Annotated in this window: 92 protein-coding genes and 1 tRNA gene (2 of these 93 cut by a window edge); 49 read left to right on the top strand and 44 right to left on the bottom strand. The window is 57.9% G+C overall.

All coding sequences use genetic code 11. The annotated features are described in order from the left end of the window. Window positions 1–351, bottom strand: the 5' portion of a protein-coding gene (gene gabD, locus NTD81_RS18220) for an NADP-dependent succinate-semialdehyde dehydrogenase (protein WP_262184146.1). 1,098 nt of this gene lie to the left of the window's left edge; 351 of the gene's 1,449 nt are visible here — the first part of the coding sequence; its start codon is at window positions 349–351; its stop codon lies off the left edge, out of view. A gap of 335 nt (window positions 352–686) precedes the next feature. Between gabD and NTD81_RS18215 the strand changes: the two genes are divergently transcribed. From NTD81_RS18215 to NTD81_RS18165, 11 genes are all read left to right on the top strand, one after another. Continuing rightward, window positions 687–763 (top strand) — tRNA-Arg (locus NTD81_RS18215). Between the two features lie 688 nt (window positions 764–1,451). Further along, window positions 1,452–3,203 carry a hypothetical protein gene (locus NTD81_RS18210; RefSeq protein WP_262184145.1) on the top strand — a complete coding sequence of 584 codons (1,752 nt, stop codon included), beginning with the start codon at window positions 1,452–1,454 and terminating at the stop codon, window positions 3,201–3,203. Window positions 3,204–3,837: 634 nt separating this feature from the next. Next, window positions 3,838–4,584 (top strand): aspartate/glutamate racemase family protein, encoded by a 747-nt coding sequence (locus tag NTD81_RS18205; RefSeq protein WP_262184144.1) that lies wholly within the window; start codon window positions 3,838–3,840, stop codon window positions 4,582–4,584. Between the two features lie 27 nt (window positions 4,585–4,611). Continuing rightward, window positions 4,612–5,001, top strand: coding sequence for a nuclear transport factor 2 family protein (locus NTD81_RS18200; protein ID WP_262184143.1), 390 nt, complete (start codon window positions 4,612–4,614; stop codon window positions 4,999–5,001). 54 nt (window positions 5,002–5,055) lie between these two features. After that, entirely contained in the window at window positions 5,056–7,176 is a 2,121-nt protein-coding gene (locus tag NTD81_RS18195) for an FAD-dependent oxidoreductase (RefSeq protein ID WP_262184142.1), read from the top strand. A 37-nt stretch (window positions 7,177–7,213) separates the two neighbouring features. Next, complete coding sequence (locus NTD81_RS18190) at window positions 7,214–9,292, top strand: FAD-dependent oxidoreductase (RefSeq protein ID WP_262184141.1); 2,079 nt, start codon at window positions 7,214–7,216, stop codon at window positions 9,290–9,292. A gap of 251 nt (window positions 9,293–9,543) precedes the next feature. Next, entirely contained in the window at window positions 9,544–11,124 is a 1,581-nt protein-coding gene (locus NTD81_RS18185) for an FAD-binding oxidoreductase (RefSeq protein ID WP_262184140.1), read from the top strand. Window positions 11,125–11,128: 4 nt separating this feature from the next. Beyond that, entirely contained in the window at window positions 11,129–11,926 is a 798-nt protein-coding gene (locus NTD81_RS18180; protein WP_262184139.1) for an alpha/beta fold hydrolase, read from the top strand. 45 nt (window positions 11,927–11,971) lie between these two features. Then, entirely contained in the window at window positions 11,972–13,150 is a 1,179-nt protein-coding gene (locus tag NTD81_RS18175) for a class I SAM-dependent methyltransferase (RefSeq protein ID WP_262184138.1), read from the top strand. Then, the gene (locus NTD81_RS18170) at window positions 13,150–13,509 is read left to right on the top strand and encodes a hypothetical protein (RefSeq protein ID WP_262184137.1); all 360 of its coding nucleotides are present in this window, start codon (window positions 13,150–13,152) and stop codon (window positions 13,507–13,509) included. Before NTD81_RS18175 ends, NTD81_RS18170 begins: the two co-directional genes overlap by 1 nt. A gap of 834 nt (window positions 13,510–14,343) precedes the next feature. Beyond that, on the top strand, window positions 14,344–14,808 hold the full coding sequence (locus NTD81_RS18165) for an REP-associated tyrosine transposase (RefSeq protein ID WP_262184136.1): 465 nt from the start codon (window positions 14,344–14,346) through the stop codon (window positions 14,806–14,808). Window positions 14,809–15,663: 855 nt separating this feature from the next. On the opposite strand, the gene NTD81_RS18160 is transcribed toward NTD81_RS18165, so the two are convergent. Next, a complete protein-coding gene (locus tag NTD81_RS18160) occupies window positions 15,664–16,344 on the bottom strand; it encodes a GntR family transcriptional regulator (protein ID WP_262184135.1) in 681 nt (226 codons plus the stop codon). A gap of 250 nt (window positions 16,345–16,594) precedes the next feature. On the opposite strand from NTD81_RS18160, the gene NTD81_RS18155 reads away from it, so the two are divergent. The 17 genes from NTD81_RS18155 to NTD81_RS18075 all read left to right on the top strand — a co-directional run bounded on the left by NTD81_RS18155 (window position 16,595) and on the right by NTD81_RS18075 (window position 37,447). Then, the gene (locus NTD81_RS18155) at window positions 16,595–17,185 is read left to right on the top strand and encodes an NADPH-dependent FMN reductase (RefSeq protein WP_262184134.1); all 591 of its coding nucleotides are present in this window, start codon (window positions 16,595–16,597) and stop codon (window positions 17,183–17,185) included. A gap of 39 nt (window positions 17,186–17,224) precedes the next feature. After that, on the top strand, window positions 17,225–18,283 hold the full coding sequence (locus tag NTD81_RS18150; protein WP_262184133.1) for an LLM class flavin-dependent oxidoreductase: 1,059 nt from the start codon (window positions 17,225–17,227) through the stop codon (window positions 18,281–18,283). Between the two features lie 58 nt (window positions 18,284–18,341). Continuing rightward, window positions 18,342–19,202 (top strand): EamA family transporter, encoded by an 861-nt coding sequence (locus NTD81_RS18145; RefSeq protein ID WP_262184132.1) that lies wholly within the window; start codon window positions 18,342–18,344, stop codon window positions 19,200–19,202. A gap of 486 nt (window positions 19,203–19,688) precedes the next feature. Beyond that, on the top strand, window positions 19,689–20,888 hold the full coding sequence (locus tag NTD81_RS18140) for a CaiB/BaiF CoA transferase family protein (RefSeq protein ID WP_262184131.1): 1,200 nt from the start codon (window positions 19,689–19,691) through the stop codon (window positions 20,886–20,888). Between the two features lie 3 nt (window positions 20,889–20,891). Continuing rightward, entirely contained in the window at window positions 20,892–21,809 is a 918-nt protein-coding gene (locus NTD81_RS18135; protein WP_262184130.1) for a hydroxymethylglutaryl-CoA lyase, read from the top strand. Continuing rightward, window positions 21,802–22,788, top strand: coding sequence for a YCF48-related protein (locus NTD81_RS18130; protein ID WP_262184129.1), 987 nt, complete (start codon window positions 21,802–21,804; stop codon window positions 22,786–22,788). Before NTD81_RS18135 ends, NTD81_RS18130 begins: the two co-directional genes overlap by 8 nt. Then, complete coding sequence (locus NTD81_RS18125; RefSeq protein WP_262184128.1) at window positions 22,788–25,190, top strand: efflux RND transporter permease subunit; 2,403 nt, start codon at window positions 22,788–22,790, stop codon at window positions 25,188–25,190. Before NTD81_RS18130 ends, NTD81_RS18125 begins: the two co-directional genes overlap by 1 nt. A 2-nt stretch (window positions 25,191–25,192) precedes the next feature. After that, entirely contained in the window at window positions 25,193–26,860 is a 1,668-nt protein-coding gene (locus tag NTD81_RS18120; RefSeq protein ID WP_262184127.1) for a DUF1302 domain-containing protein, read from the top strand. 18 nt (window positions 26,861–26,878) lie between these two features. Beyond that, window positions 26,879–28,138: a DUF1329 domain-containing protein gene (locus NTD81_RS18115; RefSeq protein ID WP_262184126.1), complete on the top strand. Its 1,260-nt coding sequence runs from the start codon at window positions 26,879–26,881 to the stop codon at window positions 28,136–28,138. Between the two features lie 69 nt (window positions 28,139–28,207). Beyond that, window positions 28,208–30,268, top strand: coding sequence for a hydantoinase/oxoprolinase family protein (locus NTD81_RS18110; RefSeq protein ID WP_262184125.1), 2,061 nt, complete (start codon window positions 28,208–28,210; stop codon window positions 30,266–30,268). Window positions 30,269–30,273: 5 nt separating this feature from the next. Continuing rightward, window positions 30,274–32,127, top strand: coding sequence for a hydantoinase B/oxoprolinase family protein (locus NTD81_RS18105; protein WP_262184124.1), 1,854 nt, complete (start codon window positions 30,274–30,276; stop codon window positions 32,125–32,127). A gap of 3 nt (window positions 32,128–32,130) precedes the next feature. Beyond that, window positions 32,131–32,721: an isochorismatase family protein gene (locus tag NTD81_RS18100; RefSeq protein ID WP_262184123.1), complete on the top strand. Its 591-nt coding sequence runs from the start codon at window positions 32,131–32,133 to the stop codon at window positions 32,719–32,721. Between the two features lie 49 nt (window positions 32,722–32,770). Further along, window positions 32,771–33,082 (top strand): hypothetical protein, encoded by a 312-nt coding sequence (locus NTD81_RS18095; protein WP_262184122.1) that lies wholly within the window; start codon window positions 32,771–32,773, stop codon window positions 33,080–33,082. A 25-nt stretch (window positions 33,083–33,107) separates the two neighbouring features. Continuing rightward, window positions 33,108–34,520 carry a 3-isopropylmalate dehydratase large subunit gene (leuC, locus tag NTD81_RS18090; RefSeq protein WP_262184121.1) on the top strand — a complete coding sequence of 471 codons (1,413 nt, stop codon included), beginning with the start codon at window positions 33,108–33,110 and terminating at the stop codon, window positions 34,518–34,520. Window positions 34,521–34,522: 2 nt separating this feature from the next. After that, a complete protein-coding gene (leuD, locus tag NTD81_RS18085) occupies window positions 34,523–35,161 on the top strand; it encodes a 3-isopropylmalate dehydratase small subunit (protein WP_262184120.1) in 639 nt (212 codons plus the stop codon). 37 nt (window positions 35,162–35,198) lie between these two features. Beyond that, window positions 35,199–37,061, top strand: coding sequence for a sigma 54-interacting transcriptional regulator (locus NTD81_RS18080; protein ID WP_262184119.1), 1,863 nt, complete (start codon window positions 35,199–35,201; stop codon window positions 37,059–37,061). Then, the gene (locus tag NTD81_RS18075) at window positions 37,058–37,447 is read left to right on the top strand and encodes a RidA family protein (protein ID WP_262184118.1); all 390 of its coding nucleotides are present in this window, start codon (window positions 37,058–37,060) and stop codon (window positions 37,445–37,447) included. The genes NTD81_RS18080 and NTD81_RS18075 overlap by 4 nt, the downstream gene beginning before the upstream one ends. Before the next feature lie 739 nt (window positions 37,448–38,186). On the opposite strand, the gene NTD81_RS18070 is transcribed toward NTD81_RS18075, so the two are convergent. Both NTD81_RS18070 and NTD81_RS18065 read right to left on the bottom strand, forming a co-directional pair. Next, window positions 38,187–39,959, bottom strand: a complete 1,773-nt coding sequence (locus NTD81_RS18070) for an acyl-CoA dehydrogenase C-terminal domain-containing protein (protein WP_262184117.1) — start codon at window positions 39,957–39,959, stop codon at window positions 38,187–38,189. Further along, entirely contained in the window at window positions 39,931–40,569 is a 639-nt protein-coding gene (locus NTD81_RS18065) for a TetR/AcrR family transcriptional regulator (RefSeq protein ID WP_262184116.1), read from the bottom strand. The genes NTD81_RS18070 and NTD81_RS18065 overlap by 29 nt, the downstream gene beginning before the upstream one ends. 179 nt (window positions 40,570–40,748) lie before the next feature. Between NTD81_RS18065 and NTD81_RS18060 the strand changes: the two genes are divergently transcribed. Next, window positions 40,749–41,759, top strand: coding sequence for an AraC family transcriptional regulator (locus tag NTD81_RS18060; RefSeq protein ID WP_262184115.1), 1,011 nt, complete (start codon window positions 40,749–40,751; stop codon window positions 41,757–41,759). A gap of 396 nt (window positions 41,760–42,155) precedes the next feature. Here NTD81_RS18060 and NTD81_RS18055 read toward each other — a convergent pair whose 3' ends face one another. The 3 genes from NTD81_RS18055 to NTD81_RS18045 all read right to left on the bottom strand — a co-directional run bounded on the left by NTD81_RS18055 (window position 42,156) and on the right by NTD81_RS18045 (window position 46,323). Beyond that, complete coding sequence (locus NTD81_RS18055; RefSeq protein WP_315974704.1) at window positions 42,156–43,469, bottom strand: OprD family outer membrane porin; 1,314 nt, start codon at window positions 43,467–43,469, stop codon at window positions 42,156–42,158. A gap of 103 nt (window positions 43,470–43,572) precedes the next feature. Beyond that, window positions 43,573–44,961, bottom strand: a complete 1,389-nt coding sequence (locus tag NTD81_RS18050) for an amidase (RefSeq protein ID WP_262184113.1) — start codon at window positions 44,959–44,961, stop codon at window positions 43,573–43,575. 48 nt (window positions 44,962–45,009) lie between these two features. Further along, window positions 45,010–46,323 carry an MFS transporter gene (locus NTD81_RS18045; RefSeq protein WP_262184112.1) on the bottom strand — a complete coding sequence of 438 codons (1,314 nt, stop codon included), beginning with the start codon at window positions 46,321–46,323 and terminating at the stop codon, window positions 45,010–45,012. A gap of 236 nt (window positions 46,324–46,559) precedes the next feature. Between NTD81_RS18045 and NTD81_RS18040 the strand changes: the two genes are divergently transcribed. The 8 genes from NTD81_RS18040 (at window position 46,560) to panB (ending at window position 55,330) form a co-directional block, all read left to right on the top strand. Then, complete coding sequence (locus tag NTD81_RS18040; RefSeq protein WP_262184111.1) at window positions 46,560–47,489, top strand: asparagine synthetase A; 930 nt, start codon at window positions 46,560–46,562, stop codon at window positions 47,487–47,489. A 65-nt stretch (window positions 47,490–47,554) separates the two neighbouring features. Next, window positions 47,555–48,625, top strand: a complete 1,071-nt coding sequence (locus NTD81_RS18035; RefSeq protein WP_262184110.1) for an LLM class flavin-dependent oxidoreductase — start codon at window positions 47,555–47,557, stop codon at window positions 48,623–48,625. Window positions 48,626–48,746: 121 nt separating this feature from the next. Next, the gene (locus NTD81_RS18030) at window positions 48,747–49,202 is read left to right on the top strand and encodes a cobalamin B12-binding domain-containing protein (protein WP_262184109.1); all 456 of its coding nucleotides are present in this window, start codon (window positions 48,747–48,749) and stop codon (window positions 49,200–49,202) included. A 43-nt stretch (window positions 49,203–49,245) separates the two neighbouring features. Beyond that, on the top strand, window positions 49,246–50,484 hold the full coding sequence (locus tag NTD81_RS18025) for an acetyl-CoA carboxylase biotin carboxylase subunit family protein (protein WP_262184108.1): 1,239 nt from the start codon (window positions 49,246–49,248) through the stop codon (window positions 50,482–50,484). Further along, window positions 50,481–51,977 (top strand): hypothetical protein, encoded by a 1,497-nt coding sequence (locus NTD81_RS18020; RefSeq protein ID WP_262184107.1) that lies wholly within the window; start codon window positions 50,481–50,483, stop codon window positions 51,975–51,977. The genes NTD81_RS18025 and NTD81_RS18020 overlap by 4 nt, the downstream gene beginning before the upstream one ends. Before the next feature lie 3 nt (window positions 51,978–51,980). Continuing rightward, window positions 51,981–53,237: a methylaspartate mutase gene (locus tag NTD81_RS18015; RefSeq protein ID WP_262184106.1), complete on the top strand. Its 1,257-nt coding sequence runs from the start codon at window positions 51,981–51,983 to the stop codon at window positions 53,235–53,237. Next, complete coding sequence (locus NTD81_RS18010) at window positions 53,218–54,468, top strand: ATP-grasp domain-containing protein (RefSeq protein ID WP_262184104.1); 1,251 nt, start codon at window positions 53,218–53,220, stop codon at window positions 54,466–54,468. Before NTD81_RS18015 ends, NTD81_RS18010 begins: the two co-directional genes overlap by 20 nt. A gap of 43 nt (window positions 54,469–54,511) precedes the next feature. Continuing rightward, the gene (gene panB / locus NTD81_RS18005; RefSeq protein ID WP_262184103.1) at window positions 54,512–55,330 is read left to right on the top strand and encodes a 3-methyl-2-oxobutanoate hydroxymethyltransferase; all 819 of its coding nucleotides are present in this window, start codon (window positions 54,512–54,514) and stop codon (window positions 55,328–55,330) included. Here the strand turns inward: panB and NTD81_RS18000 are convergent. Beyond that, window positions 55,323–56,765: a PLP-dependent aminotransferase family protein gene (locus NTD81_RS18000; RefSeq protein WP_262184102.1), complete on the bottom strand. Its 1,443-nt coding sequence runs from the start codon at window positions 56,763–56,765 to the stop codon at window positions 55,323–55,325. The two genes, panB and NTD81_RS18000, sit on opposite strands and share 8 nt — an antisense overlap. A gap of 275 nt (window positions 56,766–57,040) precedes the next feature. Here NTD81_RS18000 and NTD81_RS17995 point away from each other — a divergent pair, with 275 nt between their 5' ends. The 7 genes from NTD81_RS17995 to NTD81_RS17960 all read left to right on the top strand — a co-directional run bounded on the left by NTD81_RS17995 (window position 57,041) and on the right by NTD81_RS17960 (window position 62,943). Then, entirely contained in the window at window positions 57,041–57,382 is a 342-nt protein-coding gene (locus NTD81_RS17995; protein WP_262184101.1) for an IS66 family transposase, read from the top strand. 341 nt (window positions 57,383–57,723) lie between these two features. Further along, window positions 57,724–58,209, top strand: a complete 486-nt coding sequence (speD, locus tag NTD81_RS17985) for an adenosylmethionine decarboxylase (RefSeq protein WP_262184099.1) — start codon at window positions 57,724–57,726, stop codon at window positions 58,207–58,209. Then, complete coding sequence (locus NTD81_RS17980) at window positions 58,206–59,333, top strand: spermidine synthase (protein WP_262184098.1); 1,128 nt, start codon at window positions 58,206–58,208, stop codon at window positions 59,331–59,333. The genes speD and NTD81_RS17980 overlap by 4 nt, the downstream gene beginning before the upstream one ends. A 1-nt stretch (window position 59,334) precedes the next feature. After that, on the top strand, window positions 59,335–60,195 hold the full coding sequence (locus NTD81_RS17975; protein ID WP_262184097.1) for a hypothetical protein: 861 nt from the start codon (window positions 59,335–59,337) through the stop codon (window positions 60,193–60,195). A 16-nt stretch (window positions 60,196–60,211) separates the two neighbouring features. After that, on the top strand, window positions 60,212–60,880 hold the full coding sequence (locus tag NTD81_RS17970) for a response regulator (RefSeq protein ID WP_262184096.1): 669 nt from the start codon (window positions 60,212–60,214) through the stop codon (window positions 60,878–60,880). 76 nt (window positions 60,881–60,956) lie between these two features. Then, window positions 60,957–62,303, top strand: coding sequence for a sensor histidine kinase (locus NTD81_RS17965; RefSeq protein ID WP_262184370.1), 1,347 nt, complete (start codon window positions 60,957–60,959; stop codon window positions 62,301–62,303). Window positions 62,304–62,361: 58 nt separating this feature from the next. Beyond that, complete coding sequence (locus tag NTD81_RS17960) at window positions 62,362–62,943, top strand: nucleosidase (protein WP_262184094.1); 582 nt, start codon at window positions 62,362–62,364, stop codon at window positions 62,941–62,943. A 754-nt stretch (window positions 62,944–63,697) separates the two neighbouring features. On the opposite strand, the gene cysC is transcribed toward NTD81_RS17960, so the two are convergent. The 15 genes from cysC to NTD81_RS17885 form a co-directional block, all read right to left on the bottom strand. Continuing rightward, window positions 63,698–64,327 carry an adenylyl-sulfate kinase gene (gene cysC / locus NTD81_RS17955; RefSeq protein ID WP_262184093.1) on the bottom strand — a complete coding sequence of 210 codons (630 nt, stop codon included), beginning with the start codon at window positions 64,325–64,327 and terminating at the stop codon, window positions 63,698–63,700. A gap of 336 nt (window positions 64,328–64,663) precedes the next feature. Next, window positions 64,664–66,547 (bottom strand): hypothetical protein, encoded by a 1,884-nt coding sequence (locus NTD81_RS17950; RefSeq protein ID WP_262184092.1) that lies wholly within the window; start codon window positions 66,545–66,547, stop codon window positions 64,664–64,666. 314 nt (window positions 66,548–66,861) lie between these two features. After that, window positions 66,862–70,713: an RCC1 domain-containing protein gene (locus NTD81_RS17945; RefSeq protein WP_262184091.1), complete on the bottom strand. Its 3,852-nt coding sequence runs from the start codon at window positions 70,711–70,713 to the stop codon at window positions 66,862–66,864. Window positions 70,714–71,103: 390 nt separating this feature from the next. Further along, window positions 71,104–73,146, bottom strand: a complete 2,043-nt coding sequence (locus NTD81_RS17940) for an autotransporter outer membrane beta-barrel domain-containing protein (RefSeq protein ID WP_262184090.1) — start codon at window positions 73,144–73,146, stop codon at window positions 71,104–71,106. 1,636 nt (window positions 73,147–74,782) lie between these two features. Beyond that, entirely contained in the window at window positions 74,783–75,373 is a 591-nt protein-coding gene (locus tag NTD81_RS17935) for a GNAT family N-acetyltransferase (RefSeq protein WP_262184089.1), read from the bottom strand. A gap of 226 nt (window positions 75,374–75,599) precedes the next feature. Further along, window positions 75,600–76,082, bottom strand: a complete 483-nt coding sequence (locus tag NTD81_RS17930; protein WP_262184088.1) for a VOC family protein — start codon at window positions 76,080–76,082, stop codon at window positions 75,600–75,602. A gap of 364 nt (window positions 76,083–76,446) precedes the next feature. Then, on the bottom strand, window positions 76,447–77,772 hold the full coding sequence (locus NTD81_RS17925; RefSeq protein WP_262184087.1) for a sigma-54-dependent transcriptional regulator: 1,326 nt from the start codon (window positions 77,770–77,772) through the stop codon (window positions 76,447–76,449). Continuing rightward, window positions 77,765–79,684, bottom strand: a complete 1,920-nt coding sequence (locus tag NTD81_RS17920) for an ATP-binding protein (RefSeq protein ID WP_262184085.1) — start codon at window positions 79,682–79,684, stop codon at window positions 77,765–77,767. The genes NTD81_RS17925 and NTD81_RS17920 overlap by 8 nt, the downstream gene beginning before the upstream one ends. A gap of 102 nt (window positions 79,685–79,786) precedes the next feature. Next, window positions 79,787–80,521 carry an amino acid ABC transporter ATP-binding protein gene (locus tag NTD81_RS17915; protein ID WP_262184084.1) on the bottom strand — a complete coding sequence of 245 codons (735 nt, stop codon included), beginning with the start codon at window positions 80,519–80,521 and terminating at the stop codon, window positions 79,787–79,789. Next, window positions 80,518–81,189, bottom strand: a complete 672-nt coding sequence (locus NTD81_RS17910) for an amino acid ABC transporter permease (protein WP_262184369.1) — start codon at window positions 81,187–81,189, stop codon at window positions 80,518–80,520. Before NTD81_RS17910 ends, NTD81_RS17915 begins: the two co-directional genes overlap by 4 nt. Beyond that, window positions 81,189–81,935 carry an amino acid ABC transporter permease gene (locus tag NTD81_RS17905; protein ID WP_262184083.1) on the bottom strand — a complete coding sequence of 249 codons (747 nt, stop codon included), beginning with the start codon at window positions 81,933–81,935 and terminating at the stop codon, window positions 81,189–81,191. Before NTD81_RS17905 ends, NTD81_RS17910 begins: the two co-directional genes overlap by 1 nt. A 133-nt stretch (window positions 81,936–82,068) precedes the next feature. Further along, entirely contained in the window at window positions 82,069–82,977 is a 909-nt protein-coding gene (locus tag NTD81_RS17900; protein ID WP_262184082.1) for a glutamate/aspartate ABC transporter substrate-binding protein, read from the bottom strand. 276 nt (window positions 82,978–83,253) lie between these two features. Then, window positions 83,254–84,366: a polyamine ABC transporter substrate-binding protein gene (locus NTD81_RS17895; RefSeq protein WP_262184080.1), complete on the bottom strand. Its 1,113-nt coding sequence runs from the start codon at window positions 84,364–84,366 to the stop codon at window positions 83,254–83,256. Window positions 84,367–84,442: 76 nt separating this feature from the next. Then, window positions 84,443–85,471: a histone deacetylase family protein gene (locus NTD81_RS17890; protein ID WP_262184079.1), complete on the bottom strand. Its 1,029-nt coding sequence runs from the start codon at window positions 85,469–85,471 to the stop codon at window positions 84,443–84,445. A gap of 135 nt (window positions 85,472–85,606) precedes the next feature. Further along, window positions 85,607–86,599, bottom strand: coding sequence for an AraC family transcriptional regulator (locus tag NTD81_RS17885; protein WP_262184078.1), 993 nt, complete (start codon window positions 86,597–86,599; stop codon window positions 85,607–85,609). Between the two features lie 351 nt (window positions 86,600–86,950). Here NTD81_RS17885 and purE point away from each other — a divergent pair, with 351 nt between their 5' ends. The 5 genes from purE to NTD81_RS17860 all read left to right on the top strand — a co-directional run bounded on the left by purE (window position 86,951) and on the right by NTD81_RS17860 (window position 90,228). Continuing rightward, on the top strand, window positions 86,951–87,442 hold the full coding sequence (gene purE, locus NTD81_RS17880) for a 5-(carboxyamino)imidazole ribonucleotide mutase (protein WP_262184077.1): 492 nt from the start codon (window positions 86,951–86,953) through the stop codon (window positions 87,440–87,442). Between the two features lie 5 nt (window positions 87,443–87,447). After that, window positions 87,448–88,533 (top strand): 5-(carboxyamino)imidazole ribonucleotide synthase, encoded by a 1,086-nt coding sequence (locus NTD81_RS17875; RefSeq protein ID WP_262184076.1) that lies wholly within the window; start codon window positions 87,448–87,450, stop codon window positions 88,531–88,533. A gap of 75 nt (window positions 88,534–88,608) precedes the next feature. Then, window positions 88,609–89,394, top strand: coding sequence for a substrate-binding periplasmic protein (locus NTD81_RS17870; RefSeq protein ID WP_262184075.1), 786 nt, complete (start codon window positions 88,609–88,611; stop codon window positions 89,392–89,394). Window positions 89,395–89,429: 35 nt separating this feature from the next. Next, entirely contained in the window at window positions 89,430–89,675 is a 246-nt protein-coding gene (locus NTD81_RS17865) for a GlsB/YeaQ/YmgE family stress response membrane protein (RefSeq protein ID WP_262184074.1), read from the top strand. A 19-nt stretch (window positions 89,676–89,694) separates the two neighbouring features. Further along, complete coding sequence (locus tag NTD81_RS17860; RefSeq protein ID WP_262184073.1) at window positions 89,695–90,228, top strand: DUF3299 domain-containing protein; 534 nt, start codon at window positions 89,695–89,697, stop codon at window positions 90,226–90,228. A gap of 182 nt (window positions 90,229–90,410) precedes the next feature. On the opposite strand, the gene NTD81_RS17855 is transcribed toward NTD81_RS17860, so the two are convergent. From NTD81_RS17855 to NTD81_RS17755, 21 genes are all read right to left on the bottom strand, one after another. Beyond that, window positions 90,411–91,298: an HlyD family secretion protein gene (locus NTD81_RS17855; RefSeq protein WP_262184071.1), complete on the bottom strand. Its 888-nt coding sequence runs from the start codon at window positions 91,296–91,298 to the stop codon at window positions 90,411–90,413. A gap of 25 nt (window positions 91,299–91,323) precedes the next feature. Beyond that, window positions 91,324–91,527, bottom strand: coding sequence for a DUF1656 domain-containing protein (locus tag NTD81_RS17850; protein ID WP_262184070.1), 204 nt, complete (start codon window positions 91,525–91,527; stop codon window positions 91,324–91,326). Further along, window positions 91,514–93,502, bottom strand: coding sequence for an FUSC family protein (locus tag NTD81_RS17845; RefSeq protein WP_262184069.1), 1,989 nt, complete (start codon window positions 93,500–93,502; stop codon window positions 91,514–91,516). The genes NTD81_RS17850 and NTD81_RS17845 overlap by 14 nt, the downstream gene beginning before the upstream one ends. A 636-nt stretch (window positions 93,503–94,138) precedes the next feature. After that, complete coding sequence (locus NTD81_RS17840; protein WP_262184068.1) at window positions 94,139–96,751, bottom strand: T6SS phospholipase effector Tle1-like catalytic domain-containing protein; 2,613 nt, start codon at window positions 96,749–96,751, stop codon at window positions 94,139–94,141. After that, window positions 96,736–97,293 carry a DUF3304 domain-containing protein gene (locus NTD81_RS17835; protein ID WP_410017180.1) on the bottom strand — a complete coding sequence of 186 codons (558 nt, stop codon included), beginning with the start codon at window positions 97,291–97,293 and terminating at the stop codon, window positions 96,736–96,738. Before NTD81_RS17835 ends, NTD81_RS17840 begins: the two co-directional genes overlap by 16 nt. A 100-nt stretch (window positions 97,294–97,393) precedes the next feature. Beyond that, on the bottom strand, window positions 97,394–98,221 hold the full coding sequence (locus tag NTD81_RS17830) for a DUF4123 domain-containing protein (protein WP_262184067.1): 828 nt from the start codon (window positions 98,219–98,221) through the stop codon (window positions 97,394–97,396). 13 nt (window positions 98,222–98,234) lie between these two features. Continuing rightward, a complete protein-coding gene (tssI, locus tag NTD81_RS17825; protein ID WP_262184066.1) occupies window positions 98,235–100,328 on the bottom strand; it encodes a type VI secretion system tip protein VgrG in 2,094 nt (697 codons plus the stop codon). Window positions 100,329–100,385: 57 nt separating this feature from the next. Further along, complete coding sequence (locus tag NTD81_RS17820; RefSeq protein ID WP_262184065.1) at window positions 100,386–101,393, bottom strand: serine/threonine-protein kinase; 1,008 nt, start codon at window positions 101,391–101,393, stop codon at window positions 100,386–100,388. A gap of 10 nt (window positions 101,394–101,403) precedes the next feature. Next, window positions 101,404–102,132 carry a PP2C family protein-serine/threonine phosphatase gene (locus NTD81_RS17815; RefSeq protein WP_262184063.1) on the bottom strand — a complete coding sequence of 243 codons (729 nt, stop codon included), beginning with the start codon at window positions 102,130–102,132 and terminating at the stop codon, window positions 101,404–101,406. Beyond that, a complete protein-coding gene (tssM, locus tag NTD81_RS17810; protein WP_262184062.1) occupies window positions 102,132–105,671 on the bottom strand; it encodes a type VI secretion system membrane subunit TssM in 3,540 nt (1,179 codons plus the stop codon). The genes NTD81_RS17815 and tssM overlap by 1 nt, the downstream gene beginning before the upstream one ends. Beyond that, complete coding sequence (icmH, locus tag NTD81_RS17805) at window positions 105,668–106,549, bottom strand: type IVB secretion system protein IcmH/DotU (protein WP_262184061.1); 882 nt, start codon at window positions 106,547–106,549, stop codon at window positions 105,668–105,670. Before icmH ends, tssM begins: the two co-directional genes overlap by 4 nt. A gap of 2 nt (window positions 106,550–106,551) precedes the next feature. After that, on the bottom strand, window positions 106,552–107,883 hold the full coding sequence (gene tssK / locus NTD81_RS17800; protein WP_262184060.1) for a type VI secretion system baseplate subunit TssK: 1,332 nt from the start codon (window positions 107,881–107,883) through the stop codon (window positions 106,552–106,554). Window positions 107,884–107,886: 3 nt separating this feature from the next. Further along, window positions 107,887–108,369 carry a type VI secretion system lipoprotein TssJ gene (tssJ, locus tag NTD81_RS17795; protein ID WP_262184059.1) on the bottom strand — a complete coding sequence of 161 codons (483 nt, stop codon included), beginning with the start codon at window positions 108,367–108,369 and terminating at the stop codon, window positions 107,887–107,889. A 5-nt stretch (window positions 108,370–108,374) separates the two neighbouring features. Further along, a complete protein-coding gene (gene tagH, locus NTD81_RS17790; protein WP_262184058.1) occupies window positions 108,375–109,571 on the bottom strand; it encodes a type VI secretion system-associated FHA domain protein TagH in 1,197 nt (398 codons plus the stop codon). Between the two features lie 19 nt (window positions 109,572–109,590). Then, the gene (locus tag NTD81_RS17785; RefSeq protein WP_262184057.1) at window positions 109,591–109,725 is read right to left on the bottom strand and encodes a type VI secretion protein; all 135 of its coding nucleotides are present in this window, start codon (window positions 109,723–109,725) and stop codon (window positions 109,591–109,593) included. 52 nt (window positions 109,726–109,777) lie between these two features. Continuing rightward, window positions 109,778–110,488, bottom strand: coding sequence for a hypothetical protein (locus NTD81_RS17780; protein ID WP_262184056.1), 711 nt, complete (start codon window positions 110,486–110,488; stop codon window positions 109,778–109,780). Continuing rightward, entirely contained in the window at window positions 110,481–112,640 is a 2,160-nt protein-coding gene (locus NTD81_RS17775) for a lipase family protein (protein ID WP_262184054.1), read from the bottom strand. The genes NTD81_RS17780 and NTD81_RS17775 overlap by 8 nt, the downstream gene beginning before the upstream one ends. Window positions 112,641–112,646: 6 nt before the next feature. Then, window positions 112,647–113,408, bottom strand: coding sequence for a hypothetical protein (locus tag NTD81_RS17770; protein ID WP_262184053.1), 762 nt, complete (start codon window positions 113,406–113,408; stop codon window positions 112,647–112,649). Between the two features lie 6 nt (window positions 113,409–113,414). Then, on the bottom strand, window positions 113,415–114,137 hold the full coding sequence (locus NTD81_RS17765) for a hypothetical protein (protein ID WP_262184052.1): 723 nt from the start codon (window positions 114,135–114,137) through the stop codon (window positions 113,415–113,417). Then, window positions 114,134–115,000 (bottom strand): DUF4123 domain-containing protein, encoded by an 867-nt coding sequence (locus tag NTD81_RS17760; RefSeq protein WP_262184051.1) that lies wholly within the window; start codon window positions 114,998–115,000, stop codon window positions 114,134–114,136. The genes NTD81_RS17765 and NTD81_RS17760 overlap by 4 nt, the downstream gene beginning before the upstream one ends. After that, window positions 114,997–115,343: the final stretch of a type VI secretion system tip protein VgrG gene (locus tag NTD81_RS17755; protein ID WP_262184050.1), read on the bottom strand. The gene runs 1,753 nt beyond the window's last position; only the last 347 of its 2,100 coding nucleotides appear in the window; its start codon lies off the right edge, out of view; its stop codon occupies window positions 114,997–114,999. Before NTD81_RS17755 ends, NTD81_RS17760 begins: the two co-directional genes overlap by 4 nt.

The raw sequence follows: 115,343 nt of genomic DNA, 5'->3' as shown, positions 1-115,343 counted from the left end.
TTCCAGGAACGACGCAGCGTAGGTGATCTCGCCTTTGGCTTCGCTCAGGGGCTTGCCCTGCTCGATGGTCATCAGGCGGGCCAGGTCGTCTTGGTTCTCGATCATCAGCTCGAACCAGCGACGCAGCTTGTTGGCGCGTTCTTTGGCGGTCAGGGCACGCCAGCCCGGCAGGGCTTTTTCCGCCGCTTCGATGGCGCGGCGGGTTTCAGCGGTGCCCATCTTCGGCACGCTGCCGATGATTTCACCGGTGGCAGGGTTATTGACCTTGATGCTCTGGCCACCGTCGGCGTCCAACCACTGCCCATCGATATAGGCCTGCTGACGGAACAGCTGGGAGTCTTTGAGTTGCATTGCAGTCTCCTAAATCCCGACGCCAGGGCGTCGGTGCATATGATTGGCTGCCTGGGCAGCTGCATGATTGTGCTCGGGCGTAGGGCTGCGGCGGGATACGGAGCCTGCGCACCGCTTCTGAGGTGGATTCAAAAGCGTTTGAAATCTCAAACGAATCCTAGGGATAACAGGGCTAAAGGGCAATAGTCTGTTCGATAAAATTAACGTAATTGCCGGGCCATTTAACATTACTCGCTGTTACCAAGCGCTGCGCTGTGCCACCAGGCCAATTCGCAACAAGCACCGCAGATGCATGGACGCCCGCCAACGACATGCGTATGATTGCGCCCCGCGCTGCACCAGTAGCTCAGCTGGATAGAGTACTGCCCTCCGAAGGCAGGGGTCGTGGGTTCGAATCCCGCCTGGTGCGCCATATAGCTGTTCTAACCCGTCCCAGACAGGTAGAAACACCCCGAAAAGCCCGCCCCGTGCGGGCTTTTTTGTTTGCGCCGGATCTGACTTGGTAACCCCGCAATAAGCAGCTGGGTTCAGCGGGTTAGGCGCTGTCAGGTCCCGGATTCGCAGCACTGGGCTGGTTGAGCAGTTGGCGTGCCTCGCTGCTGCGCGAAAACCCTGGCCTGCGTCGATTAGCTCGGTGGCGTACTTCGGCCGATTGCTATCCACTGGCCGTCCTTGGTACTTGCCGGCGGCCCTGAGCTTTTTTCCAGTCGATGGCGCCGCCGGATTAAAGCCATGATTCTTGATGAGCGAAAAGGGCGTCACCCCTCCCACTACTCTGCTGACCAGTCACAGCGCTCTGCGTTACGCACTGCTTGCACTAGGTACTTGCTGTTGTGCCGCAACTTGCTACCTGATCGCCTGCGCGACAGAAACGAGCAGCCGATTCATCCTTGCTTCGCGATCCTGGTTGTTCTCACGGCGTTGTTTCGCGCCTTAGCCCATTTGAGGCTGCATGGGGATGGCCAGGGGGGCTGACAGCCCGGCATTAACAAGAATCTAGTTCTATACAGTCTCAGGCGTGCTATGCCGTTGTCATTGTCATCCTACGACAGCGTGACAATGCCGGAACTAGCAAATCCTGAGCTTGAAAAGGAGGGAGCATGATCTCAATGGAGTTGAACCTGAAACGTCCGCTAATGAGCGGGCTAGCACAAGTATTGATCGCGTTGCTGTTTGTTGCATGCATAGCAACCGGAGCCCGGGCTGAGCAGATGGATTTCGGTGGGATGTACGGTATGGGCGGAACGTTGCCGGGCTCCTACTTCAATAACCCGGCCACCAATGCGCCTTCCTGTCCGGCCGGCTATACCGCCTATCAGGTGCTCGGCACACCGAATGTGGACTGGCCGGCTTTCTGGTGCGGGCGCCCGCATGTCAGCGGTGTTGACCCGCTGTTCGACTTTGGCGGCATCTACGCATATTCATCGAGTACAGTCCAAGGTGCCGTGCCTTGGAAGGGCTACAACGCCTACGTCAACCCATTTACCTACACTGACACCTGTCCACCGGGATATTCGAGCAGCCAGGTATTGGGGACGCCGAACGTCGATAACAGGCTGTACTTCTGCTATCGCCCTCATCAGGCAAATGGCCCGTCGATGGTATTTGCAGGTATGACGGGAGATGGACAGTCGCCTTATCCGAATCCGACCACAGGCACCAAATACACCTGTCCCAAGGGTTATGTGCGATACACCGCTTACGGAACACCCAATGTAGATTTTGCGATTTTCTATTGTGGCATCGCAACCAATGCCGCATCCGTCAAAGCAGGTGACGGCTCGCTTGGAATTGGTGAGCCAATCGTATCCAACACCATCGTCAATAACTGGGGATTACAGGGTCAGATAGATGGCATCCTCTCGCTCCATCCACGTGTAGTGAGAATGTGGATGTTGAACTGGCAGGAATTCACTGGGATATCGGCCGGGGTCGTGCAGCCGAACAACACCAACCTGGCGCTGTATCAGCAGGCTGTCGATCAGTTGGTGCGAGCCGGCGTGACCGTGGTCGGGATGGACAACTCCTATCCATCCTGGATGACAGGCTCTAGTACGGCGGCCGATTCGACAGCCATACCCTGTCCGAGCACTGGAGCGCCCTATACGGCATTTCTTGCCAACTGGCAGGCCACTTGGAAGGCACAGGCGCTTGCATTTCCTAGCATCAGCCTGTGGGAAATCGGCAACGAACTCAATGGTGCGACGACGCTTTTACCGATTCAAACCGGAACCGGTTCGTGCGGCAAGGTAAGGTTCAACTACGCCGAGCGTCTCAAGATTACTCTCGATCTCATGTATTGGGGCTCTCGCGGCGTCAAGGCTGGTAATCCGCACGCAACGGTGTTCATGCCAGCTGCAGCACCTGTCACGGCGGATGACATGGCTTTGAATGATTTGAGCTTGAATGGAGTAGCGCAGTATCTGCGAGACATTTACCGGGCCATTGCATCGAACAGCTCGCTTTCGACGAACAAGCGTGACTATTTCGATGGAGCCAATTGGCATCCCTATATTTTTCAGGATGCAACCATGAGTACCTGGGTTGCCACGAATGAGCTTGTCCACAGTGTCTTAGTAAACAATGGTGACGGCGATATTCCGGTGCTGTTGTCGGAGGACGGCTATACCACACCCAATACGGTGGCTTCGCAACAAGCCATGCTCAACACAATCAATCTCACGCAAACCAACCTGCCGTGGGTCAAATACCTGATCTGGTTCAGGGCATTCGCCAATCACCCCGATCCGGAGTTCGCATTACTGGTTGGGTTTCCGTTCCAGCAAACTTTATCGTCCCAAGTGTTCTGCCTATTTACCGGATGCAGCAACCTTCCTTATCGACAATATTAGGGGCAGGGGGTGCATTGTGTGGCATGACAATGCACTCCATTGCGTATGCTCGAACCCCTCTGGTAACGGAAAAGAGAAAGCCTGTTGCGTTTTTCAGGGCGGGCACGTGAGTGCAGTTGCCTTATTGCGCAGACGCGAAATGCCGGTTCGGCAAGGCACGCGGTGCACTAACTGGGCACAGATCAGTAGGTTGGTCATTGCTACGGCCTGCTGATCAACAAGCCTAAACCCAGCTCAGCAGCGAGCACTCGGTATGCCTGAGGAATTTCTATAATTTAAAGGTTAGGTAATTCAAATAGTTTTGGAACAGCTTAGAGGCTCGCCTGGGCCATACAAATAAAGGCTCGGATGAAAATCTGGGCCTTTTTTGTTTGGCCTGATTTGTTTATTGGCCTAGTTAAAGGCTAGCGGCGGCTTCGCTTTGCCCTGGGTTTTTGGGTGGCGTAGTGGGTGCTTTTCACATTGTTATCGGGCTTTTCAGATTGAAATAAAAAAGCCTGTTTTCTGTCCTGTAATTCAACTTATTTTTATCTAAATCAATAAGTTGAATTAATTGGCAAGTTCTTTGCTCCTGTCCTGTTGGGCAATCGGCATCAGCCCTTACTACAACAAAAACCGACAGGATGCTTACGTGATGAAACGTATCAAGGTCATCATCCCGATCCCTATGGATCAGGCTGGTGCTGACAATCGCGCCAGTCAGTTGCCGCCGCATCTGATTCTTCCGGGCTTCCACCCGGAGTTCGTCCCCGTGGCCCGTGGTGCCTCGTTGGCTGACTCTGCCTTCGATGTGCTGTTGATGGACTTCTCTGTCGTTGAGGCCGGCATCCGTGCCGAAGCCGAAGGTTACGACGCGGTTTGCATCGATACCGTCAGCGACTCCGGCCTCGCGGCTCTGCGTTCACGCCTGAACATTCCGGTGATTGCTCCCGGCATGGCGGCCTTCCATATGGCCTGCATGCTCGGCAAGAAATTCAGCGTTATCACCATGTGGGACGAATGGTTCCCGCTCTATGAAAAGACCCTCACCGAATACCAGTTGTGGCCGCGAGTGGCCTCGCTGCGCTCGATCAACACCCGGCCGGATCTGAAAGAACTGCTGGCCGGTAAAGAGGAAGTCGTCTTCGCCAAGCTGGAGGCTGAGGCCCGCAAGGCCATGGAAGAGGACGGCGCCGACGTGATCGTGCTCGGCTCCACCACCATGCATCAGTCCCACGCCTACCTCAGCGAGCGCCTGCCGATCCCGGTGATCAATCCCGGCCAGGTTTCTTACAAGCTCTGTGAGTTGCTGCTGTCCCTCGACCTGAGGCACAGCCGCAAAGCTTATCCGGCTCCGCAAGCGCCGAATGATGCGGCCTACCACGCATTTACCGGTCTTTGACTGACGTTCGATTAAGAGGATTTGCGTATGTCCCGTTTGACCCGTGCCCAGCTGATTGAGCTGGCTGAACAGCAATATTTTGCCAACGTCGACCGCAAGAACATGGCGGGCGTGCTGGCCTGCTTCCACGACGATGTGGCCTTCACTATCCAGACCGACAACCTGACCCACCCAGGCGTGGCCGGCGTGGAGAAGATGTTCGAAAACCTCTTCAGCAACTTTAACGAGATCTGGCACGGCGATTTTGAAACCGCCGCCGACGAAGAGGCGCAAACCGTTTGCGCGCGCTTCAACGTGTACCTGAAAGACCCGCAAGGTAACGAAACCCGCCTGCGTAACTGCAACTTTTGGTACGTCGAAGGCGGCCTGTTCAAGCGTGTGTTTGTCTTCATGAGTGGTGAAAACGTGCTCCGCTGATGTGCTTACGGGCCGCTAACGGCCCGTTTTTTTCCTGAGAGCAAGGATCACGATATGACCCAGAATAAAAATAATTCGGGCGAAAACAGTTATCCGCACCTGTTTTCTCCCCTGCGTATCGGCAACATCAGCGTACGCAACCGCCTGATGCAAACCGCCCATGCCAAGGGTTTTCACTCTGGCGAAGGGTTAACCAACAACCGCGATATTTACTACCAAGCCGAGCGCGCCAAAGGCGGCATCGGCCTGATCGTCACGGGCGCCCGTCACACCCACCCCACCTCCACTGGGCCTAACCGTTCGCTGGCGCGGGGCAACCGTGAAGAGATCATCGAACGCGATGCCGAGATGGTGCGCGCGGTGCATGAGTTTGGTGGGCGCATCATTGCCCAGATCATCCACTTCGGGCCGCAAGGCCGCAGTGGCGCGCTGGATGACTACCGCGAGCTGTGGGGGCCTTCGACCATGAAGTCTCCGGCGTATAACGAATGGGCGAGGGAGATGAGCCACGAGCAGATGCGCGAAGTCTCCGAGCATTTCGCCTTAACTGCGCTTAACTCCAAGGCCGCAGGTTTTGACGGGGTGGAGCTGCACTTCTCCCACGGCTACCTGCATCAGCAGTTCCTCTCGTTTGTGTACAACAAGCGCACTGATGAATACGGCGGCACGCTGGACAACATCGTGCGGTTCCCGATTGAAACCATGCAGGCCGTGCGCGATGCCGTCGGCCCGGATTTTGTCGTGGGCATTCGTGTGTCCATGGATGAGTGCAGCGTCGATGGCATGCAAGCCGATGTCGCCACGGCAATGACCTGCAAGCTGGTCGAGACCGGGTTGATTGATTATGTCAGCGCCACTGCCGGCACCTATGCGGCTCACGCCGATCAGATTCCGCCGGGGGATTACCCGGAAAACTGGCTGGTGGAAGACGGCGCGCGGCTGCGCAAGGCCGTGCGGGCCATCCGCGATATTCCGGTGTTTATCGTCGGCCATATTGTCGATCCGGCTAAAGCCGAAGCACTGGTGGCTGAAGGTGCTGCCGACATGATCGCGATGACCCGCACGCAGATCGCCGACCCGGAATTTGCCAACAAGCTGCTGCAAGGTCGCGAAGACGAAATCAACCATTGCATCCGCTGCAACCAGGCCTGTATTGCGCGCTTGATGGCGGGCAATGCCATCTCCTGCGTGGTTAACCCGGCTGCCGGGCGTGAGCAGCGCTTTGGCAGCCATACCTTCAAACCTGCTGCCACAGCGGCCAACTGGCTGGTGATTGGCGGCGGTCCGGCAGGCATGCGCGCGGCGCTGGAGCTGGCCCGTCGTGGCCATGGTGTGCGCTTGGTGGAGGCTGGCGACAAGCTCGGCGGGCAACTCAATCTGGCGGCTCAGCTGCCGCGGCGGCACAAGTTCGGTTTTATCCCCCGGGACCTGGAGCGTCAGCTGCGCAAGGCTGGGGTGGAGATCAGCCTGAATACGCGGCTCAGCGCCGATGACATCGTCGCAGCGAAAGCGCACGGGGTAATCATCGCCACCGGCTCCACGCCGCTGAAAACCGCCTTCACCTCGACCCGTCCAGCGGTGGATCGGGTGCCGGGCACCGAGCAGGGCAACGTCTTTAGCGTGGTCGAGGTGCTGCAAGGCACGGCACAACTGGGCAAGCGCGTGGTGCTGTTCGACGAAGACGGTGGCCGCTATGCCTTGGGCACGGCGGAGTACTTGCTCGACCGTGGCCACGAAGTGCACCTGATCAGCCGCTTTATTTCCCTCGCACCGAACCTGGCCCTGACCCTCGACTTGCCGGTGAACTACCGCCACGTCTTCGCCAAGGGGCTGCGTTATACCCTCAACAGTTGGGTGCGGCATATCAACGGCAACCAGGCGCAAATCTTCAACCTGTTTACCGACCAGAACGAGGCTGTGCTGGAGGCTGACAGCTTCATCATCGCCGCCGGGCATCGCTCGGTGGATGAGCTGTACCAGCAACTGCAAGGCCGTGTGGAAAAACTCTACTGCATCGGTGATGCGCGCCTGCCGCGACCACTGCAAGACAGCATCTACGAAGCGATGTTGGCGGGTCGGGAAATTTTGCATGACCCCAATCGCTTTATTGAACAGGGCGAGCTGGAAGGCTTTGACCTGCAGTGGCGCGAGGCCCTGATTAGCAGCATCCCATAAAAAGAAAATTTACCTGTCTGATTGATGAGACAAGACCATGACCGTAGAGCGTTATCCCCATCTTTTTGAGCCGCTTAAAATCGGCAACATCACCGTGCGCAACCGCATCATGCAGTCGGCGCATGCCATGTCGTTTAACTCGCCTGACGGCCTGACCAACAACCGCGATATCCACTATCACGTGGCGCGTGCCAAGGGCGGGATTGGTCTGATGATCACCGGCAACCGCCTGATCCATCCGACGTCTAACACCTTCTGCCGGGGCTACTCCTACGGCTATCGTCCGGAGATGGTTGAGCGTGACCGCGCCCTGACCGATGCGGTGCACGAGTACGGTTCGCACATCATTGCCCAGCTCAACCACTTTGGCGTGATGGGCGAAACCCACGCCATGGACGATTACCGCGTGCTGTGGTCATCCTCCAACATCAAGTCGCCGGTGTTCGGTGAAATGGCCAAGGCCATGGAACGCAGTGACATGGACGAAATCGTCGAAGGCTGGGTGCGCTCGGCGCGCTACTCGAAAGAGGCCGGTTTCGACGGTGTGGAAGTGCACCTGGCCCACAGCTACCTGCTGCACCAGTTCATCTCGCCGCTGTTTAACAAGCGTGCCGATGAGTACGGCGGCAGCTATGAAAACCGCATGCGTTTCCCGCTGGAAGTGATCCGTGCGGTGCGTGAGGAGGTCGGTAAAGACTTCGTCGTCGGCATCCGTCTCAGCGCCGATGAAATGGTGCCCGGCGGCATGGAGGTGCAGGACTGGATCAAGGTCGCGCAAACCGTCGAGGCCACCGGCGATATCGACTATGTGATGACCACCGCAGGGGTCTATCAGTCGGCGACTTACATCATGCCGCCGTATGACGTGCCCAATGGCTGGCTGGCCGATCCGGTGGCGCGGTTGAAGCGCTCGCTGAAGATTCCGGTATTCGTGGTTTCGGGGATTGGCAGCGCCGGTGAGGCGGAGGCCATTCTGGCCCGTGGCGATGCCGACATGGTGGCCATGACCCGGGCGCAGATCGCCGATGCCGAGTTTGCCAAGAAAACCAAAGAAGGCCGTGAAGACGAGATCTATCACTGCCTGCGTTGTAACCAGGGCTGTGTTGGCCGGCTGTTCCAAGGCACCTCCATGACCTGCCAGATCAACCCCGGCACCGGCCGTGAGGAAGTGTTTGGCGTGCAAACCCTGAAGCTGGCACCAGCACAGAAACACTGGGTGGTGGTCGGCGGCGGCCCGGCCGGGATGAAGGCGGCGGAAGGCCTGGCCAAGCGCGGTCACCGCGTGACCCTGCTGGAGAAGGCCGGCGAGCTGGGCGGGCAGGTTAACTACGTGATCCGCATGCCGCGCCGCGACTCCTTCGCCTGGATTACCGAAGACCTCAAGGTGCATATGGCCAAGGCCGATGTCAGCGTGCGCCTGAACCACAGCGCCACCGTCGAATCAGTGCAGGCGCTGGCGCCGGACGGGGTGATCGTGGCCACCGGCTCTCTGCCGGATCGCAGCGGCTACTCCGATGTAAACCCGCTGGTGGATCAGGTGCCGGGCATCGATGCGGATCACGTATTCACCGCCCTGGATGTACTGGATCACCCGGAAAAACTCGGCAAGCGCGTGCTGGTCATCGACGATGAAGGGACTCGTTATTCTGCGGGTATCACTGAGAAGTTAGTTGAGAACGGCCATCAGGTTCACGTGCTGACGCGCTGGAATGCCCTGTTCCACAAGCTGGGTGTGACCCTGGATCAGCCGATTGTCTACGCCAACCTGTTTGCTCAAGGCCTCACCTACACCCTCAACGCCTGGGTCAGTCAGATTCGTGGTAACGATGTGGATATCTTCAACCTCTACACCGCCGATGAAGAAACCCTGAGCGGCTTCGACAGCATCGTTCTGTGCATTCGCCATTTGCCGCAGCAGCAGCTGTATTTCGAGCTGAAAGAGGCCCTGCCGAACGTGCATCGTGTGGGTGACTGCGTGACCCCACGGCGTACCGATCACGCCATTTTTGAGGGCTTCCTCGCCGGCCGGGAGATCTTCGACAACTGGCAGCGTTACATCGAGCCGGGCGCCATTGAGCAATTTAATGGCCCGCTGGCGCGGGAAGCGTTCGAGTAACGGCATGAGTTTTCCCTGAAGTGCTTGGCCAAGGAAGGCTTTTTTGTATGCAAAAATAAGCTGTGTATTTAGGGTTTTTAACTGTTATCGCCTGTTAATGGGCTGTTTATCGAAATAAAGAGGCTTTTTACTCGCAAAACTGTATGCAAATCGTTGACCGGGACTAAAGTCCCGGTTATAAATTGTATGCAATTTGAGAGCGCTGTTAATGAGGCTCCTGACCTGAACATTCACTGATTAGGAACAGGCAAATGCTGGAAACACGCCACATCGAATACTTGCGTGAGGCCTTGGGTCAGGACGCCGTTCTGACTGATGAAGAGGCCCGCCGCTATTTCTCCACCGACCTGAGTTTCCAGCCCGAAGCGGTTGCTGCAGCGGTGCTCAAACCCACCTCCATCGAAGCCCTGGCCAAAGCGGCCGCCTATTGCCATGAGCACGAGATTGCGCTGGTGCCCCGTGGCGGTGGTATGTCGTACACCCGCGGCTATGTGCCGACCCGAGCGCACAGTGTGCTGATCGACATGCGTGGGCTGAAGCAGATCGTCGAAATCAATGAGCAGGACATGTACGTGCGCGTACAAACCGGCTGCACCTGGAGCGATCTGTACGACGCGCTGAAGGCCAAAGGCTTGCGCACGCCTTACTACGGCCCGCTCTCCGGCCTGTACGCCACTGTCGGCGGTGCGCTGTCGCAAAACAGCCTGTTCCACGGCTCTGGTATTCACCACACCGCTGCGGAAAGCTGCCTGGGGCTCAAGGTGATCCTCGCCGATGGCCAGATTTTGCAGACAGGATCGTCTGCCCACGTGCACAGCAATGGCTTCTATCGCCACTTCGGCCCGGATTTGACCGGCCTGTTCACCGCCGATACCGGTGCCTTCGGGCTCAAGGTGGAAGCCTGCCTGCGTCTGATCAAAATGCCGCCCGCCACGCTGTGCGCGTCCTACGGCTTCGAAACCCTGGAGGCCATGCTGCAGGCGCAAACCGCCATCGCCCGTGAAAGCATCGCTAGCGAGTGCTATGGCTTTGACCCGTTCTACAACGCCGGCTTTGAAGACAAAGGTTTCAGCCTCAAAGAAGGCTTGTCGGTGCTGGCGGATGTGGCGACTTCCGGCAAAAGCCTGTTCAGTGGTCTGAAGAACGCAGTGAAGATGGCCACGCAGGGCAAAAAGATCCTGAACAACATCAACTACTCGCTGCATATCGCGGTGGACGGTCCGACCGCTGAGGCGGCGGCGAGCATGCTGATGATTGCCGAGAACATCGTCAGCCAGAATGGCGGTGCACCGATTGGCAATGCCATTCCACTGGCCTTCCGCTCCCAGCCATTCGCTGGTGTGCGCACCATCCTGCTGGGCAGTAAAGGTGAAGTGTGGATTCCGGTGCATGGCTTCTTCCCACTGTCGCGGGCGGTGGATGCGGCGCTGACCACTGAGCGCTACTTTGCCGAGCACGCGGCGCTGATGGCCACTTACAACATCAAGTACTCCTACCTCACCTGTTTCTCGGGGGCCGAGTTTGTGATCGAGCCGAGCCTGTACTGGTTCGATGAATTGGGTCAGTTCCGCCTCGATTTGATCGAGCCCGAATACCGCAAGGAATGGGGCGCGATACCGGCTGATCCGAAAACCCGTGAAGTGGCCCTGAAACTCCGTGAGGGCCTGCGTGAGCTGTACTTCGAGCTGGGTGCCTGTCACCTGCAGTTGGGCAAGTACTACCCGTATCAGCAATCCATCGGCAATGCCGCGACCAGCCAACTGCTGCTTCAGGTTAAGCGCGCGGTGGATAACAAGGGCCTGATGAACCCCGGCGCACTGGGACTGGAGTAAGGCCATGGGAGTGAAAAAAACTTATGTGGATGTGGCTGACGGGCAGATCCACCTGCGCTATGTCAGTGGCAGCGGCCGGGTGCCGAGCGTGTTCCTGCATCAGACCGCCAGTTCCTCGGCCATGTATCAGGCGGTGATGGCGCAGCTTGAGGATCTGGCGCCGTTGTATGCCTTGGACACTCCGGGCTTTGGCGGCTCTTACCGTCCAGCGCAGGCACCGACGACTGAGTATTACGTCAGCAGCCTGATGCAGGCGATTGATGCGTTGGGCATCGGGCCGTTCAACCTGTTCGGCCACCACACCGGCGCGGCGCTGGCGTGTGAGTTGGCCGCCAAGCACCCGCAACGCGTGCGCAAGCTGGGCATGATCGGGCCGGTCCAACTCACCGAGCAAGAGCGCAGTTTATGGCGTGAGGCGGCCGTTAAGCCGCTGCACATCGACGCCCAAGCCACGCATTTGCGAGAGGTGTGGCAGCGCGTCAACCAGCTTGACCAGCTCCCCATTGCGTACCCGCCCTCAGTGGCGCTGGCGACCCGTGAAGCGATCGATACCCTGATCGCCGGCGACCGCTGGCACGAGGCCTACGCAGCGGTGTTCAACCAGGACTTCCCGGCCTATCTGGCGCAGGTGCAATGTCCGCTGCTGCTGATCTGTGGTGAAGGGGATGTGCTCTATCCCTACTTCCAACGTGCTTGTGACGCCCGCCCGGAGGCGCAGGTGCTGGAGATGAAGGGTGGGGCGTATGTGCTGGATCAGGAGCCCGCGTATATGGCTCAGGTGATCCGCGAGTTTTTCCGCTAGGCAGGGTATTTCGATAACTGCGGTTGGCAGATGAGGTAGCAAATAATGCAAACAATAAATGACACCACTTCGCAGCACCGGCACGACGTATTGGTGCAGATGACCCACGATGAAGAGGCGCGCCAGGACTTCGTGCGCTGCTTCAAACTGTACCTGGCGCAGAACGTCTCCCCGGGTAACAAAAAGGTCTTCACGGAAAACGTCGAGCCACAACTCAAGGCCACCGGCAAAGGCCAGAGCCTGGTGGAAATCGACCGTCTGATGAAGCAGCAGGAGTACTACCAGTTCTGGAGCAGCCTGCAGCGTTGCAGCCAGGAAATGATGTGGAACTCGGTGCAGATTCCGGTGCAGCGTCAACTACCGACGCTGGTGGAAAAAGCCAGCGCAGCACAGGCCAAACCCAAGCTGGGCAGCCTCAAGCTGAATCTGGATCTGAAAACCCCGGAATACCATACGGCGATCGACATTCACTGTATGCCCGGTGGTTATCACTCGGAATTCTGCAGTGATGACGTCGCCGCTGGCGCCATCTATGACCGCGCGGTTTACGTCTACGCCATGGGCCGCATGGGCCCGCTGAATGACGACATTGGCGCCTCTACCGCCAAGTGGCTGAAGGAGCATTACCCGGACTTCAAGCCCCAGCGCATCCTCGATCTGGGCTGCACCGTGGGTCACTCCACCCTGGCCTGGGCGGAGTACTACCCGCAGGCGCAAATCTTCGCCATCGACGTGGGTGCGCCGGTGCTGCGTTATGCCCACGCCCGTGCTGAATCGCTGGGGGTGAAGGTCAACTTTATCCAGATGAACGCGGAGGCGCTGGACTTCCCGGATGGCTACTTCGATGTGGTCAACGGCAGCATCCTCATCCATGAAACCTCGAAGAAGGCGGCGAGCAACATCTTTAAAGAGAGCCACCGGGTTCTGCGTGAAGGCGGCGTCATGCTCCACGGTGAAACCCCGCCCTATAAGGACTTGCCGCCGTACGACGCCTTTATGCTCGATTGGGATACGCGCAACAACAACGAGCCGTTCTGGCGCGGCAGCCACCTGATCGATCCGTTCAGCGCTTGTGCGCAAGCCGGTTTCAGCGCCGACAAGGTGTTTGAAATCCTTGCCCCGAGCGCCTTCGAAGCCAAACTCAGCCAGCGATACACCCATGTCTTTCAGGGCGGGGACTTCGGTGGCGGTGGTCAGTGGTATGTGTATGGAGCGTGGAAATAATGACTGTGCCAAGTGACGTTGTATTACCCAAGAAGGCCAAAGGCGCGAGGCCTTACTTCTTTGCAGACCCCGCCCAGGACAAGCTGCTGGCCATGCTGATGGGCTTGGTGGGGGAAGTCTCGGTCCTGGCGGATCGGGTCGACACGCTGGAGCGCTTGCTGGTGAGCAAAGGAGCCTTGGCGCAGGGCAGTGTGGATGCTTACGTGGCCGATGCGGCCGTGCGCGATCAGCGTGATGCTAAGCGTGAACAACTGTTGCGCAATGTGCTGCGCATTATCGCCCAGGACCACGAAGACCCCGATGCCGGCAAGCCGAACGACGACGCTTACCTGTCGGTGGTGACGCAAGTCGAGCAGTGATATTTGCAGGAGTACAAAAGCCGGTCTGATCAGTTTGCAGTCGATCAGGTCGGTTTTTCTTTTTGGGGGGTGAGTTGAGGTTGGCGCTGCCATTCTCTTGTGCAATTCGCGCGTAGGAGCGGCTTTAACCGCGAACAACCGAGCTGGACCACTCCCCAATACATGTAGGTACACACAATCGCTTTCACGGCTAAAGCCGTTCCCACAGAAAACACCGCAGACCCTGCGTAGGAACGGCTTTAGCCGCGAACAACCGAGCTGGACCACTCCCCAATACATGCAGGCACACACAAGCGCTTTCACGGCTAAAGCCGTTCCCACAGAAAACACCGCAGACCCCACGTAGGAACGGCTTTAGCCGCGAACAATTGAGTTGGGCTAATCCCTAATACATGCAGGCACACACCATTGCTTTCACGGCTAAAGCCGTTCCCACAGAAAACACCGCAGACCCCGCGTAGGAACGGCTTTAGCCGTGAACAATTGAGTTGGGCTAATCCCTAATACATGCAGGCACACACAAGCGCTTTCACGGCTAAAGCCGTTCTCACAGAAAACACCGAAGACCTCGCGTAGGAACGGCTTTAGCCGTGAACAATTGAGTTGGACTAATCCCTAATACATGCAGGCACACACAAGTGCTTTCACGGCTAAAGCCGTTCTCACAGAAAATATCGCACCTGTTTGTAGGGGCTGCTTTAGCCGCGAAGAGCTACTCTGCTCAAGCCACGCCAGTTTGCAGGCTTTGATCTGTATTGGCAGCGCTGAGAGGCAGTCGAATAGCCACTCATTCGACCTCCAATCAGCATCTTCCCAACCCAATGAGGACACGGAATGTCCACCCCCCGATACTTTCACAGCCATAACCTGAGGCGTGGGCGCCATAGCGAGTGTGGTCGCAGCTACCTGATTACCGTTGCTGTTGATCATCGCCAGCCGATCCTCTCCAATTTTTTTGTAGGGCGTTTGCTGGTTGCGGAATTGCGCTTGGTAGCGGAGCTGGGATGGGTTGATTCCCTGGCGTGGGTTGTCATGCCGGATCATTGGCACTGGCTGGTGACATTGCGCGAGGCGACGTTGGCTGAGCTGATGCAGCGGGTCAAAGGGCGTAGTGCTCGTTCTATTAATCAAGCGTTGGATCGTGCAGGGCGATTATGGCAGGCGGGGTATCACGAACACGCCCTGCGCACAGAGGAAGATATGCAAGCAGTGGCTCGCTACTTGGTCGCGAATCCCTTGAGGGCTGGACTGGTCAAGCGTGTGGGGGATTACCCGTTGTGGGATGCCGTATGGCTTTAGCTGCCCAGGCATGATTGTTCACACCGACACTTTCACGGCTAAAGCCGTTCCCACAGAAAACACCGCAGACCCTGCGTAGGAGCGGCTTTAGCCGCGAACAATTGTGTTGGGCTAATCCCTAATACATGCAGGCACACACAAGCGCTTTCACGGCTAAAGCCGTTCCCACAGAAAACATCGCAGACCCTGCGTAGGAACGGCTTTAGCCGCGAACAATTGAGTTGGGCTAATCCCTAATACATGCAGGCACACACAAGCGCTTTCACGGCTAAAGCCGTTCCCACGGAAAACACCGCAGACCCCGCGTAGGAACGGCTTTAGCCGTGAACAATTGAGTTGGGCTAATCCCTAATACATGCAGGCACACACAAGCGCTTTCACGGCTAAAGCCGTTCCCACAGAAAACACCGCAGACCCCACGTAGGAGCGGCTTTAGCCGCGAACAATTGAGTTGGGCTAATCCCTAATACATGCAGGCACACACAAGCGCTTTCACGGCTAAAGCCGTTCCCACGGAAAACACCGCAGACCCCGCGTAGGAACGGCTTTAGCCGTGAACAACCGAACTGGACCAACCCCTAATACACGCAGGCACACACCATTGCGTTCACGGCTAAAACCGTTCCCACAGAAAACACCGCAGACCCCGCGTAGGAACGGCTTTAGCCGTGAACAATTGAGTTGGGCTAATCCCTAATACATGCAGGCACACAACATTGCTTTCACGGCTAAAGCCGTTCCCACAGAAAACACCGCAGAGCCCACGTAGAAACGGCTTTAGCCGCGAACAATTGAGTTGGGCTAATCCCTAATACACGCAGGCACACACAAGCGCTTTCACGGCTAAAGCCGTTCTCACGGGAGCGAGGTCGCAATATGTGCATTTTGCGAACGCATCAACCGCACCACCCAACGCAGGTGCGCGCTAAAGGTCACTACCGCTGTATGGGGGTCACCCTCGAGCAGGGTTTCATGAATCTGCCGGTAGTTTTCCAAGTAGTGCTCCCAGGAATCCCCCGGAACGATATTGGCCAAGAACAACGAATAAAAACGAATCTCCGGGCGGTTGTAAAACAGCTCGAGGAAACCATTGCCGGCCAGGGCGTGCAGCTTCACATGGTATTGATACAGCGCCCGGACAAAGGCAAAAGGCTCGCGAGCGTGGCCGGTGTGTTCAATCTCGTTGAATGCCTCAATCAACACCGCATGATTGTCCGATTCTTTGAGTTTCGGTGCGGCCAAGCGAATACCTAGCACCAGAATCGCTTCAGAAAACTCGAGAAACTCCACCAGGTTTTCCAGGCTCAACTGACGAATGCGGGCGCCACGGTTTGGCAGCAGTTCCACCACGCCATCCCCGGCCAGTTTTTGCAGGGCTTCGCGGATGGGGGCGCGACTGACATTGAACTGTTCCGCCAGATCCGCAGCCACCAGGCGCTGACCTTGGACAAAACGGCCCTCCATAATCCCTTCGAGGATGCCGTTGACCGCTTTATCGACCAGTGAATTTTCCGAGTCATCGCCGTTATAGGCCATGTAATTCTCTCTGCCAGTTGCACCACTAAGGGCGGCATTCTCGCATACTCATACGCATTAACAGCAGTGTTGGAGAAGGCCTGGACGCTTATCAGCGTGCTGTTATTTCAATATGAAATTACGCTTTCAATGTGCAGGGTAAATAACTATTAGTTTGTTCTAACTATATGAATTAATAGATTTTTAATTGGCTGGCTTAATAATTGCTGAAGCTCCGTAACTATAACAATTCAACGGATGCGTTCCACCCATGCAATTCAAGCAAATATTGATTGTTTCAGGCAGCCATTCTGCCGGTAGTCAATCGGCCCGGCTGGGGCATTACTTGGGCGAGCGCCTGAGCGCGCTGGGTATCTGCGCGAGCGCAGGCGTCAAGGTCCATGACCTGGGCAGCCAACCCTTAGCGCTGTGGCAAGAAGGGGCGGCCTATCCGCGGGCCGATGACGCGGCGAATGCCGATGCCGTTATCCTGATTTCCCCTGAGTGGCACGGCATGGCCACCCCCGCGCTGAAGAACTGGTTTCTGTATATGCATCTGGACTGGCTGGCCCATAAGCCGGTGCTGCTGTGCGGTGTTTCCGCAGGTGTGGGCGGGCTTTATCCCGTGCTCGAATTACGCACCTTTTCGTTCAAGAATTTCCGCCCTAATTACCTGCCGGATCATTTGGTGATCCGTGATGTGCAGGCCGTTATCAGCGGGGATGAAAAGGATGCCGAGGTGGGCAAAACGCGCCAACGCATCGACCACACATTGCTGCTCTTGCAAGCCTACATCAAGGGGTTTACCTGCATTCGCAGGGTATTACCGGAAAAGCTCCCTGCTTTTCAGTACGGCCTATAAAAACAAAGACTTACCGCTAATAACGATGAGGGTGTGTTAATGAAGTTCGGTATTTTCCTTCCCAATGGCAGCAACGGTTATATCCCTTCCAAGGGCAGTCCGGTGTATTTGCCAACCTTTGAACACAATAAACAAATCACCCTAGAGGCTGAGCGTCAGGGCCTCGATTTTGTGTTGTCGATGATGAAGTTCAAAGGCTTCGGTGGCGAAACCGGATACTGGGACTCTTGCCTGGAAACCTTCACCCTCATGGCCGGTTTGGCGGCGGTAACTGAGCGCATCGGCCTGTTCCCCACGGTGACCGTTTTGGCTCGCCACCCGGCTGTGGTCGCGCGCATGGTCGCGACCATCGACGACATCAGCGGTGGGCGTTGTGGGCTCAACGTGGTCACCGGCTGGAACCGCCCGGAATATACGCAAATGGGTGTGTGGCCAGGGGATGACTACTACGGGCGGCGGTATGAATTCGCGGCAGATTATTTGTCCTTGGTGAAGAAGTTCTGGAACGAAGAATCGGTCACCTACAAGAGCCCGTTCTTCGAGGTCAAAGACTGCGTGGTGAATCCGCGTCCGGGGCGGCAGATCCCGATCGTCTGCGCCGGCCAATCACCGGCTGGGCTGGCGTTTACCGCGCAGCATGGCGATCACAGCTTCATCATGGCGGAGAAGTCGGCGTTGAAGTCCGCCTGCGACCTGATGCGCAGCGAAGCCGCTAAGACTGGGCGCAAGGTCGGTATCTACGCACTGTTCCAGTTGGTGTTGGCGCCAACCGATGCGCAGGCGCAAGCGCAGTGCGAAGCCATCGTTGCTGGCGCGGATCAGGGCGCGATTGCCAATATCCTGGCCAGCGCGGCGCTGGACTCCAACCCGGGCGGGACGGCCGACCGCATGCTCAGCGGCCTTGAGCGCAATTATGAAGATGGCAACCTGGCCTTTATGGGCATGCCGGTGATTCACGGCTCGCCCGCCACTGTCGCCAGCAAGATTGACGACATCGCCGCGCAAACCGGCGTCGACGGCATCCTTTTCAGCATCCCTGATTTCGTCCCCAGCATCCGCCTGTTTGGCGAAAAGGTCATGCCTAAACTGACCTGCTAACTGTCTGTGCACTGCGAGGCAGACGCCTCGCAGTCACGCCTGCAAGGTTGTGCAGTGTATGCCGATCCGCTTGCTGCTGTGTGCGGTTATCCCGCCGATTTTATGGGGCACCACTTACTGGCTGACCACCGCCGTGCTGTGGACCGAACGTCCGCTGAGCACGGCCATGATCCGCCTGTTGGTGCCCGGCTTAATCCTGCTTTGCCTGCGCCGCTACTGGCCGCGTGCGCAAGATTGGCCACCGTTGTTGGTGGTCAGCCTGTTGTGCATGGGCCTGATGCACGCCTGCCTGTTCTACAGCGCCTCGCGCCTGGCCGGGCCGCTGGCCGCGCTGCTGGTGTGTACGCAGCCGTTGTTGGTGTGGGCGCTGGCGTGGCTGCTGTTCCGTCAGCGCACCCGTTGGATTATTAGCTGCGGTGCCGTGCTTGGCTTTTGCGGTATTACGCTGGTGCTGGTGGCGCCCAGCCGTATGCAGTGGGATATGCCGGCCGCTCTGGCGGCGTTACTCGCCTCGGCCAGCATGGGCCTCGGCACACTGCTGATGAAGCGCTGGAAGCTGAATATCCCGCCCCTGCCGTTTGTGGGGTGGCAGCTGTTGTTGGGGGGACTGATGGTTCTGCCATTTGCCGCCTGGTTTGAGTTTCCACTGCCGCTGCCGACCCTGCGCGAAGTGTCTGGCTATGGCTTTCTGACCCTGTTCGGCACGCTGCTGCCGTATTACCTGTGGTTCAAGGCGCTGCCCCAATTAGACCCCGTACAACTCTCCCTCTTCCTGCTGCTGAGCCCGCTGTCTGCGATCTGTATCGGCTACCTGCTGCTGGGTCAGGCGTTGACCCCTTGGCAGTTGCTGGGGGCTGTCGTGGTGTTCGCCGGTATTTTGCTCAGCCAGCTACAAGGCCCTGCTGCGGCGCGGCGCTGAAAGCCCTTCACTTCGCCCCAGGGCTTGAGTAGGCGGCGGTGTTATGCCGCCGCGCGCGTCCTGCAAATGCGCCAGCCATGGCGGCAACGCGGGCGCTTCCACGTCGATCATTTTGCTCGGTAGCGCAATTCAATAGCTCGACTGCCAGCGGCTGCGCGTTTGAATGCGCGACAGGGCGCTTTTGTGCTTCTCGCTCAAGTGCACTGCCGGGCGAATTTCAATGTTCTATCGGCCTGGCCAGCATGATTCAGTGCGCACACTTCGCGTCAGTCCGGATTACTTGTCACGGCCCACGACCCTTTTGCAATCACTCTGAAATCCAGCCTTTCAACTTGAAATGAGGGGCTGTTGCGCAGCGCTCTTTTGGTGGTCAGGGTTCAATAAAAATTACTTATATATCAGCCACTTATTTTTTTATTAAGAAGTTGGCAATGCAATTGCTATGGCTTGTTCAGAACCACCAGTCTCACCAATAAGAGAAACAATATGAGCAAGCCGTTAGAGGGGATTCGGGTCATTGACTTGACCCACATGCTGTCCGGTCCATACGCCGGCATGATCCTGGCAGACCTCGGTGCTGAAACCATCAAGGTGGAGCCGCTGGCAGGCGAGGGCACTCGTGCTTTGTTGGCGAAAGATCCAAACAATTCTCTGAACGGTATGGGTGCGTACTTCCTGACCCTTAACCGCAATAAAAAGAGTGTGTGCATCGACCTCAAGAGCGAATCCGGTCTTGAGCTGTTCTACGAGCTGGTGCGCACCGCCGACGTGGTATTGGATAACTTCAGTGCCGGCGTGCCTGCGAAGTTGAAGATCGATTTCGAGCACCTCAAAACCATCAATCCACGCATCGTCACCTGTTCGGTCACAGGCTTTGGCCAAGACGGTCCGAACTTCCAGCGCCCGGCGTTTGATCAGGTGGTGCAGGGCATCGGTGGCGGCATGTCGATCACCGGTGAGAACGCCGACAAACCGACCCGCGCCGGTATCCCGATTGGCGATCTGGGCGGCGGCATGTTCGCGGTGATGGGCATTCTCGCGGCGCTGCAATCACGCAGCCAGAAAGGCGTGGGGCAGCATGTGGATATCTCCATGCTGGACTGCCAGATCAGCATGCTCAACTACATGGCCACCATGTACTTCCTCAGCGGCCAGAACCCGACCCCGCTGGGCAACGGCCACTTCGTGCATGTGCCGTACAACACCTTCAAAACCAGCGATGGCTTTGTGATCGTCGCGGTGATTTTCGACAGCTTCTGGGACAACTTGATCAGCCTGTTCGATAGCGAAGCGCTCAAGGACCCTAAGTTCAAAACCCAGCCTGAACGTCTCGCCAACAAGGTGCTGATCGAAGGCATCCTCAATGATGTGTTTTCGACTCAGAGCACCGATTACTGGGTCGAGAAGTTGAGTTCTGTGCGGGTGCCTTGTGCCCCGGTGAATAACTTCGAGCAGGCTTTGCATGATCCGCAGGTGCTGCATCGCAAGATGGTGGTTGAGATTGAGCACCCAGAAGGTGGCAAGGTCAACGCACCGGGTAACCCGATCAAGCTTTCGTTGGATAACGACGAGCAGTACACCCCGCCGCCATTGCTGGGTCAGCACACAGATGAAGTGCTGAAGAGCCTGCTGGGCATGGATGACGCGCGCATCGCTGCACTGCGCAATGCCAAAGTGGTGGGCTGAGCCATGATGGAGCGCGTAATCGTCAATGAAGTCGGGCCGCGTGACGGCCTGCAAAGCCAGGGTAAAACCCTGAGCGTAGCGCAGCGTTTGGAGATGATTCAGACCCTGCTCAATAGCGGTATTCGCAGTGTGGAAGTCGGCAGCTTTGTGTCGCCTAAAGCGGTGCCACAAATGGCCGGCACCGATGAGTTGTTTGGCCAACTGCCGATGGCCGATCAGGTGGCGTACTCGGCGCTGATTCCTAACAGCAAGGGCTACGAGCTGGCTAAGGCGGCTGGGGTGAAATCGGTGGCGGTGGTGCTCTCGGCAACCGAGACCATGAACCAGCGCAATATCCGCATGAGCCTGGATGAGACCACGGCGGTCTGCACGGAGCTGATGCAGCGGGCGCGGGCCGATGGACTGCAAGCCCGGGCTTATGTGGCGGTGGCGTTCGAGTGCCCGTTCGAGGGCGTGACGCCTGCCGAGCGGGTGATCTCCCTGACTCAGCGCCTGTTCGAGGCCGGTGCCGACAAGGTGATCATTGCCGACACCATTGGCGCGGCCAACCCGCAGGCGGTGCGGCAGGTGCTGACGCCGCTGCAAAGCTTTAGTCAGGCCGGGCAGCTGTCCTGCCATTTCCACGATACCCGTGGCATGGCGCTGGCCAACGTGCTGGCCTCATTGCAGGCCGGTGTGCGCGAGTTCGACAGCTCCATCGGCGGCCTCGGTGGCTGCCCCTTCTCGCCGGGCGCAACCGGCAACCTGGCCACTGAAGACCTGGTGCTGATGCTCAACGCCATGGGCTTTGCGACCGGTATCGACAGCCTGGCACTGGTGGAGGCGGTCAAGCGCGTGGCGGCGCTGACCGAAACGCCGCTGGGTGGGCACTCCTTCCGCTGGCTGCAGCGTCAAGTCGCGCAGGGGGTGCAGCATGCTTAGTACCTGTCTGAGTTGGGTTGGGCGGCTGTCGCCGTGGGTCATTATCGGTGGCCTGTCCTATGCCGCGCTGTTTGTTCAGCCGACGGTCAATCCGCACCCGCTGAGCCAGCCGTTGCTGGAAAACCGCGATGCTTTCTTTGATGCCGAAGTCTACGGCCCGCATATCTGGGCGGTGGGACAGAACGGCGCGTTGCTGGAGTCGCTCGACAGTGGCGACAGCTGGAGCCGTGAAGAGGTGCCGGGCCGCGACAACCTGCAAGGCATTGCCGTGTCTCCGGCGGGCCGCGTGGTGGTGGTGGGTAACCAGGGCCGCCTGTGGGTCAAGCAGGATGACGGCAGCTGGAAAGAGCAGCAGGTGTTGGCTGAAGACACGGTGGCCAAGCTGCTCGACGTGACCTTTATCGATAACCACTTCTGGGTGGTCGGTGAGATCGGCAGCCTGCTGCGTGGCGATGCCGACGGCAGCCACTGGCAGCAGTTGAGCATTGATGAAGACGTCACCCTCAACAGCATCCGCGCCGGTGCCAACGGCGATCTGTGGATCGCCGCTGAGTTCGGCCGCCTGCTGCACAGCGTCGACCACGGCCAAACCTGGCAAGTGCAAGAGCTGGGCAGCGAAAGCCTGCGGGCGATTCAGTTCAACGCTCAGGTCGGGGTGGCAGTGGGCAACCGTGGCGGCCTCTACCTCAGCGAAGACGCCGGGGCGAACTGGCGGCAAGTGCCCGCCTTCAGCGAAGAGCACCTGTACGACGTGATCTGGAGCGATGGTCGTTGGATCGCCACCGGGGATCGCGGCGCCCTCTATCAGAGCCATCAGGCGATCCCGGCCAAAGGCTGGCAGCGCTGGAGCCCGGCCGGGCTCGACAAGAGCTACCACAGCCGCCTGCTCAATACCGAGCACGGCGTACTGCTGATCGGTAAGCAAGTTGGCCTGCTCGGCGCAGAAGACCTCCGGCTCTTGATCAAGGAGAACCAGTGATGACTGGCTTTATCAGTTACACCGCGCGCCTGGCCGCGTGGTCTATTCGCAACCGCGTTGCGGTGTGTATCGCCATTGCTCTGGCGACCCTGGCCTTTGCCGCGTCACTCAGTGGGCTGGATATCCGCACCCGCTTCAGTGACATGGTTCCGCACGATCACCCGTATGTGCAGGTACACCGCAAGTATCAGGACAGTTTTGCCGCCAGCAACCGCGTGACCATTCTGGTGAAGGCCCGCGAAGGCGAGATCTTCAAAGCGCCAATCCTCGAAGAAGTACGGCGCATCACCTACGACCTGCAAAAGGTCGAAGGGGTGAACCCGATGCAAATCACCTCGCTGGCGTCGAAGAAGCTCAAGCGCGTCAACGCCTCCAGTGAAGGCATCGAAACCAAGCCGATGATGTGGCCGAATGTGCCCACCTCCGCCGCGGAAATTACCGAGCTGCGCCAGGCCGTACTGAACAACCCGATGGTCTACGGCCTGTATGTGGATCGTGAGTTGAGTTCGGCGCTGATTCAGGTCGACTTCTACGATCACCTCGTCGATTACGGCAAGATTTTCCCGCAGATCCAGGCCCTGTTGGATGCCTCGCCGGTGCAAGATCAGGTCAGCCTGCATCTGGTGGGCGAGCCGATTCTGTACGGATGGGTGGCGCATTACCTGCACGAAACAGTCAGTCTGTCTCTGATTTCGCTGGGTTCCATGTTGCTGCTGCTGTTCGTGTTCAGCCGCACCTGGCGCGGAACTTTGCTGCCGTTCCTGGCGGGCAGCGTCTCGGCCATCTGGGCCTTGGGCATCGGCAATCTGCTGGGCTATAACTTCGATCCGCTGGTGATCGTGGTGGCGTTCATCATTACCGCCCGGGCGCTGTCGCACTCCGTGCAGATGATCACCCGCTTTGACGATCTGGTCCTGGGCGATGGCCAGATTGACGCCCGCCGCGCGGCGGAGCAAACCATGCGCGAGCTGTGGCGGCCGAGCATGCTGGGTCTGTATGCCGACGCCGGAGCCATCCTCTGCGTCATCCTCACGCCGATTCCGCTGTTGCAAAAAGTGGCCATCGTCGGCGCCATCTGGGTGATGACCATCACCGTGTCGGCGGTGTTCCTGACCCCTGCGCTGCTGTCCTTTATCAAGCGTCCGCAAGGCTATGCCCATCCGTTCAACCTCGATGGCTTTATGCGAGTGATCCTCGCCGGGGCCAAATGGGTGGTGCGCAGCCGCGCCCGCTACGTGGTTGCGCCGCTGGTGCTGGTGGCGGCGTCCGGCCTGGTATTTGAGGCCACCCGCCTGACCATTGGCGACGCCAGCGATGGTTCGCCGATCCTCTGGCAATACTCGTCGTTCAACCAGGACAGCGCGTTGATCAACCGCTTGTATCCCGGTTCTGAGCAGATGTTTGTGGTGATCGAAGGCCGCGACATGGACACCATGAAGAGCCCGCAAGTGCTCGACTGGATGATGCGTTTCTCACGCTATATGGAGCGCCAGGAAGAAATCGGCGGGGCCATCTCCATGGCTGACATCGTGGTCGATATCCGCCGCAACCTCTACGAAGGCAACCCGCGCTTCCGTGAGCTGGGCGGCAGTCAAGTCGAGAACGGCGAGCTGATCAGCTTCTACATGCAGGGCGCTGACCCAGGCGATCTGGCCCAGTTCACTGACGTTCATTTTAAGAACGGCGCCGTCACCCTGTTCTTCCGCGACCACAAGGGCGACACCCTGCGTAAAGCCACGCACTACGCCAAAGCCTTTATTGCCGAAAACCCGCTGGATGGGGCCGAGGTGAAGTTGGTCGGTGGCGTGCTGGGCATCATCGCCGCGGTTAACGAAATCCTCCTCAGTGATCAGATCGAGGCGGTGGCGCTGGCCTTCCTGGTGGTCGTGGTGTGCTGCCTGGTGGTGTACCGCTCTTCGGTCAGTGGTGTGTTCTTCATCATCCCGGTGGCCATTTCCAACGTGGTGACCTTCGCCTTTATGGCCTGGCAAGACATCGGCATGAGCATCAGTACCTTGCCGGTGGTAGCGCTGGGCATTGGCTTGGGCGTGGATTACGCCTTCTACATCGTCGATTCGATCAAGGAATACCTGGAGAAGCATCCAGACGCTGAGCCGCTGGACGCGGTGCTGCAATCGCTCGGCTCGGCTGGCCGTGGCGTGTTGCTCACCGCCTTCACGCTGGCCGCAGGCGTGTTGTTCTGGTCGTTCTCCGCCCTTCGTTTTCAGGCAGAGATGGGCATGCTCATCGGGCTGTGGCTGATGGTTTCAGCGCTGACCTCTCTGTTTGTCATGCCTTCGCTGGCGCTGGTGTTCAAGCCGAAGTTCATCTTCGAACACAGCCCATCGAAAAAGGCCCAGACCACCGGGCGCGCTCTCCAACCTGAGCATAACTGGAGCTGATAATGAAAAGAAAAACCAAGCTTTTAACCCCGTTAGCCTGTGCAGTGATGTTGGCGGCTGGTGCACAGCATTCAGCGCAAGCTGATGATGGATTTCTGGATAACTGGGAAGTCAGTGGCTACGCGCGTACCCACTTTTCCTGGAACCTGGAAAACCCTTATCTGATGGATGGTGCAGACCCGGATGGTCTGGTCGGGGCCGATCGTAAAGGTGATTACCGTTACGACATGTCCATGGCCCGCGCCACGCTGAAGCTCAATTTGTTCAAAGAGTTTGGCGACACCCAGTTCTTCGTATCTGGCCGGGTCAACCGTGAATATGAAACCGACTACCTGTCAGATTTGCAGGAAGTTATGGATCAGAACGCACAGTCGGATCTGTTCAGCGACCGCAAAAAATCCGACGTCGACCTGATGGACGATGTCTACAACAGCGAAGAACTGCGCGAGTTTTGGGTACAGACCAAACTGTCGCCAAGCACCATCCTCAAGGTCGGTAAGCAGCAGGTGGTGTGGGGGGAAACCGATTTCTTCCAGTCGCTGGACGTGATTCACGGTTATGACCAGCGCATCCGCTCGTTCCTTGAGCCGGAAAACGAAGACGTGCGCAAGCCGCTGTGGATGGTCAACCTGCAGCAAGAGTTCAACCAACTCGACGGCACGCTGCAGATGATCTTCATTCCCGGGGCCATCAATAGCGCTAAAGACCGTGGCAATACCTACGATGTGGACGGAGGCCGCTGGGCCAACAACCCGAACAAGGGCATTACCTTCCGCACCGCGACCTTCGGTGCTGACGTACCGTACAACTACGACCATAAAGACGCCGACATGGATGATCCATCCTACGGTCTGCGCTGGAAGTCCATGGTCGGTGATTGGGAATACTCGCTGGCCTGGTTCCATGGCCCGTCGGTTAACCCGGTGATCAACCCTAACCCCGACAACCCCTTGGGCGTCGGGAATGCGGCCAGCGGCGCGCAGTTTGCCGGTGCCTACAAAGGTGATTACAACTCGGCAGCAGACTCCACCGTGGGCGAGTTGATCTATCCGTTCGTTGATGTGTTCGGTATCTCGGCTAACCGTTACCTGGAGTCGCTCGATGCGGTGTTCTCCACCGAGCTGTCGTACATCCCCGACTCGCCGTACAACTTCGGCCTGCAAGCGGGTGAGGCCGGTGGTTGTGCCTTCTTCCCAGGCTTCTGCGGCATCAAGGAAAAAGACGTAGTCAAAACCATGCTGCGTCTGGACAAACAACTGGCGCTGCAGAAGCTGCTCGGCACCAGTCGCCCGTCCTTCTTCTCGGTGCAGCTGTTCAATACCTGGATCACTGACTACGACCGTGACGACGAGCTGGTCAACAGCGCGGGCTTTAGCGGCCGTACCAAAGAGTTCTCCACCATCGCCACCGCGATTCTGGCCACCAACTACGACAACGACCGGATCAATCCGAGCCTGGCCGTGGGCAGTGACTTGACCTATGGCGGTAGCTTCGTGATCCCGGCAGTGGAGTTCGCTTATGGCGACAACTGGCGGATTCGTGCCGAGGCCGACATCTTCTTCGATGACGAAAGCCAGAAGCGCGCGCTGCAAGGGTTCAATAACACCAACCTGTTCGGTTACTTCAACGGCAACGACCAGTTGTCCGTGCGTGTGACTTACAACTTCTAAGACCAGGAGATCACAACAATGAAAATGCGTCTTAGCTGTCTGGCCAGCTCCCTGGCCCTGACTTTTTCAGTCGGACTCAATGCGTGGGCGGCAGAGCTTAAGCCGGGCACTCAGATTAACGCTGGCAACCTTAGCCAGCACCTCAGTGATACCTTCGAGGGGACTGCACTCAGTGACCTGTTGACCGAGCGCATGCAGATTCTGATCCGCGATGAAGGTTTGCAGATCAACCTGGCGGCCTCTAAGCCAGTCGTGCTCGGCAAGGATTACATGGCGGCGACTAAGGCCAATGCCGGCAAAGCCACCCTGAACCCCGATACCCGCCAGGTCGATGGCTGGGTTGCCGGCATACCGTTCCCGGATGTGCAGGCCAGTGATCCATTGGCGGCGGAAAAACTGATCTGGAACCATCACTACGCGCAACCCAACAAGAACGTGATGGATTATCCGAAGTTCGCCTATCTGTTTATCGACCCCAAGTCGGGCTTGGAGCGTAAGCAAGAGTGGCGCTTTCTGCGCTATCAGATGAAGGGCCGTCTGGGCGTACAGAATCCGGTCGAGGGTGATGGCAGCATCTTCACCAAGACCCTCCTGTACGCAACTTATCCGTCCGATATCCGTGGTCTGGGCCTGTTCACCATCCGTCATGACTCACCGAAGCTGGAAGACTCCTGGGCCTACGTGAAGTCGGTACGGCGTACCCGCCGGCTGTCCGGTGGGACCTGGATGGACCCGATTGGTGGCACCGATCAGCTGAGCGACGATATCGAGATCTTCAACGCCCATCCGAGCTGGTATCCCGAGTACAAACTGCTCGGCAAGCGCAAGATGCTGGTGGTGGCGCACTCCACGCAAACGCCATGGGATGCCAAGGCTAAAGGCAATGCGGAGTTTCCAATCGTGGATCTGGCCAACGCTCCGCACTGGAACCCCAATGACTCGTGGGAGCCGCGTGATGTTTGGGTGATTGAGGCGGTAACCCCGCCGGAGCACCCTTACGGTAAAAAGGTCATGTACATGGACACCCAATTCCCGCGTTTCTATCAGGCCGAAGCCTATGACCGCAAAGGGCAGTTCTGGAAGTGGATGAACTACCACCTCAAGACGATCAACCTGGCTGATGGTGACACCGCGATTGCTTCGGCTGCCGGCTTCACTATCGACTACCAGCGCCGGCATGGCACGGTCTTCATCCTGGGTGAAGGCACCACCATGAACACGCCCGGCATTACGGCAGATGATGTCAACCTGCGCGAGCTTGAAAAAGTCGCTCGTTAAGGCGCAAGACGCCGGGCTGCCTGAGGCAGCCCGGCCGATACAAATCTAAGAAGCGCTTGGAGAGGAACCATGAGTTTTCGTTTGGGTGTAGACGTAGGCGGCACCTTTACCGACCTGCTGTTAATTAATGATGTGACGGGCGAAAGTTTTACCGCCAAGGTCCCTTCCACGCCGCATAACCCCTCGATTGCCGTACTCAATGGTATTGAGCGGATCTGTGCGATCGCCGCCATTGACGCGGCCCAAATCACCGCCGTGATGCACGGCACAACCGTTGCCACCAACGCCATCCTGACCCGCCGTGGGGCCAAGGTTGGGCTGGTTACCACCCAGGGCTACAAGCAGGTGCTGCACATTGCCCGCTCTTTCGTGCCGGGCGGCCTGGGCGGCTGGGTGATCTGGAACAAAGGTGAGCTGCTGGCGCCGCTGGAGCTGACCATCGAAGCCAGTGAGCGCATCGGCGCTGACGGCGCTATCGTGCGGCCCCTGGACCGCGAGGCGATTCGGGCCGAGCTGCAACGACTGGCCGGCAAAGGCATCGAAGCGCTGACCATCAGTCTGGTCAACGCCTATGTAAATGGCGTGCATGAGCGTGAAGTGCTGGCGATTGCCAATGAGGTGATGCCGGGCATTCCTGTCTCCCTGTCGTCCGAAGTCGTACCTGAAATGCAGGAGTACGAGCGCACCGAGACCACCGTGGTGAACAGCTACGTGCGGCCTGAGGTCGAGAATTACATCAACCACCTGCAAGGTGAATTGAATCAGCGCATCGGCAGCCATTCGCAATTGTCGATTCTGCGCTCGGACGGCGGTCTGGCCACCAGCCAGTCTGCAGCCAATACCCCGGTCAACCTGCTGCTGTCCGGCCCGGCCGGTGGTGTCGCCGGGGCCATCTGGTTCTGCTCCCGTGGCGGCTTCAGCCGCGTGCTGACCTTCGACGTGGGCGGGACATCCACCGACGTGGCGCTGATCGACAACAACCAGGCGCGGATCCGCCGCGAAACCCGGGTTGGCGACGTCGCTGTACGTGCCCCGTCAGTTGACGTGCGCACCGTCGGTGCCGGTGGCGGCTCCATGGCCAGCGTGCCGGAGCTGACCCGCGCCCTGCGCGTCGGCCCGGAAAGTGCCGGCGCGGTACCTGGCCCTGCGGCCTATAACCGTGGCGGCGAAGTGGCCACCGTAACCGACGCCAACGTGGTGCTGGGCTACCTGCCGGCGGTGCAGAAGCTCGGTGGTGACTTCCAGGTGCGGCATGACCTGGCTACCGCAGCGGTGCAGAAAGTGGCCGATGCCATGGGGGTTACCCTGTTCGAGGCCGCCGAAGGCATTGTGCGGCTGGCTAACGAGCACATGTACGGCGCCCTGCGTCTGATCAGTGTTGAGCAAGGCTACGACCCGCGTGACTTTGCCCTGTGCGGCTTCGGTGGGGCAGGCCCGCTGCATGCCAACGCCATGGGGATTCTGATGAATGCCTGGCCGGTAATCATTCCGCCGGGCCCAGGAGTCCTGTGCGCCTACGGCGATGCCACCACGCGGGTGAAAGACGAAGCCTCGCGCTCGATCATCCGCCGTACAGCGGATCTGAGCCTCGCCGAAGTGCTGCAAACCATCGAGCAACTGGCCGCTCAGGTCAGTGAGTCGCTGGCCGCGCAGGGCATCAACCCGGCTTCCCAGCAGCTCAACTTCCAGGCCGACGTGCGTTATCAGGGTCAGGCCCTGCAACTCACCCTGGAAATCGACCGTGAGGCACTGGCCCGCGACGGCCTTAGCGTCATCACGGGCGCCTTCGATGCCGAGCATGAGCAGCTGTTCAGCTTCTTCCTCGAAGACTCCCACGAACTCATCAACCTGCGCGCCATCGCCCGTGCGCCGCGGCCGCAAATCACCGAGCGGCAGTACGATGAAGGCAAGCCGCCGCTGCTGGCTGACGCGGTGAGCGGGCGCAGCCCGATCCATTACGCCGGCAAGGACTACGACGCGACCCTCTACGACCGCAGCAAACTTGCTCCGGGTCTGGTGATCGCGGGCCCTGCCATCGTTATGGAGATGGATTCCACCACTGTTGTGTTCCCAGGTTACGAAGCGGCGGTTGACCGCATCGGCAACTTGCTGATTCGTCCGCAGGAGTAAGCATCATGGTTGCGCGTATCAAGCAGACTAATAACACCCCGTTCAAGCGCGTGCCGGTCGACAGCATCACCATCGATATCGTCGAAAACGCCCTGAGCAACGCCCGCTTCGAGATGGACGCGGTACTCTTTCGCACGGCCATGAGCCCCGGTATTCGTGAGCAAGGCGACGCCTTCCCGCTGATTGCCACCAGCGAAGGCAAGATGATCGTCGGCCAGTTCGGCTCCTTCATCACCGGCTTTCTGGAGAACTACACCGGCGAGATCGAAGAGGGCGACATCTTCCTCACCAACGATCCGTACCTGTGCAACGGTGCGGTCAGCCACCTGCCGGACTGGCTGGTGCTGATGCCGATCTTCAAAGACGGCCGGGTCATCAACTACTCCGCCATGTTCGGCCACATGTCCGACGTGGGCGGCAAGGTGCCGGGCTCCTTGCCGACCAACGCCAGCTCGATCTGGGAAGAAGGCATCCGCATTCCGCCGGTCAAGCTGTACCGCAACGGCGTGATGAACAGCGACATGCTCGACGTCATCCTGCACAACGTGCGTTTGCCGCGCTGGAACCGTTCCGACCTCAACGCCATCGTGGCGGCCTGCCGTACCGCCGGTAAGCGTTGCGTGGAACTGGCCGAGCGCTTCGGCGACGACGTGTTCTACAGCGCCCAGCAAGAGATGCTCGAGCGCACCCGGCGGGCCATGAAAGAAGTGATCCAGCGCGTGGTCTCCGAAGAGCGTCAGGTGTTCGAGGACTACATCTGCGACGACGGCGCCGGCCTTGGCCCGTACACCCTGCGCTGCGCCCTCTGGCGCGAGGGTGAGAAAGCCATCTTCGACTTCGCCGGCACCGACCCGCAGGCACCGTCCTCGGTGAACTTCTACGTCAATGAAGAGATGTTCAAGATCTTCTTTGGCGCCTTGACCATCAGCCTGTTCGACCCGGCTATTTTGCTCAACGACGGCTTCTACGATCTGGTCGACGTGCGCATTCCGCAAGGCTCGCTGCTCAAGCCCAACTTCCCGGCGGCGCTGTCCTGCCGGACCCACGCCCTGGGCCGGATCTTCGACATGATGGGCGGCCTGCTCGGTCAAGGCACGCCGGATGCCATGAACGCGGCCGGCTTCTCTGACTCGCCACACTTTATGTATTCCGGCTACGACAAAAACGGTGAATGGTTCCAGCTGTTCCAGATCGGTTTTGGCGGTATTCCGGGGCGTCCGGCGGGCGATGGCGCCGATGGACATTCCTTGTGGCCGGGCTTCACCAACGTGCCGAACGAGTTCGTCGAGGCGTACTTCCCGCTGCGTATCGAAAGCTACGAAACCCTTACCGATACTGGCGGTGCGGGCTTGCATCGCGGTGGCAACGGCCTGCGGGTGAGCTACTGCCTGCTGGCCGATGGCGAAATCTCCATCCACGACGACCGCTGGCTGACCTACCCCTGGGGCGTCAACGGTGGTGAGCCGGGGGCCCGCAGCCGTAAAGAGCTGCTGCGCGTCGACGGCACTCGCCAGATGCTGCCGTCCAAGTGCGACAACATCGTGGTCAAAGCGGGCGACCTGCTGCTGTTCGACACCTGGGGCGCGGGCGGCTGGGGTGATCCATTCAAGCGCGACACGGCCAAGGTGCTGCAAGACGTCAAGCGTGGCCTGGTCAGTGTGGAAGGGGCCCGCCGTTATGGCGTGGTGATCGAAGGCGAGGCGCTCAATCAAGCCGCGACCGAGGCCCTGCGTGCACAACTGAGCCAAGCCCGTGGCGAAATCAGCCTGTTCAACCGTGGCGGCACCGTGCAAGAACTGAAGGACCGCTGTCAGGCTGAAACCGGTCTGCCTGCCCCTGCCACCCCGGTTTGGAGCTAATCCATGGCCCTGCAATCGCGTGAGTTGGTAGCAGCCAAGCGATATGCCTTGATCCTGGTGGATCTCAGTCTGGGGTTTACCGACCCCGGGCTGAGCCCTCTGGGCGCCGATTGCCCACAGGTGATTGAGGCTAACCAGCGTTTGCTGAGCGCATTTCGTCAGCGCGGCTGGCCGGTGTTCTTCACCACCGTGGCCTATGACAGCGCGGATCAGGCGCGGGTGTTTCGGGAAAAGCTGCCGAGCCTGAATGTGCTCGCCGCCGGCAGCGAGCTGGTGGCGATTGATCCACGGCTGGCCCCGTTGGCCAACGAGCCGGTGTTGGTCAAACACTGGGCCAGCGCTTTCTTTGCCACGGACCTGAAGGCCCGGCTGGAGGAGGCGGGTGTCGATGGTGTGATGGTAACGGGGCTGACCACCAGTGGTTGTGTGCGTGCGACGGCGGTAGATGGTTTGCAGCACGACCTGCGGGTGCTGATCCCAGAGGAGGCGGTGGGCGATCGCAACCAGGAGGCCCACAAGGCCAACCTGTTCGACCTGCAACTGAAGTATGTCGACGTGCGTACGCTGGAGCATTGCCTTGCGTTGCTGGCTTAGTGCCGGGGGCGCGTTGTTGGTCCTACTGACGGGGTGTGCGAGTGAAAGCATGAATAGCCGCTATGCATCCCCCATCAGTAGCCAGTCCCTCGCCTGCCAGAATTATTCGCAGGCCTGGGTGACGCACTTTCGCGCCAGCGTAGCGGTGCAGGACGGACGCCGGGCGCAAGCGGCCAAGGGCGAACTGCAGCAGGCCAAGGAGCGTCTGCAACAGCTGAAGCCCGTTGACGATTGTTACAAGCCGTACTGCCTTATTCAGCCCAAAGCTGAAGGTCGGCTGGATACCTATTGTGGCTACAAGATCCTCGATCCCAGTGGTGAAGAACTCTACCGCTGGATTCCCTGGACTGACCTGAATTAAGCCTTGAAGAACAGAGGATACTCTCGTGGGAGCGCAAACACTCTACGACAAGCTGTGGGCGCGGCATCGGATCGATGAACTTGCCGATGGCTCCACGCTTTTATATATCGACCGTCACCTCTTGCATGAGGTGACGTCGCCGCAGGCCTTTTCCAACCTGCGTCTGGCCGGACGCAAGCCTTGGCGCTTGGACACTTCGCTGGCGACCCCTGATCACAACGTGCCCACGCTCAGCCGGGAGCAAGGGGTTGAAGGGGTCAGTGACGCGATTGCCCGTCAACAGATCGCCACCCTGGAGCGCAACAGCCTCGAGTTTGGTGTGCCGCTGTTCGCGCTCAACGATGTGCGTCAGGGCATTGTCCACGTCGTTGGCCCGGAGCAAGGCCTTACGCTGCCCGGCATGACGCTGGTCTGTGGTGATTCGCACACCGCCACGCATGGTGCCCTGGCCGCCCTTGCCCATGGCATTGGCAGCAGCGAAGTGGAGCATGTGCTGGCGACCCAGACACTGCGTAGCCGCAAGCAGAAGAACTACCGTATCCGGGTGAATAATCGCCTGGCCGAGGGCGTCACCGCGAAGGATTTGGCCCTGTACATCATTGCCCAGATCGGCACGGCAGGTGGCACGGGCTGCGCCATCGAGTTCTGTGGGGAAGCGATACGGGACCTGAGCATGGAAGCGCGCATGACACTCTGCAACATGAGTATCGAAGCCGGCGCGCGGGTGGGCCTAGTGGCCTATGACGAGAAAACCCAAGCCTATCTGAAGGGCCGGCCAATGGCCCCGAGTGGCGCAGCGTGGCAGGCGGCCGTGGCCTACTGGAGCACCCTGCATTCGGATGCTGATGCGTTGTTTGACCAAGAGCTGGACATCGATGCGGCACAAGTGGGGCATCAGGTGAGCTGGGGCACTTCGCCTGAGCAGGTGGCGCCCATCAACGGCTGTATCCCGACACTGGATCAGGCCCGCGACGCGTTGCAACGTGCTGATTGGGAGCGGGCCTTGCGTTACATGGGCTTGGAAGCTGGCCAGCGACTGAGCGGCGTGCCGATTGATCGCATTTTCATCGGCTCCTGCACCAATGCCCGCATCGAAGATTTGCGCGCCGCCGCCGAAGTGCTGCGTGGCCGTGAAGTGCATCGGCGGGTCAAGCAGGCACTGGTGGTGCCAGGCTCCGGATTGGTGCGTTTGCAGGCTGAGCGCGAGGGTTTGGACCGCATCTTCAAAGCCGCCGGCTTCGAGTGGCGCTCTCCTGGTTGCTCCATGTGCTTGGGCATGAATGCGGATCGGCTCAACGCGGGTGAGCGCTGCGCCTCGACCTCCAACCGCAACTTCGAGGGGCGTCAGGGCAAAGGCGGGCGAACTCATCTGATGTCACCGGCCATGGCTGCTGCCGCCGCGGTTATGGGTGAACTCACGGATTTGGGGAGTTTTTGAGCATGCAGCCACTGAACGCATACCAAGGCATCATCATTCCGTTCAATCGCACCAATATCGACACGGACATGCTGCTGCCCAAGCAATACCTGAAGAGTCTGGAGTCCTTCGGCTTCGGCGATTTCCTGTTCGATGATGAGCGTTATCTGGACCCTGGTGAAATAGACACGCCCATTGCCAGTCGCCGGGCTAACCCGGCATGCATCTTGAATGTACCCCCATATGATCAGGGCGGGGTGCTGCTCGCTCAAGCCAACTTTGGCTGCGGCTCCAGCAGGGAGCACGCAGTGTGGGCGTTAAGGGACTTTGGCGTGCGTGTGGTTATTGCACCCAGTTTCGGCGATATCTTCCGTAACAACTGCTTTAACAACGGGTTACTTCCGTTACAACTGGCGCAACAAGACATTGATGCCCTGTTCGAGCAGGCGCAAAAACAGCCGGGCGTGCAGGCGCACATCAATGTCAGTGATCGAACTTTACGTGTCGCGCAACTGAGTTTCGTTTTCGATCTGGATGAAGGGCGTCAACAGCGATTGCTCAATGGACTGGACGAAATAGGCGAGACCCTGACCTATGCAGACAAAGTCAGGGACTACGAAAACTGGAGAAAGCTGGAGGAGCCCTGGGTTTTCAGAGCGTGAATGAATCAGCCGCTGAATAAAAATAAGAGGTAGCGCTGTGGAATTTGCGAATGAGGAGCTGGAGCGAGTCAGGATCTGTTTTATCGGCAACTCAAAAGTCAGCCGGTTGATTCATAGTCTGATTCCCGAGTTCGAGTCACTGGCCAGCATCACCATCATTGATAACATTTTCAATGATGCCGTGCGCGCGGCCCGCGAGTTGGTTGAGCGGCAAGAGGTGGATATCTTTGCCAGCGCTGGCGCCAACGCCTTTTATCTGCAGGACACCCTGCCGGTACCGGTGTTGGCGCTCAAAGTGGAGCAGTCGGATCTTATTCAGGCGTTTCTGACTGCCCGCCGCATCACGGATAAGGCCCTGTTGCTGACCTATGAGCGGCAAGAGGCAAACGTAGAGCTGTTACGTCTGTTTGGCGGCATGGAACTGATCCATCGCACCTACAGCACGGCCGAGCACGCCCACGAGATTTTCCACAGCCTGCGGGCTGAAGGGATCGCCGTGGTCATCGGCTCCAGCTACGTGTGCGACCTTGCCGATCAATGGGGACTCAATTCGGTGCTGGTGTATTCCCGCGAATCGTGTCGCAACTTGCTGCGCAAGGCGATCAGGCACGCCGGCATGTACAAGCGTGAGCGCCAGCAGGCGGCGACCGAGCAGTTCCTGATGGAGCAGACCCCCAACCCGCAAGTGTTCACCAACCGCAACGGCGTGGTGGTGGCCTGGAACAGTGCGGCTCTGAGCCTGATTCCGACGTTGCCCAAGCGGCGGCGCTTGAATGGCATCTTGGATTCCCGGGTGCTGGAGGCCGATAGCCTGAGGGCCGAAGGCCTGCTGCTGGGCGATCGGCTGTGTACCCTCAACAAGCTGCCGTTCGAGGTGAGTAACGAAGGCATTGGCGCGCTGTATATTTTCTATCCACAGCCTCTGGCCCAACCCAGCGATCAGACGCGGCGCATGGTGTACCAATCCAGCCGCATGCTGGAGGTGCAGAGTCAGTTGCATCTGTACGGTTCGACGCCCGGCACAGTCTTATTGCGGGGCGAAACCGGAACGGGCAAGGAGCTGGCGGCGCGGCAGATCCATACGGCCAGCCTGAACAGCAATGGCCCTTTTGTGGCGATCAACTGCGCGGCGATTCCGGCCGAATTGTTTGAGTCGGAACTGTTCGGTTACGCCGAGGGCGCCTTTACCAGCGCCAAGAGTGGCGGTAAGTCGGGGTTGCTGGAGAGCGCCAACAACGGCACCTTTTTCCTCGATGAAATCAACTCCATGCCCTTGCCGCAGCAAGCTAAGTTGCTGCGTGTGCTGCAAGAGCGCGAAGTCCGCCCCGTGGGCGCGCGGCGGGCGATTGCGCTGAATATCAAGTTTGTCGTGGCCTGTAACGCCGACTTACAGGCCGAAGTCCGCGCCGGGCGTTTTCGTGAAGACCTCTACTACCGTCTGAGTACCTTTGTCGTGGTGCTGCCGCCGCTGCGAGAGCGTATGGAAGATATCCCGCTGCTGAGCGAATACCTGATTCGCCGCGAGTCGCAGCGCTACGCCGTGGAAGTGGACGCGCTGGAGCTGAGTCGTGGCCTGACCCCGATCTTCCGGCGCTACACCTGGCCGGGCAACGTGCGGCAGCTGGAGAACATCATCGAGCGCCTGGTGGTGTCCTTACGCATCTATGGCAGTTGCGAGGCGCTGGTGGACGCCATGCCGCGTGTGGCCCCGGAGTTATTCAACAGCGACAGCGAAATAGACGAAGGCGGCCATCTGCATCAGGTCGAGCAGGAAGAAATCGTCAAAGCCCTCAAGCAGTTTGGCGGCAACAAAACCCTGGTCGCGGAGTATCTGGGCATTAGCCAGACCACCTTATGGCGGCGCCTCAAGCGCATTACCTCGGAGGCAATCAGCCAATGACCAAGCAACTGGTGCAGCCACTGCCTGATCCGTTCGAGCCCTTTGCCCTGTCACCTGGAATTGCCTTTGGCGATTTGCTGTTTATCTCCGGCCAGGCGGCGATGACCCCGCAAGGGGAGATCGTGGGTATTGGGGAGTTCATGGCGCAGGCCGAATGCGCGTTTGAAAACCTCAAGCGGGTCCTCGAAGCGGGCGGCTCCAGCCTGGAGCAGGTGCTAAAAGTCACCATCTTCGTGACCGATATGGCCTACTTCCCGGCTGTGGTGGAGCTGCGCAAACGCTACTTCAGGCCGCCCTATCCCGCCGACTCCATCGTCCAAGTCAGCGCCCTGGCGCTGCCTGAACTGATGTTTGAAATCGAAGCCATCGCCGCGCGTTCGCGGTAAGCGTTGCTGTTGTTCGCGGCTGAAGCCGCTCCTACAGCCGGTGCATTTCGTAGGAGCGGCTTCAGCCGCGAACAGCAGGTGTAAAACCACCACCCTGGCTCTGCCTGAGCTGATATTCGAAATCGAGGCTATTGCCGCGCGTTCGTGTTAGATCCGCGCATGTTCGCGGTTAACACCTCTCCTACAGCCGGTGCATTTCGTAGGAGCGGCTTCAGCCGCGAACAGCAGGTGTAAAACCACCACCCTGGCGCTGCCTGAACTGATGGTTGAGATTGAAGCTACCGCTGCGTGCTCGTGTTAGATCCGCGCATATTCGCGGTTAACACCGCCCCTACAGCCGGTGCATTTCGTAGGAGCGGCTTCAGCCGCGAACAGCAGGTGTAAAACCACCACCCTGGCGCTGCCTGAACTGATGGTTGAGATTGAAGCTATCGCTGCGTGCTCGTGTTAGATCCGCGCATGTTCGCGGTTAAAACCGCTCCTACAGACGGTGCATTTCGTAGGAGCGGCTTCAGCCGCGAACAGCAGATGTAAAACCACCACCCTGGCGCTGCCTGAGCTGATATTCGAAATCGAGACTATTGCCGCGCGCTCGTGTTAGATCCGCGCATGTTCGCGGTTAAAACCGCTCCTACAGCCGGTGCATTTCGTAGGAGCGGCTTCAGCCGCGAACAGCAGGTGATCAAAAACCGATCAGGAGTAAGCTGGATAAAGCCCTGCTTATCCACCTCAATGCTCATCAAAACTGCTGCGCCTCCAGCTGATACAGCGCATCGCTGCCGGCCCGAATGCTGGCTTCCAGGCTCAGGCTGCGGGGCAGCAGGCGGGCGAAGAAGAAGGCGGCGGTGGCCAGCTTGCTGCTGTAGAAGTCTTCATCGGCGCTGCGCAGGCGCTCGGCGCTGGCCGCCATGCGCACCCACATGTAGGCGTAGGCGGTGTAGCCAAACAGATGCAGGTATTCCACCGAGGCGGCGCCTACGGCGTTCGGGTCGCTTTTGGCCGCACTCAGAACCCAGTCGCTGACCGACTCCAGGCGTGCCAGCGCATCCAGCAGCGCAGCGTTGTACGGCGTGCTGTTGGCAGCGGCGAAGACGCGGGCTTCCTCGGTGAACAGGCGCAATGCCGCGCCGCCGTTGCCGACCACTTTGCGGCCGAGCAGATCCAGCGCCTGAATGCCGTTGGTGCCTTCGTAAATCTGCGCGATGCGCACGTCTCGGACCAATTGCTCCTGGCCCCATTCGCGGATGTAGCCATGACCGCCAAACACTTGCTGGCCGTGCACGCAGCTTTCAAAACCGCTGTCGGTGAAGAAGGCTTTGGCCACCGGCGTGAGTAACGCCACCATGGCTTCGGCGCGCTGTTTTTGCGCAGGCTCGATGCTGTACTTGGCCAGATCAAGCTGCTGCCCGACGTAGCAGGCAAACGCCCGGCCGCCTTCGGTCATGGCTTTCATGGTCAGCAGCATGCGGCGCACATCGGCGTGCACGATGATCGGGTCGGCAACCTTGTCCTGGGCAATCGGACCGCTGGCCGCGCGGCTTTGCAGACGCTCGCGGGCATAGTCGCGAGCGGCCTGGTAGGACGCCTCGGCACAGCCGATCCCTTGGATACCAATGGACAGGCGCTCGTAGTTCATCATGGTAAACATCGCCGCCAAGCCTTTGTTGGCCTCGCCGATCAGGTAGCCGCTGGCGCCGTCGAAGTTCATCACGCAGGTGGCGGAGGCCTTGATGCCCATCTTGTGTTCGATAGAGCCGCAGCTCACGGCGTTTTTCGCGCCCAAGCTGCCGTCGGCATTGACCAGCACTTTAGGCACCAGGAACAGGGAGATGCCCTTAGGCCCCGCTGGTGCGTCCGGCAGTTTGGCCAGCACCAGATGGATGATGTTCTCGGTCAGGTCCTGTTCGCCGCCGGTGATAAAAATCTTCGTGCCGCTGATGGCGTAGGAGCCGTCAGCCTGGGGCTCGGCTTTCGTGCGAATGATGCCCAGATCGGTACCGGCGTGGGGTTCGGTCAGGCACATGGAGCCGGCCCAGCGGCCTTCATACATGGCGGGCAGGTAGCAGCTCTTCAGCTCTTCACTGGCGTGGGCGTCAATGGCCAGGCAGGCGCCGGAGCTGAGGGCGGAATACAGGGCAAAGCTGGAGCCGGCGGCATAGAGCATTTCTTCAAAGGCCACGGCGAGCATTTTCGGCATGCCCATGCCACCGTAGTTCGGGTTGCCGGCCAGGCCCACCCAGCCGCCTTCGATGTAGGTGCTGTAAGCCGCTTTGAAGCCTGCCGGGGTGCGCACTTCGCCATTGAGCCACTGCGCGCCTTCTTCATCGCCGCTGCGGTTGAGCGGGGCGATCAGGCTGCCGGTAACTTTGGCGGCTTCTTCCAGAATGGCGTTGGCGGTATCGGCATCAATCCGTTCAGCCAGCTCCGGCAGGCTCGCCCACAGGGCTGGGGCATCAAAAACATCGTGCAGAACAAAGCGTGCTTCACGCAGATCGGCGTTGTAGCTCGGCATAAGCGGGTTCCTCGGCTATATCGGGTGTTCGTGGCAGCCCTGACAACTGACAAAGGGCTCCCTGGATAAAGTGTTCGATCAGTGGTCGTTGTCCGGCGGCATTGAGCTGGGAGTCGGCCAGCCATACCGGTAGTTGTTCCAGCAGATTCAGTGCAAGCTGGCTGGCCACCTGCGCCCCGGGGCTTTGCTCATCCATGGGCGGAGCACTCAGTTGCAGCAGCTGCAGAGCAATATGTTGGCGCAGCTGTTCGACCTGTTGCCGGTGGTCGCTGCTCAGGCAATGCCGCTCGCGGTTGGCGAGCAGAAAGCGCCAGGGCGCAAGACCATGCAGCTGGGCGATGTCACGGCTGATACTGTGCAGGCGCTGCTGGGCGTTGCTAGTCGAGCGGGCCGAGCGGCGGACAATCAGCAGAATGTTTTCGTAGTGCTCCTCAAGTGCTTCGTAGAGCAGTTCTTCCTTGCTGCTGCAATGGTTGTATAAGGCTGCGGTAGACAGTCCCAGGGATGAGGCGAGCTTGCGCAGGCTGACCTGGCCAAAGCCTTGGCTGGCAAATAGCTGTAGCGCCAGCTCACGGTTGCGCTCAAAACTGGAGGGTTTTTTTGCAGTCATGGCGTGTTTGTTTTACCTGAGTGGCTTACCCGCGGGCAGGCTACGTGTGAGTGGAAAGTCTAGAGAGGTGTTAAGGGCGCTGGCTATGTCCAAACCCTTCGCAATGCACGTATAGTTTTTGCCATGCCAAGGTGTAGCGCATGCTTCATCCGGGTTAAGGCAATAAAGAAATGAGGCCCATGCGCGAGCAGGATTCAGTTGCGGCATATCTGGTAAAAGCCGCCCTTCACGGTATTCAGGACTCTCCCGAGCGGGTCGCTGCCGTGCTGCACCAAGCGGGGATTGACCCGGCATTGCTGGAGCAGGATGACGCCCGCTTACCGGCGACTGCCGTCAGCAGTTTTTGGCTGGCCATGGATGCCGAGCTCAACGATGAATTCTTCGGCTTTGACTCCCACGGCCTGCCTTCCGGCAGCTTCGCCCTGATCTGCCGCGCGTTGATTCAGGAGCCGACGCTGGCCAAAGCGTTGGCGCAGTGCTTCAAGTACCTGGGTTTCTTTATCCACGACATTCGCGGCAGCCTCGAACTGCGTAATGGCCAAGCAGTGATCTGTCTGGACAGCAGCATGGATAAGCAAGCCCTCAAGGGGGCTGCTGAAGAGATCTATCTGAGCATCGTGCTTGGGGTGATGTGCTGGCTGATCGGCCGGCGCATTCCGCTGAATCGCGCCAGGTTCAGTACCTTGGCGCCTTCTCTTGAAGCCACGCCCTGGCATTGGGGGCCGCTGGTGGAATTCGAATGCCCGCGTACCGAAGTGAGCTTTGACGCCAGCTACTTAAAACTACCGGTCATTCAGGATCAGGCCGCCCTGCGCAGCTTTCTACGCAGTTGCCCGCAATGGTTGGTGGTGCGTTTTCGCAACAACGGCGGGATCGCCTCCAAGGTGTTTCGCCGCCTGCGCAGCCAACCCAGCAGCGAATGGCCAACGCTCAAGGAGCTGGCGCAAGAACTGCGCCTCAGCGAACAAATGCTCAGGCGGCAGCTGGCCAGGGAAGGTTTCACTTACCAGGCCATCAAGCACGAAGTGCGGCGTGCGATCGCCTTTGCCTTGCTGAGCGATAAAACCATCAGCATCAGTGAAATCGCCGTGCAAGCCGGCTTCCAGGAACCTAGCGCCTTCCACCGCATCTTCCGCCGCTGGACAGGCGAAAGTCCGGGACAGTTTCGGCAGCGTCTGTGGCGCGATTGAGCGTTGTATGGGTGCGACTCCATCTTCACAGACGGTTTGCAAAGATCTGATAACGGCAAATCTTGTCGGGCGACTCTGCGAGCATTCGTGCTGTTCGCTCACGATACGGCTGCCCTCATGCATTTCCTGAATGCGCTTTAGCAGGCGCGCATTCTCTTGAGCGCGCGGACTTAGGCGTAATAGCCGTTGGCAAAACCTTAAAACAACGGCACATCAGTCGTATTGGCTACTCGTTGGATAGTGCTGGATCACCGTGTACTGCTCGGTGACTACCTAGCAAAGTATGCGTCGCGCCTCTTAAAACATCATGTTCCGTAGTCACGCGTGCCAGCTCACACTTGAGCCTGAGCAAGTTCTCCGCTCGCGGACTAGCGCTCTGGAAAGGCATTTTCAGGTTTAGAACAGGTCGAGTGGTACATTCGCCACTAGGCGGAACTCATCATAGCTGCCGTCAATTTGTCCGCTGCTGGCGCGGTGGTTATAGATGATGCTGCGAAAAACCGTATTTTTTAGAGCTCCAGACTGCACCGCATAGGCGATCATCAAGCCGTTTTCGTTGTGTTTGGCGCCATTGAGGCCGCGCACGTTATAGCCGATGTTGCGTCCGTGGCGATCACCTTGGTAATGGCTGCCGTCAATGTTCCAACCTTTTGCATGCCAAAGGCTGGTGCTTAGCCCAGGCACACCGTAGCTGGCAAAATCGAGGTCATAGCGCGTTTGCCAAGATTTTTCATTAGGGCTGTTGTAATCCGAATACAAAGAGTTGGCCATGTAGTTACCTGTGGACTCCCACACGTAGTCAAAGTATTCGTTACCTATAATCTGTTGCCACGCGGCTGTTAGGCTGTGAGCCGCGTGCTTGGCTGTTAACGCCAAGCTGTAGGCGTGATTATCGATAAAACCCAACTGTTGTTTGCCGTGATCCTGCGTACGGTAATAGTTAAAGCTGGTTTTTAGCGCCAGCTCTGCTGACTCTCCCGCGAGATGAGTAGCGCCCAGATAGTATTGTTGCCACATGTCTTCAAACCGCGAGCCGTAGATGCTCAGTGCCAGGTCATGCGAGACTTGGGCAGAGGCACCCAGATAGCTAATGCTGGAGCCACTGTAGGCACGATTGCCGAAGGTAGTTGTCAGATGCTCGCTGCCCGCACCGGTGCGTGGGATAGCTCGTTGGAAACTGCCTGCTTGCACGCTTAGCCAGTCTAGTTCGTTACTGTTCAAGGCAATGCCCTGAAAGCTTGAGGGCAATGCCCGATTGTCCTTGTAGCGTAGGATTGGATTTTCCGTGAGAAGGCGCCCTAGCTTAAATTGTGTGCTCGCTATCCGCAGCTTTACCGCGCCCACGCCTAGGCGGCTCCAGGTCTTGACGGCATCACCATCACTGTCAACCAATACACGGTCGCCACCGTTAGCCAGTGCTGCGTGTCCATGCTCAAGAGTTACCGCGGTGTATAGCGCCGCATCCATTCCTAATCCCAGCCAACCTTGGCTATAGCCTGAGCTGTAGTTGAGCATTGCGGTCTGCACCCAAGTGATTCGCTTGCGCGTCGGCTGCATGAGGTCTTTGTTGTGGACGGCCAGATAAGTATCTCGTTGGCTGTGCTGGTTGGAGTAGTAGTGGCGCAAGTTCAGCTGCAGCTGACTGCCCGTAACCAGACCTGACGCTTGCTGCTGTGGTGTTACGACTTCAGCTCCCCAACTAACTTGCATGAGTCCCAGTAGTGTAACGAGGGCACTGAGTAACGGTGCTTGCATGACAGCTGGCCTGTAAAGATATTGCTGCTTAGTCGATGGCGTTTGAGCGCATAGGAAGTTAGTGAGTGGGGCAGGGCCAGCAATCGATCGGTCCGCGCCAAGTTTCATAGGCCTTAGCGCATTGCAGTAACCATTGATCGCTGAAGCGTGGTGCAACCATCTGTAAACCAATCGGCAGGCCACGCGCAGTGAAGCCACAATTGATTGACAGTGCAGGTTGCTCGCCCATATTCCACGGTACAGTGAATACTATGTGTTCAAACGGCTGGCTCGGATTGTTACTGGGGGAGGGAAGCTCGGCGGGGAAACTGCTAATTTGATTGGTTGGGGATAACACGAGATCAAAGTTGCGGAAAATGTTGGCACAGCGACGTCGCATCTCAAAGGTCTGATTAAATCCTTCGACTGCTTGCACCGCACTCATCCGAGCTGCCGGAGCGGCCCATTGCTCAATGTACGGTAATACTTGGCTGCGCTGTTGTGCGCTTAGTGCCTGTAGCTGCGACCACTGTCGCGCACGCCAGAAATCATCCAGACCGTCGAGCAGCCGACGATTCATTAGTGGCGCAAGCTCCTCGATTTGCGCGCCATTGGCCTCGAACAACTGGGCGGCCTGCCGCACCGCATCACACACTTCTGGTTCAGGTCGCAGGCCGCAACCTGGGTCGAGCATAAGGCCGATTTTTAAGCCATCTATTCGCGGTGCAGACAGGCACCAATCCAGTAATTGTGGCGCGAGGCTTGTTGCGTCGCGGGAGTCAGGTTGTGCTAGGTATTTCATCAGTAAGGCACAATCATCCACCGTTCGCGTCATTGGTCCTGCACAGCGGCCGGTGTAATACGGGTCAATGGGGATTAGTCCAAGTGTGGGTTTAAAACCGACCAAGCCACACCAGCCTGCTGGGAGTCGTACTGAGCCACCGATATCAGTGCCGATATGCAATGGGCCGTAACCGGCAGCGCCGGCAGCCGCAGCGCCAGCGCTGGAGCCACCCGGATTGCAGGATAGGTCCCAGGGGTTGCGAGTGATGCCATGCAAGCTGGATAGCCCAGAGGACAACATGCCGAAATCGGGCACCGTGGTCTTACCAAGAATGATGGCGCCACTCTCACGCATGCGCATGGCCGGCGGTGCATCCTCGGTGGCTGGTATCAGGGCGTTGGCGCGTGAGCCTTGGGGGTTGCAATCGCCCTGGGTCACGATCAGCTCTTTGAGCGTTACCGGTATACCGTCGAGACTGGAGCAAGGTCTTCCTTTACTCCAGCGTGCGCTGGCAGCTCGTGCCTGATCGCGTATGCGATCAGGATCGAAGCTATACAGTGCGTTAATGCTCGGTTCCCAGCGTTCGATATGGATCAGCAGGTAATCGTAATACTCAAGAGGGGACAGCTCGCAACTGCTAAACAGAGCCAGCAGTTGGGTTGCGGACAAGTCCTGTAAATCCATTACCTAGTAGTCTCCATGACAAACTTTGGTGAGCCGTCTAGCCCTGACTCAATGTTCCGTTTCCAGCGCCTGAACGGTTCGGGCTGGCTGACGCCGAGCGAAATAGCTGGCACAAGTGACCCCTGCCGTGCCCATAACTAGGCAGTACGGGACGCATACCCAAGGGCTCAACGGCATTAGCGCAATCAACAACAGCGGAGTGCTGCTCGCCCAAAGTGCATAGGCGATGTTGTAGGTGAAGGAGATACCGGATACACGGATATTGGCGGGGAATAAGTTGACCATGACCGCTGGCACTGCCCCGACTACTCCGCAGCTTAAACCCGCTAACGCATAGGCGAGCTGCAGCCAGGTACCGCCGTTGATCAGGCTGGCATACAGTAATGAGATCCCGACAGGTAGCAGTGCGCTGTAGAGCTTGACGGCGCGCCAGGCTCCGATTCGGTCAACTACTAGTCCGGCAATGACGCAGCCAAGATTAAGAAAGATGATGCCTATGCTGCTTAAGGCGAAGGTTTTGCTAGCTGACATTGCGAAACTTTTTTGCATTACGGTCGGCGTTACCACTACCAACACCACTACGGCGGAGGTCAGCACGCAGGTCAGAATAAGTGCAGGCAATAGCATCGCTCGATGATCGCGTATGACCGTGCGCAGTGGTAATTCTTTATCTGCTTCACGCCGCTCATTTAGTGCGATAAATACCGGTGTTTCACTCAACCAACGCCTTAACCAGACGCCTAGTAAACCGAACAATCCACCCAACAAGAAAGGCAGGCGCCACGCATAAGCGAGGATTTCTTCAGGGCTGAATATTTGCGCTAGGGCCGTGGCGGTCAATGCCCCGAGTAAATAGCCGAAGGTCAGTCCGGCCTGGAGGAATCCCAAGGCATAGCCCTGACGCCCTGGTGGTGCGTGCTCGGCAACAAAAACCCAAGCACTGGGCACTTCGCCGCCTACCGCAGCACCTTGGAGGATACGCAGCAGCAGCAACGTCAACGGAGCGAAATAGCCGATCTGCTCGTAGGTCGGCATGATTCCTATCGCTAGGCAGGGCAGTGCCATCATCAATATGCTCAGGCTGAATACGCGCTTGCGCCCTAGCTGATCAGCAAAGTGTGCCATGAGGATGCCGCCAAGTGGGCGAGCTAGGTATCCGGTAACGAAGATCCCGAAGCTTTGCAGCAGGCTTAACCATTGCGGCATTTCTGGCGGGAAGAACAGTTGGCTGAGAGTTAAGGCAAAAAATACGAAAATAATGAAGTCATAGATTTCCAGTGCCCCTCCCAGCGCCGCAAGACTCAAGGTTTTGTAATCAGCTTTGGAAAAGGAAGTGTCTGGCGAACCAGTTAGGACTGTCATGGGTGAACTCTGAATAGACGATTTAGAGAATGACGGCTGGCTAACAGCTCCCAAATACCTCGCAAATAGGCTTGCCAGCTGATTCATTTCAGCCGCCAACATCGTCTATGCAAAATCACTGTTGAACAACCAAACCTGGGCTCTGTGCTGCTTTTTAGCTGAAATCTGTGCATTGAGTTTTGAGTTGATTCACCAATAATCAGGGCTTCCTCAACTCCCTGGATATTTGGCTAATCATGGAAGAAATTGCGCTTAACTTCGCCAATTTTGCGAATAAAGACATTGAGTCAATTGCCATCATTAGGGGGCGTGTTTTGCGCTCTTTACAGGGCTATTTACTGGATCGTGGCTTTAAACAGCTATTGCCAATTCTCATGTCGCCGATCACCGACCCTCTGAACCATGCGGTGTATCCGGCTGAGATCGAGTATGAAAAGCGCCGCCTGAAATTGACCGCCAGCATGATTTTCCACAAGCAGTTAGCGTTGACCGCCCATGGGCACGACAAAATCTTCATCGTGGCACCGAACATCCGTTTAGAAAAACCTGAAATCAAAGATTCTGAGAATCACTTGCTGGAGTTCTCGCAATTTGATTTCGAGATCCGGGATGCCGACATGCACCAGGTCATGGCTCTGATTGAGGGCTTGGTTAAGCATGTGTTGAGTGAGGTTAACCAGCACTGCAGCGCTGAGCTGGCGCAACTCAATCGGCAACTGCCGCACTTCGAAGACAACTTTGCGGTTTATAGCTCGGATGAGTTGCACGCCGAGTATGGCGATGACTTTGAACAGATTATGTCGGCTGAAGCACAGACACCCTTCTTCGTGACCAATTACCGACGTGAGTTTTACGACCGGGAAACACCAGGCCAGCGTGGGACCTACAACAACTACGACCTGATTTATCCATATGGCTATGGCGAGGCTCTTTCGGGAGCGGAGCGCGAGTTTGAATACGAGCAGTTGCTCTACCGTATGAAAGAGCTAGCCATGGACTTGCAGCCCTTTGGCAATTATCTCGAGGCCGCCCGCCGCGGCCTGCTCCAGCCGAGTGCCGGTGGTGGTCTGGGAATCGAGCGGTTGCTCAAATTTATTTGCGGTAAACGCCACATCCGTGATGTGGCCCTGTTCGATCGCACCGTTGGCACACGCTTTCTTTTTTAAGCAAGGAGCTGTTTGCCATCGCGAACTGCTGAGAACCTTGGCTGCCCTTACCCCGGAGTCACTCTATGCCTGCATTGCGTATTCACTGGTGCTCACCGCTAGATAGTGGTCAGCAAAAGGCTTCAGAAAAATACGATACCGGTACCTTGGATTTCCCCGGTATCGTTGAATTCGCCCAAGAAGCGGATGAGCTAGGCATCGAGTCCCTGTTGATGGGCATCAGCTACCACATGCCTGATCCGTTGCCGATGATTGGCGCGCTGGTGCGAGAGACCAAGCGAGTTAAATTTATTCTTGCCTATCGCCCTGGCCTATTGCCGCCGACCTTGTTCACACAAATCGTTAACACCGTTTCGTGGATGTCGGATAAGCGTATTGCGCTGAACCTAGTGGCCGGGATATCTCCTGATGAGCAAGCCTATTACGGCGACTTTTTGGCTCACGATGGCCGCTATCAGCGCACAGGTGAGTTCCTCGACATCCTGCGACGTTTCTGGAGTGGGGAAGCCCCTTTGACCTATCACGGGCAGCACTATCAGATCGAACAAGCGCAGCTGGGTTTGCCATTTAAAGATGCTGAACGACCACGTATATACCTAAGCGGTGCTTCCGATATCGCTCAGCAGATTGCCATCCAGCACAGTGATTGTTGGCTGCGTTACGGCGATACCCCAGAAGGCATCGCCGCCGCCAGTCGTGTGGTGCTGGAGTCGGGCTGTGCGGTAGGCATCCGTATGCATGTGCTAGCTCGCAATACCCGCGCAGAGGCGCTGGCTGCTGTGGAAAGCATGATGCAGAACCCTGACGAGCAGCACCGTGAATGGGTAAGCCAATTTGTTGGTCGTTGTGATTCGCAAGCGGTTAAAACCTCCTTTCAGCTAGCGGAGAAAGCCGAGCACGATTGGTTATCTCCCATGCTTTGGTCGGGTGCGGTGGCTTATCGCGGGGGGCCTGCTTTGTGCGTAGTGGGTAGCTATCAAGAAGTAGCTGAATACCTATTCGAATACAAAAAAGTTGGTGTTAGCGAGTTTATTTTTTCTGGCTGGCCAACCCGCGATGAAATGCGTGGTTTCTGCCGCTATGTGTTGCCTTATCTGCGCGAGTTGGAGTTGGAAAGTGCAACAGAGCCTGCCTAAGCGTAGGAGCAAGATGCATTGAAATACGCTGGATAGTTGCCGGGCCGAGCCCGCTGTTTACTGACCACTGGGGTTATGCATTTGCCTTGGAAGGTCCATCGTCCGTCATGGAGACATCTCGATGAAACCCTTAGCGCACTGCCTCTTAGTCACCGTTGAGTCTGACTCGCACATGTGGAACTTGGTTTACCTGCAGCTATGGTTGGCTGAACAGGGAATGAGCGTGACTAATCTCGGCAGTTGCACGCCAGTGGAGGCGGTACTCACAGCCCTTGAACAACAGCGTAGCCAACTGTTGGTGGTCAGCAGCGTCAATGGTCATGGCTACTCTCAGGGCTTACAACTTATTCGCCAGGTTCGGAAGCGCCACCCGCACTTACATTGTGTGATTGGCGGCAAATTGACCACATGTGAAGCGCAAACCTTGGCTGCACAGCAGGACCTGCTGGATGCCGGTTACAACCAAGTGTTTGTAGATGCGCATGCCCTCAATGCTTTTAGACACTACCTAGCTACGCTGCAGCCGCAGGCAGAGTATGCAATAACGCCGGCTGATAGCCAGGTTTCTTGGGGCTGAGGTGAACACCTAATGAACTTTGTCTAAGCAAGGGATAGCCTCGATGCATATCGTTATCGTCAATCGCTGGCCGCGTTTCCATGATGGATGCCGCTGGGACAATGAGCTCACGCGTTACGAAGAATTCTTTAATCATCAACAGCACCGTATCAGCTACGTGGTCGATCGCCTTGGCGCCGAAGGGGTTCTGGTAGACCCGCAGCAAATTGCTCATTTGGTTCAGATAGATGACGTTAACCAATACCCGCAACTGCTCGGTGCCGTGCAGGAAATTATTGAGCAGGTAGGTCCTGTAGACCAACTGATTGCGTTGTCGGAGTTCACCTTGGAAATCGCCGCCCAAGTGCGTGAAGCACTGAATATTGCGGGGGACGGTCCACAACAGGTGGCGGTGTATCGCGACAAAGCGCGGATGAAAGAAATACTCAAGGCTCAAGGGCTTTGTGTGCCAGCGTTTGCGCGCTGTGAGTCAGTGGTGCAAGTACTTAGTTTTGCCAGAACGATTGGTTACCCCGTTATCGTCAAACCTGTAGATGGAGCCGCGAGCATTGGCGTGGAAAAGGCGCTAGACGAGCATGCCCTCCACAACCTGCTGCAGCACATCGACCTCGCCCGCTACGAGATCGAGGCCTTCATCGAGGGGCAGACCTACCACATTGATGGCTTAGTCGAGGTGGATGGCAGTGTGCCGTTTCAGGTGGTCTCACGCTATATCAACAGTTGCTTGGATTTCGCCCAGGCCCAGCCGCTGGGTTCCGTGATTATTCAGGAATCACCACTGCGTAGCCAGATTGAAGCCTTCAGCAAGCAGGTGGTTAGCGCCCTGCAGCTGCGTTGTACGGCGTTTCATCTAGAAATTTTTGTTCAGCCAGACGGCTCCTTAGTATTTCTGGAAATCGGTGCACGGGTCGGTGGTAGTGAAGTTCCGCACCTGATTAACAAGGTCTTTGGCATCAATCTTTACGAACATTGGTTACGTCGCTTGGCGGGCGATCAGTTGCAATTGCCAATTATTGATCAGGACCCCAGCGGGGGGTGGTTGATTATTCCCAAGCCGGTCCAATTACCTTGCCGCGTCGTCCAAGCCCATTCCCTGCGAGACAGCGTGCCTATGTTGTGGCGCGAGCTGCTGCCTGAACCCGGGCAGATTCTAGATGCCGGTGGCGGTTATGACGCGCTGCACAGTGGGCGCTTTATTTTTATCGGAGGCAGCGAAGCGACCATCGAAGAGGCGATTCAGTACACCACCCAAACCTATCAATTCCAGGCTGAACCGTTATGACAGCAAGTACCCGCAGTAATCTGAGCGATGAACGACTTTTGGCTGAACTCAAGAATTATCTGCATGCGGATGAGTGTCGTGCTGTCAGCACATTAGCTGAGCGCTTGGTTGATGCGGCTGGCGGCGTTGAGGCCTTGAGTGACTACAAGCTGATGGTGGCTTACGGCGGTGGTAAGGATAGTTCCTATACCGTGGCCATGCTGCGAGCCACACAGTTGCAGTTGGCCGTTCAGCATGGTCACAGCTTCCAGTTGCGCATTGCCAACATGCGCCATGCCGGTGTGCCGGATGCGGTGATGGCGAACATTGACCGGGTCTATCGAGCTCTACATTTGTATGAAGATGAGCGGGTCGAAATGTGGGTGGTTGATCATCGGCAAATCCGTCCATTCGCACGCGATTTGCCTTTCCCTGAAGATGTCCAGGCCATCAACCGCTTTGATGTGCTCATGAATGGCCATCGCACTGCCGGAGATGGTAGGCCGACGTTCTGCAATAGTTGCAACCTTGCAGTGGCTGATTTTTATGGCCGGGCTTTGTGGTGGCAAGGCGGGGTCGATGCGGTGGTGACGGGGGATTCGCGTAAAGAGCAAAAGCACTATTTCACTTGGATCATGCGTTTGGCGCAGCGTTTGGGCCTGAATGTGGAGGAGTGCCGGCGCATGGGATTTCGCGGCTTGTTACAGGCGTTAGATGGCGTAGCTCAGCGTTACTTTGTCGAGCTGTTCGGCCCAGGTTTTGCGGCGCAACTTGACGAGCGCCGAGTGGCTAGCGGTGACGATAGCGCCGATCCGACCTTTATCAGTATTTATGATCTGGTGAGTTACAAGGTTGAGGATCATTGGGCGTTGATCACTGAGTTTCTTGGCTTTCGCTTCGAGGAGCTGGCCTTCAGTTTCACGGAGTCGGACTGCGCCAATCCAATGCTGATGGCGCATTTTCGCGGCCTGAAGGCCCAGTACGTACAAGGCCGTGACTATAACCATGGGCTAGCTGAATACTTGGAGTTAGCCCAGGCCCTGATGCGCAAGAAAGAAATGCCGCCGCGCTTGATCGATCTGGCCCTAGCCGCCTATGCCGACGATCAAGGTAAGCAAGCGCGTCGGGAGTTGGCCGCAGGCTTCGCGGAACAAGCCTTCGGTCTCGACGAGGTGCAGTTAGTCTGCATGCAGTTTTCCCCGTTTGTCGATCATGGCCGCGGCCTCTCAAATTTTATCAGTCTTTGCCACCCGCACTATCTAGCTGTGCATGATGAGCTGCAGCAAGTGCTCGCAGGCGGCAGTGAGGAGCCGGATTTGGTGCAATGGTTGGAGCGCGTCAGTGGTCTACCATTGCCGGCGGTACGCAGCTTGTATCTTCACCAAGCGATTGATTTTGACAGCGAGGCCACGTTGATTGCTCGGGTTCGTGCTGGCGATCCGCACAAGGGCCGTATCAGCCGTTACGACCCGGCTACGGGTCGAACCATTGTCGAAGTGGTCTCGGGGCGCTAAGTCATGGCAGTCTCAGGCGGTTATTTCCAGCAATTTATCGAGAATGCGCGCGACCGGACTGAGTTGGTCGTTCAACCACGGATGGGATTTGGTGCGCTTAGTCAGATGCGCGCCGGTCTGGCCAGCGTGGCGTCTCTGCCTTGTACTGCGATTGGCACTATCACCCTGGATAGCTACACGCGCGTAGGTGATTATCAGAGTGCTTTACAGTGTCTCAATAGCGCTAGCCCAATGAACGGCTTTCCCATCATTAGCCATCCGCTTGAGGCCGTGAGGGACATGCTTGAGGGGATTTATTGCGCACAGTTCCCGATCCAGATCCGTCACGGTACAGCGCAACCGCAGCAGGTTTTTCAGCGCCTAGCGGCTTTGGGTTTAGATGCCACAGAGGGGGGGCCGGTGTCTTACTGCATGCCCTACAGCCGCTTACCTCTGGCCAGGGCTGTGGCAGCTTGGGCGCAGAGTTGCCAATTGCTGGCGGGGCTGACTGAGCATGCGCATATTGAGAGCTTTGGTGGCTGCTTGTTAGGACAACTCTGTCCGCCATCGTTGCTGATTGCGATGACGCTCCTCGAAGCCCTGTTTTTTCGCCAGCACGGGGTGCTCAGTGTATCACTCAGCTATGCCCAGGGTACTTCGTTGGCTCAAGATCTCGGTGCCTTGCAGGCGTTGCGTGAGCTAGCGAGTGAGTATCTAGCTGGTGCCCATTGGCATGTCGTGGTGTATTGCTACATGGGCGTGTTTCCTAGCACGGATCACGGCGCGCGGCGTTTGATTGCTGACAGTGCCCGCTTGGCCCGATCAGCCGCATGCGAGCGGCTGATCGTGAAAACCTGCGCCGAGTCGCGGCAGATCCCATCTGTAGCTGACAACCTCGAGGCTTTGCGTCTGGCCGCCGAGTCGGCAGCCGACGAAACCTTGATCGCTGCTGCCAAAAGTACAGGCTACTACCAGGAAGTCCTGCTGGAAGCGCGTCGTTTGATTGAAACAGTTCTCAACTTACACGCCGATATCGGTGCTGCACTGATCCAGGCATTCGCCCGCGGCTGGTTGGATATCCCCTATTGCCTGCATCCGGATAACCCCGCTAAGACGACCTGCCGTATTGATCAAAAGGGGGCGTTGCGCTGGGCTAACACCGGCCGCTTGCCTTTGCCGCGCAGCAGCAGTGGCTCACTGAATGACCCAGGTATCAGCTCAGCCGAGTTGCTTCAGATGTTGCACTACACGGTGAATCGTTATGACCGCCCCTTGCATTGATAGCTGTGCGCCCTTAATTCTGGTTGATGCCTATTCTACTGGGGCGTTGTTAGCTCATGCCCTGGCGCCGCAGCGGTGCTTAATCCACGTCAGCTCGAGAGAGCAAATGCCGGCGGCGTTTGCTACCAGTTGCCCACAAGAACTGTTCTGCGTGCATTACCGCGTGACGGATGCAGGTCTAGAAACTTTGCTACAGCAGCTCGCGGCCTGGCAGCCGAGCGCAGTAATAGCTGGTAGCGAGTTTGCTGTGGAATTGGCAGACCTATTGGCGGCGCGCTTGGGCTTGCCGGGCAACGATCCAGCTACCTCAGCGGCTCGGCGCGATAAAGCGCTGATGGCTGAGCTTGTGGCCCAGGCTGGACTACCGGTGGCGGCTCAGCTCTGCACTACCTCGATGGCTGAAGCGCTGGCCTGGTTCCAGGCCCAGGAGGGCGCTGCGATTGTGGCCAAACCGTTGGACAGTGCTGGCTCAGATAATGTGTTTATCTGCCATGAAACAAGCCAGTTACAGGCGGCCTTCGAGTCGATTATCGGCGCCACCAATCTGATGATGCGGCGCAACCAAGCGGTGTTGTTACAGGAGTATCTTGAGGGCGAGGAGTATGTGATCAACAGCGTCAGTCATGAATCCGAGCACTGGATTAGCGATGTCTGGAAATGCACGAAGAGCTTGGCTGCTGACGGGCGGAAAATCTACGACCGGGAAGATTTGCTACCGGCTGACGCCGCAGAGCTGGAAACGATTATCGCCTATGTTGAAGGCGTGTTGGATGCCCTAGGGATTGTCCAGGGGCCGGCGCACACTGAGTTGATCATCACAGCCAAGGGGCCGCGGCTGTTGGAAACCGGTGCACGTCTCTCCGGCTTAGCCTGTCCGCCTGCACTGCAAGCGGCCACAGGTAACGATCAAGTCGCGCTGACTTGTCTCAGTTATTTGCAGCCGCGACAGCTGGCGCTTTGGCCTAAACGCTATCAGCTATTGCAGCACGCCCGAGGCTTTAACCTGATCGCCCGGCAATCTGGAGTCTTCGCTCAGGCTGCAACGCGTCAGCGTCTACAAGGCTTGAGGAGTTTCCACAGCGCCAGATTCCGTCTTGCGGAGGGAGCCAAGATTAGTCCTACAGTCGACCTTAATAGCTCGCCAGGAGCGGTATTTCTGTTGCATCGGCAGATAGAGCGCATTGACGCCGACTATCAGGCCTGGCGTCGTTGGGAAAAGAGTTGCTGGTAACCACTGACAGTCCCACTAACGGGACTTAGCAAGGAGGACAACCATGAGCCTGCATAGCCGCACTAAACGACTCAGCGTGCCGCAATTGGTGGCGATGAAGGGACAACAAAAAATTGTCTCGCTGACCGCTTACACGAGCAACATTGCGAAGTTGATGGACCCCTTCGTCGACTTCATTCTGGTCGGCGACTCGACCGCTATGGTTGGTTATGGCCGCAGCTCAACCCTAGACATGAGCCTGGACGAAACAATCGCCCACACCCGCGCCGTGGTCAGCAGTACGCGCCTAGCTTGTGTGATTGCCGACATGCCGTTCGGTACGTATCAAGAGTCGCCGCAGCAGGCCTACCGTAACTGTGCCCAGGTAATGGCCCGCAGCGGTTGTGATGCGATCAAGCTGGAAGGTGGGGCGGTGCTGGCTGAGACTGTTGAGTTTCTGGTTCAGCGTGGCATCCCGGTGATGGCGCATATCGGTTTGATGCCGCAGTACGTCAATGTAATGGGTGGTTTCAAGGCACAGGGCATGAATGACTCAACGGCCCTGGCTATCGAAGCCGATGCCCGTGCGCACCTTGAGGCCGGGGCTTTCAGCCTGCTCCTAGAAGGCGTGGCCGAAGCAGTGGCGCGCCGAGTGACAGAGATTTCGCCTGTGCCGACCATTGGCATAGGGGCTTCGCCAGCGTGTGATGGTCAGGTGTTGGTGACCGAAGACATGCTGGGTTTGGGTGGCGAGCACGTACCACGTTTTGTTAAGCAGTACGCGGATGCGGGAGAACTGATCCGTCAGGCCTGCGCGACCTTTGCTGAGCAGGTGCGCGACGGCAGCTTTCCACAGCTTAAACACTGCTATGGGGTCAACTGAGAGACTGCTCTACGCATTCTTCATCAATAGCCTGAGCCAGCAGTTTCAAGGCTTGGGCTATGTCCTTGCTCCAGTCAATGGTGTAACTGAGGCGTAGGTGGTGCTGCCACGCCCCCTGCTGGCTAAAGATTTCGCCGGGAGCGATCACTGTGTGTTTGCTCAGCAAGCGCTCAAATACTCGGCACATATTGACTGGGCGTGTTGCTTCGGCCCAAAACGCGGCTCCGCCTTGTGGTTGCACCACTCGTAAGTGGTCGGCTAGATGTTCATGCAGCAACTCTTGCATGTCCTGCATACGGCCCATTAGCAGGCTGCGTAACAGCTGAGTGTGTTGATCGATCCGCCGTGTGCTGAATAACTTGGCAATGGCTTTTTGCCGAATCGGCGACAAGCGAAAAGCCCGCTCGAGAAACAGGCGATCCAGCTCGGCGCCTTTAACGCGGCTGAGCAAGTAGCCATAGGGGGCTTCCGAGCCAATAATCTTGTCGAATGTGGAAAACACCAGCAGCTGCTCTGGGTCCGCAAAGTCTCGGTAACGTGTGGCGTTAGGCTCGAAACAAAACTCGCCGTAGCTGTCATTCTCGAAGAGCCAAATGGAGCGCTCGGCCAGCCAGCGGCAAATCAGTTGTTTGTCTTGCGCCGGCATCAGGCTGCCATGGGGGACATTGACGGTTGATGAGAACACGGCGAGCTTGATTGGCTCCTGCAGCAACACTGCTTGTAACTGCTTGAGGTCGAAGCGCCCGGTTGGCCCTAAGGGTATTTCCACGATACGAATCTTCGCGGCCCGTAGTTGGCGCAATATTGCCCATGAACAGGGCGATTCAACCAGTGCAACGCTACCGCTCAATTGCAGGGCCTCTAGGGCCACCTCTAGCACCGAGCGCAAGTCCGCGCCGACATAGACGTGTTCCGCGCGCCAATAGCAGCGTGTTGACTGGGTGTAGCGTTCGGCCAGGGTGCTGCGTAACTCGGTCTCACCGAAAGGTTGGTAGAGCGGTGCGTAGGTGCGCGGGTATTGCCGGGTCAACTCTCGCTCGGTCATCAGTAACGGGTTTTCCAGTGATAACAGCATGGCCGGAGCATCGCTGCTGAGGGCGAGCATGCCCGGTTGGCGGGCATTGGAAAAAACGCTATCGAGTAGACTCGCTGAACTTGCGCGGGTTTGGGTGGCGGGGACGGCCTGGGTGTAATAACCACATTTGGCTTTGGCGTAGATCAGCCCTTGATCTTCCAGTAACGAATAGGCGTATTTGGTGGTGGATACTGAAACATTTAAGCGCTGCGCTAACTGTCGTAACGACGGCAGCTTCAGTTGCTGCCCCGGGGGCGCGGCTTCTATCAGTCCGGTGAGATAGCGGTAAACGGCCTGATAGGCGAACTCCGTATCTTTACTGCAATTTGCACTCACTCGCTTTCGATCCTCGTGCGTCATGTACGGCGCACGCCTTAAGGCGAATCAGCGCTTGTACACAGCTATCCATGCCATCGTCAGGTTTACCAAATATCCGTCGCTAAAAAGACCATTCAGATCCGGAGCTGATGCTCCGTTGAAACAGTCCTACAACTTAACTTTGGCTCAGTTCAACTGACAATCACAAGCCTTTCGCCCTAAAGACTTTAGGCGCCGTGCCTGTGCTAAGACTCAAGTCAAGGTAAGGGGCTTCTGCGTTGTGTCGCAAAGAGCGCGCTAGGCGTTGCGTTTATGCAGTGCCCAGTGCTCGACCGGCACGCCGCCGCCAATTCTCCTCTCTGCACACGACGAACAAAAGCCCACTGGCTGAACAAACGCTGTACAGGATTGGCGGCGTGTACGAAGTCGCACGGCAAGCTGGGGATATGAGTGATAAGCATCGCTTGCCAATCCGCCAGGATAAGGCAACCCCAAGCCTCAAAACGCGGCATGCCTGCATGCTGAGCCAGCGTGATGGTGTGCCAATGCTTCAGCAACGGCCCAAGCCTTCGATGACAGTCTTAAGCTGGGTAGCGCTGACGCGTTGCCTAGAAGGCTGGGCCGTGCCCATCGACAAGGCCATTCGTCATCGGGCGTAAGGCGTGACGATTGAGTCATACGTCCAAAGGTGCGCCTGCCAGTGCGCAGGTTTATAGCTCGGTCGAGACCGCCAAGGTCAACCGCTACGCGGCCTACAGGTGGCGGCGCCACGTGCTGCAGTGATTGCCGCACGCTTGATCGGTAGCCAATTACCAAGCGCTGTTGCCATGGCACTGCTCGCCGCAGATACCCCAGTAAGCCGAGATTTCAGCTGGCGGTGGGTGGGGTTCAGGGAGCGCATAGGCGCAAATTTTTCTTAATTCTTACCGTAAGCGTTCCTTAAGAAACGCCCGCATAAGATTGCGCCGGCAATTTAACTCACCTAAAACAGGACACTCCCATGCTGAACGCTCAATCAGAAATTCACCCTAACTCTGCGCTTGGAAAGCAGCTGGTCATCGAACTTTACGACTGCAACGATGCCCGTTTCGACGATATCAAATGGATCGAAGAAAGCATGCTGCAAGCGGCTCGTGAGGCCAACGCGACAATCGTCACGTCGACCTTCCACAAGTTCAGCCCTATCGGCATTTCCGGCGTCGTGGTGATTGCCGAATCGCACCTGGCGATCCACACCTGGCCCGAATACAAATACGCCGCCATTGATGTGTTCACCTGCGGCGATGTACTGGATGGTGCTCAGGCCGTGCGGGTTCTGAGCGAGCGGCTGGGCAGCCAGCGCCACATCATCTCCAGCATGGACCGAGGGCTGGAGGGGCACCACGTCGGCATGATCAACCGTACCCTGAGCGGCGCCGGGGCGATCAACGCCTACAGTCCGACACTGCGCTGGGCCATCGGCTCGGAGCAGGGGAGCGCACGATGAGCCAGTTCAACGATCAGCCAGCAGGCGTGCAACAGATCGACCCGAACCACTATGACGGCGACCTCAAGTACCTGGTACCTGAGGACGTGGTCCGCACCCTGCCCGCGTTGCCACCGAACCATTTCTACTTCTATCCGCCGGACCCTGCGGCCGAAGGCGATAGCGCCATAACGGCGCTGGAAAACAGCGATCTGTTCGACAGCTATCTCTATGGGGTGCGTCGGGTGCTTCACCAAGGCCGCACGGCCTGGCAAAACATCCTGATCGCCGACACCTACAACTACGGCCGTATTCTCATGATCGATGGCGCGATCCAGAGCGCCGCCAGTGATGAATCCCTCTACCACGAGCTTCTGGTGCAGCCGGCGATGCTGGTCCACGATGAGCCGCGAGATGTGCTGATCATCGGTGGCGGTGAAGGCGCCACCCTGCGAGAAGTGCTGTCGCACGCCAGTGTAAGGCGCGCAGTCATGGTCGATCTGGACCAGGAACTGGTAGAGCTGTGCCGAACCCACATGTTCCAGTGGCACCAGGGCGCGTTTGACGACCCACGGTGCGAGTTGGTGACCGCCGATGGCAGGGCCTACCTGGAAAATGATCCTTCGCTGTACGACGTGGTGATCATCGATGTCGTCGACATGCTCGACAACGGTCCGGCACAGGCGCTTTACACACGCCAGTTCTACCAACTGCTGCATTCGCGCCTGCGGCCCGGTGGCGTGGTCGCCGTGCAAGGTCTGGAGTTTTCCCACAGCGACGACAAGCCCCATGCGGCATTGGCGCGTACGCTGCGCAGCGTCTTCAGCCAAGTGCACAGCTATCGCGCTGCGGTACCGTCATTCCTCGCCTCCTGGGGCTTTCTGCTGGCCTCCGACTGGGCCGACCCGGCGCACTGGCAAGGCGACGATCTGGACCGTCGTATCGAACGCAAGCTCGGCCCGACCTGGCTCGACCACCTCGACGGCGACTACCTCAAGGCGTGCTTCGTGATGGACAAGGAAACGCGCTTTCTGATGGCGCAACCTGGACCGCTGCTGGAAGACGGCGTCACCTTTATCGCTCCGCCCGACATCGAGGAAATCGAGTTCGGCCCGGCGCAATTGCCTGCGCTCAAGGTCAACTGAAATGATGCCTTCCAACGCGCTACAGGCCACTGAACTGGCGGCGCCCAGTGCCTGCTTCCTGCATCGGGTGAAGTTTATCGCAGGGGCGGTGCCGGCCTCGGCGGTGCAATGCCTCGCTCAGTTCGACGATCCGCACCCGGCGCACGCTGTCTTGCAGCAACGCATCGCCATGACGGACATGCAGGTCTTGTCTGACGATATTGCACAGGACGAACTGTGGGTGGTCTTCGCCGGTGCTGGCTTGCAGACCAGCCACGCCTGGCGTCAGCAACTGGACGCCTGGATGAGAACCGATGAGGACGCCACTCAACCGACGCTGGAGACGATGTCCTTCGGCGAGCGCATACTCTGGAGGCCTGGCCGGGCATTGATCATCGGTAACCCCGAGCGCTACGCAGAACTGCTCGCGGGGATTGTCACTTTCAACTGGTACGAAGGCGCCTTGCGTCGTCTGGAAAAGGAGATTGCAGCTTCCTGGGCCACCGCCGATGACGACATCGAGCTGACCCACATGCCGCAGCAACAGCATCAGGCCCGTGCCAGTCATGTCAATGCCTGCGTGACGCGTACCACACGTTGGCGCATTGCTTACACGCGGCTGGAAACGCGCCTGGAAAAAGCCCCCGCGGTGCTGACTAGCGCAGTTCGCCGACTCTACAATGAACTGGCTATGCAGGCCGAGGTTCACGACCGCCTTGTCAGTCTCGATGATCGAATAGAAGTGCTGCAGGACCTGTACGAACTGGCCGTCGACCGCCTCAGCGAACATCGCCATGTGCTCCAGGAGTTGCGGGTCGAGTGGTTGATCGTGGCGCTGTTGCTGGTAGAGGCGGCGCTGAGTATCTGGGAATTGCTAACGTAGCTAGGAAGGCTTGAGCATGCGTGTATTACTCGTAGAGGATGACCTGCTGTTGGGTGATGGCATTCAATTGGGCCTGCGCCAGGAAGGCGACCTAGTCGAATGGCTGACCGACGGCCTGCTGGCCAAACAAGCGCTGGCGACCGATGAATTCGACTTGGTGATACTGGATATTGGCTTACCGCGATACAGTGGATTGGAGGTGCTCCATGACCTGCGCAAGAGTGGCTCCAAGGTTCCCGTATTGCTGTTGACGGCCAGAGATGAAGTGGCGGACCGCGTCAAAGGGCTCGATTACGGCGCCGATGACTACCTGACTAAACCCTTTGATTTCGAAGAGCTGCTGGCCCGTGTCCGGGCCCTGGCGCGCCGCGCGCTGGGCCGTGCGGCGCCGCAACTGGTACACGGTAATCTGTGCCTGGACCCGTCCACGCATACCGTGACGGTGGACGATGATTTGATCAATCTCGCACCGCGCGAATATGCGCTGTTGCGCCTGCTGCTCGAGAACAAAGGCAAGGTGCTGACGCGGGCTCAGCTGGAGAACAAACTCTATGGCTGGAGCGGCGATGTCGAAAGCAATGCCATCGAAGTTCACGTGCACCACGTGCGGCGCAAAACTAGCAACACATTAATCCGCACCATACGCGGAATGGGCTACACCATCGCCGACGAAAAAATGGGTTAGCTCGATGCGCTTCGAACCTTTTGCAATATTCAGGCACACAGCACCGCACAAGCCGTCAGTGCGTAGGCTGCTGTTGGTGTGGTTGTTGGGCAGTTTTATCGTGACGTGGTTGATGGTGATTGCCTTCACCTATTACTTGTCCACGAGCAAGATCGAAAGGTTGTTCGACGAAGACATGCTCGACTTCGGTCAGGCGGCGCTCAATATCCTCGCGGTTACCACCAGCGATGAACGACTTGGCCTAGATGCAGGCGCGATGCAGCAGGGTATCGAAGCCAGTCGTGAAGCGATCAAAGGCCTGCCCCTTCTCCATCGCGGCGGTGTACTGGCCTACGCGCTTTGGTACAAAGGCGAGCCGGTGCTATCGAGCCCCAACTTGCCCAAGAATTTCACAACCGCCCAGGACGGTTTCAGCTCGCTCAAAACGACAAACGCCGACTGGCGAGTGTTGAATATGCATCAAGGCGACGTGCAAGTATGGGTCGGAGCAAACATCAGCTATCGCCGTCAGACCATGAATTTGCTGCTGATCAATTTGCTGTTTCCCCTGCTGCCGGCTTTCCCCCTGTTGGCATTGATGATCTGGTTCAGCGTTTCCCGTGGTTTGTCACCGCTGCAGGCGGTGCAGGCCGAGGTACACAAGCGTTCCGACCGCAACCTTGAACCGATTGCTTTGACTCGCGTCCCCGTTGAGATCCACGGCCTGGTCGGTGAACTCAACTTGCTGCTCGAACGCCTGCGCAACACGCTTGAGGCCGAGCGCAGGCTGACTGGGGATGCCGCCCACGAAATTCGCACCCCCCTCGCCGCCTTACGCACCCATGTGCAAGTGGTGCTGCGCTCGACGGACCCGCAGTTCCAGGCTCACGGCCTGCAGCAGATCAACCGCAGTGTGACGCGCATTACCACGCTGATGGAGCAGATTCTGCTGCTGGCTCGCCTCGACAGCGATGCGTTGATCGAAGAGTTCTACCCGGTCGACTTGTCGGCAGTGGCCGAGTCGGTGGAGTCGGATCTTTTGGTTCAAGCCTTCGAAAAACGCATCACCTTGTCGCTCGAACAGACGCCAGTGAGGATCATCGGCATAGAGTTGTGGCTGAAGATACTGCTGAGAAACCTGATAGCTAATGCGATTCGCTATACGCCTGCCGGTGGCCATGTCAGCGTACGCATAGAGCAACACGAGCAGCATGCGCTGATATCGGTCATGGACGATGGGCCGGGGATTACCGCGCAAGAGCAGAAGGTGATCTTCAAGCGCTTTTATCGGGGCACTGCGGCCTCGGGTGATGGGCAAGGCAGTGGGTTGGGTTTGCCGATCGTCAAGCGGATCATCGAAGTGCATAAAGGAACCATTTTGCTGTCGCAGGGCTTGCAAGGCCGCGGGCTGGGCGTAACGGTATCTCTGCCGAAAAGAATCTAGAGAGCAGCGCCGCGCTGCTCGATCCACTCTGCACACTCGACGTATAGGAAACTTTGCCGTGATCCATCTTGATGAAAATACCCGCATCGCATTGGCCGATACGCTCTTTGTCTTTGCACTTGAAGCCGAAGCTGGCGATGCGTTCAGCCATGTCGATACGCTGTTCACCGGCATCGGCAAGGTCAATGCCGCTATCGCCTTGGTGAGGGCCTTACAGACACGCAAGCCGAAGTTGATCGTCAACCTCGGCTCCGCCGGCAGCCCGCGCTACCACAAGGGTGAACTGGTGTGTTGCACACGCTTCCTGCAACGGGACATGGACGTCACGCCCCTGGGTTTTGCCCGCTACCAAACACCTTTGACCGATGTGCCGGTGGTACTGGAGCAGGGCCTGTCCCTGCCAGGTTTGCCATTGGGCACCTGTGGTACGGGCGACAGCTTCGAGACCAACCATGGCGATGCTCCCTATGACGTGGTCGACATGGAAAGCTACGTACTGGCTCTGATTGCCCGTGACGAGGGGATTCCGTTCCTGTGCCTCAAATATATTTCCGATGACGCTGGCAGCGATGCGGCAGACGATTGGTCGGTACAGGTACACCTTGCGGCGCAGGCTTTTGCCGAGGTGCTGTTGCGCTAAGAGGCTGGAGATAAAATCCAGCAGTAAGCCGCCGAACCAGCATGCGAGCAGAGCCCGCCATACTCACTCACATCGAGCGAATGATCGTGGGGCATGAGCAGTCGCCTAACCGGTTTCAAACTCGAAGCAGCCGGCCTAGTTCTCGTACAGGGCTATTCAATTGCCGAGGTCTGCAAGTCGATGGTCAAAGCCTGACGCGGTTACGCCGCGAGGTCGAGCAACTGCGCAGCGAGTGTGGAGGCGCCACTCTCTGCGCAGCAAGGCCATAACGTTCGAGACGACAGGGTCTCTACCTGGCCATCTGATCGTCAGCCCCCTCGATTCCTGCTACCACCACGGTAGTTACTTTATGTCGGCCACTGCGCGTTTTTACCGGGCTTGAAGGCGGGTGCAGTGTTGCTAACTAGGCATTATGTTCACTGAGGTAGGTGGCACTAAGGCCCCTGCTGTTGCTGCTAAAGCTTGGCGTAATTAGTGGCGAACCCAATGGCGCCTTGTTAATGCAAGCGGCGGACTATGCTCTCAGCCTTGTATATAAACTGGCCAACCTTTATAGCGTGTCTGGACCATTCCTAGAGTTTCCGCTGCAAGGAGCAAACGCGTATTGAATCGTGATAAAGCGCAATCTCAACTTCGCTATATGCAGCGGCGTGAAGATCTTCGCTATTTTATCAGCATGAAGATTGATGATTGTATTAATAAGTATTTGCAGCTAATTCAAAAAAGAGCATGTGCAGTGGAAGTTAGTTAAGCTCTATCGCCTCGTTCTATTACGAATTTTGGTTGCAATAACTTCAACTGCTTGGGCTACAGAGCTATTGCTGGTATCGATATAAATATCAGGTTGCGCTGGCACCTCATAACTGCTGTCAATGCCCGTCATATTTTTGATTTCACCGTTTCGTGCCTTTTGATACAGGCCTTTGGGATCACGCTGTTCACAGAGGGCTAGAGGTGCATCGATAAACACTTCGATAAAGTCATCGTCACCAATCAAGTGCTTAGCCATTTCGCGCTCAGCCTGAAACGGGCTAATAAAGGCGCTGATAACGACTAGGCCGGCATCCAGCATCAACTTTGAAACTTCTGCAGCGCGGCGAATATTCTCATTACGATCCGTATCAGAAAAGCCTAAATCTTTATTTATGCGTTGCCGAATATTGTCACCGTCGAGAATGAAAGTAAGCACGCCAGATTTATGCATTTCCACCTCTAGAGCATTGGCGATGGTGGATTTACCAGCGCCAGATAATCCAGTCATCCAGATAACCACTGCGCGTTGTTGGATCAGGATCTCACGCTGCTCACGGGTGATACTGATAGTTTGGCTATGAAGATTATTTGGGACGTCTGTAGCACTGTTCTTTATCGGGGGGCTGGACATGGATTATGACTTATTAGTTATTTGGCTTGTGACGATATTGAAAAACTATATATCCAGTTCATTTAATTATATTTTTCGGTTGGGGTAAACAATTGTCGACGCCTATCTCTTAAAACTGTGGTGCATTACTTAGATCTTAGCGTTAGCTATCCCAACTCGTCCGTCCGTACTCTCTGTTGCTTGTGGTGACCTTTAGCGGCTCGTGAAGCTGTTTTAGTGCTGGCCTGTGGGGAATGGTCAGTGCAGTTTGTCGCCTGGTGTGAGGCATAAGCCAACGGCGCTATGGCGTGAATAGATGGCCACGCCAGGCGCCGCTGGTTTTAACGCGATTTAAGCTTAGGGATGACCCAGCTCAATTTTCACTATGGCTTGCGGTGCAGCCGTTTCTGTGCCGCCTTGGGTAACGGTGTACACAGCTCTGCCAGAGCCTTGCTGGGTAGGACTGACTTCAGCAATGGGTTGAATGAACTCGTACGGCACTATGAAACTGACACCTGCAGCCAGTTCTGGTTGGCCTACGGTCTTGCTGGTGTTGAATTGGGTTTCAGAAATGTCCGTCCCTTCTGCTGCGTTGGTGCTGGAGAAGGCTAACCAGTCGAGAGTTACGATATCGCCGGCCTTCATGTTTTCATATACCGCGACTAGGAGGTTGGCACCATTTTCAACCTGTTCAGGCAGTAACCAGCCATTTTCGCTGGCATCTGGGAAAGTGGCAGCCAGTAAGCCGCCTGGACCGCCGGGGGTGGACATATGGATATTGATTGAGGCGGCCGGAGAGGACACCGCATTGCCAGGTTTATCCGGCAGGCTAAGGCTGTAGTAAAGCGGCCATGCAGGGTCGTCTGGGGTGCCGGAGATGGTTGTGGCAAGGAGTTTGGAGGGTTCAAAGACTTGGGCGGTGACTTGTTCTGCGGTTACCGCGAAGCTGCCCGCTAATTTTCCGGGTGGAGCGCCCCAGTACAGGGTCACTAAGTCTTCTGCTTTGGCTTCCTTGTAGAAGGGTACTTGCACCGTAGCGTCTTGGCCTAGGTCTTCCGGTGTCAGTTCGTTTGTATGTTGGGTCGAGCTGAGCAGCGTCGGCGGCTTTAACGCTTCGTTTTCTGGTGTGCTTGGATCTGGGTCGATAGGCCCGACCGTTTCTATATCGACTTTGACCGTGATGGGTGGAGAATCAAAGTTCAGGCCAGCACGGCTCACCACATAGCTCACTTCCACCTGACCGCTGCCTTCGGCAATCACCGTGCTGCGCGGTACGCTGACGAGGATTGGGAAATCCTCAGGGAATACTAAGGCCGGTGATAGCTTGGTGGTGCCCCATTGGGCCACTACTAGATCGGTGGCCCCAGCGTTTTGGTATTTCTCGATCTGCACGACTACGCCCATGTTGGCGTCTTGGAGATCAATCCCCGCGTCGTCTTCGGCTAATGGTACTTTGGGCGCTTTTAGGCCACTGGGCGTCGGGGTGAGCAACACATTGATATCGATGGCAACCGAAGGTAGGCCATCGAAGCCTGCACGGCTGGTGAGGTAATAGTCGGCAATTTGGCTGCCTTCACCTGCTTGGCGTACCACATCTCCGGTGATCACTACCGGCACTTTTTTCGCCGCTACCTCTGTATCTGTCAGGGTCACAGGTGTTAGTGGAATCTCGGCCCAAAAGGCGTGCACCACCTCACCCGCTTGCATCTGTACGTATTCGGGTACAGTGGCGATGACTTGATCGCCGTTGGCCGCGAGGTATTCAAGCGTTAGCCCTTCACTAATAACTTGAGCATCAAATACTAAGGCGGGGGGGACGTTATTTTGATTGGGAGGAGTGTGATCGATTTTGATATTGACCACTGCTGATTCAGAGCTGGTGCCGGAATCAGCTATAACCTTGTAGTTAAGTGGGAAAGTTCCATCGCTAATCAGTTGTTCAGGTTTGATGGTAAGTGTGTAAGGGAACTTTTCGATTTCTTCAATAGTGACTTTATGGATCTCGGCATCATTCCAGTAAATATATAAAGTGTCTAACGGGAGCGGCCGTTCCCACTCTTGGATAAGCACTTGCAGACCACTGAGGAGAACTTCCTTGGGCAGCAAATTGTCTGGCGCCAAGGCTTGTGGTACTTCAGGCGCGGCGAGGTCACGGGGTTGGCCTTTATGGGTCAAATAGGCCTTAAGACGTAGAGCGCGCTGGTTACGACGGGCTTGTTCTGCGGAAATCAGTGTTGACATGCTATTTCTCCATCTACAACTAGGTGTCGTTGAGAATGTGCCAGATGGCACTTGTGCAATTCGTACTGACATGGCTCGCGAATTACTTTATTTACTGGATAGTTATGTTTAAGTTTTCTTTGGTTGTATTTCTCCATTGGCTATTGGTCGATTTTAAAAAATCTATCCTGCTGCGCGGTCTATAAGGCTGCACGGTTAGCTAGATTATTTGTTTGAGTATTTTTGTTGTTTTCTGTAGTTGATTTAATTGACCGTTACGCTGCTGTTAGTCATCGGCACCTTTTTAAAAAAGGTGCCGAAAGATTATTTTCAATTTAATTAGATTTATTCAGTAGTTGCGGCTGCACCTCGTAGGAGATATTGCCGTTGATTAAATGAATGACGCCGCTGCTATTGCCGCCACTGGATTCTTCACCGCCACTGTCACGACCCCAGGTGATCAGTCGGCGGTCATCACACAAGGCAGCAAAGGAGTAGCCACCTGCGTAAATTCCGCGGACGTTGCGCAGCAGCAGTTGTACATCGCTACTGTCTCCGCCGTACTTTTTATCCCCCCAAGTGACCACTGTGCCGTTGCTGCGCAGGGCGGCAAAGGCATAGACGTTCCCGGTGACTTGAACGATGTCGTTGAGATATTTGATGGCGTCCGGTATCTCACCGCCATAGCTGCTATAGCCCCAGGCAACTACTGAACCATTGCTGCGCAAGGCGCAGTAAGCATATTCGGTAGCCGACACTGAGACGATATCGTCAAGCAGGGCAATGGCATTTGGTAACTTGCCACCGGAAGACGAGTCGCCCCAAGTGGCCACACGGCCATTGGCGCGCAAGGCGGCAAAGCCAAAGCCATTGGGGGTGATTTCAACGATATCGTTGAGGATTTGGATCTCATCCGGCACTTTACCGCCGTAGCCACTGACCCCCCAGGCTGCTACCCGACCATTACTGCGCAGCAAACAGTAAGAGTCGTATAGGCTACAGGCGGCGCTGGTTACATCGGTTAGGGCGGCGACGGCCTCAGGCATTTCATAACCTTGACCCCAGGAAATGGCTGAGCCATCACGGCGTAGGGCGATAAAACGGTTGTAGCCACCAACTACCTGGTAGATGTCATCGGCGATGGCCGCCTCGGGGGTAAGTTCACCGCCGTAGGCAGTCTTGCTCCAGGCAAAGACTTGTCCGCTGCTGCGCAGCCCAGCACAGGCGCCGGTTACGTAATCGCCGCTGGCCACGCTGAGTTGAACATCAGTGAGTGCGGCAATGTGCAGGGGTAAATCCGAGTCGTCGTCGCCCCAAAAGCAGATAGCGCCGTTGGCTCGTTGGGCGATAAAGCCATCGTGTACGGCGCTGAGGCTTAACACATCCTTGAGGGCGATGGCCTGAGTACTGGCCACCCCACCCATATACTTGTAGCCCCAGGACACCACTCGCCCGGAGTCGAGCAGCACGGCCATGGCACTGTACAAGTTGGCCCCATTGCCGATGACATTGGAGCGGTTAAGCACCACCGTGTCTTCGCTGGTAAACACCCGCAACAATTTATTCGGCTGGGTATCGCGGAACAGACTACCCGTGACCACCTGCTCTTCGTCTTGGTACTGCCAGTTGGCGCTGATGGGCTCGCGGCTTTGTGCATCGAGGGCGATCAGCTTTTGCCGGTGTACTAAGGGGCCGTTACGGTAGCTGGTCGCCGAGCGGCCGCCCATGACCAACAGGGAGCCGTTACTGAGGCTGCTGTTGATGCGATAGGTGGCGGTGTTAGAGGTTTGGCTGCTGCTCGTGCGCTGAATGCTGTAGTCCAGACTGACGCTGCCGCCATCGCCTGCAACCACCACGCTATAGGGGATGGTCAGGAGTAGGTCTTGATTGAGTTCCGCACTGCCTAGCGCATGACTGACCTCAGTGCTGGCCGCCTCATTGGGACCACGCCAGTGTACTTGCACTTGATCATCCACCTGCCAAGCTGCGGATTTATCAATCCGGACTGTGGCGCCGTTGAGGACATCCGCTGGATTGATCTCGTCACCTTGGGCCTCATCGACTATCGGCAGCGGCAGCGTGTTGGTTTCAGCCACTACCCTTAGTTCAAGTACTTCCGATTCCCCCGCCGGACCGTCATAACGCTCGACCTGATAACTGACTTGGACCTCACTGCCAACTTGCTTGGCCACTTCTGCTTGTGGGACGACAAATAGTTGCGCCTGTCCCGCCGAGCCGGCCGTGACTGACAGGCTGTCTTGCCAGATGCCGCCATCGCCACTCCAAGTGAGCTGCAACGTATCACCGGCGGCCATCGCGCTATACACCTCGATGCGCACACTGGCGCCGTTGGGTACTGAACTTAAGGCCAGTACACCGTTAACCGCCTGCTCCACCACCGGTGGTGCTAGCAATTTGGCTGTGCCGATTTGTAAGTACAGCCACGCCGAACTTTCGCTAGTGTTGTTCGTGCGGGTTAGCGTGTAGCTAGTTTGGGCTAGGGTGTTGCTAGCGATTTGGCTGTTGTCGACGTGGAAGTTAACTATCTTGCCCACCATCGAGGCGCTAATGGGTAGCCAGTCGCTGTAGTTGCCGGTGTTATCGGTATTCCACAGTAGATCTAAGCGGTCACCCTCGCTCATGCTGGTATACGGTTGGATCTCCACGGTGGCCATCAGTACATCGGCCGGCAGTACGCCGTCGATGGCTTCGCGCACCTGTGGTGCCGGTAAGCTGCTCGCCACGCTGCCTACGGTCAAAGTGAGTGGTGCGGACTCTTCGGTGCCGCCATTAGCGGAGCTTTCTACGCTGTAGTAAAGGGTGACGCTGCCGCCATCCAGCACGGAAATTTCGCTGCCTGGAACGATAAAACGCTGTACCTGGCCGGCACCAGAGCCGCTGACGAACAAGGTGTCGCGATAGTCAGTGGGCTGGTTGTTTTGCTTTAAGCCCTGCCAAATCAAGTTGACTGTATCGCCGGCAGCCATACCGAGATAAGGCTGAATTTCCACGGTCGCCGAGCTTAAGCTGGCGGTCAGTTGGCCATTCTCTGCCTCGAGCACCACCGGCGGGCTGAGGAGCAGCACCTCGCCCACGACTTGAATCTGGGTGGAGGCTGAAAACAGCAGGGTCTCAGAGCCTTGTTTTTTCAGGGTATAAGTCACCACCGCATAGCCGTTGGCGATGGCCGCAACCGTGTCGTAAGGCACGCTGAATTCTTCCACCTTGGGTACTTCGCTGAGTACCCGTGTATCGCTCCAAGGTACCAAGATCAAGTTTTCGTTGTGACCTTCCCAGCTTACTTGCAGTTGATCACCGCTGTTGAAATCGGGGGCCGAGGTGACGATTTGAATCGTGGCCGATTGGCCATCTAAGGTGGACAGCTCTAGTACTGACTGGGACGCTTCTTCGACTATGGGCGGGTCGAGTACATCATCAGATGCTCGCACCTTCACTGTGGTTGCCAAGGACCAGCCCATCGAGCGGTTGGAGGCGGCATCAAATACTTGGTACATGAGTGTGATCTCGCCGTCACCGGCGGCGAGGATTTGCGCTTCGTTGATATGGATTACCACGGTCTGGCCGACTGCAGTTGCATCCAGGGTGTAAGTCTGGATTTGGCCGCCCCAGCTCAGATTGATGCGGTCATATGGTGCTTGGTTTAGGTACGTGACGACGCTGACGTCAACGCCTTGGGCCGCCTCAGTCGGACCGACGCCGTTGAGAGCGATGTCCTCCGGTACCAAGGGGGCGGCTAGGTTTTCGTTGGTGTTGGGGGTATTGGGTAGCGGATCGATACCGCCAGGCAGGTCCAATTTAACCCGCACAGCGCGGCTTTCCGAGAAGAACTCTTCTTGGGTACTACTCACCCGCAGCAGTTTGTAAAACGGCTCGAAGTCGCCGGCCCTGAAGCGCTCCTCGGGTAGCTTGAGGCCGAGGCGTTGGTTGAGCTCATCTTGGGTCACTACAACGCTAGCAAAGGACACCTCAGAGTCGTCCCAAAACACTTCGATAATGTCGCCCACGGCCATCCCTGAGTAGGCCTCAACATAAACGAATAAATCATTGGCGATCGCTGCCATGCCCACCCCGCTTAGGGCTGAATTGGGCTCGTTCCAAGGGATAGGAACGGCATCCGGGATATATAGGGCAATAAGGTCGCGGGTTGTGGCGGTGGGCGCGGGCATGGTGTATCCCTCAAAACTTTACGAAAACAGAAGATCGGCCAACCGGCCGGTGGCCTGTCGGATGCGCTGGGGTGGATAGTCGGTAAGGCTTAGCGAGTTGCTGGGCGCTGGGTTATGGCCCTTGATGTGCAAGGCTGAGGGTTTGGTCAAAGGCTGGGCAGGCTATACAGATGTGTATGCGCGTGACTAAGGCGCAGCAGTAAACGAACGCGGGGTCTAGCCGCTTTGCTCGTTGACCTTGGTGATCGCTGGCAAGCATTACCAGCAACGGGGTAGGCATTGGTGTGTACATGTTGCACTCTCCATGCTGAATCAGTGCTGTCCCCGCGCAGCAGGTTAGCTGGCTCGTTGATGGCCAGCTAACTGGGGGCACCTTAAGTGCGAGTTACATCACCACAGGTAACGTAGGCCGAGGTTGACGCCGAAGGGCTGCTCAATGTTTTCGCCGTTGCTGTAGTCGAAGTTGGCGTGTGCTTGCAGGCGCTCACTCAGGCTAATCGAGCCGCCTGTAGTGACTTCAAAACGGCTCCCGGACATGTCATTGGTGAAGGTGTCGTCATTCACTTGCACGTCGTTGTTCTGCACAAACTCATGGGCTGCTGCCAAGCGCACATAGAGCTGTGTGGTGTAGTTGGAAGCGCCAGTGTGGAAGTTTTTACCGAAGGTTGAACCGGCTTTGAGCAAGCGCGAGTTGGCATGGTTGCTGTCGGCGCGCATGCCGTTGTCCAGCGAGTAATCGTCGCCATCAACCCAGAGCATGGAGTATTGGGCGAAAGGCTCGACGAACCAGCCCGAGGTGTAGTTGAACGTGCGACCGAACTCAAATGAGCCACCCACGCCATTGTTGTTGTAGTCCCCCTTGGCCTTGGTGCCGTCGCTCATGCGTACGTCGGCGTCATTTTTGAAGCGGTTGAATTTCACCGAGCCGTCGAAGTACCAGCCGTTATCAGCCATATAAGTGTTGTAGAGACCGACGTAGTAGCTGTCGACTTCACCGGAAGTACCCTCGTGGATATCCAAGTCGGACTTGCTGTAACCAACCATGGCGCCGACCAACCAGTTACCTGTGCTGCTTTCGAGTGGGAGATCGGCACCGAAGCTAATACCTTGCTGGTCTTGTTGATAGGCCAGATTGGCCGCCGCCGAAAGCTTGTAGCGATTGCCGTAAGAGCGCATCCACAAACCGCCTTCACTGCTGCCGGTGCGCAGTTCACCTAGGCGGGTGCGTAGCGAGCTTAATTCACCATACCAAACGCTAGGAGCGGCGTTAAACAAGCCTAGTACGGCACTGGTGCTGGGCGTGATGCCGCCACCTCCACCATTGGCTTGTTGGGTCAGATACCAGTCATTGCCCTGTTGTTGCAGCTCGTATTGGTAGGTACCTAGATCGACTACGCCGCCGATCACGGAAAAGCTAGCATCACCGCTACCGGTGTGGATGACCTGCAAGCTGCCATCTTCTGAAGCAGGCTCCGCCCCTGTGTTTTTGATCGCCAGTTGATGGTTGCCACTGGCTTCACCGGTGACGGAAATAAGATCACCTTGCTCCATGGCTAAATCGGTATTCAGGGCAAATGTTCCTGAGCCCGATAGACTGTCCATGGTCAGGGTATTAAAGCCACCACCTGAACTGACCGCGATGGTGCCGCCGCTCATCGAGACTGATCCGACGCTCGCGCTGTCGACCATAAACCAAGTGGCGTTGCTGTTAACGCTGAGGCTGTCGACGCCTGTTAGTTGGCCGGTTAAGGACGCCGAATTTTGTAAGGTCAGGCGGCCGGTACTGTCGGCAGACACCAGCATATCGCCGGTAAGCGCACTGTTATCCACCGTGAAGTTGCCGATGGCGCCGTCAGTCACTTCCATCAACACGCCATTGCCTGCACTTAAGGTCGAACCATTGTTGATAAAGACGTTGGCCTCGGAGGTGATTGGGCCTTCACCTGGGGCCAGTTCAAAGGTATCAATGACAATGGCGGAGCCGGTTAGGCCGGTGGCACTGGAGTTATCCAGGGTCAGGGTCGGGCTTACTTCACGACCACTGCTTGGAATATCGGTTTTTAGCAGAGCGCCATTTTTATCGCCGGTGAGACTACTGCCTTGGCTGGCGATCACTTCGCCGCCCGTCAGAGTCGCGCCAATACCGCCATCGTACTGACCTGTGCCGCCTTGGGCTTTGCCAGTGGCCTGCACATTGCTGAGTTCGATGGTGCCATTGGTGGTGGTGTTGATCGCCCGCTCTGCTGTAACGCTGCTATCGCTGATGCTGACGTGGGTCTGGTCGGTGCCGTTAGCGGTGGCGTTAACCCCAATGCTACCTGCCTGGCTGGCTGTGATAGTGGAGTTCTTGATGGTGGCGGTGGTGTTAGTCGTGGCATTAACCCCCGAGCTTTCAGTGCCAGTGGTGTTAACGTTGGCACCGTCAAGAGTCACTGTCGAGTTGGTTGATCGGATGCCGTTGCTTTCGGCTCCAGGGTTGAGAGTGAGCGACGCACCAGCCGATAAGTCCCAAGACTCGGCTGTATCGCCGGGTTCTACTGTATGGGTCGTGCCGACAAGTGGAGCTGCCTGCAGACTAGCGACTAACGGCAAGAGCAGCGGCCCGAGTATGCGGATATAGAAACGAGTATTGCGCATAGTAGTAAATTTCCTAGTAAATCAAACGCTGTTGGGGCTTTATCCTTCGCTAGAATAATTAATGCAGGCCAAGTCCTTGGCTCTGCCGCGAGCCTGTCGGCTAACAGCTTTAATAATTGTGATTGTTAATACGCAAAAACATCATTAATGCGTACATAGCATTCGGGGGTAGGCGGTTAAACCATGCTATATCCCAAGCAAAGTATTAAGCGCATTACATGGCGAAGTGCAGTGTTAGCGGCAACAGCGGTGAGCGTAGCATATGGCAGATGGAGCGCAATTAACCTTATTTGGGGGTGGGGTATACACCGAAAACTTTAGGGCTCAAAGCTTAGGGGGGTATTCATATTGTGCAAGTTGTTATCAGGCGCTAGCGATAAATGGTCTATACAGTTAAATTCTATAAAAATTTAATTGGCTTGTTTATTAAGGAGTTCCATCAACGATTAAGCTGGTTAGCGATGTTTTTTTAAAAACTCAGGCGCAACTGGGGCGAAGGATCAGAGTAAACGTGCGGATTTTTTCAGCTGCCATTTCGATAATTACCGACGATTGACCTGTATTCAAGCCATGCCCAGCTAGTGTGTGTCGCAGATTGCGAGGCGACCGTGCGGTTGAATGTGGGAGGCAAATGTTGCTGGCGCATCGGTGGAAATTCCTGAGTGGTGCAAATTTGGTTAATGGCCATTAATTTATACTGATGGCATGCAGTACACAGCTAAATCGTTGCCAAGATAAAGACCGAAGCCGAGTGAAATGGTTCTAGTGTTATTTCCGTTCGCCATTAATTTGGGTTTATTTGGCTATGGCGCATCAGTCCTCTAGAGGTTGTATTCAGTGGGATACGCGCAGTAGAGCCTTGGCAAAATTATTTTAAGATTTTTATTTGCGCGCATAAAATATGGTCATTACCTAGTGCTAAAGTGTGGTTTGATCCTTTTAATAATAAAAGGAACTATGGTTTTGTTTATTTATGCTAAAGGCTAATTTGTGCTGATTGGTCGGGGTGAGCAAAATATTTTTATGAGTATTAAATAATACTGTCTTGTTTTTTGTGGGTTGGTTTGCTCCTGGGGAAGGATTTTTTATAACTGTATTTTTTCAGCGGCGAATATATAGGTTAATTATTGACAAGCTAAATATGTAGGCCTGTGGGCATCGTCTATCTCAGTGCATGTCATAAGCTTTGCACCATGACATAGAGATGGCTTGCAGCATGGACTAGCGCCACGATCTGTTTTTTACGTGCGGTGCTGCTGCTCTTTTAGCCCTCGCATACGCTGGTTTAAGGCGCGGTGGATATTTTTGTAGGAGTCGCTGCCGAGGAGGGTGCTGGTCATTTTGTCAATACAGTCGGGGCTGGCTCATGCTTAGCTGACCAGCTGTGCCTTCCTCGGTAGCGTTGAAGGACACCTGCGGCGGCTTGAGGAAGTCATGCAGAGTGTTGGCCGCCACATCGTACTGCTATTGCTAAGGGCGCCTGCGTAGCGTCTAAACGATACAGACAATGCTCGCGCAACCAGTGCCCGACCGGCACGGCCGGGTGCTCGAAATTGGCGGCCTCGCGCTGCATGTTGAGGCGTTGCATCAGGGCTTGTGAGCGCAGGTTATGCACGCTGGTAAAGGCGACGATTTGCGCAAGCTGGAGTTGGTTAAAACCGTAGGCCAGCGCGGCTTGTGCCGCCTCATGGGCCAGGCCCTGGCCCCAGTATGGTTGGGCTAGGCGCCAGCCGATTTCCACGCAGGGTGAGCAAGGTAAGTCGGCGTCGGGAATATGCAGACCGAGAAAGCCGATAAACGCGCCGCTGGATAATGCTTCCAGCGCCCAAAACCCCCAACCGCGTGCGGCGATCAGCTCGTGGCAACGGTTGGCGATGGCGTCGCTTTGCGCTTGGCTGAGCGGTGCCGGGAAATAGCGCATCACCTCTGGGTCGGCATTGAGTGCGGCGAACGGTGCATAGTCGCTGTCTTGCCATTGGCGTAAGCGCAGGCGTGGGGTGAGTATGGCTTGAGCGGTGGTCATAGCAACACCTGCGGTGGGGTAGCGGCGGGCTTCGGTTGACTGACCGCTGCAGTTTGGGTTCCGTGCGTGGTGCGGTTAAATGCCCAGCATGGGCCCTCGTGTTGGCTGCCAGCAGCGTGCCGGGTTGGTCGGTAAGCGCCTACAGCCCTAGGGCCACGCGCTGGTGGCTGGGCCAACATCTACAACGGGCCGGGCAGCGTTTCACCAGCGGCCTGGCGGCGTCTTGCTAAGCGCTGCCATCGGCAGGATTAACCTCGGCATGCAGGCCGATATCGGGCAGGCCGTGGCCGGCTGGGGCATGGGTAAAGCCGCGGCAGACCACGGCCAGTTTGTTGCCGTCGGGGTCACGCACGTAGGCGGCGTAAAAGTCCGCGTTGTACTGCGGGCGTAAGCCCGGTGCGCCTTCGCTGGTGCCGCCATGGGCGAGGGCCTGGCGGTAGAAGTCCTGCACTTGCTGCCAGGTGCTGGCGCGCAGCGCGACCATGACGCCATTGCCGGGGCTGGCCGGGGCGCCGTCAAACGGCTCGCACAGCCACAGCGCCAGTTCTTGGAGGCCGTCATCCTGGTAGGTGCCCCAGCCGGCCCAGTTGTGCCAGCTATCCTCGGAACTGGTATCGCAGCGCTGTAAACCCAGCGCCGCTAGGGTGGCATCGTAAAAGCGGCAAGCGCGGGGTAAGTCGTTGGTGCCTAAGCAAACATAAGTAAACATCCTTGCTCTCCTTCAGGACTGAGCCTGACTCGCCTCACCCGCGCGCAGTAATTAGCCATTCTCCTTAAGCCCAGCCGCTTTTGCGTCGCCTAAAGGATCAGTCCCTCAGTTTACGCCCAGTGCTGAAGTTGGCTTTGCGCTGCGCTTGCGCTATGGCGCAAACGGATTATCACCTTGGTGGTTTCGGCCCTTTAGATTGTGGCTTTGGCTGTTGGACCGCTATTGCTAAATCAGATTTAAGCGGCTGCCCCACTACGGCTATTGATTCCGATTAAGTCGGTGCGCAGCAATGGCCTGCCTGCCGTCAGCCAACTGCTGACGGATAGGCGCATCAAGGCGCCAGCCGCTTCGGCTTAGGCGCCTGTTAGGGCTGCAGGGCGTACTTCTTCACCTTATCGAACAAGGTGGTCTTGGCCATGCCCAGCGCTTGCGCGGTTTGGCTAAGGTTGCCGCTATGCTGCTGCAAACTGTCGCGCAGCAGGCGGCGTTCAAAGGCCTCCACCGCCTCAGCAAAGCTTGGCCCAGTGGCGGCGTCCGTCTCGTCCTCATGCAGCACCGGCAGGCCAAGGGCAAAGCGCTCCGCGACGTTGCGCAGCTCACGTACATTGCCCGGCCAGTCATGGGCCATAAGGCGGGTCAGGGTGGTGCGGTCGAGGTTGGGCGTGGGGCGATCGAAGCGCAGCGCCGCCAGCTGCAAAAAGTGCTCGAACAGCAGGCCGATATCCTCACGCCGTTCGCGCAGCGGCGGCAGGGTGAGGGTGACCACATTGAGGCGGTAATACAGGTCGCTGCGAAAGCTGCCGGCCTTGCTTTGCACTTCCAGATTGGCTTTGGTGGCAGCGATATAGCGACAGTCCACGGCGATGCTTTGGTTGGAGCCTAAACGCTCCAGCTGATGCTCCTGCAATACGCGCAGCAGCTTGACCTGCAAGTTCAGCGGCATGCTTTCGACTTCATCGAGCAACAGCGTGCCGCCATTGGCGTGTTCGATCTTGCCGATACGACGCTTGTTGGCGCCGGTAAAGGCATGGGCTTCGTGGCCGAAGATTTCACTCTCAAACAGGTTTTCCGGCAGGCCAGCGCAGTTCAGCGCAACGAAGGCTTTGTCCTGGCGCCGGCTGAAGTCGTGCAGACAGCGCGCGACCAGCTCTTTGCCGGTGCCCGTCTCGCCTTCGATCAGCACGTTGGCGGCGGTGTCGGCAATATTGCTGATCAGCTCGCGCAACTGCTGCATGGCCGGCGAGGTGCCGAGCAGACGCTGTTCCAACGCCTGCTTGCCGGCCAGCTGGCGACGCAGGCTGGATACTTCGCGGGCCAGGCGGCGCTGCTCCAGCGCACGGCGGGCGACATCGACCAGACGCTCCGGCGAGAAGGGTTTTTCCATAAAGTCGTAAGCGCCATCGCGCATGGCATTGACCGCCATGTCGATGTCGCCATGGCCGGTAATCAGCACCACCGGCAGGCTTGCATCGAGCTGCTTGAGCCGGCTTAGCAGCTGTAAGCCATCCATGCCCGGCAGGCGGATATCACTGACGACGATGCCTGCGAAGTCTTCGTGCAGCTGCGCCAGGGCTTCTTCGGCGCTGCCCACGCCCACGCTGGGAATATCTTCCAGGGCCAGGGCTTGCTGGCAGCCAAGCAGAACGTGGGGATCATCCTCGACGATCAGGACGTGCAGTGGCTCACTCATGGGAACTGGGCTCCTGTGGCTCGGGGGCTAAGCGCAGGCTCAAGATAAAGGCACTGCCGCCACTGGGCGGATGCTCCACGCTGAGGCTGCCGCCGGCGCTGGCGGCCAGGCTGGCTGAAAGGGTCAGACCAAGCCCCAGGCCTTGCTCGCCGGGCTTGGTGGTAAAAAATGGCTCGAACAAATGGCCGCGCACTTCGGCGGCAATGCCGCTGCCATTATCGCGCACCGTCAGTTGGTAGCTCCCGGCTTCGCTGCGGCCTTGCAGCCAGAGCTGCCGGTCGCTTTGCGCGGCCATGGCATCCAGGGCGTTGGCGATCAGGTTGATCAGAATCTGTTCCAGGCGCGTCTGCTCGATGGCCACCCGCACCTTGGCGGGCGCCAGGGGATAATCGCGGTGCAGTTGCAAGCCCGGGCAACTGCGGTGGTGTTGCAGCAGTTGCAAGGCGGCGTCGATGGCCTGGCCCAGATCGGCTTCGGCCTGGTCATCATTACGCCTGGCAAAGGCACGCAGGCTGCCGGTGATCTTACCCATGCGATCGACCAGCTCGGCGATGCTCTGCAAGTTGCTGCTGGCCACATCCAAGCTGCCGCGCTGCAAGAAACGCACGGTATTGGCCGACAGGGTGCGCAGTGCCGCCAGCGGTTGATTGAGCTCATGGGCGATGGCGGTGGACATCTGCCCGATCACCGCCAACTTGCCCGACTGCACCAGCTCATCCTGGGCTTGGCGCAGGGTGGTTTCGGCTTGTTCGCGCTCGCGCACTTCAGCCAGCAAGCGCTGGTTGCTGGCACGCAGGTCGGCGGTGCGCTCGGTGATCTTGCGTTCCAGCTCATTGTTGGCCCGTTGCAGCGCCTCGCGGGCGGCCAGGCGGGTGGCCAACACCTTGCGCCGCTGGTTGAGCGCCAGGCCGACAAACAACAGCAGGGCGAACGCTGCGCTGGCCAGCATGGCGTGGCTTAAGGCGCTGCGCCGCAGATCTTGCAGCGGGGTCATCAGGGTCAGGTGCCAGGTGGTGTCGGCCAGTGGCCGGGTCTGCGCCAGATAGGTGACCGGCTTGGCGCTGGGGGCGGGCTTGCCGTCACTGGCAAAGCTGACTTGCTCAATGTCCGCGCCGAGCTGTTCGCGGGCCAGCGGTTGCAGTTCTTCCAAGGCCCACCAGTGGTATTGCAGGCTGCGCGCCAAACGCTCGCGGGTTTCAGCGTCCAGCGGGCGGGTGGCCTTGAGGCGCCGCGCGGGGTTAGTGGAAAGGATGATGATGCCGTTCTCATCGGTGACAAAGGCCTCCAGATGGGCGCGTTGCCAACGCTGCTCCAGGCTGTTGAGGCGCACCTTAACCACCGCCACGCCGATGATCTGCCCAGCCTTTTTCAGGCCATGGGCCAGGTAATAACCGGGCTCGCCGGTGGTGCTGCCGATCCCGTAAAAACGCCCCAGGCGGCCCGCCATGGCGTCTTGGTAATAGGCGCGAAAGGCCAGGTCCTCGCCCAGGTAGCTGCTGGGCTCGCGCCAGTTGCTGGTGGCCACCACGCGGCCCTGCACGTCCAGCACATAGATGGCCAAGCTGCCGCTGCGTTGGTTGAGCCCTTCAAGGTACGCATTGACCTGCTCCCGGCGAAACGGTGTGGGGCTTTGCAGCAAGCGCCCGACACTGCTTTCCAGCTCCAGCAGGCTGGGCAGGTAGGTGTAACGGCTGATCTCGCTCTCTACGGCGCGGGCGTTGAGTTCCAACTGCCGCTGGCCATCCTCGGCCAGGGTTTGAATGCCAAACTGCGCGCTGATGCGATAACCGGCGTAGCCGCAGGCGGCGATCAGCAGCAAGGTCAGCGCAGTCAGCAGCAAGGCGCGCAGCCACCGAGGCTTGCGACTCCAGCCAGGCGGCACGCTATGAGCAGGGGCAGTAAAGGGGTCCAAGGCATCCTCGCCTATGTTTTTAGGACTGCCGCGTGGGCGGGCGCTGATGAGGCACTGGGCGCGGTGCTACAACCTTGTTTTAGCACCGCCCCAGTTTGCCGTTTAGTGCGGCAGGATATTGGCCAAAAACTGCTGGGCGCGCTCGGAACGCTGACTGGTGTCGCCGAAGAATTCTTCCTTGGGGCAGTCTTCGACGATTTTGCCGGCATCCATAAAGATCACCCGATCCGCCACCTTGCGCGCAAAGCCCATTTCGTGAGTCACGCACATCATGGTCATGCCTTCGTGGGCCAGCTGCACCATGACATCCAGCACTTCGTGGACCATCTCCGGGTCGAGCGCCGAAGTCGGCTCATCGAACAGCATCACAATCGGGTCCATGGCCAGCGCGCGGGCAATCGCTACCCGTTGTTGTTGGCCACCGGAAAGCTGACCGGGATGCTTGTTCGCATGGGCGCTCAGGCCGACGCGTTCGAGCAGGGCCAAGCCCTTCTGCGTGGCTTCGGCTTTGCTGCGACCGAGCACTTTGATCTGGGCGATGGTCAGGTTCTCGACGATGCTCAGATGGGGGAACAGCTCGAAGTGCTGGAACACCATGCCGACCCGCGAGCGCAGTTGCGGCAGATTGGTTTTCGGGTCAGCTATCGAGGTGCCATCGACCACGATATCGCCCTTCTGGAACGGCTCCAGGGCGTTGACGCATTTGATCAGGGTCGACTTGCCCGAGCCGGACGGCCCGCAGACCACCACCACCTCGCCCTTTTTCACTTCGGTGGTGCAGTCGGTGAGCACCTGGAAGTTGCCGTACCACTTGTTGACGCTCTGGATAGAAATCATACGGATAACCTTTTTTGCAGATGCTTGACCGCAAGCGATGCGCAGAAGCTGATCAGGAAGTACACCACCCCGGCGAAAATCAAAAACTCATGGGGCTGGCCGAGGATGTCGCCACGCGAACGCGCGGCGTTGAGGAAGTCCATCAGGCCGACGGTGTACACCAGCGAGGTGTCTTGGAAGAGGATGATACTTTGCTGCAACAGCAGCGGAGTCATCTTGCGAAAGGCTTGCGGCAGGATGATCAGGCGCATGCACTGACCGTAGCTCATGCCCAAAGCTTGCGCGGCGCCCAGCTGGCCACGGGGAATGGCCTGGATGCCGGCGCGGACGATTTCGCAGAAGTACGCCGCCTCGAACATGATGAACGCCACCAAGCACGAGCTGAACGCGCCGACCGGGGTGTCTTCACCGGTGATCCAGCGCAGGATAAACGGCACGGCAAAGTAGAACCAGGTGATCACCAGCAACAGTGGAATCGAGCGGAAGTAGCTGACGTAGGTGGCGGCAATCTTCGCCAGCAGCTTGTTGCTCGACATCCGCATCAAGGCCAGCAAGGTGCCCAGCACCACGCCGCCGAGAATGCCCAGCGCAGCCAGTTGCAGGGTCATCGCCATGCCTTCCCAGAGCCCGGGCAGGGCCGGGATGATGGCACTGAAATCCAATTCCATCATTTACCTCCCATGGAAATCAGGCCCGGCACGCTGACTTTTTTCTCCAGCAAACGCATCAGCAACATCAGGCTCATGTTCAAGGTGAAGTAAATCAGGGTGGCGAGGGTGAAGGCTTCAAACAGGTTGGCGCTGAATTCGGCGCTCTGTTTGGTTTGCGCCAACAGCTCCATCAAACCGATCAGGGAGGCCACCGAGCTGTTCTTGAAGATGTTCAAAAACTCGCTGGTGAGCGGCGGAATGATGATCCGATAAGCCTGCGGCAACAGCACGTTCCAGTACGTTTGCGCGAGGCTGAAACCCATGGCCTGAGCGGCGGCGCTTTGGCCTCGAGGCAGAGCTTCGATACCGGTGCGCACCTGCTCGCAAACCCGTGCGGCGGTGAACAGACCCAGGCACACGACGACGCTGAGGTAGGCCGAGGTGGCAGGGCTTAGGTCTTGTTTAAACCACATTTCCAGGGGTTCGGGCAGCAGGTCCGGCACCAGGAAGTACCAAAGAAACAGCTGCACCAAGAGCGGCACGTTGCGGAAAATTTCCACGTACAGGCGGGCAAAGCCGGCCAGCCAGCGATTGGGTAAGGTGCGCATCACACCTAGGAGTGAGCCGAGTAACAGGGCGATGATCCAGCCAACCAGCGAGATCGCGATGGTCCAGCCCAGGCCGGTGATAAACCAGTCCAGATAGATCTCGCTGCCAATGCCGGTGGACTTGAAGAAAATGCCCCAGTCCCAGTTGTAGTTCATGCGGGTTTCCCCTTGAGTGGTCCGCCGTTAGCGCCGCAGGAGGCGTCAACGGGCCGATGGAAGCGCGCTGCTTGCCCAGCGCGCAGGCACGCGCCGCCCAGGGGTTAACGAACCCCTGGTGCGGCTGGCCGCTTTAGAGTTGCTCAGCGGCTTTATCGGTAGGCTCGGCCAGCAGCTTTTTCAGCTCATCACTCATCGGGAAGTTGAGGTTGAGGCCTTTTGGCGGCACGGGCTGCATAAACCACTTGTCGTAGATGGCATTGATGTCGCCGGAGGCGAAGGTGTCGCTCAGGGCTTTATCCACCACTTGCTTAAAGGCTGGGTCGCCTTTGCGCATCATGCAGCCGTAGATTTCATAGGATTGCGGTTCGCCGACCACGACCCAGTCTTGCGGCTTCTTGGCCTTGGCCATTTCCCCGGCGAGCAGCGCGTCGTCCATCATGAAGGCCACGGCACGGCCGGACTCGAGCATGAGGAAGGCTTCGCCGTGATCTTTCGCCGAGATCACATTCATGCCCATTTTCTTCTCGGCATTCATGGCCTTGAGCAGGCGCTCGGAAGTGGTGCCGGCGGTGGTTACCACGTTCTTGCCCTTGAGGTCAGGGAAGTCATTGATGCCGGAGGTCTTCTTGGTCAGCAGACGGGTGCCGACTTCAAAGATGCCCACCGAGAAGTCCACTTGTTGCTGGCGCTCGGCGTTGTTGGTGGTGGAGCCACACTCGATATCCACGGTGCCGTTTTGCACCAGCGGGATACGGGTCTGCGAGGTGATCAGGTTGTAGCGGACCTTGAGGTTCGGCGCATCGAGTTCTTTCTTCAGGGCGTCGACGATCTTCAGCTGCAGGTCATGGGAGTAGCCCACGGGCTGCTGCGGGTTGTCGCCGTAATAAGAGAAGGGAATCGATGAGTCGCGATGACCCAAGGTGATGGTGCCCGAATCTTTGATCTTCTTCAGGGTGCCGGTGAGTTCTGCTGCCAAAAGCGGGGTGGAGATCAGCGTGGCAGCGATAGCTGCACTCAGTACACGGGGGAGAATACGCATGAATCTAGTCCTCGTTGTTGTTATGGTGGCTAGGCCACTGCTCTGAAATAGGTGTCCCACAGCTTGCAAGTTGCATGGGATGGGATGTCTCTTTAGACCGGATGTTCCATTCCTAAGTCAGTTAAGAGCAGGTTGTGTGCCAGTGCACGGAGGATTTATTGATGCGCCTAAGTGGTTGAATTTGTTTAATATTTTTTTGCGATAAAAAACGCAAAAAGCCCAACCGTTCGGCTGGGCGATTTTATTGGGATTTACCGTTCGGGAATCCGAACGGAATCAGGTGCCGGACTTAATCGCGGTCCACGCCCGGGTGCGCAGCCGCTCTATCTTCTGGGGCAGCGGTTTGAGTACATACAGGCTCTTTTGCGCTTCGGCCGTGGGCGTCAGCCCGGGGTTTTGGCTGATTTCAGCGCTGACTTTGGCCATGCCCTCTGTACTGGCGTTGGGGTAGCCAAGGAAGTCGCTGATCGAGGCAATCACGCTGGGCTCGATCAGGTTGTTGAGGAACTCATGGGCCTCGGCGACGTTCTTCGCACTTTTCGGGATGGCGAATGCGTCGTACCACAGCGGCGCACCTTCTTTAGGCAGGCGCCAGTCGATCACTACACCGTTGCCAGCCTCTTTGGCGCGGTTGGCAAACTGGAAGAAGCTGCCGGAATACCCCACTGCCACGCAGATTTCGCCGCTGGCGATGTCGTTCATGTACTTGGCTGAGTGGAAGTAGGCCACATAAGGGCGAATCTTCAGCATCAGCTCGCTGGCTTTCTGGTAGTCCTGCTCATTGGTGCTGTTGGGATCGAGGCCTAGGTAATGCAAGGCGATGGGCAGGATGTCGCTGGCCGAGTCGAGCATGGCCACGCCGCACTGCTTGAGCTTCTCCATGTTCTCCGGTTTAAACACCAGGTCCCAACTGTCCACCGGTGCGTCGGCGCCCAGTACGGCTTTGACTTTGTCGGGGTTAAAGCCCAGCAAAATAGTGCCGTACATATAGGGCACGCCATGTTCGTTACCCGGGTCGCTGGCGGCCATCAACTGCAGCAAGCCAGGGTCAAGGTACTGCCAGTTGGGCAGCTTGGATTTATCCAGCTTCTGGAACACCCCGGCTTTGATCTGGATATCGAGGTAGTTGTTGCTTGGCACCACCAGGTCATAGCCCGAGTTGCCGGTGAGCAGCTTGGCTTCCAGGGCTTCGTTGGTTTCAAAGGTGTCCCAGGTCAGCTTGATGCCGCTCTTGGCGGCGAACTCTTTAGGCACTGCCGGCAAGATGTAGTCGGCCCAGTTATAGATCCGCAGTTCGCGTTCAGCGCCTGGGTCTTCGGCTTGCGCGCTGGCGGCCAGCAGGCTGGCGCCGCACAGGGCCACGCCCAGCAGTTGCTTGATGCTCTTCATGTTGTGTACCCCTGAATCATTAGTTAGTCAGTTCTTGGCAGATCAGGAAAAACCGCATGACGCAGGCGCCTCAAGCTCAGGCGCCGAGAAAGCCCTCCAGCACGTTCACCGCGTTCACGCCAATGGCTTCCACCGCATAACCGCCTTCCATAACGAACAGGGTGGGTTTGCCTAAGGCGGCAATGCGCCGGCCCATGGCGAGATAGTCCGGGCTGTCGAGCTTGAACTGGGAAATCGGGTCATCTTTAAAGGTGTCCACGCCCAGCGACACCACAATCACCTCGGCGTCGAAGGCGCTGATACGCCCGCACGCTTGCTCCAGGGCTTCGGCCCAGACTGTCCACGGGCTGCCCATGGGCAGTGGATAGTTGAAGTTGAAGCCCTCACCGGCGCCCTCGCCCAACTCATCGGCATAGCCTAGGAAGAACGGGAACTCGAAGGCCGGATCACCGTGGATCGAGGTGAACAGCACATCGCTGCGCCGATAGAAAATATCCTGGGTGCCGTTGCCGTGGTGGTAATCGACATCGAGGATGGCCACGCGCTGTTTGCCTTGATCAAGAAAGGCCTGGGCGGCGATGGCGGCGTTATTGAGGAAGCAGTAACCGCCCATCAAATCGCCGGCGGCGTGGTGTCCTGGTGGTCGGCACAGAGCAAAGGCGCTGTGGGCGCCGGCGCTGATCTCGGCTTGGGCGCTGAGCGCCACTTGCGCCGCACTGTAGGCTGCTTGCCAGGTGCCGGCAGTAATCGGCGCGCCGCCGTCAAAGCTGTAATAGCCCAGCTCGCCATGCAGGTTTTGCGGGCGCACGCTGCGCAGGGTGCGCGCCGGGAAGGTAAAGGGCAGCAGATCACCTTCGCCATTTAGTGCCTGCCAGCGGCTCCAGGCGTGCTGAAAGAAGTTCAGGTAGTCGGCGCTGTGGATCCGCGCGATAGGCGCCAGGCCGAAGTCTTCAGGCGCTAGCACGGCGCCGATCTGGCGGTCTTGCACGCGCTTGAGGATATGGTCGGCGCGCTGCGGCTTCTCAAAACAAGGCTGTAATTTGCCGTCGATCAGCTCACAGGTGCCGTGGTGCAGGCGATGGTCATCGCTGTAATAAGTCCGCATGGTTTGCGCTCCGCCGCGTGGGGTCATGGCCTGCATTGTTGGCAGGCTTAGGCGCTGGGATGAACGCTGGGAACGGCCAAAAGGGGATAATTGTGGCCAAATTTGGCGCCCACTAATGTCCTGTGCCGGCGGTGCCTAACCGCGAAACTGACTCGGCGCCACTCCGCTCCAGCGCTGAAAGGCATGGCGAAAGCTGGCGGTCTCGCTAAAGCCCAGATGCTCGGCGATACGGCAGATCGGCCAGTGCTCTTGGCTGAGCAGGGTCTTGGCATGCTCATAGCGCAGTTCATCGAGCAGCTCTTGGTAATGGGTGCCGAGCTCCTGCAAATGCCGGCGCAGGGTGCGCGATGAGCAGTGCACCTGCTGCGCCAGTTGATCGAGGCTGGGTGGCGCGCTGAGCTGCTGGGCCAGCAACTGGCGGATACGCGCCAGCCAGGCCTGGCGATTGGTGAACTCGGTATTTTGCTTGCGACAGCGCTCGAGCATGTCGCAATGGGTCACCGCATCGGCCAGCGGCAGGCGTTTCTTCAGCCAACTGGCGGGGAAGGCGAAGGCATTGCGCGTTGCATCGAACTGCAAGGCGCAGGCGAAGTTATTTTTATACTGTTCGCTATACGCCGGCCGGGCATAACTAAACTCGGCGGCGCTTAAGGGCAGCGGCTCACCGAGCAGGTCATCGCAGATCAACTTGAGCGAACCGAGGCACATCTCGACGTTGAACTCATACAACGCCGCATCGTGCTGATAGTGACTGGCGCTGACCCAAGCCAGCTCGTCGGTAATATCCAGTGACAGCTTGAAGTACGTGCCGAGCAGGGCCGGATAACTGAGCAGTAACTGCCAGGCGTCACCTAAGGTGGCACTGGACAGCGCGGCGTAACCCACCAACCCGTAGGCGGACACATGCATGCGCTGGCCCAGCAGCAAGCCCAGATCGCTGCGCAATTGCAGAGCATTGCTGCATACCTGCAACTCTTGGGTGCGCGTGATGCGGGTGTCGGCGCAGTCTAGATCGGCCGCCACCAGGCCACTGCCCTGCAGCAGCTGAGCTGTCAGGGCGGCATCGGCGCGCAGGCTGGCGAGGATTTGCGAGACCACATGCAAGGTGGTGAGGTGGGCGTGCAACATCGACCTGACCCTGTGCTGAAAGATAAGCCAGAGCGAGCAATATCTGTGCCGTGGCTGATGGTGTTTGGCACGTTGGTGCGCCTTTAGCCGTGCGTATGCCCAAGAAACACTCGTTGGATAGCCTAGTAGCCGGTCTGCGCCAAGGCCTTCAGACGGGTCTGGATTGTCCCGCCAACCGTGCGGGGGATTAAGCCTTATGGTGGGTGCCCGAGGCGTTAGGCTTTACGTTATACTGCGCGGCCTTTAGCCGGTTGCCCGGCTGTAAATCGCAGACAAGCCACGCCGGTTCTCCCGCGTGGCTTGTTGGTTTTTGCCGCGCCTGTGGGCGCCATTACGAGAAGAGGCACGACGATGAGCGCACTGGTTGGCGTGATCATGGGCTCCAAGTCCGATTGGTCCACCCTTAGCCACACCGCCGAGATGCTGGACAAGCTGGGCATTCCCTACGAGGTTAAGGTGGTCTCTGCCCACCGCACCCCCGACCTGCTGTTCCAGTACGCCGAAGAGGCCGATGGCCGTGGCATCGAGGTGATCATCGCCGGCGCTGGCGGTGCTGCCCACCTGCCGGGTATGTGTGCGGCGAAAACCCATTTGCCAGTGCTTGGCGTGCCGGTGCAATCGGCTGTGCTGTCGGGCGTTGATTCGCTGCTGTCGATCGTGCAGATGCCGGCCGGCATTCCAGTGGCGACCCTGGCCATCGGCAAAGCCGGCGCGGTCAACGCGGCGCTGCTGTCGGCGAGCATCTTGGGCGCCAAGCACCCGCAATTCCACGAGCGCCTGAAGCAATTCCGCACAGAACAGACTGACACGGTTCTGGACAACCCAGACCCCCGCGAGGCCTGAGTAGCATGAAGATTGGTGTGATTGGTGGCGGCCAGTTGGGTCGCATGCTGGCCCAGGCGGGAACGCCGCTGGGCATGGACTTCGCCTTCCTCGACCCGGCACCGGACGCCTGCGCACAAGCCCTCGGCGAGCATATCCGCGCTGACTACAGCGACCAGGCGCACCTGCGCCAACTGGCCGATGAAGTCGATCTGGTGACCTTCGAGTTCGAAAGCGTGCCGGCGGAAACCGTGGCTTTCCTCTCCCAGTTCGTGCCGGTTTATCCCAGTGCCGACGCCTTGCGCATCGCCCGCGACCGCTGGTTCGAGAAGTCGATGTTCAAAGACCTCGGCATCCCCACCCCGGAATTTGCCGACATCCAATCGCAAGCCGATCTCGACGCTGCAGTCGCCAGCATTGGCCTGCCAGCGGTGATGAAGACCCGTACCCTGGGCTACGACGGCAAAGGCCAGAAGGTTCTGCGCGCGCCTAGCGACGTGCAGGGGGCGTTTGCCGAGCTGGGCAGCGTGCCGTGCATCCTCGAAGGCTTCGTGCCGTTCACCGGCGAAGTGTCGCTGGTGGCCGTGCGTGGCCGCGACGGCGAAACGCGCTTCTACCCGCTGGTGCACAACCGCCACGACAGCGGCATCCTCGGCCTGTCCATCGCCAGCACCGCGCATCCGCTGCAAGGCCTGGCCGAAGACTACGTGGGCCGCGTGCTCAAACAGCTGGATTACGTCGGCGTGCTGGCCTTCGAGTTCTTTGAAGTCGATGGCGGCCTTAAGGCCAACGAAATCGCTCCGCGCGTGCATAACTCCGGGCACTGGACCATCGAAGGCGCCGAGTGCAGCCAGTTCGAGAACCATCTGCGGGCCATCGCCGGCTTGCCGCTGGGTTCCACGGCCAAGGTGGGCGAAAGCGCCATGCTCAACTTTATCGGCGTGGTTCCCCCGGTCGATCAGGTGCTAAGCATTGCCGACTGCCATCTGCACCACTACGGCAAGGCCTTTAAGGTCGGGCGTAAGGTGGGGCATGCCACCCTGCGCTGCGCTGACCGCGCCACCTTGGATCGGCAAGTCGCTGCTGTTGAGGCGCTGATTAAAGCCAGCTGATTGACCTGCTGCGGCAATCTGCTGCAGGGCTGACTAAGCTCTTGGAATACGTCCTGTATTCCAGGGGCTTAAGCCATGTTGCGCGTCCTGCTAAGTTTCATCCTGATTACCCCCTGCTACGCCCAAGAGGTGCTGCTCGCCGCTTACCGTGAGCGCCCGCCGGAGATGCATACAGCCGGCGCCGAGCCGGTCGGGCCGCTGATTGAGCTGTTGGATAGCGCCGCCCTGCGCATCGGTGCCCGCGTCGAGTGGCGCAGTGCGCCATTTATCCGCAGCCTTGATGATCTGAAAGCCGGACGCATCGATCTGATCCCTCGGCTGATCTACACCCCTGAGCGCACGGCCTTTGTGCATTACCTGCCGAGCCTGGGCCGCCAGCAGCGCAATATCCGCTTTATCGTGCGCCCTGGACAACAGCTGCGCAGTTATGCCGATCTAGCCGGGCGCACCATCGGCGTTAAACGCGGCACGGTGTACTTCAAAGCCTTTGATAACGACAGCAGCTTGAACAAAAGCGCGGCCACCGATGATTACCTGCTGGCGGCGATGTTCCGTGCCCAGCGTCTCGACACCCTGATCGTGCTCGACCCGCCGGCCATTGAGGCGCAGTTCGCCGAGCTTCACTTCGAGCAATATCAGTACGCGGAGTACCAATACGAGCAGTCTTTCGCCAATCAATACGGCGCCTCGCGGGTGCTCTATGAAGGGCCGAAACGGGCTTTGTATGAGCGCCTGGCCGCCGTGCTGAGCCGGATGCGCGACAGTGGCGAGGTGGCTCGCATCTATCAGCGTTACGGCGTGCAGGCGCCACAAGTACAAGGCAGCTACGCTGAACCGGATAATCAATTGTCGGTCAGATAACGTTCTGCACACCCTGAAAACACTGGAGGTTTCATATGAGCATCATTGGCACAATTTTTATCGGCTTGATTGTGGGGCTGCTGGCACGTTTGCTTAAGCCCGGCGACGACAGCATGGGCTGGATCATGACCATCCTGCTGGGCATTGGTGGTTCGGTGGCAGCCACTTACGGCGGCCAGGCGCTGGGCTTCTATCAGCCTGGGCAAACTGCCGGTTTTATCGGTGCGGTGATCGGCGCGGTGGTGTTGCTGGTAATCTACGGCCTCGTGACCAAGAAATAACCTCCTGCCGAGTATCTCCATGCGTTATCTGCTGCTGTCTTTGTTGCTGAGCTGTGCCCTCGTCCATGCTGAACTGGCGGAAACCGACTGGCTCGACCTGATGCCAGAAGCCGACCGCAAGGCCTTGGAAGAGATGCCGGAGATCAGCCACGAAGGCGGCGAGCAGGATAGTCAGTTCTACAGCCCCGGCGGCCTTAAGCAGCAAGAAAAAGGCTTGCCGGCGGTGATGTATTCGAGCAAAACCGTGGCGGCGCTCAATGGCAAGGAGATCCGCCTGGGCGGCTATCCGGTGCCCTTGGAAACCAACAACGCCGGCCGCACCACCTTATTCTTCCTCGTTCCTTATCCGGGCGCGTGCATCCATGTGCCGCCACCGCCGCCTAACCAACTGGTGCTGGTGCGCTACCCCAAGGGGATCGAGTTGGCCGATATCTACCAGCCGCTGTGGGTCACTGGCGCGCTGAAGATTGAGCAGGTTAACAACGAGCTGGCCGATGCCGCCTACGCCCTAGATGCCAAAGGCGTGCGAATGGTTGAGGATGCGGATCTGTAAGCGCAGCTCTGTGAGCTTAGCTGCCCCAGCCCCAACACCTGCCGCGCCTATCAGCTGGCCCAGGCTCAATAGGCACAGCGCTGCACTGATCAACCCCGCAGCGCAAGCACCGACAGTAAACAGCACAACGCTCTGGCGGCCGCCAACAGGCCGTCCAGTCGCGCAGGGGGTGGCTGCTCCAGCTAATCGTTGTCTTTGGCGTCGGCCGCGTGATTGCGATCCAGCACGGTGACGCTGGCGGTCATGCCGGCGCTTAAGTGGAACGCCTCAGGGTACTCATCGAACGCGACCCGTACCGGAATCCGCTGGGCCAGGCGCACCCAGTTAAAAGTCGGCTCCACATCCGCCAGCAACTGGCTGTCAGGGTCGGCGTTACGGTCGGTGATACCACGGCTGATGCTCTCTACATGGCCCTTGAGCTTGCGATCGCCGCCCATTAGCCAGATGTCCACCGGATCGCCGACGTGAATTTGCGCCAGTTTGGTTTCTTCGAAATAGCCCTGGATATAGAACGAGCCTGCGGCCACCAAGGCCATCACCGGTTGCCCGGCATTCACGTAGTTGCCTTCGGCCAGACGCAGGTTGGTGATATGGCCGTCGCGCTGGGCGCGCACTTCGCTGCGTTCTAAGTTCAGCTTGGCCAGACGTACCGCCGCTTGGGCCTGGCGATAGGCGCCGCGTGACACTTGCAGATCAATCTGGGCGTTATCCACCAGCTCGGCACTGATCGCCGCCGTGCCCAGTTGTTTACGCCGCTGCGCCTGATGCTCACGTTGCCGCATTTCTTGCTGGCGGGTCTCGGCCAGTGCTTCGGCTTGTTCCAGCTCGGCGCGGTAGCGGTCCTGGTCGATGGTCATCAGCAGATCACCGGCCTTCACTTCTTGGTTATCCACCACGTTGAGTTTGACCACCCAGCCGGAAACGTCCGGGGCGATCGTCACGATGTCCGCGCGCACCCGCGAATCGCGAGTCCAGGGGGAGTACAGATAGTGCTGCCACAGCCACGAGCCGGCCAGGATGGCCAGCGCCACCACGCTCAGGGTTACTAATACACGCACCATGCTTTGCAAGGATCACACTCCTTAATTAATCCGCCTAGCGACCGAGCACGGCCACCACGGCCGCCAGTACGCAAACAAACAGCGCGCTGTCGAACAGCGCTTCATGCCAAATCCACTGGGTGACACCGATCAGCTCCAGCAGCCAGCGCAGCGCTCCGGTCAGTACGACGGCCAGCACCACGTAAATCATCAGCGGGCTTAGCAGTACGCCGGCAAATGACCACTCATGTAGCCCCATGCAACTCTCCTTGCAACACACACCACTTACGCCAGCCGGCACGCAATTGCCCTAAAGCCGCTTGGGCGAGGCGCCGGTGCGAGCTGGGCGGCAATTCATTGAGGGCTTCATACAGACGCGCAGCCACCTCGTTCAACGCGTCTTCGCGATCCACGGCCGGGCCTGCAGCCACGACTTCTTCGAAGCGTTTAGCAAAGTTAGGCCATGCCGGGCCTAAATTCGCTTTGAGCTCGCCCAGGCAGGCGCGCAGGTGGAGGATTTCGTCGCCCAGATCCAGCGCGGCAATACCTTCTTCCCACAGATCGCGGCGTTTACCCGGCGCCACCGGATAAAAGCGCGCCAGTTGCACCAGGCGGTCGGCCATGCGCCCGCCGAACCAGTTCTGCGCACCGATCAGGTTTTGCCGCGCCAACAGCGCCAGATCCCGCGCGGTGGCTTTGATCAGGCGGCGGCCATGCCAATGGGGGTTGCGCAGCTCGATCAGTTTGAACGCCAGCACCGCGCAGGAGCAGCCGATCAGCAAACCAATCGACTCGTTAGAGAAGAACGCCATGTTGTTATTGGCGCGCACGTTAACCAGGGTCAGCACGATAAATTGCAGGCAGAACGAGGTCGCCACCGCGCCGGTAGTCGGCTTGGCCATGCCCAGCGCGCCAAAAAATAAGGGCACGCCCATGGCCAGGCAAAGCAGCTCAAAATCGTTGATCAGTGGCATCAGCAACTGCCCGGAGACAAAGGCCACCGGCACCGCATACAAGGTGCCGCGCAAGAACATCATGCCCAGCTGAGCCGCGTTATCGCGGTTGGCAAACAGGCTGCAGACCACGCAGGTGAGCAAGGTCGCCCCGGCTGCCGAAGGCCAAGCGGTGGCCATCCAGAAGCCGGTGACCAACAAAAACGCCAAGGCGCTGCGCCCGCCATAAGCGGCTGCGGTTTGCCAGTCGGAGTGCCACGACAGCGGTGGCGGCGCGTTGTTACTGGCGCGCCCTTGCGCCACGGCCAGCAGTGAACCCTCGGCCTGCTTGAGCATCAACACCATCACCGCTAAGCGCTCCAGGCATTGCTGTTGCGCCGGCAGCCACTGCTCGTCGCGGCTGGCCTCTTGCAGCTGCTCATGCAGTTGCGGCCAGTCGCTCTGGTCGTAGTGCTCCAAGGCCTCGCGCATGCGTATTAACCAGGGTTCAATGGCCTTGGCATCGGCACTGGACAGCTGGCGCCACTGTCGGGTCACGCCGCGGGACAGGCGCAGCACACCGAGTAAATCGCGACTAAGCAGGCGCAGAGCTTGTGCCCGGTTGCGTCCCAATCGCCCTTCAAACCAGGCGTGCTCACGCTGCGCGTCGACAGCGATGATGCGCCCAAGCATCTCCAGCAGACCTTTGCGCGGCAACGACTCATCGCTCAGGGCCTGACGCGCCGAAATAATCCCCGTGCGCCAGGCTTCTTCCGCCTGCTGAACCAGCTGTTTTTCCACCCGGATCGGCCAGAGGATCACCGACACAAAGCTGGCGCAGAGAATCCCCAAGGAAATTTCCGTGCAGCGCGCCACCGCCTCAGAGAACACCCCAAGCGGGTGGCTGATCGAGGGCAGGCCGATGATCGCCACGGTGTAGCCGGATAACACAAAGGAGTAGGCCCAAGCGCTGCGCAACATGGTCGCCGCCGCCGTACACAGCCACAGCCACAACGCCACCGACAGCAGGAACAACCACGGCGCCTGGTTAAACAGGGCCATGAACACCACCGACATAGTGGTCCCGGCAATCGTCCCGATCAGCCGGGCAAAGCCCTTTTGCACCACCATCCCCGACAGCGGCTGAGCAACGATAAACGCGGTCATCATCGCCCACTGCGGCTGCGACAAGCCAAAACGCATGGCCAGCCACAAGGCTAGAAAACCACCGATAACGGATTTAATCGCAAATTTAACGGCAAGGGGGCTGGGCGCAATGTACGCCGCTAAGGGGTCCTGCACGCTAATCCCTCGCACTCATAAGAACTACAACCATAGTCGAGACCAACCACTCCAGCCCGCGCGGAAAACTCGGGCGTGCATTGTTAGCTAGCTATCTATATCTGTCCAGTGCCTGAACGCACCGAATATCGGTGGGTTGACCAGAAAAGAAGAGGGCTTGAGAGCGATATATGCGCACCGGCCGCACCTGATCTTGGTCCGATAAAAATTGGTTAAAACTAGCGTCTGCCAGCGATAAAGAGGGTATATGTCAAAGCTAGCTGAAGCCTTTTTCCTGGCTCAACTCGAAGCGTCGCGAGAAAGCCATCGGTCTAACGGCTAGCGATCCTAATTAATAGGCTCGCTGAAGGTTTAGATCATCCAGAGGCGCTATTAGTGTTCATTGGGGGCGCTCAACAACGCAGTTTTCAGTGTTTTCACTAAATTCAATGCGCCGAATATGGCCATTATCAACGAATGGAATTTCAGGGCAGTAGCGAGCGTCCCGAATGCAGTGGCTCTGGGTTCAAGTGTGGGATTGGTCTTTTTCTGTGGGGAGCTTAAAGCCCCCGTCCTGTTCATATGCAGCGCTTGTCCTGGATGACGAAGTTGTTATTAGAAAGCTTCGTCATCCAGGGCGTCTCTGTGCTGTTTGCGCTAGCTGTTTAGTCCCTCATTGACGGTATCAGCCAGCTTATCCATCCAGCTGGTTTTGTTTGCCGAGGCAGCGCTGTCGCTCTTGGCATCACCCAAGACAGCAACAGCTTGGTCCAGCAACCCGCTCATGTCCCCACTGTCTTTGGCCGCCTGTAACGCCTCTTTGGCCTTTATGGCTTGCAGTACATTCTGTAGCGCAGGAGTGGTGGCGGTTTGTGCGGTCAGAGGCTGCGGGGGTGGCAAGCTGCTGATCTGGCGGACCACATCGCCGGGGTTTTGGGTAAAAGCACGTAGAGCCTCAAGACCTTGCTGCATAGGCAGTGCAATACCGGTAAGCGGATCGAACGCACTGATCACCGGCAGTTTGGGCGTGCCGGTTAATACCGGTGTACCCAGCGACGGAATAATTAACCCCAGTAAGAACTTCGGGTCTCGCCGCTTGATCGACAGGCCCACGCTGGCCAACGCCAAACCCAGACCGACAACACGCCCCGCCGTGGCCAACACCGAGAGCCGTTTGTTTGACTCGTTATCGAAATGCACCACGCGGTAACGGAAGTAATCGGTAAAAGGCTCGCGTTCGTCGAGTCCTGATGAGTTCATAAACCAGGCCCGGGAGTCGTGTACGTGCTCATCAAAGAACTTGATCAGGTTTTCTTGCCCTGGAGCAGGTGTACCGGACACAAAGAGCTTTTTATAGCTGGCATCACCGTCTTGAGAAATGCTCGCGTATTCCTGAGCTTCATCTTCTTCGTTGATCAGATAGACCGTGCCGCCCAGCAGAAGATTGACGATCCCGCCCACGGAACCGGTGTCTTCCAACCAGTCCCATTCGCGCTTGTAATCACGGCGGAACTCGGCCGCGGCGCGGCGCAACTGTTGGTCATCCATCCCCGGCTCAAACGTTTTACTGATGTTGATGCGCTGGTAAGCGGCCTCGCCGCCGATGGTTTGCAGGTCTTTTTCGTACTGAGCTTGCTGGGTTGCGGTCATTTCTGGCAGCGGCTTGCCTTCACGGGCTGCCGTGTTCTCTTTGAGTTTTCTGGCATGTAGCCTTTTATAGGCTTCTTGCTGCTCATCCGGCATATCCTTGCCGCGAACATTGTTGTAGAAGGGCTGCTTCTCGATACCACCGGCATAGCGATCAATACGCCAGGCCGTTAACAGGGCGGTTTCACGTTTCATTACATCTTCAAGCGGGGCGGGTTTGGCTTGTTTTTGCCAGGCGTTGAAGCGAGTGATGAGCGTTTCAGATATGTCAAATTCGTTCTTTGTAAGCTCATCCATCACTCTCCATGATTCATACTGACCGATTACGCTGTCAGGAACTTGCAAAGGAGCCCCGGCCTTAAATGCCTCACGGTACATATGGTGCAATGGAACTTGCGACATGATCTCGCTGGGACCACCCATTGCTTTGCCTTGGTCTTTGCTTGGGTAACCGCCGCCTACATCCGAGTGCATACCGGGGTAAACAAACTCCTGAGTCCCTGCCCGATAGCTGGAGGGTTTGCTTTTATCCCGCTTGCCATCCGCCGTTTTTTCACGGCGACGAATGGAGTCCAGCGGGAAGCTTGCACGCTGCTCATGGGCAGATACCAAATGCACGCAGCGTTTAAGGAAGAGCTGGTCTTCCGGCAAGCCGGTGGGCATACAGGCCTGCAGATCACTTTCATCCGGTAAGCGCATGGTGTCATCGGCCCAGCTCATATGGCCGGCGGCAAAGGGCGCGCTGTCGGCCAGGCCAACAGCCGCCACGGTATCAAACAGACCGAGAAACTCGATGGACAGTGGCAGCCCGGCAAAGCGGTATTCCGTGCCGTTAGGCCCTTGGGTGCGGGTTAAGTCGGCTAGCCAGTTGCTAAAAGTTCGGGCCTGAGCTGCGCCACGGGAAAAGCCGTAAACATACAGGCGTAAGGCAAGTATCTCCGGCTTTTCCTGCGCGGTTTTGCGCTGTTCGAGTACCGTTTTTAGCTCTTGCTCATAAGGACGAATAGCCGCTTCGCGCTTGCGGCTACCATTACTCAACAGACCTCCACTGATTGTGTTAACGGTCCAGTTGGTACTCATGGCTTCAACCAAGGCATAGGTCTGGTCAAATGAGAGCGGTGCTTGACCTGAGTCCTTCAGCGTTTTTTTCAGGCAATCGATCAGGCGGGTCAGCCCCCAGTTGATGCGATTTTCTCCGCCCTGTGCCCCAATTAAACCCGCGTTGCTGGGAAGGTACTCTTTGATGTCCTCAAAAACCGTACCTACACCTGGGCTGTAATAACTAAACAGGCCAATCTCTGGTTTGTTAATGGACGTATGGAAAAGTCGCGCCACATTGCTGGTGCACAGTGGATCTAACTTATCTGACGGCTCGTGGTTATTGGTGCCGTCAAAGCATAGGCTCAGGTGCAGAGTTTTACAGCAAGGAGCGGGAGCCTGTTCTCCATTCTTTGCGGCACTGGTGGCTATGGCGCCTCGGTACTTGCGTTCATCCCTTGTTTGTAGGCGAATATTTGTGGCCACCTCCCCCGAGTCGAGCGGGAGTCCGCTACGAGTAAACGGCGGTGCTATCAGCACACTGCTTGATGCGGTTGTGCATTGAGGGCTCATGGCTTGGGACATTCCGTGTCCTCCATTTTTTTCGGAAAGTTATAGGGATAACGGGGGTCGCCTACAAACATATTGTTTGCTGAGACTCTGACCTGATCGCAGGGTAAAAAGTGTACTTTGATGGTTCCGGCCACATCGTATTTGGGAATTTCAACCGTGGCAGTGTGGTGAGTGTATTTAGCTGCGTGCTTTTTATATGCTGCTCTGTACTCATCCGTTCCAAGTGGAGGAAGTGGTGGGAATGGACGGGGGTTCGGGTCTTTCTCCCACTCCACAATCGCCCGCAATCCGGGGCGCCAAACGCGGGGCACTGAGCCACAACACACCTGGCCTCCTTCGCCGTACGGGCCAATATTTGGGCCACCAGCACCATTTACGGTAAAACGATTAATGGCTGCGGAAGTATGGTTGTAGCCCTCCACTGGGCCGCCAAGCATTTCCGACTCTTTGGCCATACAGCCGCTGAGAAATAGAACTGATAGCAGGCTAAACCCTAAGGCGATCAGTGCGTTTATGTGTGTTTTGATGGGTGTAGAACTCAGGAATTTGGACATTCCGTGTCCTCCATTTTTTTCGGAAAGTTAAAGTGGCCACGAAGGGCAATTGCTCGCGTAAATACTTGCTGTAGACCTAGATGATCAGCTGATAAGCGTTTCATATCACGACCTCTGCTTGTGCCTCTGCCTCTTCGGGAGGGGATATGGGGGAGTGCTCAGCCAGCCAGTTACGCACAAAGGCATCGCGTTGATCTGGGTCATGTAGGTCGGCACGGTTGGCGTCGAGTTGAGCGTGCATTAGGTGGCGCATCAAGGCCTCCTGTTGAGACAATCCATAGTGTTGGGGCTGTACATCCCAACTGCGACGATAGTCCTCAGCCTCAGCCCAAGCGATGAGCCCGGCGATTTGCAGGTTTTTCAGCACAAGGGTTGGCAGTGGCGATGGCAGCCCTTGCCGGCTCAGGTAGCCGGGTAAGCTGCGTGGTTGTTGATCTCGATCACACCAGTGCCACGAGATAATCGGCGCATGGAACCAGCGTTGATTGGGGTCAAGGGCTTCCGTGACGGCTGTAATCAGGCGCGGGTCGTAAAACCTGAGTAAACCCGTGCTTTTGCCGTTGTTCCACTGCACTTGAGTGCAGTGGCGCAGGTGATGAGTCAGGTCGGCAAAACGCCATGGACTGAGCAACGCAAGCAGGTGATGGTTTGCGTTTGGGCTGCTCAAGAGCGGCTTGAGCCAGGGCTGTTGCTCAAGTGTCTTAAGTGGCAGGCGCACCAGCCAGGGGCCGATGGAGGCAATAGCCTCTTCCGGCGTGTCTTGCAGTAGTAGGGCTATTTCCAATGCACCGTGCTCTTGAGTGAGCTCAGTTTGCAGCGGGTATTGCAGGTTGCTGCTGTCGATCAGCAGGTCGATATGGTGCAGGCGGGCCTCTTCGGCGGCGCTCAAGGTCTGGTTGAACCAAGCGGGGAATAATGGTTTGTTCATCGGTGTTGATCCTTCAGCGTGCGACCACGGCCTGAGCTTTGCTTTGTGCTAGGCGCAAGCACTCTTCGCATACGGCGGGCAGTGGTTTATCGACGCAATTGCTGAGTACGGGCTCCAGCAAGCTGCCGGCTTTGTCTTTGTCCGCTGCGCCGGGCTGTAGCGGGGGTTTGATGGCGATGCCTGAGCCTTTGCCGGGTGAGCCGCCGGCGTTGATGCGGGCGAGGGGGCCGACCAGGGTGATGCCGGCAGGGTCGAGTTTGATAAAGCTGCCGCCGGCGCTTAAGGTCAGTTCGGTGCCGGCTTCGATGACCATTTTTTGCCCGGCTTTAAGGTGAATCTCGCGGCCGACTTTGGTCAGCTGCGCGGTGCCGAGTTGGATATGTTGGTTCTGGCCGACGGTTAAGTGATCGTCGGGTTTGACCTCGACTTTGCGCTCGCCGACGACGGTCAGGTGCTCTTCGGCCTTGAACTCGCTGTAGCTGTTGGCTTCGACCAAGTCATGGCGCTGGTTGCCGACACGGATCTTTTGGTCGTGCTCGATGTTCTCGTCCCAGTCGCGCTGGGCGTGCAGGTAGATTTGCTCGGCGCCTTTTTTGTCTTCAATGCGCAGCTCGTTGTAGCCACCACCGCCGGGGCTGCTGAGGGTTTTAAACAGGCTGCGGGTTTTGTGGGCGGGCAAGTCATAGGGCACCACGTGCTCGGCGTGGTACAGGCAGCCGGTGACCAGCGGCTGATCGGGATCACCTTCAAGGAAGGTCACCAGCACCTCCATGCCGATGCGCGGGATGGCGATGCCGCCATAGTTATCGCCGGCCCAGCTATTGGCCACGCGCAGCCAGCAGCTGCTGGTGTCGTCGCCTTGGCCTTCGCGGTCCCAGTGGAACTGCACCTTGATGCGGCCGTATTTATCGCAGTGGATTTCTTCACCTTTAGGCCCGGTGACTACCGCTGTTTGGCTGCCCAGCACCTTGGCTTTGGGATGCTTTAGCTCAGGACGGAAGGGCACCTGCCACGGCGTGGCGGTAAAGCGATTGCGATAGCCCTGCGAGAAGTCGCCCTGCTGTAAACCATCGCTGGCCTGGATATGGCTGGTGACGGACTCTTCCAGCACCTGTGGCTGCTTGCCCTGGTGATGGATTTCACGCAGCAGCCAGAGGTCGTTGTAGTCGTCACGGGGGTGGGCGGCTAGCGGTAAATAGTGGCCGCTGACCAGCAGCGGCTGATCACTCTCGCCCTCGGCCAATTGATAGTCGCTGCGATGGCGTTCCAGATGGCGCTGGCTCAGATGTTTGCCACGCACGCGCTCGACAAAGCGCCCGGGGTAGTCGTAATCCTCTAAGTCGGGCAGAGGTTTGCTGCCTGCCTCGACCTCGGCCTTGTAGGCTGCTTCCATCAGCACGCGTGGCTTTTCAAAGTCGTAATCGCGGCGCGTGGTGCGGCTGGTGCGGGTCTCCAGGCGCAGCTTAAAGCGCTTGATCACCGGCTCATCGGCGACCATGCCGCTGTCTTGTTGGTAAGCGGTGGGCGCAGCCAGAGCGGGGAAGGCGTTTTGCTCATCGGCAAACACCAGCACGTGGCCTTGCTCGCTGTGCTGGAAGTGATAGTGGATACCTTCCTCCTCGCACAGGCGCTGGATAAAGTGCAGATCGCTTTCGTCGTACTGCACGCAGTACTCGCGCTCGGGGTACACCGTGGGGCCGAACTGGAATTTATAGGCATCGCCGAGAATGCCGTGCTCCTCCAGCACCGTGGCGATGATTTGCGCGACGGTGAGCTGCTGGAAAATCCGCTGATTGGTGCGCAGGGCCAGGTACGCCAAGTGCGGCACGATGCTCAGTTGATAGCGGGTCAGGCGCTTGCCGGATTCGCCTTGGGCGGTTTGGTAGATCAAGCCGTGGATGCCTGCGCCACCTGGAGCCAGGGCGAGGAACGCGGGCTTGTGCAGCAAGCTGTGCAGATCCAGCTCGGGGTTTTCACTCACCACTTCAACCTCGAAGCGATAGGGCGTGCTGATGGCTTCCCGACCAGTGAATTCGAGCACTTGCAGATCATGCTCAAGGCCGGGAATGCTGAGGCTGAAGTGAGTTTCATTGGCCGGGTTAAACATAGTTAATTCCTTAAACTAAAAACTTCCATTAAGGCCTGAGGGTAAGACGCCAAGGCGCTACCAGAGTCTGAAAAAACCGCGTTTAGCTAGACGAAAGTGCGCCAGTAGTTCGGTGCAATCGATGTTTCTGTGCTGCGGGGCAAAGGCCAGCGCTGTGCGCAACGCCGGCCAGCAGTGGCGCGGCAAATGCTTGGGCTTGGCGAGGTGCGTATCTAGCCGCTCGGCCTGTGCCTGCGCGGCGGTTTGCCGGTTAAACGGATGACGGCCGCTGGCCAGCTCATACAGCACGCAGGCGAGGGCGTAGACATCGGCACGGGCGCTCAACGGTTCGCCCGCGAGCAACTCCAGTGCGGCGTAGCGCGGCGTCCAGGCGGCAAAACGCTCCCGGCTGATCCGCGGCAGTTCTGGCAAGGTGCCGGCGACGGCTTGGCCTAAACCAAAATCAAACAGGCGCAGACCGTCCTCGGCGAGGATCACATTGCTTGGCTTCAAGTCGCCATGCAGCACACCATGGCGGTGGGCATAGGCCACCGCCTCAAGCAGCGCAGCCGCGATGGGTTGCAACTGGGCCCAGGGCAGACCATCCGGATGGCTGCACAGCAACTGATCCAGGGTCAGGCCCTTGAGCAGCTCCATGGTGATAAAGGCGTGCTGGCTGGGGATGTCCACGTCGAAGTTATACAGGCGCACCACATGGCGATGATTAAGCCGCGCCGTGAGGGCGTATTCGCTGTAGAGCAGGGCGTGGGCATCGGGGCTTTCGGCGAAGTCATCGCTGAGGGTTTTCAGCGCCACATAGGGCTCAGGGTCCGCGAACTGTTCGCGCAGCAGGTCACGCGCTAAGTACACCGCGGCCATGCCACCGACACCCAGCACGCGCTCGATTTTATAGCGCCCGGCGAGCACCTCCGGCAGCGGCCCCCGGCAACTCGCCGCTGGGGCTACGGCAGGTGGCGCGGCGGTCGCGGCGAGGGCGAAGTAAGTCAGATCGCTGGCCGCGTCCACCGTGTCGAGTAACCCGGCGGGGCTTGCGTCTAACTCGTAGGTGCGCAGTGGCTCGCTCATGCTGACCTCCTCATTGGCGCACCACCACCGCACTGAGATTGTCCCGCGCCGGACCCGCCAAAGCGTGCTCGACCAAACGGTTAAGGCTCAATTGCGGTGAGGGCAGGTTTAACGCGGCGCTTAATTCATCTGCCGACAGGCTTTGATAGAGGCCGTCGCTGCACAGCAAAAAGGCATCGCCGGGCAGCAGATCCAATTCAAGGATTTCCAGCTTGAGCTGATCGCTGGCGCCGATGGCTTGGGTCAGCGCATGGGCGGCAGGATGACGGGCGGCTTCGCTGGGGCTGAGTTGGTCCTGGTCGATCAACTGTTGCAGCAATGAGTGGTCGCGGCTCAGTTGATACAGACGGCGCCCGCGCCACAGGTAGCAACGGCTATCACCGGCCCAAATGCAGGCCGCCCGATTGGCCTCAATCAGCAGCGCCACCACGGTGCTGCCAATCACCGGATCGGGATGATCAGCACTCACCGTCAACTCATGGCGCAGCAGGCGATTAAGCTCATGCAAGCGCTTACGCACTTCAGCCAGGCGCTGGGCCAGATCGCCATCCAGCGGCTCGGCCAGTTGCTCAATGATCAAGCGACTGGCCAGCGCGCCGTTTTGATGCCCACCCATGCCGTCCGCCACCGCCCACAAGCCGCGCTCGGGCAAGGCGAGCACGGCGTCTTCATTACGCCTGCGCACCTTGCCCGTCTCGGTACGGGCGGCGCTACGCCAGAGTTGGGCGGTGGTCGTCATCAGAGCACCGCCGGCAGTTTGAAGTCGCGCAGCTGGGCCAGATCAAACGGGTTGGGCGAACGCTGGCTGTGCAGCAGGTAGTTGGCGCGCAGGCCGCCCAAGTTGGCTTTGATCATCAGTACATCGCGGCCACTGTGGTAGTCCACGCTCATCAAATCGAGGAAGCGGAACAGCGACCACGGTCCGGTGTTTTTCTCGATGCCGACTTTACGTCCGCCGAGTTCTTCCACCACCAGGCTGGTGCGGCCTTCATCGGCGTCGGCAGGCCAGCTAAAGGCGGTCTGCACGATAGGCCCGTGACGGTACTCCATCTGCTGGCTGCCGAAGCGGAAGTCGGCGCGGCTTAAGCTCGAATCCAGCGAGTAAGGCTCCAGCTTAAACAGCACCTTGGGCTCGTTGGGGGTTTCCGCAAAGAAGCTGCGGCGGATGTTTTGCGCGTAGCTCATTTGCAGGAGGAACTCGCGCGACAGCGGCAAGCCTCGGCCATCCACACGGCGCACTTGATACTGACCGGCGCTGCCGCTGACGAAGGGCTTGAGGTAGCTGTCGAAGAAGCGCTCAGCAATGCCCTGGCTCTTGAAGAACTCGCGGAAGTCAGCAATCGCCACGTCACTTTCGCTGTGGGCGTTGAACGGATAACGCTGTTTCAGCGAGCCGTCATAGGCGGCGTACAGCTCGCTCTTATAGCGTTGGTTGAGGTAGTTGTAGGCATCGTTGAGCACCAGCGTCCAGCTGTCCTCGGCCAGCAGGCTTAGCCAGTTACCCACAGGTTGCGGCAGACGCGCGGCGCTGCTGCGCACTTGGTTGATGGCATCGCGTTGACCGCTCATGCGCGCCTTGGCCAGCTCAAACGCTGCTTGCTCCGGGGCACTGGCGTTGGCCAGACCGCCCAGTTGCATTTGCAGGGCATCCAGCGCTTGCAGGGCGCCGGCTAACTCCGGGCCCGCACCGTTGTTGTCATCGAGCAGGCGATGCAGCGGCTCGAAGCGCCGCTCCAGCGCCTTGCGCGCGGTATCCGGCAGGTTCTTCAGCAGCGCCGCTTGCGCTTTGCCAGCTGCGGCAGTGGCCAATTTCGCCGCTTTGCCGAGCTTGCCGGATTTATCGGCTAAGGCGTCACCTGCTTCACCGACTTGATCCGCCGCTTCGGCCAGGCCTTTAAAGCGGGTGTTGTCGCGAATCTCCACCAACAGCTGGAGCAGTGGCGAGTTAGCGGAGGTCAGGCCGGTGAGCAGGATCGACCCTTGGCTGCTGCTGCCAATGGGCTCCAGTGACAGTTGCGCCACGGCTTCGCCCCAGTAGTTGGCGTAGTCACGGAAGTACAGCTGCTCCATCTCCACCAGCAAGCGGCCCAGGTCGCTGCTGCTGAGGGTGTCGCTGCCGCCCAAGACCCAGTTGTCGCGCAGGATGTCGCGGACCATGTCGCCGCCTTGGGCGACAAACATCTTCTGGTAGCCGGCCTGGGTGTAGAAGCCCGGGATGCGGTAGTCGCTGCCAACAAACAGGGCGCCTTGCGGGCCAAGTTTTTGGCTTAAGCGATAGTCCGGCAAGCTGCGAGCTTGCTCGCGCAGCATGCGGTACACGACATTGGCCAGCGACTCGCTGCGCAGCACTTCGCGGGCTTGCGCCACCAGCGGTGCGTTCAGTTCATAGGGGGCAAATGGCTCGGCCAGCAGGCGCGCGAAGTGCTCGTTCAGGCCACGCTGACCGACGCTATCACCGGCGTAGCGCAGCGACCAATCGGCGGCTACCCACTCCTGCAGGAACTCATTGTCGCGGCGCTCCTCCAGGTTGAGCATGAGGTAAGCACGCAAGCTGTTGAGCAGGGCTTCACGGTCGTTGATGTTGGCGCGGATTTGCGCCTCCAGCTGCTTACCGACGCGGCTCAGCAGTTGCCCTTCCAGCTCTGCGCGATAGGCGCTGTGCAGGGTCGGGTCAACCTTTTGGCCTTGATACAAACCGGCGCGCTCGGTGTAGGCCACATCGCCTTTAGGTGGGAACACCTGGGTCGCGGCGTAGCTGTAATCCAGCGCTTTGAGGGCACGCAGGCTGTCGTCTTGTACGCTCAAACCATCGTGCTGTTGCAGCAGTTGCTGCGCCAGGTCACGCAGATGCTCCAAGCGGCCATGGTTGGCCGAGAAACCGCTGGCCCAGAACAGCCCAAACAGCACCAGGCACGCCAACGCCCCGGCATACAGGGCGCGCTGGCCCCAGTCGATGCGGCGGATTTCTTTTTTATCCAGGCTGGCGAGGTCCGCTTCCGGGAAGATCACCCGGCTCAGCAGATGGTTGATAAAGCGCGCGCGGCCACTGCGGAAGGTCGGCAGGGCGTTGCTGTTAAGGCCCAGGTTGCGGCCAATGCTGCTGGTGCTTTGATCCAGCTGACTGCTCAGCTCAGGCGCGCTGGTCAGGTAAAAGCCGCGCAGTTGGCTGGCGCGCTGGTAGCGGTTGCCGCTGAATGCCAGTTCGCTGAACAGGCACAGGCGCTCGCCGAGCAGGCCCAGCTGGTGCGGGAAGTCGAGGATACGGCCACGGCGCTGGGTGTCGCGCTCTTGGTGCATGCGCGAGATCACTTGGCTGTTGAGGCGGCGCAGCAGCTCTTCAAACTCTTCGCGCACCACCTGTACATCACTGGAGTTCTGGCCCTTACGGAAAGTGGCACCGAGCACTTGATCGCTTTCTTCGCGGGACAGCTGGTCGAAGAACTCATCAAAGCCCAGCACCTTGTCGGCCTTGCTCAACACCAGGTACACCGGCACATCGGCGCCTAAGCGCTGGTGGATTTCATGCAGGCGCTGACGGGTCTGGCGGGCGAGGTTTTCCAGCTCGATTTCGCTGCCGTTTTGCAGCTGTGCCACCGGGATATTCACCAGCACGCCATTGAGTGGGCGGGCCCGGCGTTTACGCAGCAGGCCGAGCAGGGTCTGCCAGGCACGGCCGTCGATATTAGGCTCGGGCTGGTTGAGGTAGCGCCCCGCGGTGTCGATCAGCACGGCGTTATCGGCGAAATACCAATCGGCGTAACGGGTGCCGGACACGTCTTTGGTCAGGCGCTGTTGCTCGCCGCGATTGAGCGGGAAGTCGAGCCCGGAGAAGTCCAGCAGGCTGGTCTTACCGCTGCCCTGTGGGCCCAGCAGCAAGTACCACGGCAGGTCTTTGCGCCAGCGCTCGCTGCGGCCGCGATACAGGCTGGAGCGCTTGAGCGTGTGCAGGGCTTGCTTGAAGCGCTTACGCAGCTCGTGTTGCTCTTCGTTGATCACCTCTTCGCGGCGCAGGCGTTCTTGCGCCGCTTCGTCGCTCTCTTCAGCTTTTTTACGCACGTTGGCGCGCCAGCTGCTGTAGACCATGCACAGGCCCCAGATCAGCACCAACACGCAGATGGTCACCAGGCGGCTGGTGGCCGACTCCCAGAACTTAAAGTCGTCCACCGCCAACAGCGGGCCGGCGAACCACACCAGCAAGGCCAGAACAATAACCAGACACAGGCTCCACACCCAGGTCTTGCGGAAAAACGCCGCTAACTTGCGGAAAAAATTTCTCATGACGACTCATCCATGCTGACGTCTGCATTGGGCAGCAACTGCTCGTAAGGCTGCAGAATGGTTTCCCTTTGCTCGCTCAATACCCAGGCGAAGCCGCTGTACAGCAGCACCAGGCACACCAGGGTAAACAGCGCGACCATCCACCACGGCACGATGCGCACCAGCCGCCGGCCGGTGTCTCTCAGGCCCTGCCAGTGCGGTGAGACTTCGCGCGGAATATCGCCGCGCAGTTGGCGAATCTGCCGGTACAGGCTGTCGCGCACAGCTTCCAGCTCGAGCATGCCGCGTGGCAGCACGCGGTATTTGCCCTCGAAACCGAGGGACAGGCACAGGTACATCAGCTCCAGCATCGGCAGGTGCTTAACCGGGTTGCGTGACAGGCGCTCCAGCAGCTGGAAGAACTTCTCGCCACCGAAGGTTTCGTTGTGGAAGCTCGACAGCAAGCTCATTTGCGACCATTCGCTCTCGTTGCCCCACGGGGTGGTCACCACGGCTTCGTCGACCACGGTGCACAGCACGTAACGGGCCGCCATCACCTGGCTGCTTTCGGCGCCTTCATGCAGGGCGCGGTGCTCGAATAGCTTGATCGCGCTGGACAGGCGTTGGTTGAGCGCGTGCATGTCCTCGCTATCAAAACTGTGCTTGAGCCGCACTACTTCTGAGAGCAGCGAAGCGGCCGCCGCGACCAGCGGATTGAGGCTGATGTTGAAGCTCTCGGCGGGGCGCAAACGGGCGGCGTAAATCATCCGCTCTTCGAGTTGTTCAAATTTCGGTGGAGTGGCGAAGTCGGTCAGCGGGCTGTGCGCGCTGCTTTCGCCTTGACGGTTGAGGATGACGGTTTTGTCATCCTGGCCGTAGTCCATATCCTTGGATGTCATATTCAGTTCCTGATCGCCCAGAATTTCAGCTCAAGCCCGGTGAATTCGCCGGACACGTGAATGGCAAAGCCGCCGGAGCGCTCCAGTTGCGCCAGGTCCTCGGAGCTGAGCTCCAAGGCGAAATAGGTTTTGCCCGAGTGGAAGGGGATTTGCCGTGGCGCTACGGGTAGCGGTTTGACCTTGATCCCCGGCAGGTGCAGGTTGACCAACTGGCGAATGCGCTCCACCGGGCCGACCTTGAGGTGTGCCGGTAGCCGCGTGCGCAGCTCTTCGGAGTCGCACTCGGCGCTGGCGGCGAGCACAAACGAGGAGGTGGCGAGCAGCTGGTGATCGTGCAGCGGCGACACCTGAATGCCGTACTGACGCTGTTGCAACAGCAGCTCGATGGCGTGTTGCTCCAGCACCATGGACAGTACCTGGCGAATCGCATTCATCAGCTTGCGAAAGCTGATGCCCTGATCGCTGTGCAGGTAGCTGCCATCCAAACGAGGGCGTTTATCTTCGCTGGAGAAGGTCGCCAGTTCGCCGAGCAAACCCAGCAGCTCGCGATAGATCTGCTCCGGATGCACCTGCTCGACGCCCAGGTAATGGCGCAGCACGGGCTCGGCGCGGTTGATCAGTTGCAGCATCATAAAGTCGCCGAATTCCGCACCACCGACCTTGCCGGTGGAGCGAATCCGCTCGGCGAGGATGTCGCCACGGTGGGCGAGCATGCTGATCACTTCTTTCAGGCAGCTGAGCAGGTAGCTGGAGGCCTGGAAGTTGACGTAGGTGGGGATAAATTCCGGGTCCAGGCTGATCACGCCATCGGGCGTGGTGTCCAGCACATCGCACAGGTGCAGCTTCACATAGGCCTGATCGCTCTGATGCTCGCCGAGCAGCAAGCGGAAGTCCGGGCGGCCGCAGCTGACTTGGCTGGTGGCGCTGTCGCCGGCGTTGGAGTCGGTGACTTCCTCTTCAAAGGCCACGTAGCGGGCGAGCACATCGCGCTGTTCCAGACGGCGGCTTTCGATGTGGTTGCCGGTAACCAACGGCAGGGCCAAGTACACCGGGGTGTTGCCGGTATTGGCGGGCACGTCGAGGGTCAGTGGCTCGCGCTCGGCACCGATATCAAACAGGGTGCCGTCGGGCAAAATACCGCTGGCCTTACCGACCACCAGTTTGCCCATGCTGAGAAATTGCCGATCGATTTCCAGCTCGAAAAAGCCCCAGGCATAGCTCGACAGCTTTTGCGTGCGCACCTTGAGTTGGTAATCGTAAAAGCGATCGTTTTGTTGGAAATGTTGCGGGCGCAGGAGCATGCCTTCCTGCCACACCACTTTATGCATGGCCATGGCTTATTCCTTATCCTGCTTGAGGTCGTCTGGGTCCTTGATGCCGGTGGCATCCAGGCTCAGCACGCTGCTGTTGCGCTGCCCTTCGGTGATCGGAATGACATAACGCCAGTTGCTTTCCGGCAGGTCACGGTAGGCGGCGAGCACACCGACATAACGGCTGCCGGACTGGATCGAGAGCTTCATTTCGCGCACTTCGCCAGGGCGCAGTTCGAGTTCTTCGAGCACCACTAAATCCGGCGACAAGGCTTCTTTGGGGCGCTGATAAAGCGAGAAGAAATCCGCCGTCTCGAAGCTCACCGGGTGCTTGAGTTCGATCAACCGCAGCACGATAGGCGAGGGCCGCCCATTGAGGTCGGGGTTGAGTTTCTCGCTGCCTTTAAGGGTCAGATCAAGCTTGGTCAGGCTTGAGTACGGCGACAGCGTCGAACAGCCAGTGAGGGCCAGAGCACTGGCCAACAGCACCAGCATGAGGGAACGGTACATAGGCATCATCCTTGAACATCATTGTTAAGCGTGGCGATTAAGCGCACTTGTTCTTCGTAGGTGCGGGCGAAGTCGCGGGCAAATAGACGCTCACTCCACTCATCGTTATGCGCCATGCTGCCGTGCAGGCGGTTGAACGCACGCCAATGGCTGCCGGCGGTATTGAGCAGCGGCTTATTGCCTTCGCGCTCAAAGCGCAGCTTCAGTTGCTCCGGCGCCAGCTGTTCAAACAGCCCTTTAACGGCAGCGCGGCTGGCCGCCAGCATGGCCACCTGATGCGCCTGCAAGTCGCGGAAGCTATGGCTGATGGTCTGCTCGGCGCTGAGCTGACCGACCTTACCGCCGCGCAGCAAAGCGTTGAGCGCGGCACTGCTGTCGCTGGTGTGTTTGAGCGGGTTATTGCCGGCGCTTTGCACCGTGGTCAGGGCCAGACGCAGCTCGTTTTTCAGCTCGCTGCGGGTGCGCAGGGCCTGCTGCAAACTGCTGATGCTTTGCTTGAGCAGGCTGGCGCTGTGGATGGCCAACGCTTCGCGGGCGTCATCGTCCAGATCATCCAGCGAGACGCCCAAAGCGGCGCTGAACTTCTCCCAAAAGGTTGGTGGCAAACGCACCGGCTGCGGTGCGGGTTTTGGCGGTACCGGCGCGGTGGGCATCACCAGTTCCGGCACCAGCAGGTTCTCTTCATCGATCTGCGCATAGTCGCGTTGCTGCGCCTGGCTTTTCGGTGGCTGCAGAACGGCGGTGAGGTCATCCACCTCGGCATACACCTGCTCTTGTTGATCGATGGCGGTCAGCGGGTCGAGATCGAGAAACGCGTCATCCGGAATAATGCTGCCGCCGGCCCGGCTCAGGCCCAGATCGGCACTGAACACCGCCGGGTCTTGAACCAGGCGCGCCCGAATCTCGAAGTCACCAAAGCAGTACACGCTGCCGTGCTCAATGCGCTGTGGCTGGTTTTTACGCAGGCTGGCGCCGCTGTCTTTAAGCTGAATGCCATTGCTGCTGGTGTCAGTGAGGTAGAACGCGCCATCGCGGTAACTCACTTCGGCGTGGCGGCTGGACAGCACACGCTTACGATCCGGAATCACCCAGTCACAATCCTCCGCCCGGCCAATGATGCCGCCGGCCTGTTTAAAGGTTTTGCTGGTTAATTGTCCCGGCACAAACTGCTGTGCGCTGACTACCTCAAATACCAGTTCCATGGTGCTTAACTCCCTGTGCTCAGTTGCTGCGCTTGGTAACTTGGGGATCACCGAGCGGACGATATTCATCGTCATCAAATTTGTAATTACCGCTGCACGCCGCTAACAGCAGAGTGAGGGCGATCAGGGCGGTGGGTAGGTAAATCCGTTTCAAGGTGTGCTCCGTTTTTCTTGAATCAGCTAATTTAGTGTTGTGAATTCTGTTTTTAATAATTCATTAAGTGATGGAAGTAGAGGCCTTTTCTGTTGATGAGTGTGCAGGGGCCAACTGCGGATCCATTCCCGGTAGAAGGCATACTTGCCGCTAGTCCTTTCAGATACATATAGGCTGGATCACAGACGAATAGGTGAGTCTTAGTAGCTCGGTAAGCGATCTTCTCGAGCTGATCATTTTTAAAGGACAGCGTGTATCGGGCTTTTCCCATAGGGATTACCAAGGGGATAGTGACCAGAACATGCAGCACAAGCCCGTGCCACAAATATGGCTGCTCGTAATAGGTCCAAGTGATAAAACCATCCTTGCTGGAGGTTTCATCAGGGCTTCCCCAGAGCTGCTTCACTTCTTCGCTGTTATAGCGTTTGCCCGTGTCTACGTATCGTTGGTCATATTGCAAAGAGCGAATCTGGCCCGCTGTTTGAGGCTTTAAACGGCGATTAGTTGGGAAGCTATCAGTGGGTGAATAGACTTCCTCATTGCTTGTGGCCACCACTCCAGCGCCTACACAGCCGCAAAGGCTGATGTAGATAAATGACAGCAGGGGCCAATGGCACTTCACCTTCTGGCCCCAGCCGTTTATCTGCCGCCTTTTAACGTGTGAGCGTCGCTTGAGCATTCGCAAGTCAGCCGAGTACGCATCTGCTTGGCTTGAACCAGACCACCCCTTGAGAGCTCCGCTGGGCATCAGATCGCTAGGCATATAGCTTTGCCCCAGCACTCGGAACTTTGGCGAGTAACTCGGCTTGTGCGTTGGCGTCGATAGCGCGCCATTCACTCACCAGTTTCTCCAATTCAGGATTTTGCGCTTGGTCGCCAAACACATCTGTCAGGGTCAATGGTCGTTGTGCCTGATTGAGCAGACGGCTGCGCGCGACAATCAACTCCTCGCGCTGCTTTTTGGTCAGTTGGCGAGCGAGCGTGATGCCTTCGTGGTACATCTGCCGCAGCTCTAGTTCGGATTTGCCATAGAAGCGAGTGTCGTGCTGTGCACGGATGATATGACGGAACTCAAAGAAGCTACGGGGCTGCCAATTGGCCAGTTGCTGCTCCACTTGCTCAACTTGATTGCGAATATCTTGCAGCTCACTGGCAGTGAACAGCTCACCATTGCGATTAGCCACACTCGCATTCCAGCGCAACAGGGTGGTCAACATGGCGCGGCTGTAGCCCGCATCACTGGAGTGTTCAGCTGCCGATAGGGCTTGGCCGATCAATGACTTACGTTTTGGCATATCGTTTTCAAGGTCAACAGCACCGGCATAGCTGGCGCAAACCTGTTCATCGATAGCCGCACAACCTGGCTGCCAAAGTATGGCCACTTCGCTACTGGCATTGGGTTTGCGCGGCATAAAGTGGCGCTGTTCACCGTGGTGCTCATAGGGGTCGCCACGCAGGTTGAGCAAGCCGCCCAGCAACAAGGCGATGCCCACAAGTGGCGAGCTAAACAGGGCCACTGTGCCGGGTAGCGCCAGCTTCCATTCGGCATCCATCCAAGTGAACGGCACGCCCGGCACTGGATCGTTGTGGTTGACTAAGCGGTGGTGAGTAAGGGCTGCTGCGCCTTGTACAAAAGCCCGATCTCCTGCGCGGGGAGAGCCGAAGGTGTAGAGCTGAACGTTGTCCGACCATTGGCGGCGTACCCATTCGGCTAATAGCAGGGCAATAGCGCCGCCGAGGCTATGGCCACATATCACAATGCAGTGATCTGGCCTATGGAATGCATCGAGGTAGCGTTGGGTAAATTTCTTAGCTGCTAGGAATGCCTCGTAGAAACCACGGTGGGCCTGACCATCACCTTCGGTATAGGGTACTTGTCGTGCATCTATATCGCGCAATATGTCCTGTTTTTCTTGTGTGCCGCGCAGGCTTATCAGTATCACCTTGTCGTTATGGGTAATAAACGCCTGAGTTTCGGTATCTTCGTGATAGAGAAAATGCACATCCTCTGGATTATTCCAACCTTGCCCAGCCTCGTCTGCATAACGCTCCGGGTCATAGGGCATAACCTCCAGGCGTTTGGAGTAAGGCACCTCCTCACAGATCAGGTCATAATTAGCACTATTAAACTGTGTGGGTTTTATTCGCTTCGGTAAAAGCTCGCGCAAGGCATTGCCAATACTGCCGGATGCGGAGTAAGGCGGCGGCAGGGATTTATAATTTTTCTGTTTCGGCTGACTAAACGGTGCGTACACAAAGGCGCTGAATACCGCAAGGTGATAGGCGTTTAGCGCGCAGAACTCTGGGGCACGAGAGAGCATTGGGCTATACGCGCGCAGAGCTTTTACCTCTAACACATAGTGGATATTAGGCTTAAGTGCGACCCCAAGCTGCTCTTTGGCTGCCCCGGAATTTTGCTTAAGGTTGGCCGAAGGCTTAGGGCTCCACTGCGCATCAGCATCCGGCAGATGTGCAGTGGCCTCTGCGAAGTCCCTGACTTCCACACGCATAAAGCTGGCTTTTTCACGTTGTGCCCGCTCCTTGGCTAGATAGGTTTGCCCATCTGCATGGCGGGGGCCAGTCGGGGTTTGCTCGGCGGCAACTTGAATAGCGGTTAGCGGAATTGTGAAGTTATCTCTAATGCTGATCAGTTTGTACCACGGGTCTAACCCACCATCGTCGAGGCTAGATATATTGAGTACAACAGGACCGCAGTAAATGCCCTCGACTTTTGCATGCCCTTCGCTATCTAAAGAGCCCTCCCGCGTTTGGTCTTGACTGTCATGCAGGGTATAGGGAAGCCCTGCATATGGTTTGCCGTCGCCATTTTCGTCAACTAGGCGGAAGCTGACCCAATGCCCTTTCAGAGGGCACTGCAATACTTCTGTTTTAGATATTACTGCTGAGTCATTCATCCCTGATCATTCCGTGCAGTTGGGGTAAACGGTGCATTCACGACCGTTCATTTTGAAAGTTTTGAAAACAGGCGGTACTTGGCAGTTAGGCCATCCTTCCTTTGGCAGACAAGGTTTCCATCCTTCAGGAAACTTGACCCAGGTATCCCTGAGGTACGGCCTCTCTTCATCGCTCACTGTGAAGTCCAACTGCACAATTTTCCCCGGCAAGGTATCCACAGCCAGATAGGCGCCGGCGCTTTTGCATTTTAGAAGTTTGCTGATTTCTCCTAAGTGGGATTTAGCTGTGCTTTGTTGAAATAGCCACGTGCATTGGGCTTGCTTTGTGAGGTAGCCATCGGCCTTAAACTCCAGGGCGCCTTCGGGCAGCGCATCGACAATTCTTAGCTCGCCGTTATCGTAGGTGTTCTGCCAGTCCTGCTCGCCGTAGCGCCCTTCGATAAACAGGCCAACCCGCGCCAGTTGCATTTCACATAGGCCATGGCGGTAAGTGACGGGAATCTCGAAGTTGTACTGCTGGGGCGTGCTCTGAAATTCGGTCTTAAAGGTCTTGGCTTTGCTGCGCCCGGCAGTGCAGTCATTGGCCACGCTGTAATGCGCTTGCGCGCGCAGCGAGAAGTCCGCGGGCAGCTTGCCTTTAAAGGTAAAGGTCTTCTGCGTCAGAGCCTCGCCAACGCCAACGCCAACGCCACAGGCACTCAGCGACAAGCTCAGCAATGCCGGCCACAACAGTGCGCGTAGCGCGCGAGGGTTAGGGGTAAGCGTCATCCCTGATTACTCCGTGCAGTTGGGGTAAACGGTGCATTCGCGACCGTTCATTTTGAAAGTTTTAAACAACGGAGGCGTTTGGCAGCGATCGGACTTTTCTGTTCCTTGGCATAGCCTCCAGCCTGTTGGTGTTTCTATCCAGCGCCTGTCGTAGGAAGGTTCTTCTTTGGGGTTTACGCCGAAGTTCAAAGTAATTTTTTTACCCGGTAGCTCAGCTAGAACCAGGTGTGCACCTGCTCCTTTGCAGTTAAGGAGTTTTGAAATCTCGAGGTAGACCTTACTTTCTTGGAACCACCACGTGCAGGTCGCTTGCTTGGTTAACCTACCGTCAGCTGAAAAACTCGGTGCTTTTTCTGGCAGTTTGTCGACTATGACCAAACTGCCGTTGGCGTAGGTCTGTTGCCAGTCTTTTTCGCCATAGCGGCCATTAATAAACAAAGCGACTCGCGCTAACTGCATTTCACAAAACCCGTCGCGGTAATTCACAGGGATCTTGAAACTGTAGTGTTGTGGATTTTTCTGAAACGCAGTCTCAAACGATTTGGCTTGGCTGCGGCCATCGCAGTTGTTGGCCACGTTGTAGTGAGCTTGTGCTCTTAGGGAAAAGTCGCTTGGCAGCTCGCCCTCAAGAGTAAAGCTGTCGCCCGCAAGTGAGCTCAAGGCACTGCAAGCGCTCAGTGACAGGCACAGTAGTGCCGGCCACAACAGTGCGTGCAATGCCTTGCTCATACCTGTAGCTCCAGAACTGTGCTGAGCTGTTTACGGCAGCGCTCAAAGTGGCTGTCGGCAGTTTCAGCCGGCAGTGGTGCCCAGCGCTTATCAGCCGCAATAATTGGGTCGAGCTGCTGGCTTAGCAGAAATTCAATACGCTCCTGAGCGTGCCAATCCCACTGTTTAGCTTTGACCAGTTGTTCGTCGAGCCAGGTGCTGAGGTTGTGCGTTTCGGCCAGCTCAGCGGTAGCGGCTGAGTGCTCCTGCCATAACCACTGCTCTAAGTTATGCCGCTGAATGTCGGCAGATATTGCCTCGGGCTCTGCGAGCTCTTGCCAAGGTTTCGCGAACGGCGCGGGGTAGAGGGCCGGTTTCGGGTTTTCAAAGCTTTGCCAAGCTTGGCCGTCCCAGCACAGGGCACTCGCGAGCGGTCCCAGCAGTAGCGGGCGTTGCTCCGCGCTGAGCTGGGCCAGATGGCGAGCGATCACGCGGTTATCTTGAAAGCGATACAGCGACCGTTGTGTCTGCTCATCAATCAGCATGCGCTCACGCCAATGCTGGCTAATGCTGGCGATATCGCTACGTGCGGCACTGGCCAGCCAGCCCCAATGGCGCTCTGGTGTTTGCAGCAGTGTTTGGATGAGCGCGTTATTGGGTTGGCTCAAGTGCACCAGCCAAGGCCCTACCTCCGCCATATCGCTAAACTCGGTGCCCAAGTAAAGATTGCTGTAGCTCTGCATCAGGTCAGCAGTAAACAGCTCAACCACAGGGTTCGGTTCGGCCAAGCTATCGATCAGCAGAAACAGCTCACGCTGCTGCTTGAGTTGCTCTGTTAGCCATTGCTCGGCCAAAACTGTGGCTGCCACGGGCGTAGTACTCATAGATTGGCCACTGCTGCATTAGCTGGCTTTGCCGTGAGCGCACATAAGCCCTCGCGGCAGGCCTCGCAGATTGGGCAGCGGCTGGCGCCCAGCTCGCGGGCCTTACGGGCCATTTGCAATTGCGCCAACGCCAACTGTGGTTTAGCTCCTGCTGTGGCGCTGTCTGCCGCCCCCGGAATTACCGGCATAAGGATGCCAATACCGCTGCCTTTGCCTGGTGCGCCGCCGGTGTTGACGTTGATATTGGCGCCGCTGAGGGTGATGCCGCTGGGGTCGAGTTTGAGGAAGCTGCCGCCGCCGTTGGCAGTGAGTTCCATGCCGGCGTCGGCGACTACTTTGTTGC

The organism is Pseudomonas sp. 5P_3.1_Bac2 (genome assembly GCF_025465995.1).
Classification (GTDB): Bacteria; Pseudomonadota; Gammaproteobacteria; order Pseudomonadales; family Pseudomonadaceae; genus Aquipseudomonas.
Note: the sequence above shows the minus strand (reverse complement) of the source record. Positions and strands in the feature narration are given on the sequence as shown.

Bases quoted from the DNA above. Each gene is read 5' to 3' on its own strand.
- NTD81_RS17840 (WP_262184068.1), bottom strand. From the start codon at position 96,751: ATGTCCCAAGCCATGAGCCCTCAATGCACAACCGCATCAAGCAGTGTG.
- NTD81_RS18020 (WP_262184107.1), top strand. From the start codon at position 50,481: ATGACAGCAAGTACCCGCAGTAATCTGAGCGATGAACGACTTTTGGCT.
- NTD81_RS17835 (WP_410017180.1), bottom strand. From the start codon at position 97,293: ATGTCCAAATTCCTGAGTTCTACACCCATCAAAACACACATAAACGCA.
- NTD81_RS18140 (WP_262184131.1), top strand. From the start codon at position 19,689: ATGAGCAAGCCGTTAGAGGGGATTCGGGTCATTGACTTGACCCACATG.
- NTD81_RS17930 (WP_262184088.1), bottom strand. From the start codon at position 76,082: ATGTTTACTTATGTTTGCTTAGGCACCAACGACTTACCCCGCGCTTGC.
- NTD81_RS18150 (WP_262184133.1), top strand. From the start codon at position 17,225: ATGAAGTTCGGTATTTTCCTTCCCAATGGCAGCAACGGTTATATCCCT.
- NTD81_RS18050 (WP_262184113.1), bottom strand. From the start codon at position 44,961: ATGGATTTACAGGACTTGTCCGCAACCCAACTGCTGGCTCTGTTTAGC.
- NTD81_RS18160 (WP_262184135.1), bottom strand. From the start codon at position 16,344: ATGGCCTATAACGGCGATGACTCGGAAAATTCACTGGTCGATAAAGCG.
- cysC (WP_262184093.1), bottom strand. From the start codon at position 64,327: ATGTCCAGCCCCCCGATAAAGAACAGTGCTACAGACGTCCCAAATAAT.
- NTD81_RS17890 (WP_262184079.1), bottom strand. From the start codon at position 85,471: ATGCGGACTTATTACAGCGATGACCATCGCCTGCACCACGGCACCTGT.
- NTD81_RS17925 (WP_262184087.1), bottom strand. From the start codon at position 77,772: ATGAGTGAGCCACTGCACGTCCTGATCGTCGAGGATGATCCCCACGTT.
- NTD81_RS18210 (WP_262184145.1), top strand. From the start codon at position 1,452: ATGATCTCAATGGAGTTGAACCTGAAACGTCCGCTAATGAGCGGGCTA.
- NTD81_RS18065 (WP_262184116.1), bottom strand. From the start codon at position 40,569: ATGACTGCAAAAAAACCCTCCAGTTTTGAGCGCAACCGTGAGCTGGCG.
- NTD81_RS18115 (WP_262184126.1), top strand. From the start codon at position 26,879: ATGAAAATGCGTCTTAGCTGTCTGGCCAGCTCCCTGGCCCTGACTTTT.
- icmH (WP_262184061.1), bottom strand. From the start codon at position 106,549: ATGACATCCAAGGATATGGACTACGGCCAGGATGACAAAACCGTCATC.
- NTD81_RS17775 (WP_262184054.1), bottom strand. From the start codon at position 112,640: ATGAATGACTCAGCAGTAATATCTAAAACAGAAGTATTGCAGTGCCCT.
- NTD81_RS17950 (WP_262184092.1), bottom strand. From the start codon at position 66,547: ATGTCAACACTGATTTCCGCAGAACAAGCCCGTCGTAACCAGCGCGCT.
- NTD81_RS17865 (WP_262184074.1), top strand. From the start codon at position 89,430: ATGAGCATCATTGGCACAATTTTTATCGGCTTGATTGTGGGGCTGCTG.
- NTD81_RS18145 (WP_262184132.1), top strand. From the start codon at position 18,342: ATGCCGATCCGCTTGCTGCTGTGTGCGGTTATCCCGCCGATTTTATGG.
- NTD81_RS17760 (WP_262184051.1), bottom strand. From the start codon at position 115,000: ATGAGTACTACGCCCGTGGCAGCCACAGTTTTGGCCGAGCAATGGCTA.
- NTD81_RS18095 (WP_262184122.1), top strand. From the start codon at position 32,771: ATGAATAGCCGCTATGCATCCCCCATCAGTAGCCAGTCCCTCGCCTGC.
- NTD81_RS18205 (WP_262184144.1), top strand. From the start codon at position 3,838: ATGAAACGTATCAAGGTCATCATCCCGATCCCTATGGATCAGGCTGGT.
- NTD81_RS18015 (WP_262184106.1), top strand. From the start codon at position 51,981: ATGGCAGTCTCAGGCGGTTATTTCCAGCAATTTATCGAGAATGCGCGC.
- NTD81_RS18195 (WP_262184142.1), top strand. From the start codon at position 5,056: ATGACCCAGAATAAAAATAATTCGGGCGAAAACAGTTATCCGCACCTG.
- NTD81_RS17860 (WP_262184073.1), top strand. From the start codon at position 89,695: ATGCGTTATCTGCTGCTGTCTTTGTTGCTGAGCTGTGCCCTCGTCCAT.
- NTD81_RS18165 (WP_262184136.1), top strand. From the start codon at position 14,344: ATGTCCACCCCCCGATACTTTCACAGCCATAACCTGAGGCGTGGGCGC.
- tagH (WP_262184058.1), bottom strand. From the start codon at position 109,571: ATGGAACTGGTATTTGAGGTAGTCAGCGCACAGCAGTTTGTGCCGGGA.
- NTD81_RS17780 (WP_262184056.1), bottom strand. From the start codon at position 110,488: ATGCCTAGCGATCTGATGCCCAGCGGAGCTCTCAAGGGGTGGTCTGGT.
- NTD81_RS18055 (WP_315974704.1), bottom strand. From the start codon at position 43,469: ATGCAAGTTAGTTGGGGAGCTGAAGTCGTAACACCACAGCAGCAAGCG.
- NTD81_RS17850 (WP_262184070.1), bottom strand. From the start codon at position 91,527: ATGGGGCTACATGAGTGGTCATTTGCCGGCGTACTGCTAAGCCCGCTG.
- NTD81_RS18035 (WP_262184110.1), top strand. From the start codon at position 47,555: ATGCCTGCATTGCGTATTCACTGGTGCTCACCGCTAGATAGTGGTCAG.
- NTD81_RS18180 (WP_262184139.1), top strand. From the start codon at position 11,129: ATGGGAGTGAAAAAAACTTATGTGGATGTGGCTGACGGGCAGATCCAC.
- NTD81_RS17935 (WP_262184089.1), bottom strand. From the start codon at position 75,373: ATGACCACCGCTCAAGCCATACTCACCCCACGCCTGCGCTTACGCCAA.
- NTD81_RS18105 (WP_262184124.1), top strand. From the start codon at position 30,274: ATGGTTGCGCGTATCAAGCAGACTAATAACACCCCGTTCAAGCGCGTG.
- NTD81_RS18120 (WP_262184127.1), top strand. From the start codon at position 25,193: ATGAAAAGAAAAACCAAGCTTTTAACCCCGTTAGCCTGTGCAGTGATG.
- NTD81_RS17830 (WP_262184067.1), bottom strand. From the start codon at position 98,221: ATGAACAAACCATTATTCCCCGCTTGGTTCAACCAGACCTTGAGCGCC.
- NTD81_RS17980 (WP_262184098.1), top strand. From the start codon at position 58,206: ATGAGCCAGTTCAACGATCAGCCAGCAGGCGTGCAACAGATCGACCCG.
- NTD81_RS17975 (WP_262184097.1), top strand. From the start codon at position 59,335: ATGATGCCTTCCAACGCGCTACAGGCCACTGAACTGGCGGCGCCCAGT.
- NTD81_RS17765 (WP_262184052.1), bottom strand. From the start codon at position 114,137: ATGAGCAAGGCATTGCACGCACTGTTGTGGCCGGCACTACTGTGCCTG.
- NTD81_RS18045 (WP_262184112.1), bottom strand. From the start codon at position 46,323: ATGACAGTCCTAACTGGTTCGCCAGACACTTCCTTTTCCAAAGCTGAT.
- NTD81_RS18010 (WP_262184104.1), top strand. From the start codon at position 53,218: ATGACCGCCCCTTGCATTGATAGCTGTGCGCCCTTAATTCTGGTTGAT.
- NTD81_RS17895 (WP_262184080.1), bottom strand. From the start codon at position 84,366: ATGAAGAGCATCAAGCAACTGCTGGGCGTGGCCCTGTGCGGCGCCAGC.
- NTD81_RS18000 (WP_262184102.1), bottom strand. From the start codon at position 56,765: ATGACGCACGAGGATCGAAAGCGAGTGAGTGCAAATTGCAGTAAAGAT.
- NTD81_RS18170 (WP_262184137.1), top strand. From the start codon at position 13,150: ATGACTGTGCCAAGTGACGTTGTATTACCCAAGAAGGCCAAAGGCGCG.
- NTD81_RS18110 (WP_262184125.1), top strand. From the start codon at position 28,208: ATGAGTTTTCGTTTGGGTGTAGACGTAGGCGGCACCTTTACCGACCTG.
- NTD81_RS17770 (WP_262184053.1), bottom strand. From the start codon at position 113,408: ATGACGCTTACCCCTAACCCTCGCGCGCTACGCGCACTGTTGTGGCCG.
- NTD81_RS18200 (WP_262184143.1), top strand. From the start codon at position 4,612: ATGTCCCGTTTGACCCGTGCCCAGCTGATTGAGCTGGCTGAACAGCAA.
- purE (WP_262184077.1), top strand. From the start codon at position 86,951: ATGAGCGCACTGGTTGGCGTGATCATGGGCTCCAAGTCCGATTGGTCC.
- NTD81_RS17875 (WP_262184076.1), top strand. From the start codon at position 87,448: ATGAAGATTGGTGTGATTGGTGGCGGCCAGTTGGGTCGCATGCTGGCC.
- NTD81_RS18070 (WP_262184117.1), bottom strand. From the start codon at position 39,959: ATGCCGAGCTACAACGCCGATCTGCGTGAAGCACGCTTTGTTCTGCAC.
- speD (WP_262184099.1), top strand. From the start codon at position 57,724: ATGCTGAACGCTCAATCAGAAATTCACCCTAACTCTGCGCTTGGAAAG.
- leuD (WP_262184120.1), top strand. From the start codon at position 34,523: ATGCAGCCACTGAACGCATACCAAGGCATCATCATTCCGTTCAATCGC.
- NTD81_RS18175 (WP_262184138.1), top strand. From the start codon at position 11,972: ATGCAAACAATAAATGACACCACTTCGCAGCACCGGCACGACGTATTG.
- NTD81_RS18030 (WP_262184109.1), top strand. From the start codon at position 48,747: ATGAAACCCTTAGCGCACTGCCTCTTAGTCACCGTTGAGTCTGACTCG.
- NTD81_RS18130 (WP_262184129.1), top strand. From the start codon at position 21,802: ATGCTTAGTACCTGTCTGAGTTGGGTTGGGCGGCTGTCGCCGTGGGTC.
- NTD81_RS17900 (WP_262184082.1), bottom strand. From the start codon at position 82,977: ATGCGTATTCTCCCCCGTGTACTGAGTGCAGCTATCGCTGCCACGCTG.
- NTD81_RS18100 (WP_262184123.1), top strand. From the start codon at position 32,131: ATGGCCCTGCAATCGCGTGAGTTGGTAGCAGCCAAGCGATATGCCTTG.
- NTD81_RS17970 (WP_262184096.1), top strand. From the start codon at position 60,212: ATGCGTGTATTACTCGTAGAGGATGACCTGCTGTTGGGTGATGGCATT.
- tssM (WP_262184062.1), bottom strand. From the start codon at position 105,671: ATGAGAAATTTTTTCCGCAAGTTAGCGGCGTTTTTCCGCAAGACCTGG.
- panB (WP_262184103.1), top strand. From the start codon at position 54,512: ATGAGCCTGCATAGCCGCACTAAACGACTCAGCGTGCCGCAATTGGTG.
- tssK (WP_262184060.1), bottom strand. From the start codon at position 107,883: ATGGCCATGCATAAAGTGGTGTGGCAGGAAGGCATGCTCCTGCGCCCG.
- NTD81_RS17885 (WP_262184078.1), bottom strand. From the start codon at position 86,599: ATGTTGCACGCCCACCTCACCACCTTGCATGTGGTCTCGCAAATCCTC.
- NTD81_RS17910 (WP_262184369.1), bottom strand. From the start codon at position 81,189: ATGGAATTGGATTTCAGTGCCATCATCCCGGCCCTGCCCGGGCTCTGG.
- NTD81_RS17815 (WP_262184063.1), bottom strand. From the start codon at position 102,132: ATGACGACCACCGCCCAACTCTGGCGTAGCGCCGCCCGTACCGAGACG.
- NTD81_RS18185 (WP_262184140.1), top strand. From the start codon at position 9,544: ATGCTGGAAACACGCCACATCGAATACTTGCGTGAGGCCTTGGGTCAG.
- NTD81_RS18125 (WP_262184128.1), top strand. From the start codon at position 22,788: ATGACTGGCTTTATCAGTTACACCGCGCGCCTGGCCGCGTGGTCTATT.
- NTD81_RS18025 (WP_262184108.1), top strand. From the start codon at position 49,246: ATGCATATCGTTATCGTCAATCGCTGGCCGCGTTTCCATGATGGATGC.
- NTD81_RS18040 (WP_262184111.1), top strand. From the start codon at position 46,560: ATGGAAGAAATTGCGCTTAACTTCGCCAATTTTGCGAATAAAGACATT.
- NTD81_RS17915 (WP_262184084.1), bottom strand. From the start codon at position 80,521: ATGATTTCTATCCAGAGCGTCAACAAGTGGTACGGCAACTTCCAGGTG.
- tssJ (WP_262184059.1), bottom strand. From the start codon at position 108,369: ATGTACCGTTCCCTCATGCTGGTGCTGTTGGCCAGTGCTCTGGCCCTC.
- NTD81_RS18155 (WP_262184134.1), top strand. From the start codon at position 16,595: ATGCAATTCAAGCAAATATTGATTGTTTCAGGCAGCCATTCTGCCGGT.
- NTD81_RS18075 (WP_262184118.1), top strand. From the start codon at position 37,058: ATGACCAAGCAACTGGTGCAGCCACTGCCTGATCCGTTCGAGCCCTTT.
- NTD81_RS17870 (WP_262184075.1), top strand. From the start codon at position 88,609: ATGTTGCGCGTCCTGCTAAGTTTCATCCTGATTACCCCCTGCTACGCC.
- NTD81_RS17905 (WP_262184083.1), bottom strand. From the start codon at position 81,935: ATGAACTACAACTGGGACTGGGGCATTTTCTTCAAGTCCACCGGCATT.
- NTD81_RS17820 (WP_262184065.1), bottom strand. From the start codon at position 101,393: ATGAGCGAGCCACTGCGCACCTACGAGTTAGACGCAAGCCCCGCCGGG.
- NTD81_RS18190 (WP_262184141.1), top strand. From the start codon at position 7,214: ATGACCGTAGAGCGTTATCCCCATCTTTTTGAGCCGCTTAAAATCGGC.
- NTD81_RS18060 (WP_262184115.1), top strand. From the start codon at position 40,749: ATGCGCGAGCAGGATTCAGTTGCGGCATATCTGGTAAAAGCCGCCCTT.
- NTD81_RS18135 (WP_262184130.1), top strand. From the start codon at position 20,892: ATGATGGAGCGCGTAATCGTCAATGAAGTCGGGCCGCGTGACGGCCTG.
- NTD81_RS17945 (WP_262184091.1), bottom strand. From the start codon at position 70,713: ATGCCCGCGCCCACCGCCACAACCCGCGACCTTATTGCCCTATATATC.
- tssI (WP_262184066.1), bottom strand. From the start codon at position 100,328: ATGTTTAACCCGGCCAATGAAACTCACTTCAGCCTCAGCATTCCCGGC.